The sequence below is a fragment of the Candidatus Woesearchaeota archaeon genome (genome assembly GCA_018303405.1).
Lineage (GTDB): Archaea > Nanobdellota > Nanobdellia > Woesearchaeales > JABMPP01 > JAGVYD01.
On sequence record JAGVYD010000010.1, the window covers coordinates 1 to 115,343 of the forward strand.

The following is a 115,343-nucleotide window of genomic DNA, read 5'->3' on the forward strand; positions in this document are numbered from 1 at the left end:
TCAAATTATTAATATTTAAATGAATTTATCATGCAAAATATGTAAAAAATTACACTTAATACAAAATAAATTACAATTTATGACGATTTATTAGTATATAATCTCAAAAAAATTTGATTTATTAGCAAACATACTAAGAAACTATTACTTAATTACTTAAATAAATGCTATTAATACTAAATAATCTATATATTAATAGATAAATATATTATAAAAATTACATATAAATTTAAATAAATCAATATTTATAATAATTATATAAATTATTAGGAAAAAGTTATTTTAGTTATTTTCATATTAACTAATATGAACCAGAAGCCAAATGCCTTTCAATGCACCAATAAAAATATAAAGCTTTATCCACATTGTAGCTGGATGGAGAATAAAGCTCCAGGAAAAAAAGAGGATTTTCGCCTGTACCTGTACCCCCTTCTTGGCATACTCATAATGATTGCTGCGCTTATTATACTGGGCATAAAAAATCCAGGCCACATCTCCCCGGACAGATGCGTATTGCAGTTTGGCCTCAACTGCAAAAGCCATGCCATTGACTATGTTTCCAGCTCAGTTTCGCTGACACTCCAGAATGAGATGGGTGAAGGAATAGCCATAACTGAAATCTCCATTATTGGTGATAATTTTGACGGCTGCAGCATAAACACAAGCCATTACCCATTAAACAGAATCTCCAAGGAAAAGGTTGCATGGCACATTCCCAATGATAAGGAGGGCGATGTAATTGTCCACTGCCGGAAAATCATTCCAAGCGACTCGAAAATCCACGGCACAATTTTCATCAAATGGTCCATTGACGATGCAAATGACCTTTTCACCCACACGATTAGGGGCGAGCTGCTGGCGCCTGCGCACGCTGGCGAGGAATCCTGCTGCTGCAATTTGAGGCCGATGGGAGCCGGATACAGCGCATGGATTGAACGCCGGGATTGCACGAATGCAGGATTGTCATGCACAGGGGGAAACTTCCATTCATGCCCGGTGATGCAGGATGAATGTTGTAATGACAACAACCTGGTTTTCTGGGGCGGTTACAACTGTTCATTTGGCCTTGCCGAGAAAATACCCGAAGAAATATGCATGAGGTAAATTTGCAATTATTTTTTGCTCTGAATTTTTTTATTTGCTCAAGGCTGTCTTGCAATCGTTCTTGTACTCCTCTGCAGCGTCGCATAATCTAATATCGCCGGTTTCCATTGCCAGTTGCGCAAAGCACAGCCCTTTCAGCACTTGCAGATTTCCGCACAGCGTTGGATCCTTGTTCTTGTTTGCAATTCGCATGATGCATGCATCTCCAAGGTCTCCTCCATACCTCTTGCATTTTTCAGTATTTTGCTCCAGCACACCCTCGCAATAATTTGATAGCTGGCCTGCATTTTCACATGCAGCCAGGTCTTGCCTGTCAAGCGCATTTCCGAGTGAATTAATCTCACTGTTGGAAAATTCATAATCAATGTTTAATGCTTTCTCTGGGCCGCCGATAAATCTGTAAACCAATAATGAAAGCAATCCAACAACTGCAATGATGGCCGCTGCAACAAGAGCGTAAGAAACAAATTTCCCCCTGTTGATATGCTTCAATGCTTCCAGGATTTCCTCCTCGAGATATCCTGCCGCAACCAGCTTGCTGACTATGCTGTAATCATCAAAGCCTTTTCTCTTTTCAGCCTTTACATAGTCTAATAGTTCGTCTTTCATCATCCATCATGTCTCTTGTCATAATTCCTTTCATCATATGCAATTGTAAAAAGTGCACTGTTTCTCGAAAATCCCATCATGCCCTGGGTCGCATTTTCTGCCATTTGGAACAAGGCTGCATCCGCATTTGTATGTAAGTCCTGGTGACATTTCAACAATCGGAGTTCCATCCGGGCATTTCTGGCAGGAGCCTTGGCAATAGACTGATGGCGGGCCAGGAGAATACCATCCCGATGGGCGCTCATCACATTCTGTGGATGCCCCGCATCCCTGCTCGCAATTTCCATCAGAGCCAAGCACAGATGTGCATGGTTCGCATCCGTCCCCTCCTGAGACACTTGCATCATCATCGCATTTTCCAGACGGGGAAAATATCCCATTAACTGGGCTGCAGCTTCTTCCGGAATGGGAGTCACACTCGCTCTCGCTCCTGCAATGCCATACCGGGCTTCCGCTGACAGACACATCTATCAGGATATTTCTATTGGCTGCTGGCCCAGGCTCACAGCACTTGTTGCTTGCATCACATAATCCGTCCTTGGAAAAGGCGCCGGGCTCCGGCGTGGCATCACAGGCATTTGTAATATACGAATTGCAGGTATCCCAATAATCATTTCCAGTTGGATTGTAGGCAATAGGCTCAACTGTTGTGCAGTCCCATTCCCCGCTTGCGGACTGCCGTGCGCAAATCCCATCCTGCCCGGCATCCGCGTCAACATAGCATGCCTTGCCGCCAAGATTCCCGGGATACCATTTTTTGCCGTCGCAATAATATTTTGAGCCGCTGACCTCTATCTCTTCACAGGACCTGCCAGGGTTGCAGTCCTTCCTGACTCCATTATCGCATGCAAACCCCCCGAGGGGAGTCACCCAATCATCAAATCCAGGAGCATCGTCCCCGCAGCATTTTGCCACAGGGCCTTCTTTTATCCATTCAGTCCCTGAGCAAGCATTACAAAACGCTTCATTGGTATCAGGGTCTGCCCAGCCTGTCCCATCGCACACAGCTTGCATTCCGCCAACGATTGTGCAGGTATCTTGGCCTAGGCATCTGCCAGTCCCGTCAGAGCAATCTGTTGGGGAATCACAGCAATAATCCGCGCCTGCGCATGCCACATAGCCGCTGCTGCATGATTTTGGATATTCATCAGCATCATCTCCACAGCAGCTTTTTTGAATGTCTGAAACATATTCTCCGGCAGCTTCCCCCTGCCCTCTGAAAATCCATTTTGTTCCCTGATTCAGGTCAGCTGACCCGGCACAGGCCTGGCACACATTTTGCCCATCATCAATATCTATATAAGTGAACCAGATCCCATCCTCCCTGTTCGGCGCGGCTCCAGGTGTCCTGTACCCTGAATAATTCCTGGATGTGCAATAGTTTATGTTTGGCTCGTCCGGCCGATATGTTGGGCTTGCATCCCTTGCCGAATTTGCATAATGTGAAAAGCATTCCCCGTCGCACCATGTATTGAAAGTCGCAAAATTATTTACAGGGTCCGGGACTTCTGTGGCTACCCTTGCCCATCCGGGTATTCCGGTTCTCAATGCCTCTGGGGGATTGTGGATTGAGTATCCATAAACCATATCCTCTGCTGGCAATTCACTTAAGCCAGGGAAATCAATTTGTGGAATATGCAAATCATAGGAATCTATTTTAACACAATTGATTGGGTTGGTGCACCCGTCAATCCAGCATCCGGCCTGGCACAAATAAGTGCCATCGTCCACATCATACCTTTTTCCATCTTTGTCTGACAGTCTCCAATGGTTGTTGCATACACCGTCGGCCCAGGCTGTTTTAAGGTAATCTTTCTCAAATGAATAATATAGTTTCAGTGCTCCCAAGTCAAATGACCAGTAATGCGCATTGCATCCCGGATTCGCAGAAACGTCCCACTGTCCGCATGGCGTAACACCATCAGCCTTGAAGCCATCCCTGCAGTTCGGGCTTAATGGTGGCCCAAAGCATGTTTCATCTTCCCCTTTGCCTTCATCCCTGTCAGGGCAGGAATCCTCTATTATCCAATCGTCATTAACATTATCCCCTGTGCAGGCATTTCCTCTTTCTCCTGAGCAGGACTGAGTTACTGTCCTTCTGAAAACATCGTTGTCTGTTGTATCATAATGCGCAGGATTATCATGCCAGGCCTGGTCGTGCCAAACTACGCCGGGTGGGAGATTTGGCGTAACAAATATGCTATCAGCATCTTCAATATTCCCATCGGCATCATCTTTTCTTGCCAGGGTGGCTGGATAATGCTCTACGCCTGTTTTTGGCTTGTAGGCAACTGACTCATAATGGAAACATTCTGTTGTAGAGCTGGACAAATCATAAGAGAATGGAGTATCCGGAGTGCCATCACAGCATGCGTGATTGGCCTGGAACGGGTCAGGATTATTTCCATAATCTGCACTTGAAAATCCAGGTGAATCCATTGCACTCCAAAACACCCCATTCAAATTCATGTTATTATAGGGGTATGCGGGAGCCGGGTCGCTGTGAGGCACGCATTCTTTGACATCAACATCCAGGGTTTGCTGGGACATCGATCCTGTGCACATTCCCTGATTTTCAACGGTAAGCGTCAAAGTATGGGCGCTTGGCGTATCAAAGGCAAATCCCAAATCGCCTGCTGCCTTATTGACCTTGTTTATGTCAAAATGGCATTCAGTGCAGGCAAGCTCATTCAGCAGCCCAAGGTAAAGGCCTTCTGCTGTCCCTTCGCCAGAATAAAGCGTGTTTCCTGTTACACTGCCAAAGACCCTTGAATACACGCTTGTGGATTCCTGCGCATCGCTCCAGTCATAAATCTTGTCCTGGCATAATGCGGTGGTTCCTCTTGAATCCAGGAAATACGGGTCTTCAATTGAGCCAACCCAGTTGGGGATGTCATCATATGGATTTTCACCGGATGCAGTTATCGCTTCTGTGTCATAAACCAAAATCCTTATGTCCTGCCAGTCAGAGTATTTTCCGTCTGACACATTCACCCTTACAACATGCGGGCCGAGCTCAGAAGCATCAGTAATGATTGTCACCTTGCCAGTTTCATTTCCAAGATAATAATCAGCATTGCTGTTTGTCCAGTTATGGCCATTCAATGTTGATGATGTGGCATTAACAAAAACGCATTTTTCAGGATACCATGTGCAATTTTCATTGGTTCCGCTCCAGAATGCATATGCATCCCAATCCCAATATTCAACATAATCTTCCCTCCATAAGGAATAATTGAAGCTCAATTCATCTTCATCAGGGTCAAATGCAACAGGCATTAATGTTATCGGCGTTCCTGCGGCGACAAAGAAATCATAGCCCATGCTGGAATTTGGATAGGTGAAGTGCGGCTTGCCGTGGACAATCTGGTTGCGGTATAGATTTTCATCTTTTGTCATGTAATCAAGGCTCGGCCACCTGTTCTGCCTCGCAAACTGGAAAACTAACTCCTTGTTGTTTTCATTGGAATAAAGCAGGTCCTTTATGACATAGACATCAAAGTCATTGCCTGGCACAATCTTGACATCAAAGTTGTCATAAAGCTCAGTCTTCAATTCATGGGCCAGGTCCACCCCCAGGCTCGCGCTGTCTTTTGTTGTCCACCAGTCAACAACATCCCTTATCAGCCCGAGCCGTGCATATTTTGAAGCCCTGAAATCAACCATCCGCGTGATGGGCGGTCTTCCCTCAATGGTTATTGTGACAGGGAACATGATATTTACTGCAACATCATTCTCAGCTATTGTGACATTTGCCAATGGCATTTCCTTAGTTATGTTCTGGCCGAGGAGTATTGAGATGCCGGTAAAATTGACGCAGTCATAGCTGTAATTGGCAATGTAGCTTTCCAGCTGTTCCTTGAATGTGGGCCTGAGCTTTGCCTCATTTGTATCGCCCAGGGCAAAGAATCTCTTCTTGCCATAGGACAATGTCTGCAGGTAATTATACCCCTGCACTTTTGCAGACGCAGGAACGCATCCGCTGTAGCCCGGACTGCCCGTGGTATGCCCTGAGACCACGCTTTCCCACATGAAATAGCATGGGTTTGTAGGCAGGACATTTTCAGATGGTGAGCACCTGCCTCCCAGGAAGGCTGGGCTGTTGCACGGATAGCCGGGCAGCGATGAATATTTTTCACCTGCCAAAATAGTATCCAGGTTGCTGGTGACGAGCACGACCCTGTTTCCATTGTAATTCACATATTGCGGGTCGCTGACTCCTGCAATTTTTGGGATTGCGCTGCCTGGCTGGTCAGAATAGATCACGCCTCCCTGCTCACCAAGCAGCAATATCCCGGATTCCAATGCATCATTGACGCACGCTGATACATAGGCCTGGACTGGCGTGTTTTGAATCATGTCAGAATAAACCCTGTCAATCCTTTTCAGGAATTGCTTGTCAGTCATATAATTGTTGAAATAAAAGACAAAGCCAAAGCTGCTTAAAAGCACGATTCCAACTATAATGAACAGCGTAAGCTGGCCTTTTCTGCCGCGCTTTCCCCATCCACCCCTCTTTTTTTCTCTCATTTCCACCTACGGCAGAGGCATTTTGTAAATTTCCTCCACGACATTGCTAAGCTCCATCTCTTTTATTATTCCGGCAAACCCAGTCCTTAATTTTCGTATGAACAAATTGAGCTCGTCCTGGTTTTGCGCGATTATCTTCACCATGTAATCGCTGCTGCCTGAAAGGAATTTCACTTCAACTGCTTCCCCTGATGATTTTAGAAATTCCCTAAGCTGTTTTTCCTTTTCCGCGCTAAAATTCTGGAGATTGAGGATGAGTATGCTCGCCGCGGCAAATCCAAGCTGCTTCATGTCAATATATGCATTAAACCGCAGCAGCCCATTTTCCTGCATTTTCTGGATCCTGTAAGCCACGCTGTCCCTTTTAATGCCAGTTTCCCTCGAGATATCAGCTATGCTTTTCCTGGCATCGTTAAACAAGATTGAGAGAATCTTCCTGTCTTTGCCGTCAAGCTGGCTACTGCCCGCATTTTTGCTATCTTTTTCCACATTCCTGCTTGCTTTTCTCGCCACTTTTGGACACTTTACGTATTTATTATACTCTTTTTCCTTATTTTAAGTAAATTAATATATAAATATTTCTTTATTTAAGTATTAAACTCCAAGAAAATACCAATCTTTTGCCAATATACCATACAGTACTCTCAAGTATAGCCGGTCTGCAAATCGAAGAAACAAACAGAATTAAAACAGGAAAGAAAAAATTACTTCTCTTCCTCCTCTTCTGGCCCGTAAGATGGCACTGCGCTCTTGCTGATTATTGCTATGTCGCCAATGCTCTTGACAAGCTCGTGCGGCACAATCACGCCTTTTGCGCTGCCAAGCACCTTGCTCAGGAAGGAATTCTTTGTTGCCCTGACTCTCCAGCCATTAACCTTGTTGTGGCTGATAATAACTTCCTCCACGTCCCCAAAATAGTCGCCATCATCAGTGAAAACCTTCATGTCATATGTCTCGGTAATTTTTTTCATTTTAAGCATAGTCTCACTCCTTCGCCTCATCAGCATTCCACAGGCATTGCACATCCTGCCGGTTGCCGCTTATAAGTCACATCCGATTAAAACCTCTGTCATATTTAAACTTTTTGATGCCCCGGGCTTTGCCCGAAAAGTTAGTTTGGGCATCAATTTTGCGAAGCCCATTTTCGGAGGGATCAAGCATTTTTCGGGGTTGCAGAGGAGAAAAATGCAATTCGCGGGAAGCTGCAATGCTGAGCGGATGCCCAAGCCGAGCCGGAAGGCGAGTTTTCGGACAAAGCCGATGCCCCGGAGACTGCAAACTACCCGCACTTTAATCCTAAAGCTTAGATTTTTAACTGGCTTCACTCTCTATTGCCCATGCCAAGCCACAAAACAGACAAGGCAATGCCGGCAACCATCCACATAATTGGCACTTCGCATATTTCCAGGCAGAGCATGAAGGAGATAGGGCAATATATAGAGGCGGAAAAGCCAGGCCTTGTGGCCATTGAGCTGGACCACCGCAGGTTTCATGCTCTGCAGCAGAAAAATCGCAAGCCCGGGCTTAGCGGCATCCCTAAAATCGGGCTAAAAGGATTTGTATTTGGCATGCTTGGATATTGGGCGGAAAAAAAGCTCGGCGAGGCAGTGGGCGTCAGCCCGGGGAGCGAAATGCTGCACGCAATTAAGCTGGCTAAAAAGCACCAGCTCAGGATTGCCTTCATTGATCAGGACATTGAAATCACCCTCAGGCGGCTTTCAGCGGAGCTTACCTGGCGTGAGAAATGGAATTTTCTTGTTGACTTGTGCAAGGGCATATTCTCCGGCAAGAAGCAGATGAAAGAACTGGGCATGGAGGGGTTTGACCTCAATAAAGTGCCTGACAAAGTCCTAATTGAGAAGCTCATGGCCAAAGTAAAAGAGAGGTATCCGTCTATATATAAAGTGCTTGTCAAGGAAAGAAACACCATCATGGCAAGGAATATTATGACATTGGCCTCATTCAATCCTGGGATGAAAATACTCGCAATTGTGGGCGCTGGCCACGAAGACGGGATTAAGGAAATCATCCGCAAAAGCAGCCATGGCAAGATTGACTACACCTTCTCAATTGATGTGGCAGGGCAGAAAGTTTCGCTTGGATAACCCATTGCATAATCCATAGCAAAATTATTATACTATATATTGATTAAAAGGAGTTCATGGGAGCATATATTGACAGGGTAAAGAGGCATTTTAGCTTCAGCCCAGCTGAGCTGCAGGGCCTGGCAATAGTCTGCCTTGTGGCAGCATTTGTATTCGCATTTGACGACGGCCAGCCAGAATTCAACCTTACCCACTGGCTCACAAATTTTTTGGGCGTGCTAATCCTGGTCGCGATTGTGTTTTTTCTCCATGAATCCGCGCATAAATTATGGGCGCTTGCAGCAGGCTACAGGGCTGAATTCAAGATTTGGCCCTATGGCATTGTCATTGCCTTCATGGCAGCCTTTCTTTCCAATGGCAGGTTTTTTTTCCTCGGGCTTGGCGGAGTCTGGGTAACAGACATGGCCGTGCACAGGCTGGGCGCCTTTAGGTATGGATTGAGCACATTCCTTTCAACATGGATTGCATTTGCCGGCCCGCTTTTGAATCTTGCACTGGCTTTCATATTCCAGCCAATACACCTTGCGACTGGGAGCGCAATGGTCGGAATGTTTGTGAAAATCAACCTGTGGTATGCAGTAACATCAATGATTCCAATCCCTCCTTTGGACGGGGCAACTGGGTTTTTTGGCGGCCGCTCCACATTCATGCTTTTGCTCGGGTTTGTGCTCGGGGCAGCATTGATGATTTGGGTGGCCAAGTCATTTTTGCTGATGTTTTTCGGAACCCTTATAATTGGCCTTGTTTTTTGGCTCATTTATTTCCTGACAATAGAAAAAGTCGAGCTCCATTAGTTTCCCATCGCTAAAAAACAATCAAAATTAAATATCAAGCATATTTTACCGAATAATGAAGGGCAAACGCCCATGCAGGTTAACAAAATGAAAAAACAGCCGAACATGGTCCTGGTGGATTACATTAAAACAACAACGGGCCAGGGATTCCACCTTGAAAGGGTTAGGAAAGCCCTGCTCGACGTAGGCCATAAGCGCAGGGACGTTCACCACGCTATCAGGTCTGTTTTTCCAGACTACAATGCCCTGCCAAAACTGCCTGCTTATACAGCAATGGCAGCGCTTCTCATCATTGCGCTCGTATCAGGCGTTCTCATGGTCAGGTTTATTAACAGCCAGGGGTCATTTCTAAGTGGCGGCTCATCCGCAATCACTGGCCAGGCCGTTGCTGAAACGCCAGGATGCTCCACTGGCACAAGCGAGGAAAAAGACTGGTGCCATTACCAACTGGCAAAGGCACATGCAGACATCGGGCCGTGCCGGGAAATCAGCAATTATGAGCTCCGTGATTTTTGCCTCGACGCATTTCAGGGCTATGTTGACTGCACATTGATAGCTGACCCAATTCTTGAGCAGCAGTGCATGGCCAGATAAACACTCGCTGTAATCTTCAGGACAAGCTATTTAAATTAAGTATGCATCTAGTTGCCATGCTTAAGGATTTTACGCCAAGGCTTTACCAGGAAACCATCTTCTCGACATGCAATGAGAAAAACACTTTGGTAGTCCTGCCCACGGGCATGGGAAAAACAGGCATTGTTGTCATGCTCGCTGCACAGCGCCTGAGAAATTATCCCAACTCAAAAATTCTTTTCCTTGCGCCCACAAAGCCATTGGCTGAGCAGCATCTCAATACTTTCAAGCGGCACCTTAGCCTGGAGGCTGAAGAGTTCGCAGTCATGACAGGCGCAATATCGCCTGAAAAACGGGCCGCGCTTTGGAAAAAATCAAGGCTTTTCTTTGCAACTCCGCAGGGCCTGGAAAATGACATTATCTCCGGGAAAATTGACCTTTCCCAGGTAAGCCTCCTTGTCTTCGATGAGGCCCATCGCGCAACTGGCGACTATGCCTACAATTTCGTTGCAAAAATGTATGAGAAAATCGCAAAATACCCGCGGATTATAGGGCTGACTGCCTCGCCTGGCAGCGATCTTGAGAAAATCAATGAAGTGTGCCAGAACCTTCACATTGAGGATGTGGAGATCAGGACGCCCTACGACCCTGATGTAAAGCCATATGTCCAGGATATTGACATCAGATGGGTCTATGTGGACCTGCCGCCGGAATTCCTTGCAGTGAAAAAGCACCTTGACGAATGCTTCAGGTCAAAGCTCAGGAGCCTGAAAACATACGCAGGCCAGGCAATTGCAAAAATGAACATTGTGACAAAAAAAGACCTCATCGCCCTGCAGGGGCACTTGCATTCATTGATCAGCCAGGGCCAGAGGGATGGCAACACGCTCAAGGCAATAAGCCTTGTTGCAGAAGCCGTGAAAGTCCAGCATGCCCTTGAGCTTCTGGAGACACAGGGAATAACACCGCTTTCAATCTACATGGAAAGGCTTGTCACGGAATCATCCAAGACAAAAGTAATGGCCATAAGGAATCTTGTTAGCGACGAGCATTTCAAATCAGCCCTGATTCTCACAAGGAACCTTGCCGAGCAGGGCCAGGAGCACCCCAAGCTGGACAGGGTCAAGGAACTGGTCGCCAAGGAAATGGAGAAAAACACTGGCCAAAAAATCATTGTCTTCAACCATTACCGCGACAATGCAGTCAAGGTTGTGGATGAGCTGGGTAAAATCCCCGGGGCAAAGCCCAAACTTTTTGTCGGCCAGATGAAGAAAGGCACAACCGGCATGAGCCAGAAAAAGCAGATTGAAACGCTTGAGGAGTTCAAGCGCGGTGAATTCAACATTATTGTCATGACATCCATCGGCGAGGAAGGCCTTGACATTCCTGAGGTGGATCTTGTTGTTTTCTACGAGGCAATTCCAAGCGCAATAAGGCACATCCAGAGAAGGGGAAGGACAGGCAGGCAAAAGGAGGGCAAGGTTATCGTGATGGTGGCAAAAAACACCCGGGATGAGGCCTACAAATGGACCGCGTTCCACAAGGAAAAAAGAATGCACACAACCCTTGTCCAGCTCAAGTCCAAGATGGGCCTCAAGCTTGACAGGAAGAAAACGCCGACATTGCAGAGCTTTCTCAAGCCGGCTGATGAGCAGGTTATTGTCCATGCAGATGTCAGGGAGAAGGGCTCAGGCGTGATCAAGGGGCTGATTGACCTTAATGCAAAGATTGAGCTGAAAAGCCTTGAAGTCTGCGATTACGTTGTCTCGAAAAGATGCGCAATTGAATTCAAGACAACCTACGACTTTGTTGACTCAATTGTCGACGGCAGGCTATTGTCCCAGCTGAAGAACATGAAGCAAAGCTATGAAAGGCCTGTTGTAATTGTGGAAGGCATAGAAGACATATTTTCTCTGCGAAAGGTCCACCCAAATGCCATCAGGGGGATGCTTGCAACAATAGCTGTGAGCTACGGCATTCCGATAATGCAGACTAAGACAGCAAAGGATTCCGCTGCGCTGATATACATAATTGCCAAGCGCGAGCAGGAGGAAGGGGAAAGGGGATTCATGCCGCACGGCGAGAAAAAGCCATTGTCCATTAAGGAATTGCAGGAATACATTGTTTCATCATTCCCGGGCGTGGGCGGGACCCTGAGCAAGCCTCTCCTGAAAAGGTTCGGCAGCGTGAAAAACATTGTCAATGCAAGCGAGGATGACTTGCAGCAGGTTGATTTAATCGGCGGGAAAAAAGCAAAGGCGATAAGGGAAGCATTGGATAGCGAATATGAATCAAAGAAATAACAAAATTTATTTTTTCTTTGGGCTGCTAAAAGCCTGGTTTATTAAAAAAGTTAAAAAGGTAAGTAATGTTTGTGGTTGTCCTTATAGTTACCATTATTGCCATACTCCGTATAGAGGAATCACAAGAGAGATGGAAGGCATGGGCTAATTTAGGGGGAATTATTTTGGCAATATATCTTATGTTATCAAAATATTTTTGTAAAGTTGTTTCATATTGTTTTATTCACTCTCTATATTATTATTTCATTAAACCTTCGCTTTTCCAATTTTTTGGTCGGAAAATTTCCGGATTTTCTCAGTAAAAGCATTTAAACGCCGGTTTCCTGGTTATACAAACCAATAAATTTAAATAGTACGATTTGGTGTACGATATGCACATAAGGAAAATAGGCATAAAAGAGCAAATTGGCAGGAAAATCTATGTCAAGCACGGCATATTGTATCATGAGATCAGCGGTATGCTTCAGGATGATGAACCAGTTTTTTTCAGGGCACAAAAAGACCGATATATGGCGATTGGGCTTTTCCACAGGTACTTAACTGTCATCTTCACATTAGAAGATGGCCAGGCAAATGTGATAACTGCATATTCCTCTCCACCATGGCAAAAAAGGCTGCACAAGGCAAAAAAATGAAGCATATCCATTTCAATATTGATAAAAATGCATTCAGGGGACCTTACACCTGCCATAGGGTTAGGACAAGAATTTCAGAGAAAAAGATGATAGTCGGGGATATAATTTTTCAGTATACTGTATGGCAATGCCCGGTTTGCAAATCTGATTATTTGGATTCAGAACAGTCGAAAAAATTGGAGCTTCTCTGGGTACTTGAAAAAATCCTGAAGAACGACTCTCCAAAGCTTAAACGAAGCCTGAATTTCGATGGCAAGATGTTTTTCATGCGTTTTCCAAAGGAATTCACAAGAGGATGGTCAAAGCAAAATTACGCAGATATACAGGCTATCGACAGGTCAAGGTTTATTGTTGAGATAAAATAAGGATGATACTTGAAATAACAGACAGCGGCCATCCAATAAGTTTCTGCGAAACAGCATGTTTCTGTCACATTCATCCTTAGAACTTCAGCTTATTAAGTCTCTTCACTCTTTCCTTGACAGGCGGATGTGTGGAAAGCAGGCTCAACAGCCCACTCAGCTTGAACGGGCTTGAAATAAACAGGTGCGCGGTCTCAGGGTTGCCGAGCCTCATCGGGATTCTTTTTGATTCAGCTTCTATCTTTTGCAGGGCTGATGCGAGATGCTTGGAATCATGCACTGTCCTGGCTCCTGTTTCATCTGCCAGGTATTCCCTGCTCCTTGATATTGCCAACTGGATAAGCGTGGCAATCAGCGGCATCAGTATCCCGAGCACAATAAGCTCAACCCATCCCCCTCCATTCCTGTCATCCCTTCCTCCGATGCCTCCAAAAATAGCTCCCCACCTTGCAAGCATGGCAACATAGCCGATTACTCCAGCAATTGTCGCTGCAACTGTCCCAATCAGGATGTCCCTGTTTTTGATATGGCTAATCTCATGCGAGATGACTCCTTTAAGCTCATCCTCATTCAAAATCCCAAGAATTCCCTTGGTAAAAGCAATTGATGCATGCTTTGGGTTTCTTCCGGTTGCAAAGGCATTTGGCTGCTCGCTTGGTATCAGGAATATCTTTGGCTTTGGGATTTCAGCTTTTCTGCAGACATTCTCGACCATCTTGTGCAATCCCGGATTCTCAGCCTTGCTGGCCTCCTTTGCGCGGTACATTCTCAGCACAAGCCTGTCAGAGAAAAAATACGACAGGCCGTTCATGGCAAGGACAAAAATAAATGCAATTGTCAGCCCTGCCGTTCCCCAAAAATTCCCTATCCAAAGCAAAATCGCTGTCAGCAGGGCAAGCAGTATTGCTGTTTTTATCTGGTTGGTTATGGGCATATCATTTCACCAATTAAGAATCATGTCAACGTTAGCTTTTGTTGTGCCGAAGGCTTTTTCTTTTGATTAAACTTTTCTTTGCCGATTCAAAGAAGAGGCGAAAGAAAAGTTTAGGTGACAGCTTTCCATGTTTCCCGTTCTGAGAACAGTACAGCATGGAACGGAGGCTTGCTTGACTTCCGAGTTCGAAATGGGATCGGGTAGAACCAAGTCCCTATGGCCGTCTGGAGCATAGCAAGAAAAGGCCATTTATAAAGCTATTTATTTTCATATTCTCAGCACAAACATCAAAAGGTTTTTAATCCAACTGGCTATTTCCAGCCCATGGCATTAGGAAAGAGCTTGGCGCGTGCATTGTCCCATATGCTTTTCAGGCCGGATGCTGCCAAAAGAAGGTTCATGGGCAGGCACTGCCGGAACATCCGCAACAAGCGCATCCTGGAAATCGGCTCAGGCAAGCAGGTCAATGGCAAGCATATTTATTCTGTCAGGGACCGGTTTGACAGCAGCAACAAATTTGAGTGCACAGACATTGACCCCTCCTTTGGCCATAAAATTCTTGACATAACTAAAATGAGGATAAGCAACAGGTATGACATTATCATTTGCTTCAACGTGCTGGAGCACGTCTTTGACTTCCACCCAGCCATTGAAAATATGCACAGGGCCCTCAAGAAAAATGGGCAGCTGCTGGTCCTTGTCCCGGCATTTTATCCTCTCCACGACGAGCCGCATGACTACTGGAGATACACGGAGCATAGCCTGGGGAAATTATTCTCAATTTTCAAAAAAGTGTCAATTGAGCATTTTGGCATCAGGCAGTACCCTTTTTCTTATTTTGTCGCAGCAAGAAAGTAATGCCCAGGCAGCAATGCAATGCACCGTGCATCCCGCCATTTATCCAAAATTTCACAGTAAGTTTTTTAAATGGATGCTGATAACATATACAATAATTTAATCCTTAGGGCGCAAGGGGTTGGTGTCATATGAGAATCTCAGTCTTCGGTGCAGGATACGTCGGATTAGTGACTGCAGCATGCCTGGCCAATCTTGGGAACATGGTCACATGCGTGGATGTTGACAAAAAAAGGATTTCTAATCTCAAGAAGGGAATAATCCCGATTTTCGAGCCAGGCCTGACCGAGCTGGTGACAATAAACTACAAGGAAAAAAGAATTCATTTCACCACCGACGCTGCCAGCGCAATCCGCTCATCTGAAATAATCTTCATTGCAGTCGGGACCCCGCAGGGCGACGATGGCGAGGCATACCTTGGCTATGTCTACGATGTTGCAGCTTCAATTGGAAAGCACATGAACTCGTACAAGGTAATCATTGACAAAAGCACGGTCCCCGTAGGCACAGCTGACAAGGTTAAGGCAGTTATCAGGAAAAGCCAGAAGAGGAGCATCCCGTTTGACCTTGTTTCCAACCCTGAATTTCTGAGGGAAGGCGAGGCAATAAATGATTTCATGGTGCCTGACAGGATTGTAGTCGGAGTTGAAAGCGAAAGGGCAAAACAGCACATGCTTTCCATTTACAGGGCAATTGAGCGGGCTGGAAGGCCCATACTCGTGACTGACATCAAGAGCGCTGAGCTGATAAAATATGCAAGCAACGCAATGCTCGCAGCAAGGATCTCTTTCATGAACCAGCTTTCACATCTTTGCGAAAAAATTGGCGCAGACATAAGGCTTGTTGCAAAAGGCATGGGCCTGGACGACAGGATTGGTCCGAGATTCCTGCATGCGGGAATTGGATACGGGGGCAGCTGCTTCCCCAAGGATGTCAAGGCATTAATATACAGCATGTCCGAGCATGACTGCCCTGCTGAAATCCTTGAGTCTGTTGATTCGGTCAACAACCGGCAGAAATTCTTTGTCGTTGAAAAGGTGCTGTCTGAATTCAATCAGGACATAAAAGGAAAGCATTTTGCAGTCTGGGGCCTTTCATTCAAGCCAAAGACAGACGACATGCGCGAAGCCCCGTCCATCATTGTCATCAATGAGCTCCAGAAGCAGGGTGCCAAAATCTCGGCATTTGACCCTGTTGCGGAAGAAAATGCAAAGAAAATTTTCAAGGATGTCAGATACACGGCAAGCCCCTATGATGCTTTAAAGGGCGCAGATGCCCTGATAATCTGCACAGAGTGGGATGAATTCAGGATTCCTGATTACCCGCGGATGAAAAGGCTGATGAAAAGGCCGCTTATCTTTGATGGAAGAAACATTTATGATTCAGCTGAAGTCAAAAGGAATGGCTTCAGGTACCATGGCGTTGGCCGTGGGGATGCCGTATAGGCAACAGGCTCGGGAAAATGAGGGTTTTAATAACAGGGGGCGCTGGCTTTCTTGGCAGCCATTTATGCGACTATTTTCTTGAAAAAGGCTATGAAGTTATTTGCCTGGACAATCTAATTACTGGAAACCTGCGGAACATAAGCCACATCTTGTCCGACAAAAAACTCAGGAAGAGATTCAAGTTTGTGAAAAGGGACATCACCAATTACATCTGGATTACCGGCAAGCTGCACGGAATCCTCCACTTTGCCAGCCCAGCCTCTCCAATTGACTATGCAAAAATCCCAATCCAGACGCTGAAGGCTGGAGGTTTGGGAACCCACAATACCCTTGGCCTGGCCAGGATGAAAAAGGCCCGCTATCTGCTTGCAAGCACTTCTGAAGTGTATGGCGACCCATTGGTGAATCCCCAGCCTGAAACATACTGGGGCAATGTTAATCCAGTCGGCCCGAGGGGGTGCTATGATGAGGCCAAGAGATTCGCAGAGGCCTTGGTAACTGCCTACAGGAACATACATCATGTTGACACCAGAATAGCAAGAATCTTCAACACATACGGGCCTCGGATGAGGGGCCATGACGGCCGGGCAGTGCCTGCATTCATAGACCAGGCTTTGGCCGGCAAGCCAATAACTGTCTTTGGCAAGGGCGATCAGACAAGGAGCTTTTGCTATGTGTCAGATTTGGTTGAAGGCATCTACCGCCTCTATAAGTCGGACATCCAGGAGCCCGTGAATATAGGCAATCCAACTGAAATGACAGTAAGGCAGCTGGCGCAGGAAATAATCCACATTACAAAAAGCAAAAGCAAGATTGTTTACAAGACTTTGCCCGTTGATGATCCGCAGGTCAGAAGGCCTGATATTGCCCGTGCCAAAAAGCTCCTGAAATGGGAACCAAAGGTTAGTTTAAGGGACGGCCTTAAAATGACTATCGCGACAATCAAGAAATAATTCACTTCTCTCTCTACATTTCATTCCCAGCCAATACATCGCACATCTTTTTCAAACTCTCTTTTTGACTGCTGCCTGGAGCATTTCCAAATCCTTATTGTCAAACACTCTCATGAGCAGTGTCAGTCCAACATATATGCATGCGGCAAATGCTATCTGCACCCACAGGCTGATGCTGGCCAGGAAAATGCACGATGCGGCAAGCGCAGCCACAAAGGGCTTCCAAATCTCAAAAAAAGCAACTGTTGAATCCACATATTTCATAATAAGGTGATAATACAATAACATCAAGAGCAGCTCGCTGATAACTGTGGTTATTGCCGCGCCCACAAATCCATAAATTGGTATTATCAGGAGGTTCAGCACAATGTTCACCGCAGCGGTGATCCCCTGGTAAACCACCCTTTCCTTTTGACGGTCCATAGACGCCAAAACACTGCCATTAACATTGCTCAAAAACCTGAAAATAACCACAATGCTCAAAACCCTCAGCACGATTATGCTGCTTTCATATGCATGGCCATATAGAATCGTTATTATTTGTGGGGCAAGCACAAAGAATCCGACTGCAATTGGAGGTGCCAGTACCATCATGTACTTCGCCGACCTGCCATAAATCATTTTGAAGCTGTCAGATGACCTGGTAAAGACCCTTGAAAGAACAGGGAATATGGCAAATGTGTAAATGTAAGGTATGATCATTATGGCCAGTGGGATATTGTATGCAGCGCTGTAAATGCCCACCTCATAATCCCCTCTCATCTTGGAAAGCATGACACTGCCTATGTAAAAATAGATATTGTAAAAGACCAGGGTAAGTGCAAAGGGTATTGATTCCATGAACAGGCCCTTTATGAAAGCCCAGTCATGCTCATATTTGATTCTAACATACTTCGCAGCCATAATCCAGAATGACAAGATCAGCAATGCTGCCTCGCTGCACAAATACAAAAGGGCAACAGCAAATAGGCCATATCCATTCCACAACGCTGCTACCACACCGGCAGTTAGAAGGATTGCCCGCAAGGCCTTGATTGCCCCATCCCACTGCATTTCTTCATAAGCGACGAACACTGAGCTGAAAAGGTCAGTGAAGGATTTTAACAGGAACGAGCCAAAGAAAATATAGACAATTATTCTCACTTCCCTGAGATAGCCAAGAAGGTTAAGGAAAAGCATCACCAATAAGAATGAACCAATTGTCAGCCACAGCTTCAGGTACAAGGAATTGCTCAGGTACCTTGCAGCCAATTTTCTGTCCCTGCTGACTTTTAGCACCAGCAATAGCTGCAGGCCCAGCCCTGCCAGGATAACAGCAATCATGGAGAAGGAAATCGCAAAATTATACCTTCCAAAAAGCGCGCTGCCAAGCTCCCTTGCCATGAACACGACAAGGAAAATCTGCAGCACCCTGACTATGAATTCAGCAGCTGTCAGCACAAAAATATTCCTGGCAATTCTTCTGACTCCTTCCATTCTGACCGGTCCATCCTAAAACCAATATGTTTATAAATGTTTATTTTAGCTTTTAGCAGATAATATCGTCATGTATCATATCATGCACCAGCCTCAGGCTGTGTCGGGGGCAAGACTTATGGCCTATAAGCCAGTTTTGGTTCGCGGAATGCCCAGGCATTCTGCTGTGAATTTTGGCAAATTCGTGGTCCTGTTAATCATTGCACTTCCGGTTTTTTGCCTGCTGTTCAGGCAAAACTACACCAGCTTGCTGTACTATGTGCTTGGCATCATCATACTTGAAATTCTTATGCAGGTATTTGTCAATTATCTCCGGGGCAAATTTCCATGGATGATAACTGCAAAGGATGAACTGCCCGAAATTAATCCTAAGGGCCTCGACAGCTTCATGAAACATGGCTTTGATGCAGAGCTTGGCTGGATCAGGAAGCCAAACACTTCAAAGGAAGAAAAGGGAAAGGAAGGCACTTCAAAATATCACATCGGTGCAAATGGAGCAAGAAAAAATCCGGGTTATGAAAAAAAGCCTCTCAAAATATCTGTCTACGGCGACAGCTTTGCCTTTGCGCGCCAGGTAAATGACAACCAGACATGGGAATGGCACCTCAGCAAGCTTACAAAAAGCAACGTGCTTAATCTTGGCGTGGGAAATTATGGGCTTGACCAGTCCATAATCAGGATGAAGCGCGACTATCCAAGCAGCCGGACCCCTGTAGTAATAATCGGGGTTGTCCCCTCCACTATTGTGCGTGTGCTGTGCATCTGGAAGCATTACAATGAGTTCGGGAATGCCCTTGCATTCAAGCCCATGTTCGTGCTCGGCGGCAAAAAGCCCAGGCTTGTGCCAAACATAATGACATCAAGGGAGAAGATTCTCAGCCTTGAAGGCCATCTTGATTATTTTCAGAAGAATGATTATTTTTATAAGGCAAAGTTCAGGAAGGAAATGATAAGCTTCCCCTACACAATGTCATTTTTTGGCAATCCGCTGAGGAACATCCCTCTTGCCCTGCTCATCCTTTGGTCTGAATTCTTCGAATCAGCTGAGCAAAAGGCAAAACAGGTTTATTCCACTCCCATGAAAGTAATAATGGACATTAACCTGGAGCTGAGATATGCGCTTTACACCAAGAATGATTATGCCCCTGAATTGATGAGGCAACTGGTTGTAAAGGAATTTGCAGATTATGCCAAGCGCATGAAATTCAGGCCTGTTTTCCTGATGTTGCCGCAAAAAGATGATGTGGCCTTTGTCAGAAAGCACGGCAATTATTATGCTGAATTTATCAAAAGCATTTCAGGCAATGTGGTGGCAATTGATTTGACAGACAGCCTGCTGAAAGCCAGGGACATTGACAGCCTTTACTCTGATGACAATCAGTATGGCGGGCACTACAGCAAAAAGGGAAATAAATTCGTAGCTGAACATGTTTATTCAGCACTCAAGGATGCCAAACTGTTCTGAGCCAAACTGGTCTGATTGGCTTATTCCCTGCTTCTCCTAATCATATATGAAAATAAATAATATTTTCGAATTTTATCTGAATAATAATATATTCTACTAGTAATACTAGTATCTAAAACGCTAAAGTTTAAATACCTCTATAATTTCGCACTTGGAGTGAACTGCCATGAAAGCCAAAGTCTGGAAAAACAAGTCAAACGGCCAGCTGTGCATAACCATAGCCAAGAATTCCGGGGTCAGGGAAGGCGACCTTGTTGAAGTCGACCAGCCTAAGGTCAGGACAATAGCTTACAGCGGTGTTGTTGCGGACATGTTCCATTACGGGCATTTGAACAGCCTCCTGTATGCAGCTTCAATCTCTGATTTCAATGTGTGCGGAATTTTGACAGACAAGGCAGTTGAGGAATACCGCGCCAGGCCAATTGCCAATCTGGAAGAAAGAAAAGCAATTGTTTCCAATCTTAAGTGCGTTGACAGGGTCATGGTGCAAAAAACGCGCGACCCGACTCAAAACCTAAAAAAGCTCCATGAGGAATTTCCTGAGGCGGAAATAATCCTTGTGCACGGCTCTGACCTAAAATATGTGCACGGCTCAGAATACATCACCCAAATCAATGGCAAGGTTATGCAGCATCCCTATTATGACAGGCTTTCCACTTACAAAATACTCAACCGTTTCCTGGAATCCGGCACAACCCTCAAGGACATAACCAACTTCACCTCTTACATCGCAGGCAAGAAGCCGTTTGACACAGAGGACAAGCGCGGGAACAAGATGATTGTTTCCACCAAGGCTGAAACCCTGAAGGCGCTGATGCCTCTTGTCAGGAAATCCAGAATTGAGAAAATGTACATTTTCACAACAGCAGACTGGAAAAACCAGCGGGAGCAAATCCTGAGGGACATAAAGGAAAGCTTTGCAGGAAAAATCATTGTCCGTTCATCTGCTGTGAACGAGGACACGCTTAAGCAGTCGCTCGCAGGAAACTATCAAAGCGTCCTGAATGTAAATCCGGGCGACGAAAAATCCACTTCATCAGCAATTAATGCGGTATTGGATTCGTATGCCAAAGGCATGGGTGAAAGCAGCTTCAACCAAATACTGGTGCAGCAGCAGACAGAAAACATTGCAATGTCAGGCGTAGTGTTCACCTACGCTCTTGGGACAAATGCACCTTACTATGTAATCAACTATGACTCCACCACAAAAAGCACAGACAGCGTGACAGCTGGACGTGAAAGCCAGTCAATGATGATATTCCGAAAAAGCAGGCAGTATCCTGCCAAAATGCAAAGACTCATGGAAGCGGTGAAAGAGCTCGAGGAGCTTATTCCCGGCCTGCCGCTGGATATTGAATTTGCCATTGCCGGGAACAAAGAAAGCGTTGTCTTGTTCCAGGTCAGGCCATTGGCCGCCAACATCAATGAAGCCAGGATGGATGACCAGGTCAGGGAAAGGATTTCACAGCTGAAACAGAAGTTTTCCCAATTATCCAGGCCAGTTGCCCATCTTGAAGGCTCCTACACAATTTTCGCTGACATGCCTGACTGGAACCCTGCGGAAATAATTGGGGACAATCCGCATTATCTGGATTTTTCCTTATATGATTACCTCATAACAGACAGCGCATGGCACGAGGCAAGGACATCACAGGGATATTTTGATGTCAGCCCGGCCAAGCTTGTTGAGCTTTTCGGCAATAAGCCCTATGTCAATGTGAGGAACACATTCAATTCGTTCACCCCTGCCACAATATCAAAGGCATTGAGAGGCAAGCTCATTGCATTCTATCTTGAAAAATTAAAAAAACAGCCAGAGCTGTATGACAAGGTGGAATTTGACATACTTTTTACCTGCTATGATTTAGACTATAATGCTCGAGCAGATGAGCTCCTGAAAAACGGCTTCTCAAAACAGGAGACTGAAAGCCTTAAGCAATCTCTAATTTCCCTAACGAACAACCTTGTGCTCGCAAGCCCACAGTCCATCAGGGCAGACATGGATGATGGATTTTCCCTGAAAAAAAACAGGGACAAAATTGCACTCCAACAAAAAAAGGAAACACCTTCTCCAATGAAGATCATATCTGACGCAAAACTTCTTCTCGATGACTGCAGGAAGCTTGGCACAGTCCAATTCTCAAGGCTGGCAAGGCTCGCTTTTATCGCTAAAATAATCCTAAAGAGCCTTGTGTCAAACAAAATTGTGTCAAAGGAATGGGAGGATAATCTTCTTGCTTCAATCTCAACCGTTGCCACTGATATGAAAACAGACTTTGAAAAACTGGCCGAAGGCTCAATGAGCCAGGAGGATTTTGTTGAAAAATATTCCCACCTAAGACCCGGCTCATATGACATCACCTCACCACGTTATGGCTCAAACCCGGACCTCATCAGCACAAGCCATGCCGAGCTAAAAACCAAAGCATCCGAAAAAAAGCGGACTTTCAAGCTAATTCCTGAGGACAGGAAAAAAATAGACAAAGCATTCATCAAACACGGGCTAACATTCAATGCTGGCCAGTTCATGGAATTTGTCAAGGCAGCTATCTCATCTAGAGAGCTTTCAAAATTCGAGTTCACAAAGAATCTGAGCGACGCAATTGAGCTTTTGGCCGAAGCTGGCATGAAAATGGGCTTTACGCGCCAGGAGATTGCCATGCTGGATATCAACGAAATATTTGAAATGAACAACTCAGCCACCAATGCGCACCAGCTCAGCCTCAAATGGAAGGAAAGGATAAAAACCCGGACCGAAGAAAGAGGGATTAACAACCACCTTCTGCTTCCATCAATTTTGTTTTCAGCAGATGACTTTGATATTGTCAGACATCACAAGACAAAGCCAAATTTTGTGACTCAAAAATCAGTTGAGGCGGAAATAATCGAAATAAATAATAGCTCGGACTCCAGCATACCTGATATTGAAGGCAAGATTGTGCTGATTGAAAACGGCGACCCGGGCTATGACTGGATTTTTACAAGGGAGATAAAAGGCCTTATCACAAAATATGGAGGGGCAGCTTCCCATATGACAATAAGGTGCGCTGAATTCAGCCTGCCTGCTGCAATTGGCAGCGGCGGCACAATATATTCACAGCTTCAGTCAGCAAAACGGGCAAGGCTGGACTGCAAAGGCATGCGAATAACAGTCACGGAGGCAAAATAAAATGTGGATGGCCATAACGCAAAGAAACGAGAAAAACAGGCACGGCTCTGCAATAGATGTGCTCGAACAGAACTATGTCAACTTTTTTGAGAAATTTGGCATTAAGCTAATTGCCATTCCAAACAGTACATCTGATATTGAGCAATATTTCACACAGCTTCCTGTCAAGGCCTTAATCATTACAGGCGGAGGCGATGTTGATCCTAAGCTGTACGGCGGAAAAAGAAAAGAAGGCATGGAACTGTCCTCAATGCGCGATGCAACAGAAAAAAAACTCATGGCTTATGCAGTTGAACACAAGCTTCCCGTCCTCGGCATCTGCCGCGGCTGCCAGTTCATAAATGTCTTTTTCGGCGGAAAAGTAATAACCGGCATCAAGGACGCAGTCGGAGAAACACATGTTGGCGTTGAGCATGGCATAAAAGTTGTGGATGCTTCAGTCCAGGCAGTGCTCGGCAAAAAAGGAAAAGTGAACTCCTACCATGACCACGGCATGACTGAAAAAGAGCTTGCCAAAGGACTGAAACCATTTGCACTGTCTGAAAAGGGCGTTATTGAAGGCTACTATCATGAATCGCTTCCCATTGCAGCGATAATCTGGCATCCCGAAAGAAAATCTCCTGACAATAAATTCAATGCTAAGATTATAAAGGCATTCATGGCTGGGAAATTGTTCTGGAAAGCCAGAAATACAAGATAGTCAGGGGAATGCTGATTCAAAATTCAATCAATATTTGTCCAAAAGAATTATCTCAATTTTGTCATTGCTATTTTCTGCTCAAGCACTTCCTGGCTTTTGCCATTTTCCCTGAGCCATCTGTCCTGCTCCTGAAGGATTTCCATTCCCAGGTCAACTTCCGTTCTGACAGAGGGCTTTTCGAAACCTGCCAGGCCCCTTTGTCTGAATACAACGCTATGGGGGTGTCGGCTGTCATACTCCACTTCAATGCCTGTTAATGGTTCCAATGCCCCCCCTGTCTGTTCAAAATACTTAATCAATCTTTCAGGGTCACTGCCATCTTTCCCCATTAGCATATCCAGTGTCAAATATAAGAAAAATTCAATATCCCCGGAATGACCAAAATTAATGTCCAATTGCTTAGGCCTTATATTGCTTACTTTAGACTCATTAAACAAATTTAAGGATCGGTAAAAATGTGCTCCAATTCTGCATGCATATTCTCTCAAAGAAATTCCTGGATCAGCTGGATTTCCGGCCTGTGGGTTGTCCAGTCCTTGTTCAAGCCAGGCTCGCAAAGGTGCATGTTCTCCATCACCAGCCGCATAGGTATCGGATTTTTTTGCCTCCGCCCACAAATCAGACATTGCCTTTGGGCCCAAATTAACCGCTTTCCCATCTCTGTCCATGGCATAGCTTCCAATGAGGGGAACAACATTTGGCCCTGCCAGTCTCCTTGCGCCATTTTTTTCACCGTTCAATCTTGGATCTATATTCAGTATCTCATAAACAATACCAGCTGTTGCCCTTGCCCTGTCAACAGGGGATGTGCCTATTATAACATTTTCATCTCCATGCAGACCATGCATAATCTCACCGGCATAATTCACGATATAAAACAATTTAGAAGAGTCCAGCAATGCTTCTGTGCCGGCCCCGTGAGCATTTGGGTCATTGTTCTTGTGCCCATGCCTTACAATTTTCTGTGTGTAAAGTTTGTCCATTTTGCCTGCTATTATCAAGCCATCTATCCCAATATTTAAACCTTTGTATAATTTTCTACTATAAAATAGTAAATATATATTGATGCAGGCACAATGTTTATAAAACAATTTGCAATACAATTATCAACATAAACTCAGTAAAATTTCAACCTCAGGAGTGCAAAATGAAAGCAATCATCCTCGCAGCAGGAATGGGGACAAGGCTGGGCAAGTACACCAAGGATTTGCCAAAATGCATGCTCAAGTTCAGCGGCAAGACCCTTCTGGAAAGGCAGATTGAAACATTGAGAAATGCAGGCATCAGGGATATTTCCATTGTCACGGGCTACATGGCTGAAAAAATAAATTATCCCGGAGTCAAATATTACAAGAATAAGGATTTTGCAACAACCAACATGGTTGAAAGCCTTTTCTGTGCTGTTGATGAAATGACAGATGACCTGGTTGTCTGCTACGGCGATATTGTCTACCAGAAAAGCGTGATTGATTCTGTGATGCAGAGCAAGGCTGACATTGGCGTGACTGTTGACTTGGATTACTGGCCATATTGGGCTGCCCGCCTTTCCGAGCCTGAAAAGGACATAGAAAGCCTTGTGGTGGATAAAAATGGAAAAATAATCGACCTTGGCAATCCGGACTGCAGCCTTGAAGAAGCCAAGGTCCGCTATGTCGGCCTTATTAGATTCTCAAAAAAGGGGCTTTCAGCGCTGAAAAAAGTCTATTCAGAAAATAAAAAAAAGTATTTCAGCAAAGACGCGCCATGGTTGCGCTCAAAGTCTTTCAAGAAAGCGTATATGACATGCATGCTCCAGGCAATGATCAATGCGGGCTACAAAGTCATGCCTATACCAATCAATCGTGGCTGGCTCGAATTTGACACAAGCGAAGATTATGAGAAAATGAGCGGGCTTCATAAATCAGGCAGGCTCAAGCAATTTATAAAATTGGATGCATAAAGAGCCAGTCCGAGCAACCATTTCAATTCTAATCGGCCTATCTATCGCCAAAAACAGATTTGTAATACTGCTCAACTGCCTTTCCATTATAGTGCACAACAAATGAGATTATCTGCTTAACAACAGAACCCGCACCATATGCAACAATGAACCAATAAAAGACTGAGTAGCTCATAAAATACCTGCTTCCATTCATCCAATTTGCATATTCAATTATTGAAATTATCGTGAGGTACACTATGTGGGCAGGGTCGCCCCAAAAATTCAGAAGCTTGCTGTAAAGGTCGCTCAGTGACTTGCCGGCGCTGGAGCCCTGAAGGTTTATCTGCTTTGCAGAAGCCTTGCCCAATTTACTTTTCCCTTTTTTCTCGTTGCTGACTTTTTCTTCAAGCTTTATCTTCATAACAGTTGAAAAAATTGTCTCAATGACAATGGATTTGGAAAACACAGAGGCAAGGAAGCCGAATATCAGCACACTTGTCCAGCCTGTTTTAATATAGGCCCCAAAAGCAACTGCAAAAAACATAAGGTGCGAGACCATGGCATGGTAAAAATCCTCCAGAAACATGCCTGATTTGCTGGACATGCTCCTGTACCTGGCAATTTCCCCGTCACAGCAATCAAGAATGACCGTAAAGTGTATTATCAATATCCCAACCAGGATATTGAGCAGGCTTCCTGTAAACATGAATATTGCGCCTGTAATCACGAGGAATATTTCCAATAGGCTGACCTGGTTTGGCGTAATCCCGGTATGCAGCAGAAGCCAGGTGACATAGATAGAAACCTTGTTTGAAAAATGCTTATTGTACCATGGCCTGAAAACCTTATGGCCATGATAGCAAATCCTTCTCAATTCCTTTGGCGATTCTACCATAACAATCCCCTGTGGCTCTGGCCTATGCCCGAGCATCAATGTAAATTCTATATCAATGCATAACCAAAAGCGCGATTATAAATCTATGCTTTCGACGGAGGTTGCCTCTTCCCACTACCCACAGCTTCCTCAATAATTTTTTCAGTCTGTTTCGAAAGGCTTTCCCATTTCAGTTCCTTAAGATGGGCAGAATAATCCGGCCTGTCTTTTTTCCCCAGGGCCTTTGCCAGTTTGTCAGCAAGGTCTTTGGCATCACCCGGCTTTGCCAGGGAATCACCGTAATCCTCAAGCATCAATGCGATATCCCCTATTTTGGTCGCGACTATGTTCACGCTGCATGCCATGTATTCGGGCAGCTTGTAAGGGAAGCAATACCTGCTGAACTCGTTTTCAAGATTCGGGATTACAACAGCATCGCTGGCATTGATTGCCAGCACAACTTCCTCTCTTTTTGGGAGGGCTTCAAAAATCACATTCTCCCTCTCAATGTCAATATTGTTCTTTACCTGCCCGCTTAGCAGCAAATAGGTATTTGGATGCTTGCGGAGCAATATATCAAAGGCATCCAGCAGGACATTTGCGCCTTTCAGGCTGCTGATCTCGCCGACATAAGTAACTATTTTCCCATTATTCCCTGTTTTTTTCGCCAGGCCCAGCTTTTTTCTCGCCATTCTCTGGTCTATTTTCCTGAACATACCAAGGTCAACGCCATTTGGCACAACTCCTATCCTTCCTTTCCTGAACTGGGAAATGTGGCGTTTCAATTCCCTGCTCACCGTGATGAGCCCGTCAGCCTCGCGAACTGCCTTTCGGTCATAATGCCCGACCAATGGGAATTTGTAGGCATCATAAATCTCAAAATTGTCTTGCAAATCATAAACAAACGGAACGCCATATTTCCTGGACAGGCAATTTGCCATGATGCCATAAATGGGGTCTGTAGTTCCGACTATAGCATCATACTGCCCCTGGCGGACAATTTTTTTCATTTCATTCCAAAGGCTGTAGAAGCTCCACCACCTAAATGGCCTGACAATGTACCTTATGCCATTTTTTTTTGCAGTAAAATTTTCATGCTTGACTGTGTCAGGGCAGAAGAAGTCGATTTTATGGTCTTGGACAAGCGGCTTGAATAGGCTGATTTGCCTGCCGAACTCACGGCTGACCATGTCCTGGCCAGCGCCAAAGCGCTTCATTATTACAAGAATTTTCATTTTGAGATGCTATCTGGATTTTCCAAGATAGCTGGTATACCACTCTATTGTCTCTTTGAGTCCCTCATCCAAGGTATGCTCAGGCTTCCATTTCAGCAGCTTTCGGGCCTTGTCGCAGGCAAGGTACTGCCTGTCAATCTCATGCCTGGCCTGGCCGAGCACTTTGGGCTCGATTTTCTTCCCCATCATCCTGATTATCTTCCTGAACAGCTCAAGCACGCTTATTGGCGTCTCAGCTCCGAAATTAAAAGCCTGGCCAACAATCTCTTTCCTGTCCATATTCTCTGCAAGGGCAAGATACGCATTCACAGCATCCTTGATGTACATATAGTCCCTCTGCAGTGTGCCGTCGCTCCTTATCACTGGCACATCCCCTCTCAGCACAGATGATACAACATCAGGGACAATCCTGCTGTAATTCAGGTCGCCTGGGCCATAGGTGTTCGCATTTCTCGTGATTGCAATCGGCAGTCCGTATGTTTTGAAGTATGAAGTTGAAAGTATGTCGGCGCATGCTTTCGAGGCGTCGTATGGATAATAGCCAAGCAATGGGCTGTCTTCTGTGTAAGGCAGCTTTTTCTGCTGGCCATATGCCTTGTCGCTCGATGCCATCACAATTCTCTTGACGCTGCCGAGCAGCCTGCACGCCTCAAGGATATTCCATGTCCCCTTGATATTGGACTCAAAAGTTGACAGTGGTGACTTATTTGCAGATCCCACCAGCGCCTGTGCAGCAAGATGGAATACAGTGTCAATCTCAAACTCATTCAATGTGCGCTGCACAACTGCAATATCAACCAGGTCGCCATGGACAACTGTTATCTTTTGCCTCATGTTCCAGATGTCAAGGCAGTTTTCTTTTTTTATATCGCGGACAATAGTAACTACATTTGCGCCCTTCTCAACTAGTGTTTTTGCCACCCATGAGCCAATGAACCCATCAGCGCCAGTGACCAGCACTTTTTTCCCTTTCCAGAAGCTCATTTCCAGACCACCCATTTCCTGTCAGTTTTCCAAAGCTCATTGAATTCGATAACATCCTTCAAGGTATTCATTGATTTCCAAAATCCGCTGTGCTTATAGGATGCAATTTGCCTTTCCCTGGCCAAATCAGTGAATGCCTCTCTTTCCAGGTCATAGCCTTTCTTGATATAGTTGAAAATCTTCCTGTTTATGACATAAAACCCGCCATTGATAAGGTGGTCAAGCACAGGCTTTTCCAGGAAGTCAGTCACCAGTCCATCCTTGTCTGTTGTGATTATGCCAAACTGCGACATCAGCCTCACAGCAGTCAGGGTCACTATCTTGCCATGCTTCTTGTGGTGTTCAATAACCTTGTTGATATTCGCGTCAGTCAGGTCATCCCCGTAGCTCAACAGGAAATCCTCATCATTGCCCATGAGCTTCTTTGCCATCTTGAGCCTTTCTCCCTTATTGCTTTCCTCCCCGGTGTCCAGGAAAGTTATGTTGAATTCTGAATTCCTGAAGTAATCCTCGATTGCCTTTTTCCTGTATCCGAGAAGCAAAATAAACTCATTATGCCCATAATGCTTATAGAGTTTCATGAGGTGCCACAATATTGGCCTGTCGCCTATTTTTATCATGGGCTTGGGCAATTCATCTGTCATTTCGCTTAGCCTTGTTCCCTTTCCCCCGCAGAAAATAACCACTTTCATTGGTCAGTATTATTTGATACTTATTTAAAAAGTCTTCTGTTATCATTGTCGGTTATTCTGTCGACAAACAGGCAGAAATGCCAGCATGGCGGCACAGGTATGCCCATATGGCAAAACACCGCAGCCAAAGCAAATTTTTATATACACTCATGGCTTTTTGCGGCATATGCCAAAAAGCCAATCCACGACAGGCAGGCTGACCTCTCGCATCCTTGTTACAGCAACGACTTTTCCCAGGTGGAAAAATGACACAGAGCCCGCATTCGTCTATGAGCTGTCCAGGCGCCTGGCCGGACAGGGTTATCAGGTTGATGTCCTTGTGCCTCATCATCCGGGCGCAGCAAGATTTGAGAGCATGGGCGGCATGAGGATTCACAGGTTCCAGTACTTTTGGCCTGCATTCATGCAAAAGCTCTGCTATGACGGCGGCATTCTTCCAAATATCAGGCGTTCATTCCTTGCCATGGTTCAGGTTCCATTCTTAGTCCTGGCAGAATGCTGTGCTGTGCGCAGGCTTGCCCGGAAAAACAAGTATGCGCTAATCCACGCGCATTGGGCTGTCCCCCAGGGCTACATTGCAAACCGGGTCAAGCAGGGCCTTGGCACAAAATATGTTGTTACAGTCCATGCCGGCGACGTTTTCCCGCTTCGTAACTCCTTTTTCAGGCATTTTGCCAAGAAGGCAATCCGAAATGCAGATCATTGCACAGCCAACTCAACATACACTGCTGAGAAAATAAGGTCCCTGTTCGGGAAAGGGAATAATAAAGAGAATAATACAGATTCTCCGACAGTTTCCCCTGAGATAATACCCATGGGTGTGGATTTCTCAATGTTCAGCAGGAAAAGCCGGCCAAACATGAAAGCCAGGCTCGGCATTGCAGGCAAAATGATACTGTCAGTCGGCAGGCTGGCAGAAAAAAAAGGCATCAGCTACCTCCTTGAAGCTATGCCCGCTGTTATAAAATCAAATAAGAATGCTAAGCTGGTTATTGTCGGGGACGGCCCTGAGAAAAAAATCCTGCAGGATAAGGCCGAAGGGCTCAGAATTTCCAAATCAGTCATTTTCACAGGCAAAGTAAGGAACGAGCTTCTTCCATCATACTACAGTTCAGCTGATGTATTTGTTTTGCCGTCTATAATTGCAGAGGGCGGCGACACTGAAGGCCTGGGTGTTGTCCTTCTCGAATCCATTGCGGCAGGCACGCCTGTTGTGGCCAGCAACGTCGGCGGAATCCCGGACATTGTCAAAAACGGCAAAACCGGCCTCCTTGTTCCGCAAAAAAAGCCCCAGTTGCTTGCTTTGGCCATAAACAGGATTCTAAAAAACAACTCGCTGGCAAAAAGCCTGGCAAAGAACGGGCTGGTGCATATCAGGCAGGCCTATTCTTGGGAAAAAATTGCTTCAAGATTTGCCAAGGCCTTTAAGCAAGTGTTAACAACAAGCAGGAAACAGGATTGAAAGGTGTCCAAGGTGAAAGTTTCTGAATTCGCGGAGTTCTACAGGCTCATCAGGCAAAGGACAGTCTCTGAAAAGCATTACATCAGGTTCCAGGAGTTCCAGGCAGAAAGGGTAGTGAGGGGAATTGCAGAAACAGTTGGCCTCAAAGGAAAGCTGATGCTTGACCTTGGCTGCGGCCGCGGCGGGTACACCAAGATTTTCCAGAAGCAGGGAGGCATTGTCGTATCGCTTGATATGGAACACCCCCCTGTGCCTAAGCTGTTCAGGGCATTCGTGCAGGGAGATGCAACCCAGCTCCCTTTCAAGGACAACACCTTTGATTTTGTTTACTCTTCAAGCCTAATAGAGCATCTTCCGGTTCCTTCCAAGTTTCTGAAGGAAGTCTGCCGCGTCATAAAAAAGGGTGCTGTTTTTTACCTGAGCTTTCCTCCATTCTACACCCCTGTCGGGGGCCACCAGTTCAAGCCCTACAACATGTTCCTGCCGGAGAGGGCAGCAACCTTCATGGCAAGGAAGTTCAACAACTCACGCTCATACAAATACAACGACGAGCGCGGGAAGCTATACATAATGACCATAAGAAAGGCAAGGAAACTTGCGAAGGCAGCGGGCTTTACTATCCTGAAAACCAAAACTAGGTTTTTGAAAATAAATCCATCAAGGATTCCATTGCTAAATGAGATACTGACTTGGCACGTTGAGTTTTACCTGCAGAAATAGCCATGATGAAATTCATCAGGAAAAGCCTTGCGACAATCTTTTCTTTCTTGTTCCTACTTAACTTTTCTTGCCTTGATTATCTGGTAGTGCGCATGATACGGGTCAATCCATGCAAAGAATCTCCCAATCAATTCCGGGAAAGGGTAATATCCGGCGCCCTTCACAGCTTCTATCTGAAATCCAGCCTGCGTTAATGCTCTCTTCAAAGACCTTGTTGTCATCACCACGACATGTCTTAGCGCACCCTGCTTCTTCTTGTCCATTTTTTTCCCGCTGTTGAAGACTTTTTGCATCCTGTCATCATTCATCTTGCTGATGCAGGCCATGTCGCCGTCTGTATTGTCCTTTATATGGGGTCCTGAAAATGGCTGCATGCCCATAAGCAATGCAAAAACATTATGCCAGCTTGCGAGATTTGGCGTGCCAATAAGGGCATAGCCGTCCCTGTCCAAAACCCTGTAAACCTCTGCAATGAATTGCTCAGTGTTTACCAGGTGCTCAATCACATGGTATGCAATTGCCACATCCACCGACCGGCCGGGAAGCGGGAATCTGTCATTGAGGTTTCCGATATAGACTGTCAGGCCCCTTTTCTTGGCCTGAATTGCCTTGCTTTTCACAAGCTCAATGCCTGCAACATTCTTGGTGCCTATAACGCCGGCATACTTCATGCTGTTTTCGCCATCCCAACAGCCCAGGTCAAGCAGCCTTGCGCCCTTTTTCCTTTCCATCAGGGAATAGAAAATATCAGTGGACCTTCTTGCAGTGCCCTGATAAAGCCATTTAAGATATCGTTTTATCATTTTGACTTTTCCATATCTGCCAGGAATCCAAAAAGTATTATCTGCACGCCCAGGGTTATCAGCAGCAGCGTCAGGATGACTGTTGGCGTCCTCCCGACAAGCCCTATTGCCAGGAACCTGTACACAAGGTATATGCCAAGCGCAATCCCGAACCCGAGAACAATGCCGCCAATCATGCCGAAAAATTTCAATGGCTCATAATCCCTGTAGATCCTGATGATGTTAATCCATGCCCTTACAGCATATCCCAATGGGTTGCTTATGAGCCTGCTTTTCCCGTCCTTCCTCTTGTCAAAGAACACCGGGACCTCTTTAACACGGAACTTCTGCTTGACAGCACGGATAATCTGCTCCTGGGTATAGGTGTGGTTGCTCCTTATGTTCACTTTCTCCGCCACCTTTCTGGTGAATGCGCGGAATCCGGTCTGGCCATCTGTAATCTTTGTCCTGGTTATGCTTGATATTATGCTGGAAAAAGCCATGTTCCCAAGCCTTTTGACAATTGGCATCTGTTCGATGTGCCCTAAAAATCGGCTGCCAAGCACAATGTCATTGCCATCCTCAATCTCCTTTAGAAGCTTCAATATTTCAGTTGCGCGGTATTGCCCGTCTGCATCGATATGCACTATGACATCAGCCTTGTGCTCAAGGCATTTCTCGATCTCAGTCCTGAAGACCTCAGCAAGCCCATAGTTCCTTGGATGGCTGTAAACCACTGCGCCAAATTTCCTGGCCAGCTTTGCCGTGGCATCTGTTGAGCCGTCATCAACAACAAGAATCCCGTAATCATATCTGGTCTTCTGCATGACCTTCTTGACACTTTCTATGACTGTGCCAATGCTCTTTTCCTCATTGTATGCGGGTATGCTTACAAAGACTTTCATGCCGCAGAAAAAGGGCAGGGCATTTAAATAATTTTGCAATGGGCAGGCGCTGTCCAGAGACTTGGTTTTGGCATCAAAGTTGCGAGGCTCTTCAATTATCGCCTAAAGCATTTTTCGCGGTGTTGTCACTCGTTTCACTCGTTCGACACTTGAGCAATTCTTCGAATTGTCAAGTTCCAGATAGAAAAATGCAATTATTGTCATTTGTTCAAAGCCGAGCCGATGCCAAAACTCGAGCCGAAGGCGAGATTCTGGACAGAGCCCAATGGATAAGGCGCTGCAGAAAATGTAAGTCCTGCCGTCAATTGACTGCCTCCCTCCGAACCAATGGGCAAGGCTATCCGGATTTTTTGTATGATGCAGCGCAATAAGGGCAGCAGAAGACAAGTGATGCGCCCTTAATCTTTTCGACATGGCCGAGGCCAAGGACCCGTGCACGGCAATGCACGCACACCCTGACTTTTGTCTCAATCAGGCTGTCAAGGACTCCGCCAAATTTTTCTATCACATCCAATACAAATTTCCTGCCTGCAGGCGTGAGGCGGTATTGTTTCTTTTCCCTCGCTTTTGGCGTTCCATGGACTATGTACCTGTTTTTCTCAAGGCTCTGCAAAAAAGGATAAATCTGGCCGGCGCTTATTTTCCTCCCGAGCTTGTCGCCGATTTCCATTATTATCTCGTAGCCATGCATAGGCCTGCTGTTGAGGAGCAGGATTGTGTAGAATTTCACCATGTTTGTAATTTTGACTGCCATGCATCCTGGTAAAACCGCAACCTTTATATATTTTATCAAATTCCGATATATCCAAATATGATATATTGATTGCAGGCATAAAGATGTATGGCTACAGGAAAAAGAGAAGGGGTTTGAGGAGGGCAGAGAATGGTTCTGCTCCAAGGACTGCCTTGCCAAGCGTAAGGAAAAGGTTGGAGGCGAGGCCATGATGCATAAATCAAGTGGCCATGGTTGCTGCCATTAAAAACAGGCGTTAAAATGGGCATCGAAGATAAGAGCACTACTAACCGGCTTTTTCAGGCATTGGTTTTTGCTGTTTTTTTGCTGGTTATGGTTGTTGCCATTGGCTGTGCCGTGCAGAAGCAACCAGCCATGCAAACTCAGATACCAACCCAGATATATAAGAACACTTACAAGAATATGTCTGTGTATGAATTGCATGGCCAGCTCAGGAACAAGGACTTTGTGCTGATTGATGTGCATATTCCTGAGCAAGTACACCTTAATGGTACAGACTATGTCATACCCTACAATGAAATCATGGACAACCTTGGTAATCTACCGCAGGATAAGAATGCCAAGATTGTTTTGTACTGCAGAAGCGGAAAAATGAGTCAGGAAGCTGCTGAAAAATTGGCGGCAGCGGGCTATACAAACATATATAACGTGCTGGGCGGAATCAATGAATGGGGAAGCATGGGCTATGGGGTTGGATAATGGTGCATGAAAATAATACATCTCAAGGTAAACCAAGCATCACTCCGATAATTTATGGACTTTTAGGATCGATTGTCTTGTCAGCTCTTTATTTTGGGCTGATGACCTGGCTAAGCGGTTTTAAGATTGCATGGGAGCAATTCATGCAGCTGTGGCCGTGGATGAGCATCCTCATCACCGGGTTTGGCATGCAGGTGGGATTATTCACATACCTCCATCAGCAGAAGAAACTTACTGCAGATGAAAAGGCAAGCATGGCAGCTTCAGGAGGGGTGTCAACGACCTCAATGCTTGCGTGCTGCGCGCATCACCTAACCGACATCGCCCCCCTGCTCGGGATTAGCGCCCTGACATTTTTCCTTGCGAAATATCAAGTTACATTCCTTGTATTTGGTATTTTTTCAAACATCTTTGGCATTGTATTCATGCTGAAGAGCATGAGTAGATGCGGGATAAAAACGAAGTCAGGATTCATGAAACTGCTTTTATCAATGAAACATGCATTCTGGCTTAAAGTTGTTGTATTGGCCGGAATCACTGCAACGCTTATAAGCGCAGTGATTGCAGTTAGAGGTGTGTAAAATGGCTGGTAAAAAAAGGAAAAGCGCCGGAAAAGGCAAGGAAGATAGCAACTTTGAGAAAGCTGTGCTCAGTGTGTTGATTGCAGTGCTCATTATTTCTGCCGGCTTCACTTTTTATACTCTTTTTATGCCCGCTAAAAACGATAAGGCAACAAATAAAAATCCAGGGGGCAGCCAGCCAGGGCAGGCAGCCCAGCAAACAGGACTCAATGAGATAGTCACCGGGAGCACAGATGCGGGAGGGGTGGCAATCCAGCTCAGGCCTATTGGCGTTGAGAACGGGAAACTTAGGGTTGATTTTGCAGCAAACACCCATGATGTGACATTGTCCAATTTCTATCTGTCAGATATAACCACTCTTGAGTACAATGGTATTACTTTATTGCCTGAATCTGTGCCTGTAATGTCCGGGCATCATGTGTATGGCCAGCTCATATTCAATCTTGATGCAATGCCAGGGAGTTTTACAATCAAAATAAAGGGAATACCGCTTGTGGATGAGAGGGTCTACCAGTGGAGCACAAAATGAAAAAGAAAATAATGGCCGTCAAGGGCATGCATTGCGCAAGCTGCGCCATCACAATAGAGAGGTCACTGAAGAAGGTCGAAGGAGTGCAAAAGGCGAATGTAAATTATGCCAATGAAAAGGCATATATTGAATTTGACGAGGCAAAAACAGTAGAAAGCAAACTTGTCGATGCAGTTCGGAAAGTTGGCTATGATGTTTATGAGGATGCAAAAGTGTCTTCTGCCAATCCAAGCGGCACCGGTTCAGGAGATGCTGCAAAAAATGAGAAAAAATCAGGGGAGAAGGCATCAGAAGAGACAGCCAGGCTTGATGTGGAAGGCATGATGTCCCAGCACTGCGCGCTGATTGTGGAAAGCAGCGTGAAAAAGCTCGAGGGAATCAAGGATATCAAGACGAATTTTGCAGCCGAAAGGGCCGAGATAAAGTTTGATCCAGGAATTGTTGGCGTGCAGGAGATAATTAAGGCCATTGACAACTCCGGCTACAAGGCAACACTGGCCGATGCTGATGAATCAGGATTGCACGCAGACCATGAAAAAGCCATGAGAGACAAGGAAATCAGCAAATTGAAGGCAAGATTCATTGTGTCTCTTGTCTTTGGGCTTCCTCTACTCTATCTTGCAATGGCAGAAATGACTGGTCTCCCAGTTCCTGGATGGGACATGAAAATGATGGCTTTTGTCCAGCTCGGGTTTGCAACACCCATCATATTTTACTCGGGGATCAGCATTTTCACAAGCGGTGTCAAGGCAATGCTCAACCTGAATCCCAACATGGACAGCACTATTGCCTTGGGCACAGGCACTGCCTACATCTACAGCCTGCTTGTGACTTTTTTCATAGAAGGGCAGCTGTATTATGAAATCGCTGGGGTGCTTATTGTATTCATTCTGCTCGGCAGGCTGCTTGAAGCAAAGGCAAAAGGCAAGACAAGTGAGGCAATAAAGAAATTGATAGGCCTCCAGCCGAGAACAGCGCTGGTCGAGCGGGACGGGAAGGAAATAGAGGTAAAATTCGAGGAGGTTGCAGCAGGGGACATTGTCATAGTGAAGCCAGGCCAGAAAATCCCCGTTGACGGGATGGTCCTGAGCGGCGCTTCCGCAGTTGACGAGTCAATGATCACGGGAGAGAGCATACCTGTTGAAAAAAGTGAAGGGGACAATGTTATTGGAGCAACCATAAACAAAACGGGCACTTTTAAGTTCAGGGCAACAAAAATAGGAAAGGACACTGTCCTTGCCCAGATAATCAAACTGGTCGAGGAGGCGCAGGGAAGCAAGGCGCCAATCCAGGCTCTCGCGGACAAAATTTCATATTATTTTGTTCCGACTGTTGGGGCTATTGCGATAATTGCTTTCCTGCTCTGGTATTTTGCATTTGGCATGGGCTTCCTGTTTTCATTTGGCACATTCGTCACAGTTCTTATCATTGCGTGCCCATGCGCCCTTGGTCTTGCTACCCCTACAGCAGTCATTGCTGCAACTGGAAAAGGAGCTGAGAATGGCATTCTTATCAAGGATGCAGAAAGCCTGCAAAAATTGAGTGATATAGATGCTGTTGTTTTTGACAAGACGGGGACATTGACAAAGGGCCAGCCATCTGTCACTGATATCCTCACTTTTGGGAAATATAATGCAGACCAATTGCTGAACCTTGCAGCAATAGCTGAAAAGAGGAGTGAGCATGCGCTGGGAGATGCGATAGTAAAACATGCTGAAGCAAAGGACGTTGTACCTTATGCACCAGACAGCTTCAAATCCATAACAGGAAAGGGTGTTGAGGCATCATTCAAGGGAAAGAAAATACTTGTTGGAAACCGCAAGCTTCTGATTGAGCATAAAATCCTGTCTGGCAAAGAAGATATGGATGGTGTGACTGAAAGCTTTGAAAAGCTCCAGGATGAAGGCAAGACTGTTGTTTTCGTGGCCGTGAACAGAAAAATTGAGGGGATAATTGCCATTGCGGACACGCTGAAGGAAAGTTCAAAAAAGGCAGTTGAGGAATTGCTTTCAATGGGCAAAGAGGTTGTCATGATAACAGGCGACAACAGGAAGACAGCCGAGGCAATAGCAAAGCAGCTTGGCATCAGCAAATCCCTTGCAGAGGTGCTTCCTGGCGAAAAATCAGAGGAGATTAAGAAAATGCAGGCAAGCGGAAAAAAAGTGGCTTTTGTCGGGGATGGAATAAACGATGCTCCTGCATTGACTCAGGCAGATGTTGGCATTGCTGTAGGGGCAGGAACTGACATTGCCATAGAGGCAGGGAATGTCGTGCTGATGAAAAGCGACATTATGGATGTGGCCAAGGCAATGAAGCTGAGCAGCTACGCAATGAAAAAAATAAAGCAAAATCTTTTCTGGGCATTTTTCTACAACATAGTCGGCATACCTATTGCAGCAGGGGTGCTCTATCCTTTTACAGGATTCCTGCTAAACCCTATTATTGCAGGAGCAGCCATGGCTTTCAGTTCAGTTAGTGTTGTTGGAAATTCATTGTTGATGAAAAAATATAAATTTAAATAAACTTGCAGACATTTATGCACAAAGAATCAATCACGGTCCATCCTGATTTTAAATTAGACTACATTGAAAACAGTCATCATGCCAAAACTTTTTTCCTTAGCTCCTCCTTGTTTGGGGTTCCTATGAATTCAAGCTTTCCATTAATTACGATGCCCGGAGCGGCCATTATTGGATATTTCTGAAGGATGCCTGGATTCCTGGTGACGTCAATAACTTCGTATTTTATGCCAAAATCATCCAGATATTTCTCGACCCTGAGGCAGCTGCTGCAGTTTGGCGTGACAAGTAGCTCAACTTTCATTTTAGCCACCATCGCCTTTACGTTCCTTTTTCCTGAGTTTGTTGAACAATGCAAACATCAATAAAATGACAACGCCGAATAATGCAATGTAAAAAACTATCCTGGCGAAGAGGTTCTGCAAAAGGGCAATAACAAAGTCTGTTGTCTTGGACATCATTATGTTGATGGCCAATTGGCTGGAAGATGGGCTCATTGCAAGCCCGTCTGTTGCAGCATAATAAAAAATCAGGCTTGCCATGATAAAAAATATCAGGCCGGACAGAAAATCAGTTAATGTCAATGCAATCTTTTTCCCAAACAGACTGTAGGAGACCTCTTTTTTGAAAACATTTATTTTTTCAATCATGCCTGTCTTGTCCACGAAGAATGACAGGGCAAACAAGGGAACCACCATCCCAAAAACATAAACAACAGAATAAATCCCTCCCAAAAGAGTTGAGCCCGGAAGCAGGGAAAGCGCCATTGCGCCTGCGAGAACAGGGGCGCAGCAAAGTGTTGCAAAGCCCGAGAAAATTCCCAAAAGGAAGACAGACCATGCGCCTGTGACCTTGAGCTGGTGTTTTGTCCGGAAAGGCAGTGAAAGGTGGAAACCTGACAATATTGAAATGCCGAGCAGGAACATCAGGCCGCCGGCTGCGAGATAAAGCTGGTTGTGGTAAGCCTTAAACAGCTGGCCAAAAAAGCCCATGCCCAGTCCAATAGGCAGAAAAACAGCAAGAAGCCCAAGGAAAAAGACTGAAGTCATGAGCATGACGGTCCTTTTCTGCCTGAAAATCGAGCCAAAATATGCAGGGAGCAGCACGCCAATGCAGCAGGGCGCAAACAATGCCGCTATTCCTGCAATAAAAGCAGTTATCAACGCTGCCAAAATTAGGATTTCCATGTTTTCGTTTTTCCCTTATGCTTTTTTATCATGCCGTGATTGCAGACACTTTCTGTGCCAGGAGATTGTTGTTTATCGCCATGTTCGGGTCATCATAGGCAAATGCAACATTTCCATTTTTGTCTATCACAAAATAGGAATGGCCAGGGTAGCTTCCTTTGTGCATGGATGACTCCATATTCAATACACCATATGCTTTTGACACTGCCCTGTTTGTGTCAAAAAGGATTGTGGCAGAGCCATATTTTGGCTGTGAAGCTATAATCCTGTCCCACTGCGACTTTGAGTCAACGACTACCGACAATGAAACAACCTCTCCATTGTTGAGCCTGCTGTCCTGTGCCAGCGCAATGATCTGGTCCCAGCATGCCGGATAGCACATTGAGCCTTCATTGAAGAAGAGAATGGCTGTCTTTCCCCTGAAATCGCTCAACTTAATGCTTGTGCCATCTCTCTTGGTTAGTGTGAAGTCGGGTGCTTGCTGTCCTACTGCACTCGCAAAAGTCAGTGGAATCAAAGCAGAATTGGAGTTGTCTTCGCTGGCACTATTCCCGGTTAATACGCTTCCGCCATGATGGCCCGGAGGGCAATCTGCCATGCCTCTATCCATATTTGTGCCATCTGTAGCATGATGGCTGGCCATATCATCGTTTGCGCTTAGGCTCTGGCCAGGATGCATTCTTGCCATCATCTGCTCGTAGCTTTCCTGCCCGTTGGTTTGCTGCGCATAAATTTCTTGGGTGGTCCTTCCGTCTATGCCACTGTCTTTTTTCCTTAAATTGCCCGTACTCAAAATAAAAGCTGTTCCGCTCAGAAGCAAGACAATTAAAATTGAGACTATCATTATTTTTTTGTTCATTCTTTGTCACCCTCATCTAATGTTTATGCCCTTCTTTGTCCTTGCCATGCCCCGACATCATGAAAATGTGTGAAAGCCCGCAAAGCGCAAAGAAAACCAGGCTAATCCATCCATTTGTTCCCCAGCCGGTATAATACCCCCCTGCCGCAATGAAGGCAATCGGAAGCAGGCATAACAGCACCATCCAGAACACGTGGCTTTTCCTTAGCCTTTGAAATAAGCGAGAGAGTCCATTGGCTTTTCCATATGAATTCGATGAGATGCCTTCAGAGCCTTCCACCACTTTCATTTTGTGCACCTTGTATTCCGGCCATAAATATCATGCATAGCATAATATTAGTTTAGCATCCTCCGACCATCTGCGCTCCAATTGGACTTCCCGGTGTTGAAAAACCTGAATCCTGGCCTGTGTCCTGCCCTGATGTCTGGCTTACAGAATTCCCGTATGCCGAACTGCCTCCGAAATCGGACAAGGCATCGTTGATTCTCCATAACTGAACAGCCTGGACAACCGACACAAGCATCAATGCCCCAAAAACAGCCAACACAATGTATTTTTGCAATGGATTTTCCATTTTAACAGCCTCCTACCATGCCAGAGCCATCTGCTGCTGCCTGCAAACCTTTTTCAATGCCCCTGTATTTGTTTGAGGCAAGGTTAATGTAATTCAATTCTATGCCTTTTTCAGAAAGCGCCTTTGCCTTTGCCGTCATCGGGCCTGGAAAAAACAGTGTTTTCCATTTGCCCATCTCTTCGAGTATCTGGTCATTTGTGTATTCATTACCATGTTCTGTGATGAGGTACTTTGCAAGGCCCCTCATAGCAAAGCTATGCGCGCAGCTGCATGCTGCCTGGCCATTCTGGAATATTACTGCCTGAGCCCCGCAGCAATATTCACAGCTGATATTCATTCCAATGTCAATATATCTTTCGAGATCATTACCTGAAAGTGTCAGGCTTCTGTCAAGCTCCCCTAGCTTTTTTATTGTGGCGTCTGCCTTTTGCGGATTTTGTGCAGAAACATCATCAAAGCTGACGCCAAGCTCAGCGCCATAAATTGCAGGAATTCCATGTGGCATTATATTATTTGTGTCTGAAATTGAACTACCAATTGAATTAAAAAGCAAGCTTCCCTGTGATTTAGACATCATCATGGAAAGATGGTCTTTATGCTGTATATTAGCCTGCACCAATTGGACCGTGTTTACAAGTGAGAAAATTAAGGTAATGATCATCATGTATGTCATGATTTTGCCAAGTCCAAATCCTGATTTTTTTTGTTTGTTCTCCATTTTATCCATCTTGCATATCATGATTAATGACAGCAGCTGTGGTTACTGTGAGCTGTGCCATTTTTCTCAGCCCCCTTTTTCTGCTCTTCAAATTTTTTAATGCAATCATTGGAGCAAAACCATTTGCCATGCATTTCCATGCCTGTTCCTTTTGTCTCTTTCATACCGCAAATCGGATCTTTTCTTCTCGATAATCCAAACATTTTTTTCACCTCAGCGGATCATGGTTATTTGCATTGCCCGAAAACCACGGCTCAAACCATGACTCTAAGCCGCCTTGCAGATTGCCCGCAAGGCAGCCTTATGGTATCGGGGGTTTTAAGTTAAATGAATATTTGGTGGAGTAATGTTGTTCATCTTCCTTGCCTTCACTTTTTTTATCACCAACAAAATCAAGTAAGAAAACGTCTTATTAATAGCTTATTAAGGACAAATAAGAGGCATCTTCCATAAAGCTTAAAAAGGGCATTTGGTGTTTTTTAAGCATGACAAATTTTATGATTGTGCCGCCCTGGTTTTTGGGGTATAACATAATACTTGAAGCCATATTTGCATTGGTCACGCTCATAGTCAGCAGGTATGCCTTCAAGATTCATAGACTGACTGAGCAAAGACAGCTCAGACTTTTTGGCACTGCGTTTCTGGCCATTTCTATATCTTATTTCATACAATCATTCCTGAATCTTGCAATACTTTCCAACCTCACAGAAAAAATATGCCACATGGTCAAGGCAGAAAATATAAATACGTTAAATTTAATTGGAATCTATACTTATGTCATTTTTTTCTCATTCGGATTGCTTATGTTGTTTTACATGACGCTCAAAATAAAGGATATCAGGATTTTCAGTTTTTTGCTGATTGTGGTGCTTTCCGCCATATTTGTGAGCATAAATGTCCTTTTTATGTTCTATCTCATCTCTTCAATAATCCTGCTCTCTGTCTGCCTGCATTACCTGAAAAATTACCTTGACAAAAAACAGCCAAAGACATTGCTCGTGCTGGTAGCTTTTGTGTTCCTGCTATTTGGCAGGGTGCACTTCATCTTTGCTCTTAATCATGGCACGTACTATGTCATTGGCCACATACTTGAATTTGGCGCTTATGGGCTGATATTAATCAATTTATTGAGGGTTTTAAGTAAAAATGAGCAAAAAACGAGATAGGCTTCAGATTATACATGACATTCTGAAGGCTATCGCCAGTAGGAATGGGAGGATCAAGCCAACCCACATACTTTATAGATCAAACATCTCACACCAGATGCTTGAAGATTACCTGAAAGAGATGATGGCAAAGGGATTTATCACAGAGCACGTGCTTGGGCAGGGGAAGACCTATTCTTTGGCACCGAAGGGATTTGAGTACCTGAACAAATACAAACTGATTATAGAGTTTACAGAGTCCTTCGGATTGAATGAAGATGATGAATAAGGCCGAGATGCTAACTAATCCTATACTCCCTGGGAATATTCAAGATGTGCACCCGACAATTGAATATGCCGCCGCCATCAAATAATTGAATCATTGACATGTCAGAAATCGACTTTGTACACTCTGAGCTTTACCAGGCAGTTCTTGACATAAATTTATAAACAATGGTTAACCACCGATATGGTAGACTTTGTCTCTTAAAGACAACGTCTTAAATAGGATACGGCAAGGTGAATAATCAACTGGGCCCAATCCTTAATGTAAAATTCGAAGATGACCAAAAAAAACTACCAGATAAAGGGCATGCATTGCCACGCCTGCGAGGTCCTCATAGAGAGGAACTTCAAGAAAATCGATGGCGTCGAGATAGTGGAAGCAGACTACACCACTGGCAGAGTAGAGTTGCAATACAACAAGGAGCCATCCCTGAAAAAACTGAACGACTCCATAAAGAAGCATGGGTATTCAATCTCCCCGGCATCCGAGAAGCGGCCGCTATACCAGGATGAAAAGCCAAATTATTTTGAGATTTTCATGTACCTGCTGGTTCTCATAGCTGTTTACGTCATCCTGCAGCCCTTTGGGCTCATCCCCGACCTTTCACTTACTGACAACATGGGCTACGGCTTCATTTTCATGCTTGGAATAGTCGCAGCATTCTCCACCTGCCTTGCCGTTTCCGGCGGCCTGCTGCTCGCCGTTGCTGCAAAATACAATGAAATGCACCCTGGCCTCAGCAGGTGGCAGAGGTTCAAGCCAAACATTTACTTCAATGTCGGGAGGATTCTCTCCTACACGATGTTCGGCTTTATCATTGGCGGCTTTGGCGCCGCCCTTACATTGTCGCCGCGCGGAAGCGGGATACTGACAATTATTGTGAGTATAGTCATGCTCTTGCTTGGTTTCCAGCTTCTCAACCTGTTTCCTGGCCTGAGGAAATTTCAGCCCAAGATGCCAAAATTCCTTGGCCACAGGGTGCATGATCTTACATCAATGGAAAGCAATACTGCGCCTTTCCTGCTCGGCGCTGGGACTTTTTTCCTTCCCTGCGGATTTACAATGGCGCTTCAGCTTTATGTGCTGACCAAGGGAAGCGCATATGTCGGGGCAATGACAATGCTCGTGTTTTCCCTGGGAACCATGCCCACGTTGGCATCATTGGGCGCAATCACCAGCTATGTCAAGGGCGAATTTCAGAAAGGCTTTCTCAAGCTGGCAGGGGTCGCGGTGATTCTCATGGCACTTTTCAACATTGTCGGCGGCATTTCGCTTGTTGGCCTGGAAGCTGGCATTTTTTCCCCTGCGGGAAATTTCCTGTCCACACCCGGAAGCTGGAAGGCGGCCGAGCTTGGCAAGGTTGCACTTGGCTCGCAGGGCGGCAATGCCCAGCTGCAATTAGCGCCATTGGTGGACGGCAAGCAAGTTGCCAGGATGAAAGTCGATGGGCTGGAATACGAGCCGGCCAATTTCAGGGTCAGGCAGGGAGTTCCGGTTGAATGGCAGATTGATGCCTCTGATGCATCCGGCTGTGCGCATGTTTTGATCATGCCCAAAATGAAGATTTCCACCTATTTATCCGGCGACAAGATGAACATCATAACCTTTACCCCTGCAGAAGCTGGCAATTATCCATTCAGCTGCAGCATGGGGATGACCACCAGGGGCGCATCATTCGAGGTTGTTTCGAACACACAAGAGCTCAAAGCGGCTTCATGAGCGGGGGAAAATAAAATGAAAAAAACCCACCTTAAGATCAAGGGCACACACTGCATTGCGTGCAAGACACTTATAGAGGAAGTGTGCTCAGAAATGAGCGGGATAAAATCATGCAAAGTGGATTTCAGGACAGGAGAGGCAATTATTGAGCATGACGAGAAAATGGATTTGGCAGGCCTGAAAAAGGAAATTGAGTCTCTTGGCGAATACAAAGTTATGTGAGCCCGGGCAAGAAGTAACTCTGAATGGTTCATCTCACCATGTGGAAACCTTTTTAAACATGTTTCTGGTTTAATTCTGCATGGGGGACGCAAGCTATTTGGCCATATTCCTGTTCTTTTTGTATACTTGGGGAATCGGCTTTGCCGTGTCGTCAATAGGAAAAAAAATTGAGAATTTCTGGGAAAGGAACATCATGCGCATTGGCTTTGGCCTGGCAGCATTGCCTTTGATAACAATAATCCTGAGCCTTTTGCATATTCCTGTGGATTGGAGGCTCATCCTATTTTTGAGCTTGGCCTGTCCGGCCTATCAGCTTTTCGCACATTTTAGCGGCAAGAATAAAATGCAGGCTGGGTGGCCATCTAAACTCAAGCTTACAAAGTCCGGCTTGTTTGTAATCCTTGTCCTCTTGATGTTCATATTTACGTTGTTTATGTATGTCAAAGGCGCGCACGTCTATCCATATTTCGAGGATGATGACCCATGGAGCCATGCTGTTGGGGTAGCCTATGTGGCTGAAGAAAAAACTGTTTTCAATCCTGACAGGGGCACGAGCTACCTTGACCCGTACCCTCCTGGCTATGATGCAATCCTTGGAATCCTCAAGCAGACATCGCACCACATGATGTGGACTGTCAAATTTTTTAACGCGCTTATGATTTCCCTGGGCATTTTTTTCATTTACTATTTCGCCAAGAAACTAATCTCAAATTCAACGCTTGCCCTTTTTGCAACAGTCATCTACACATTTCTTCCCAGCACACTTAGCCATTTCATCTGGGCGCACTCATTGGTTCCTGGCTTTTTTATGGTTATTTTCTATGCAGCCGAGCATATAAAAGATGACCCAAAATACATTTACATAACCTCGCTTGTTATGTCAGGCGTTTTCTTCAGCTCATTTGACCAGTCGATAAAGCTGGCCCTGTTTTTCATACCCTACCTGCTCTTGACGTATTTCATGGACAGGAAAGCCGCAGTAAGGCTGTTCTATTCAGGCGCTATTGGCCTCGGGCTGATGATGTTGTGGATATTTCCTCTATTGCTCCGCTATGGCTCGCCCTCTGGGCTGTTTGCATCGCTCTTTGGCCCCAACGCTGCAATTTCAGCTAGGGGAATTGCAGGCAGCGCAGACAGGAGCTATAGCTTCGACGACATTGTCAATGCCAAAATGACAAATATGATTAACAGCCCAATAGGGATTGGACTTGTCATTTCTGCATTGGTGATAGCAGGGCTCACATTCTGCCTTTTTCATTTGCTTGCCGGAAAGGCTAAACCCGGATCAAAGGACAAGAATCTTCTCCATTCCATAATCCTGTCCTGGCTTTTAATGGCATTTTTTGGCTTGTATGGCATTCCCATGCGACTAATCCCGTTCAGGTGGTGGATGCTCCTGGCAATTCCAGTTTCAATTTTGGCAGCCTACGGCCTGCTTTTTGTCCTGGAGCTGCTCAACAACATCAGCAAAAGCAAGGCATTCAGCTACTTGGTGGTAATAGCCATTATTGTAGGGGTATGGTTCACATCAGGCATACAAAAATACACCGTCAATACAGCAGTATGGCCCCCTGGAGCGTTCTGGAGCTCCAATGAGGAAATCCAGGGATATCTTTGGGTTGATGCAAACGTACCTGACGGGGCCAGGGTTTTCCCGTTGGAGAATCGGGGCATTATAGTTGCATTTGATAAGTACACTTGCGCATGGTGCCCGGATGAGAATGCTATCCGTAGGGGGATTGTCAATACATCAGTGGATGATATTTATAAACTTTTAAAGGAACGCAATTATGAATATGCACTGTTCGAAGGCCAGATTGCCAAGAAATATGGGGGAGAGGCAGCGCAGGCAAAATTAGCAGAGTTTGCAGATTCGGGCCTGTTTGAGCCCATATTCCAGAATCCTGGGCTAATTGTCTTTCGGATAAAATAGGAATGGACCAGCCTGGCAGCCAGGGGTAACTGACAATGACGAATTATGCCAAAAAAGCTTTCCGCAACATTGCTATTGTTTATACTTTCTCGTTATTTGCAGCTGCGCTTGGATATCTTGTGAGAATATATTTTGCCAGAAATCTTGCCACAGACGAATTCGGGCTTTTCTATGCTATTGTTGCATTCCTTGGCCTTTTCAGCATGTTCAAGAGCATGGGGTTTGACAGGGCCCTGATATATTTCATCCCAAAGTTTATCGCAGAGTCATCCTACCAGAAGATTAAGGATTCAGTTATTTACTCAGGAACCGTGCTACTTGTGACAAATGGCGTTTTTCTCACGCTTATTTTCGCTTTCAGGAATTTTCTCGCAGAGCATTTCTTCAACAACAGCCAGGCGACATATGTACTGATGATACTGGCTGTTAGTTTTTTCATAGACCATTTTGTAGTTCTTGTGAAATACACAGCGCAGGGCCTGCAGAGAATGGGCATTTTTTCAGGAATTGACCTTGTGAGAATGATCCTGATTGCCATAGCAAGCTTTGTGGCCCTGAGCCTGGGCCATGGCCTACTGGGAATTTCCATTGCATATGTGGCCGCACACCTAATACTATTTGCAATATTCTATCCAATAATTTTCAGGAAAAAGCTCAACCTGCTGGCTGAAAATCAATTTTCCTGGAACAAGGCATTGCTGAATGAACTTTTTTCATTTGGCAAGCACATGATTCTCCTCTATCTTGGAGGCATCCTCATTGGCTATTCTGATACTCTGATGCTTACCTATTTCAGATCTTTGGAAGAAGTCGGGGTCTATAGCGCGGTGTATCCCTTTATGATAATGCTGTGGTATTTTCCGTCCTCAATAGCAAATGTTTTTTTGCCCATTACGTCCGAGCTTTGGAACAAGAAACTGATAGGGCCTTTACAAAAAGGCATGAAACTTTTGTATCGGTACACATTGATAATAATACTCCCTGCAAGTTCCTTGCTGTTTGTCTTTGCAAAAGATATTCTGCTCATTTTTTATGGTGCCGATTATGTTGTGGGCAGCCCGGCCCTGAAGATTCTTGCAATAGCCATCATTTTTTACAGTGTACACCTGATTAACAGCAGTGTTTTTACAGGCATTGGCAGTCCTCAGACTCATACCCGAATTGTCATTGCGGGCGGGCTTCTCAATATAGTTCTGAATTACTTTTTAATCCCTGTTTATGGCATTGTTGGGGCTGCAATCGGCACAGCTGTCGCTTATTTTGTCATGAATTCTGTCGGCATAATTCTATTGAAGAAAAGAAACCTTATGACTCCGCCTTATTGGGAATGGTTCAAAACATTACTATTGACGTTGTTGTTTCTTGGAGTAACTTCTTACCTTAACTGGAATATTACCCTTGGGCTGTTCATTAAAATCCCCTTGATTTTAGTGGTCTCAGGATCTGCATATGTCCTCTTTTTGTTCCTGTTGAAATTGGTCTCAGTGAATGAGGTAAAAGATCTCATAAGCAGAATAACCAGCAGGGGCAAAAGCGACAAGAACTAAACAATGTGTACTGCCAAACAGCCACACTTTCTGAACCAACAGAGCCTGTCAAACAAAACAAATATTTATTCAACAACTATTTATTCAGAATCCTTTTTTACTTTTTTTCAATCGTGGGCAAGTATCCCACTATCTCTTCGTAAAGTGGATATAGCTCTTTGTAAACTTCCACCACTGTTTTGCCGGTTCTTTCTTTGAACAACTCTTTGATTACATCCCCTTTGTCAACCTTATCAGTCATTTTGTGCATTGCCACGGAAATCTTTCTCTCATTGTCGCGCAGAAGTCGTTCAATAGGATTTGCCCCTGGGTATTTCCATAAACAAGGATGAATATTCACGCATTTGAAATTATCCAATATATTCTTCCTGATTATTTTCTTGCCATGGCAGCACAGGAAGATTTCTCCGCCCGTTTTTTTAAGTTCTTCATGAAAATTTGAGTTGTCTAGTGATGCAAGACCAAATATTGGCAAATCTAGGCTTTTTGCAGCAATCTCAATAGTTTCGTCCTGAGGAATAACAGCCACAATCTCATATCCCCTGGCCAGGCAACTCATCAATGCCGTCCATCCAGCTTGCCTCCCTCCGTAAAATATGATTTTCATATAACAATCCCTTCTCTATGAATTGTTCTAAATATTTTAAATAACCTTCTCTTTTATGTTGTGAAACCCCACCCTTTAGGTTGATTTATTTGGGAGTGGGTCATTTGTACTGCCTCGCTTTATTACACTATTAGCTTTTATTAATGTATTGTCATCTATATGTACACCATGTTTTATAAAAGCCTTGCTTCCGATAAGACAATTATTCCCTATGTAGATGTTACCACAAACATAGGATTTATATTTAGGATGATAATTTTTTGTATACATGTAAACATAGTGGCTTATCCTAACGTTTTCACCAATCCGTATGACAAAGCCCTGTGTAGAATGTAAGATACATTCCTCACCCAGATAAGTGTTTTTGCCTATAATAATTTTTCCTTCACCTAATAGTTTTATGTTGTCACCATTGAATCTTACACTTGGGTCTATTTCATATTTTTCCATATATTCCTCATACTTTGATTTATAATAATGCATTTTCAATAGTCCATATATTTTGGCAAATAAGTTCATTGTTAATCACCTTTTTCCTGCTAGAATTTTTCCTTAACACACATTTTTGTGATAGGCTGATTTGACAAAATTTTTATGGATGCTGTTTTTCCGATCAATGCCTCAAAATATTTGGGTTGAAGTCCCTTTTTCATCTTGCCTTTCCTTAACACAATCAGGTTTTCCATGCTGAATTTCTTTCCCTTGCTTATATTTTTCTTGGCAAACACATACTCTCTGGCAAAATCATATAACTCTTTTTCCTCTTTCAAAATAACCTTCCTGTCATCTCCCAATGTTTTTTCCAAGTCCCTGATTCCCTTTACCATCTGTTTGAGCTCATGGGGGAGAATAGCAAACCCATGATCCGGGCCCGGCAGCGAGTTATCTGTTGTATAGTGTTTTTCAACAAGGTTGGCTCCGAGAGCAACCGCTCCAAGAGGGGGGATTAAATGATCTCTAGCATGGTCGGAGAGTCCGACCGGCAATCCAAATATTTTTTTTAAAGTGGGTATCACTTTCAAGTTTATGGTTTCAATAGGCGCCGGGTATTTGGCAGTGCATTGCATGAGGCATATCTGAACATCCCTTTTGTTCCTGATGACATGCAGAGCCCTTTTTATCTCGCCAATTGTGGAGGCTCCTGTAGATAATATTATTGGCTTGCCTTTGCTTGCAATATATCTCAGCAAAGGCTCATGTGTTATGCTGTAAGAAGCAATTTTATAAGAACTTATCCCCCTTCTCTCCAGCTCATCCACTGCCTCTTCATCAAACGGGCTGCACATGAAAATTATGCCTTTTGCAATGCAATATTTTTTTAATTTTGGCAGCCATTCATAAGGCAATTCCATCTCCCGTATTATGTCATATATCGATTTCTTCTTTCCGATATAATCTGCGGTGCCAGCTTTCTTGACATATAACTTATTTGCCCTGTACAATTGAAATTTGACAGCATCTGCTTTTGCCTCAACGGCAATATCAATCAATCTCAAGGCCTGTTTGAAATTCACTTTTGGATCTCTGGAAATTCTAAAGTTCGCCCCGGCTTCAGCTATTACAAAGCAAGGTTGCCCATCGCCTATTTGCCTATTTTCTATTTTTACCAATTTGTTTTTCGGCATTTTTCCAATCCCTCCATGTATCAATATCAATCAATGCTCCTGGTTCCATTATTATAAATTGCACATTTTTATCATCTACTAATTTATTTTTATTCATGATGACATTGTATTTTGAGAAATAAATAGCTCCATTCTCCTTATACAATGGCTTGTAAAGCTGCCTATTGACCCTTTTCTTTGGATAAAATGGAATATACTCCCTGGATTTTTTATCATGTACCCAGTATCTGCCATAATCTTCCTCAACACTTACAACGCTGTTGCAATTATCTTTTTTCAGCAATTTTATTGCCTCAATTACTGCATCTCTGCGCAATAACGGATTTGTAGGGTAGAGCAGCAATATGATGTCTGTTTTGTAGCCTTCTTTTTTCTCCAGATGCTTAACAGCGTGCTGAAGCACCGGGAGCGTAGGTGTACTATCCTTAGCTAATTGCTTGGGCCTTATAAATGGAGTTTCAGCGCCATATATGTTTGCAATTTTTGCTATCTCTTCGGAATCTGTGGATACAATAACCCTATCGATGGCTGAAATAGATTTTGCCAATTCTATGGGATAGGCTATTAGGGGCTTGTTAGAAAGCATCTTGATATTTTTTTTGGGTATGCTCTTGCTGCCTCCTCTTGCAGGTATAATGGCCACAACGCCCGCTTTCCTGCTTTTTGTGCTTTTTTTATTTCTTTTCAAAGAAATCACCTATTACCTTAATAACGCTGTTTTGCTCGTCGTCTGTCAATCCAGGATACATGGGAATTGAGATTATTCTTTCGTAAAAAGATTCCGCATTCTTGCAAAGCCCTCTCTTGTACCCCCTCTTCTCATAGCATCCGTGCCAATATACAGGTATGTAGTGCACCTGGCAGTGTATGCCATTCTTCTTCAGGTGGTTAAACAAGCTTAATCTAGTTTCTTTGTCCTTAACTTTGATCACAAAGAGATGGTAAGAATTGAGCTGTCCGGGATTTTCCGTGATTAATTCTATATTTTTGTTGCCTTTAAATGCCGCCTGGTATTTTGCAGCGATTTCTCGCCGCCTTTTAATAAACCCGTCAACCTTTATCAGCTGGCTCATTCCAAGCGCGCACTGGAAATCTGTAATCCTGTAATTATACCCAAATTCAGGAATCTCATAAAACCACGGGCCTTCATTTTTGCTAATCATTTTTTCTGGGTTTTTTATCATTCCATGGTTCCTGAGGCGCAAAAGCCTATCGTACAGCTCTTTTGAATTTGTAGTTATCATGCCGCCTTCGCCAGTAGTTATAAGTTTGACAGGGTGAAAGCTGAAAACAGCCATATCAGAATACTTACAGTCCCCTATCCTTGAATCTAAGTATCTGGCTCCAAGTGCGTGACAGGCATCTTCAATGATGATGAGTTTGTGCTTGTTTGCAATTTTCTTGATATCGGACATGTTGCATGGCAAGCCCATATAATGAACAGGAATAATTGCCTTTGTCTTTTCTGTGATTTTCATCCCCAATTTGGCTGGGTCAATGAGCCCCTGCCCATCAATGTCGCAGAAAACTGGTTTCCCCCCGCAGAAAAGCGCGCAGCCGGCTGACGCTGTAAAAGTCATTGGCGAAGTAATCAGCTCTGTCCCTTCCTTGATGCCCGCTACAAGAGCTGCGAGATGCAGCCCGCTTGTGCCGGTGCTCACGGCAACAGCATATTTTGCTCCAACATAATCAGAGAACTTTTTTTCAAATTCTGCAACTTTGGGCCCGTCCGTAATTATGTTTGATTTTAGCACTTCCACTACCTCTTTAATGTCCTCTTCAGATATACTCTGCCTTGCATACGGTATGCTCATTATAACCCCCTTAACCGCTATCTCTCGCCAGGTAAGCCCCTCTCTAATATTCAACAGGCATGGTCTATAGACAATTGTAATAATCAGCGAGCAGAACTTTAAGCCTATCCTTGCCCATGATTTGTTGTTGAGATGAATAGCCCTTGAACTTATCAGCATTTAACTTCTTTCCTGTTTTCAGATAGCCTGGCATGCTGGCTTCTGCGCTGTATTTTGCTATTTCTGAGGTCAGGATGAAATAATTGTCAAACTCATATGTCCTCCTCACTTCTGAATCATTAAGCATGTACTCGTGTATCTTCTCTCCCGGCCTCACTCCAATTATTTTCACATCACTATTGCTTTTTTGCCTTTCTTGGAGAATTTCAATCAGGTCAACAATCTTGAATGCAGGAAGCTTGGGTATGAAGACCTCTCCTCCAACGCAGTTTTTAATCGCCGTCAGGATTAGTTCCACAGCCTGGTCCGGCGTAATAAAGAATCTTGTCATCTCGGGATGGGTAAGCGGAATAGTTTTCTTGTTTTTGATTTTCTCTTCGAAAAATGGTATAACTGAGCCTGTGCTCTCGACAACATTGCCGTACCTAACACAAGTTAAAGCTGTTTTGGCGCTTCCTTTATTATAATTGCTCTCAATGAAAATCCTCTCACTGACAAATTTGCATGCACCATAGGTGTTTATTGGTGAACATGCTTTGTCCGTAGATACAAATACTGCCTTCTCAACTTCATTGTTCAGGCATGCCTTGACAAAATTCATGGCGCCCAGGATATTTGTTTTTATTGACTCTTCAACATTATATTCCAGCAGGTCAAGCCTTTTTAGGGCAGCAGCATGAATGGCAATATCAACACCATGCATGGCCTTGTTAATCCTTTCCAGGTCTCTGACATCCCCCAGCAGGTGCCTAATCTTTTCTGCTCCTGGGTAGTTGGCGAACTCCTCTTGCATCAGATGGTGTTTCACTTCATCCCTGCTGAAAATCCTTATGCTGTGCGGATTGAATTTCAAGATAGCCTTGGTCAATGATTTTCCCAAAAATCCGGTTCCACCAGTAATCAGAACAACTTTATTCTCAAAAAACCGCTTATAATCAGAGCTCATTATGCACTCGATTCATTGAGGGTCGTTTTTAAAGCTTTCGCTTAGTCTTGCGATTGCAAGACTTTTTCATGGGAGCCGATTGGAGCAATAGATTTATTAACGTCTCCTCCCTCTCCATTGGATACGCACTGCCAGTTGCTGCAGGTATAAATGGTGTAAAAAATGAAGTTGGGAGTTAAGATCTGGTCTGACAATTTCGATTCATTTCAGGCCATACAAAAACTCAATTCTGGGAAATTAGTGGATTATGCAGAGATTTATGTAATTCCCGGGACTTTTGATGCAAATAAACTTCAAGCCATCAGAAATGTCCCAGTTATTTTTCACGCTCCACACACCTCTCACGGATTCAACATAGTGGGCCGGGATAAGTCATTCTCAAATGCTGTCCAAACCATTAAGCAGTTTGCTGATTATTTTGGGGAAAAAAGGGTCATTGTCCACCCCGGGGTTAGTTTTGACATTGTCTCCACTCCGGAACAGAATATTTCAGGATACAAAATATTGGAAGATGCAGGCATAAAACTGATTATAGAGAACATGCCGAGAATTGGCATCGACGGCAAATCCATTTTGTTTGGATCAACGCCTTCAGAATTAAAATTGCTGCTCAGCGCCGTCAAGTCCGATCTCTGCGTTGACATTGGTCATGCAATCTGCGCTGCCAATTATTACAAAAAAGACCCCCTCAGCTTCATTGATGAATTTCTTGGACTGAATCCATTTATGTTCCACTTCTGCGACGGGGATTATGCTTCTGTGACAGATGTTCACAAATCTTTGGGGGAGGGGAACTTCCCTTTGACAAAAATTCTTACAAAGCTAACCTCAAGAAAGGATAAAAAGGAACTTATAATCTCTTTGGAAACTCCTAAAAAAGGGGATCTTAGGGGGCTTTCCGAAGATTTAAAAAATATTGCAAGGCTTAGGGGCATACTGGACCCCGCAAAATTAAAATAGTTCCATGGGAATGATGCGATATGCCAGAAGCAAAGAAAATACCTGTGTGCATTCTCGTCCATGATATGGCCGGGCTCGACACTCTCAATAGGATGGTTCAGGATGGCAAAATAAAAATCCAATCATCCAAAATAATCTTTTGGGATGCAAGCTTACTGAACAGTTTCAACAATCTTGGATTCAATCCCGGCATCAAGGTCGAACATATTGAAAAATATGTCAAAAAAACTGATTTTGCAGCAATGCGGCATAAAATAATTGACTTAATCAAGATCTTTCCACACAAGAAAATACTGCAGGATAAGTCATTCATCGAGCTCACTGAATTCAACGGATATTCGATGTGGTGGTTCATTCGGCAGGGCTTCTATGCGCACATGGTAGTTTCTCTCAAGGAATTTTCCGTGTTGGAGACAGTTGTTCGCAATCTGAAAATGAAGAAGATGCTCTTGCTTACAGGGAGCGTGACTTTTCTGGGGTTGGCATCCAATGTTGCTAAAAAATACAATATTCAACTGGATGGCAAGCTGAGTGAGGACGCAAACCATGCAGCAGGAAAAAGCGCAGGCATGTTTGGCAATATTGGGCCAGGCATATCAAATGCCTCGGCCCGGCTTATCAGGATAATCCAGGGTTTTATAAGATTCAATTTCATAAAGAGGGAAACTGGAAAAAAGAATTTTTTGGTGTTCACTCAGGCCCATGTGTGGACTAACCTGGGTGCAGGGCTTCGGGGGGATATCAATTCATATACTATTCTAAGAAAAATTATGTCTAATAAAAATTATAGGGCTGTTGTCCTTGACTACGCTACTAATACTGGTTCGGCCTGGCAGGCAATCAGGGAAAAGAAGTATCCTTTTTTGCCAGTTGAGTATTTTATCTTCTCCAGTTATTTCGACCGAAGAATCCAGTCGAAAATTTCTGCCTATCAGGATAAATTGAGGCAGGTATGGCCTGGGCTGGAGAACAGCCAGCCATTGCGTAAATCACTGAAATATGGTTATCTTGATCTTTTTTCAATTTTAAAACCGCAGATAAGCAAATATTTTACTTCCAATTTTGACTCCCTGTCCAGTGCAGCTAGGAATCTCGCAATAATGGATAAGATAATAAGCGAAAACAAGATTGACTGCACGATTTGCTCTGATGAAAATGGCACCTCCAGGTCAATTGTATTTGCCTCACATATGAATGGCGTTCCTTCAATAGGGATTCAGCATGGCATTATCCATAAGTTTCACATCTCCTATAACTATGGCAATTCCGATGTCCATTCTACGAAATCCAATGGCAATGCCATAAAAAAAAGAAATAATTGCATATTGCCAACGAAGACAGCAGTCTACGGAAGGCATTTCAGGGATCTGCTTTTGAAGCTGGGAAATTATTCCCCTGATATGGTTGAAGTTACTGGCCAGCCTCGCACTGATCTGATATTTGAAAATAAAAGGAATTACTCCAGGCCAAAACTATTCAAACAGCTTGGGTTGGACCAAAATAGAAAATTGGTGGTGTATGCCGCTCAGCCTCATAAGGATGAAACCGAGTCAATAGTCGCATTGACTGAATTGGTGCAATGCATCAGGAAAATGAAGGATGTACAGATGCTGATAAAGCTCCATCCCAATGACAACTGGAATTTCTATGAAAAAATATTGGCAGATTTGGACTATACTTGCGCAATCATCCGGGAAATTGACCTTTATGAGCTTTTCAGCGCTGCTGATTTGCTTATTTCAATAAATTCAACGGTGATGCTTGAGTCCCTCCTAATGGATGTTCCAGTAATCCAGTTAAACCTGAGGGAGCAATTTGATTTCTTGTCAGAACTGAAGGGCAAAGCTTTTAAACAGGTGACCGATAAATCAACTCTGCATAGCAGCATACGGGAATACCTGTTTGACAAGAATTCCATGCAGAAACTTTCCAAAATGAGGAGGGAATATCTATCGCGATATTTCTTGCCCGTAGATGGTAAAGCTTCATCTCGTTTTATGAATATTGTCAACGGAGTGATAAAATGAAAACTGAACAAATTGAGAACTGGGGCGGGTCCTTTGGGAAGGAATACACCGACCGCAATAAATTTCTGAACCAATCTATGGATGAATTTTATCTTAAGGAATTCGGCACCACCAGAAAAGAAATGAACGCAGAGTTTCTTGGCAATTTGGATAAGTCCGCGAGAATCTTGGAAATTGGCTGCAATTCTGGAAATCAGCTGATTGAGCTGCAGAAGGCAGGTTTCTCAAATCTTACAGGAGTTGATGTAAATGAATATGCGATTGACGTGGCAGCCAAGGCGCTTCCGAAGGCCAAAATACTAAAGGCCAATATATTTGAATTGCCATTTGAGGACAATTCGTTTGACCTGGTTTTTACCTCAGGTGTTTTAATCCACATCAGCCCAAAAGACATAGGTGCTGCGATGAAGGAAATCCATAGGGTGGCTGGCAGATATATCTGGGGGTTTGAATACTTTAACGAAGAATATTTTGAAATTAATTACCGTGGCATCAGCGATTTGCTTTGGAAGGCTGACTTTGTCAAGGAATACCTAAAAAATGTAGCGGATTTGAAGGTTGTTAAGCGTAGGAAATTTAAATTTCTATACAACGATAACGTAAACGAGATGTTTTTGCTGGAGAAGCCAGGGAAATCCTGAGTGACTCTGTCACTGCGAAAGACAATTGTCAGACTGTGGAAATATCAATCACACAACAATATTAATAACGTTTTCCAATCCCCGGAGGTTTCAAATGCAATATCACATCTCGGCAATCCTGCCAACTTACAACGAGAAGGAAAATATCGGCAAGCTGATCAGCCAGATCAAGAAATATGCCGGCGTGCATCTTTATGAAATTATTGTTGTGGATGACAACAGCCCTGACAGGACTTGGGAGATTGTCACCTCACTGGCAAAAAAAGACAGGCGCATCCGCCTCATAAGGAGAATCAGGGTGCGCGGCCTGCCATCGGCAATCTGGGCAGGGATAAAAGCAGCCCGCGGAAATGTTGTCATGTGGATGGATTGCGACTTGTCGCACCCTCCTTCAATCATACCTGAAATGATAAGGAATCTTGGCAACTATGATGTCATCAGCGCATCCCGTTATGTCAAGGGGGGCAAGGACAGCCGAAACCTCGGGAGGGTTGTTGCCAGCAGGATGGTGGACATTGCAGCTTCAGTAATTCTCAGCCTCGATGTCAAGGACATCACCTCAGGTTTTTACATGGCTAAAAAAAAGGTTTTCAGCAAGGTAACACTAAAGCAGGATGGCTATGCCGAATACTGCATTCGATTCTCCCATGACGCAATCAGGCAGGGCTATAAATGGAAGGAAGTCCCTTACACTTTCACGGACAGGCAGGCAGGAAAATCAAAATCTTTCGGAAACATTTTGAATTTTGTAAAGAACGGCCAGCTTTGCCTTAATGAGATCATCAGGCTGAAATTTTCAAAATAAGCTCCTTAAGAATCAATTGTTAAATCAGTTATTTTAATTATTGCCCAATCATAATTACTATTCGACTGCTTTCTTTATTGTCTTGCAAATGTATTCTATCTGCTCATCAGTCAGGTTGGTGGAAGACGGCAGGTACAGCCCTTTCCTTTCAAGTTCCTCAGTGACTGGGAATTTCCCATCTTTCACCAGGAAAGGCGGCTGCTTGTGCATGCCCACAAAAAAATACCTTGTGTCTATCCCGTGCTCGAACAAGTACTTCTTGACTTCATCCCTTGTCCTCTTTGATCCGTCTTCAATTAGGATGCCATACATCCAGTAGACATTCTTAACATCCTTGTCCTCATATGGCCTTGTGACATTCCTAACGCCTTCCAGTCCCTCATTATACCTGCGTGCCATGTCCCTTTTCTGTTCGATTATCTTTTCCACCCTTTCAGCCTGGGCAAGCCCAATTGCTGCCTGCACATTTGTCATGGGATACTTGAACCCAATCTCTTCGTGGAAATACCGTCTCTCCTTGTCAAAGCAGAAATCCTTGAGCCACATGCTCCTTTCAGCAAGCTTGTCGTCATTTGTAACAACCATGCCTCCTTCGCCTGTTGTCACAATCTTGTTTGAGTAGAAGCTGAATGCGCTTATGTCACCGAAAGTTCCCGCTTTTTTTCCCTTGTACAGGGCGCCATGCGCCTCTGCAGCATCCTCGATCAGGTAAAGGCCGTGCTTGTCCGCGATTTCCTTTATCTCATCCATATAGCAGGGGTGGCCGTAAATATGGATGGCCATTATTGCCTTTGTGCGCCTGGTGATTTTGCTTTCAATCTGGCCGGCATCCATTGTCCAGGATTTTGGCTCAGCGTCGACAAAAACAGGCCTTGCGCCAGTATAATCAACAGCCAGCGCCGGGGCGATCATTGTAAAGCTCGGCATTATCACTTCATCGCCCTTGCCGATTTTCAGGGCAGCCACTGCAACATGAAGCGCAGCAGTCCCGCTTGTGACAGCAATGCCATGCTTTAAGCCGCAGAATGCTGCGAATTTTTCCTCGAATCTTTTGACATAGCTCCCGGTGGATGAGATCCAGCCTGTGTCCAGGCAGTCCATTACATATTTTTTCTCATTCCCGTCCAGCACAGGCTCATGCACTGGTATGATTCTTTTCATGTCAATCACGCAATTTTCACCCTGAACGTGTCATATTCATAGCCATTGTTTATCCGTGGCACATCTGTCAGTATGAGCATCTTGGATTTTTTTACGGTTTCTATTGTATGTATCGTGTAAGGTGGAAGCTTTATTATTTCTCCCTCATTAAGCTGCACAACCTTGACCTTTGCCTTTCCATCCTTCGCGTCCCTCAGGTAAATCCTGATTTTCCCGGAAATGACATATGTCCACTGGGTTGCCTTTTTGTGGTAATGGTTTCCCCTGCTGGAGCCTGGCCTGGAATCTATTATCCCAACATGCCTTATTGTCTCATCAAGAATGTCAAAAATTGCGCCCCTTCTGTCCCTGAACGCCGGCTTAATGCCCTTCAGGCTGTCCATCACTTTTTTCATGCTTTGCTTTGCCATTTTTCCTTTCCACCTTTTTTGTTTGTAACCAATCAGACGACTTTCGGCGCCGGTATCGGGATGATGAATTTCCCGCCGTTTTTCCTGAATTCTTCCATGTTTTTTATTATTTCCGGAGCAAAATTCCATGCCAATAGCAGGGCATAGCCTGGCCTGTCCCTTATTATGCTTGCATCATCCTTTACTTCAATGTGCGTTCCAGGCGTGTACAATCCAATCTTCGTCTCAGCCTTTTCTGTAACATAATCAAGGTAGTCAGTCCCAATCTTGCAGTAGTTCAGCAGTGTGTTGCCTTTTGCAGGCGCGCTCAGGCCAACAATCCTTTTGCCTTGTTTCTTTATGCTTCTCAAAAGGTCAATCAGGTCCTCCTTCTGCTTTTGCACATCCCTGCTGAATTTTTCCAGGCGCTTAAGGTCATACACTTTTTTGTCATCTTCAAGATTGACGAGCTCATCCACAGCCTTCTGGATCTTGTGCTTTCCTTTTTTGCATACAAAGACCCTTATGCTCCCGCCGTGTATTCCTGTGCGCTCAACATCAAAAAGCTCCATTTTGAATTTCCTGAAGAACTTCACCAGAGGCTTGATTGAGATATAGCTGAGGTGCTCATGGTAAATTGTGTCATACTCGAGGTTATCCAGCAAATCCACAAGGTAAGGCAGCTCAAAGACAAAAATGCCATCGTCTTCCAGGATTTTGCTTACAGCATCCATCATGTCATCAAGGTCGTCAATGTGAGCAAAGACATTTGTGCCTGTTATGACGCTGGCCCTGCCCTTTTCCTTCAGCACTTTTGTCGCAATATTGCCGTTAAAATATTCAGGCCAGGTTTCTATGCCTCTCTTGTTTGCCATTTCAACAATATTGTCAGCCGGGTCGATTCCCAAGACCCTCAGGCCGTTGCTCTTGAATCCCTCAAGCAAAACCCCTATGTTGCTGCCAACATCAATTGCCAGCTTGTCCCTGCCAATGCCATATTTTTTGCAGATGCTTGTTGCCATGCCGTGGAAATGCTCTCTGCCTGTCTTTGTCACAGATGAAAGGTATGGGTAATTCTTCCGGTAAAGCTCGTCAGGCGGAACAACATGGTCCAGCTGGAAAAGCCCGCATTCCCTGCAAACGCAGACCCTCAAGGGGTATTGCTTTTCAGGCTCATTGAGCTGTTCCCTTGTTATGAATCCATCTGCCAAAGCAGTGAACCCCAAATCAAGAAACATGTGCAGCTTATTGCTCCTGCACATTCTGCAGTTTTTCTTTTGCATAATGTATCACGCAGAAGTTGACAACATGACCTTATAAAGCTTTTTAATATGCATTGACCCTTTTGTCCGTCATAATTCTTCCTCTCCTAATTTGGAAAGCTATTTAAATCAGAGTCCATCCTGCAGGCACGATGAATAACCGCCAAAAAGTCGCGCTGATTACCGGCGTAACCGGCCAGGATGGCTCGTATCTTGCAGAATTTCTTCTGAAGAAAGGGTATTTGGTGCATGGCATCTGCAGGCGCTCAAGCAGCTTCAACAGGCAAAGGCTGACCTCTTTTTATGACTTCAATGAGCGCGACCAAAACATGATACTCCATTACGGGGATATGACTGACTCATCTTCCATACTCAAAATCCTCAGCGAGACAAAGCCGGATGAAATTTACCATCTTGCAGCGCAAAGCCATGTCAAGATCTCCTTTGAGGTTCCTGAATACACTGCCAATGCCGACGCACTTGGCACTTTGAGGACATTGGAGGCCATAAGGATACTTGGCATGACCGGGAAAACAAGGTTTTACAATGCCTCGACAAGCGAGCTTTACGGCAAGGCTGTTGAAACCCCACAGAGCGAAAAGACACCTTTCTATCCAAGGAGCCCATATGGCATAGCCAAGCTTTATTCGCACTGGATTACAATCAATTTCAGGGAAGCATACGACATGTACGCCTGCAACGGCATTCTTTTCAACCATGAGTCAGAAAGAAGGGGGGAAAATTTCGTTTCCAAGAAAATCACCCAGCAGGTGGCCAAGATAAAGCTGGGGCTTGACACTACCCTTGAATTGGGCAATCTGGACGCAAGAAGGGACTGGGGTTATGCAAAGGAGTATGTTGAGGCCATCTGGATGATGCTGCAGCAAAAGGAGCCTGAGGATTTTGTGATTGCAACAGGCGAAAACCACACTGTAAGAGAATTTGTCGAAGAGGCATTCTCCTATGCCGGGATCAAGATCAAATGGGAAGGGAAAGGCGTCAATGAAAAGGGAATCAATGCTGCAACTGGAAAAACCATTGTAAAAGTCAATCCTCGCTATTTCAGGCCGGCAGAAGTCGACGCTTTATTGGGCGACTCTTCAAAAGCCAGGAAAAAGCTTGGCTGGCAGCCTAAGACCACCTTCAAGGACCTCGTTAAAATCATGGTGGATTTTGACATCAAGAAATTCAGGCAGGGAATGAAGGAATGATTTTTTGCGATTTCAGCATACTTTCTTAAATGTTGAGACAACATTATTCCCTCATTTTTTCATGGCTTCTTTGCTATCACAAATATGCTGACGCCAAATGGCAGGCTAAACAGCCTCATCGCAACGCTTTCGAGCCAGAGAACCGAGAAAAGGACTGCGCTCACAGCAGGATTGGACTTGTCAATGTTTGTCTTGACCGGCCTGTTCTTATTCAAAACATTGTCCAGTTTCCTGTAGGCAAACACCAATGGATACAGTATCATGTTGAAATAGCTCGCCTTGACAACGCTGAACCCTGCCTTTCTGAGCCTTGATGACATTTTTCCGACAGTATACCTCTCCCTTGCATGCGCTGCAATGTCATGCCTGCTCCAAAGCTTCATGTCTGCTGAATCAGTGAGTATGAGGTGGCCGCCTGGCTTCATTATCCTGTAAATTTCTTTCATTGCATTGACATCATTCTTGATTTCTTTGTGGTAAAGCACATCAAAAATGCTCACCAGGTCAAAGCTGTTTGACTTGAATGGCAATTTCATCAGGTCGCCCTGCACCAGTCTCTTGAGGTTTCTTTTCTGGCAGAAATGAAGGGCCTCAGCAACAATGTCTATGCCTGATGTTGCTCCATATTTTTCAAATTCCTTTATCATTATCCCTGTTCCGCAGCCAAGGTCCAGGATGGAATATTTTTTCCCTATCAATTTTCCGCCAAGCAATTTGTCGACCTGTGAAAACACTATCTTCCTTTTGCCTCTGAACCACCAGTGGTCTTTCTCTGTTTCGTACATCACTTCATATTCCCTTAGTTCCATTTTGCCTCACAGCCCCCTAGCGCCTCTTGATATGGTACAAATCAATGTCATAAAATCTTATTCTTTCGCCGAGCTCAAACCTCTCTTCCACTTTTTTCCTGATTGTGCCTTCAGGGTCTCCGTATTGCCAGAATGACAGCGCCAGCCATCCTGAATCAGCAGCCTGCAAAATCTCCCCGGCCTGGCCAGCGTCCTTAACGCCAAAAATATGCGGGTTATCACCATTGTAATATTCCAGAGTCACAGCCCCTGAATAGAGGCTTACCAGAATCGGCTCTTTGTCCGCAGCATTCTCTTGCAGGTATTGCGAAACTTCCCTCCATTGCTGCCTGTTCGGCCCGTTGTAGTAATCGATAACAACGGGAAGGCTGAGCACAATGAGCAACAGCAGCATCCAGCTCATGCCATATTTTCCAGGCAAATTCATTTTGCTATTGCTGATGCCTTTTGCCACAAGAATTAGGAAAACGGGCAAGCAGTAGATGAGGTAATTGAAGGGCCCAAAAATTGGGATTGGAGTCAGGTAAGACAAAAGCAGGGAAAATAGCACTGGAAAAGCAAAGCACAATGCGCTGAACACAATTGCCTCATTCTGCCTCGCCCAATCACCCAGCAATTTTGCATTCATATTTTTCCTGGATGATTTTGAATCCCTGAACAGGCAAGCAATCCCTGATTCCCCGCTGATTATGGCAGAGCCAACAGCAAAATATGACACTGCCAGCGCACCAAACAGGCCAATGAATGCCAACAATGGCCAGAATCCAATGCCAGCATAATCCCCGGAGGAAAGGCTTTCCCTAACAGCATCGGTTGGCTGTATCCATCCAACAAATTTTACAAAAAACCTGGCAATTGTGCCAACTGAAGGCTTACCCCTCCAATCCTCCGCGTTGCCTTCCCTGAATGTCCGCACGACGAGCGGAAGTGATAAAATGAATATCAAAAGCAGCGCAACACCCGCATTTCGTGCAAGCCCTTTTTTCCAGCTGAATATCTCTGTAATGATTTCCCTGATTTTCTTCTGCCTTATCCAAATAAGGTGCAGGGCAAGGTAGGCGCATTCAAATATCACCAGAATCTCAAAAAGGAAATGGGTGTAGAGCCCAAGGAGTGCAAAGGCCACAAACCATGCCCAATAATATCCTGTGTTTTTCTGCAGTGCCATGTAAAAGAAATAAATCGAGCTGATTCCAAAAAACAGGACCAGCGAATAAGGCCTGGCTTCCTGCGCATAATAGATTGCAGACACATTGATGGCCATCAGGAATGCTGCAATATTCGCAATTTTCCTGCCGAACAATTCCCTGGCAAGCAAAAAAGTCGGTATCAGGGCAAGAATGCCATAAATCGCTGAGTAAGACCTGAGGCCCGCTTCAGAGACCCCGAAAATCCGCGTCCAATAATAAAGGGTTGGATGGTAAACAGGCAGGTCTGAAATCCCAGGGTATAGCCCGGGCAGGGTCTGGCCGTACAGGTAAATATTCTTTAGCGTTTCCATGCCTGTATACAGCTTCATGGTCATGGCAGACGCGCCTTCATCAATCCATAAGCTTTCCTGGCCAATGGCATAAAACCTAAGGAATATCGCCAGGCATAGTATCAGCATAAGAAATGCAGGCCATTTGCCAACCTTTGGTTCTGTCATCTTATTTCCCATAAAACCTCTGCAAATCCATATCCCCCTGGATTGCAGTTCAACATAATAACAAACTTTTTAAATATTTCCCAATGCATAAATGGGTGTGTGAGGAGGGCTAAAATGTCAAATCCCAAAATACATCCAACAGCTGAAGTTTCTGCAAATGCAAAAATTGGCGAAAATACAATGATTTGGCATCGTTCGCAGGTCAGGGAAGACGCAGTCATAGGTGAAAATTGCATCCTTGGCCAGAATGTATACATAGATTTTGGAGTCCATATAGGCAACAATGTCAAAATCCAGAATAATGTGTCAGTTTATCACGGTGTCACAATAGAAGATGGCGTGTTTGTCGGGCCGCATGTCTGCTTCACAAATGACATGTATCCTCGAGCGATAAATCCTGATGGAAGCCTTAAGACCGCGACTGACTGGACTGTATCCAAAACAGTTGTCAAGAAGGGTGCATCTATAGGCGCAAACAGCACAATCCTGCCAGTGACAATTGGCGAGCATGCAATGATAGCTGCAGGAAGCGTTGTTACCAAGGACGTTCCGCCTTATTCCCTGGTGATGGGAGTTCCTGCCCAGGTTGTGGATTTTGTGTGCAAATGCGGCACCAGGCATATAAAAGTCGAGGACGGCAAGACCCACAAGATCCTTGTGTGTGAAACATGCAGCCATAAGATGGAAATTGCGCGCGAGGATTATGAAAAAATCAGGTCCCATGCGAAAAAGCAAAAACGGGATGAGTGAAAAGCATTTAGGCTGAGATATCAGCAGAGGTATTGGCAGAAGCATTGGCAGAGCGAGGGAAAATCAAAATGATTCCGATTTCTAAGCCTTATATCGGGCCAGAGGAAATGGACGCTGTCATGGAAGTGATGAAGTCAGGCATGATTGCGCAGGGGCCCAAAGTCAGGCAATTTGAGGAGAGCATTGCAAATTATTGCAGGGCCAAGCATGCCATTGCAGTCAACAGCGGCACAGCTGCCTTGCATGCGAGCCTGTATGCAGCCGGGATAGGGCCGGGTGACGAGGTCATAACTGTTCCATTCACTTTCGCAGCTACGGCGAATTCCGTAATCATGCAGAATGCAAAGCCAATATTCTGCGATATTGAGGAAAAGACTTTCAACATTGACCCGGGACAGGTTGAGAAGCATATAACAAAGAAAACAAAGGCAATTCTCCCTGTTGACCTTTATGGCCAGGCCTATGATGTTGACGCCATCAGGGAAATAGCGGCAAAGCACAGCCTCAAGATCATTGAGGATGCTTGCCAGGCAATAGGCGCAGAATATCGCGGCCGAAGGGCCGGAACATTTGGTGACATTGGCGCCTTTTCATTTTATGCCACGAAGAATATTGCCACTGCAGAAGGCGGCATGATTGTTACAGACAATGCTGAGTATGCAGAACAGGCAAGGCGATTTCGGCACCATGGCCAGTCAGAGCAGACACGCTACGAGTATTTTGACCTGGGCTACAATTACAGGATGACTGATATCCAGGCGGCAATTGGCATCGAGCAGCTGAAAAGGCTGGAGGACTGGGTAAAGAAACGCATAGGCAATGCAAGATTCCTCACTGAAAAGCTTTCAAAAATTGAAGGCATTATCCCTCCTGCGGTCAAGCCGCAGTGCAGGCATGTCTTCCACCAATACACTATCCGGATCAAAGGGTTCAAGCTCAGCAGGGATGAGGTGACTTCATCGCTGAAGCAAAAGGGCATAGGCACCGGGGTCTATTACCCAAAGCCATTGCACATGCATCCATTCTACGCTAAAATGGGTTACAAGGAAGGCATGTTTCCAGTGTCCGAGCAGGCATCCAGGGAAGTGGTATCCCTGCCAGTCCATGCTTCGCTGAGCCAGGATGACCTTTCTGCTATTGCAGCAGCCTTTGAGGAAATGTAAAGGGTTAGGGATTTGTGGGTTGATAAAAATGCGCTCTGAAAATTCAAAGCCTGTCAATGTCGCTGTTATAGGCACGGGAGTAATGGGGAAGAACCATGTTAGGGTATATGCCTCCATGAAAAATGCAAATGTCAGCCTTGTTGCTGTTGCAGACTCAAGCCAGGCAAACCTTGACAAAGTTGCAAATGATTATCCTGATTTGAAAATCAATTTTTATTCAGATTACGCAGAAATGCTTTCAAGGGAAAAAATCCAGGCAGTTTCCGTATGCGTTCCAACAAAAATGCATTTTGAAGTTGCTTCAAGGGTAATGGAAAAGGGCATCCATTGCCTTGTCGAGAAGCCCCTTGCTGCAAATGTTGACGAGGCCAAAAAGCTGATTGCCATTGCTGAAAAGCACAAGGTGAAACTTTTTGTCGGCCATATCGAGCGATTCAACCCTGTTGTCCAGGAGCTGAAGAAGCGAATGGCAAGGGGCGACTTGGGCAGGATTTACAAGATCAGCTCGACGAGGCTGTCACCTTTCCCGAGCAGAATCCTGGATGTTGGTGTCACTATTGACCTGGCTGTGCATGAGATAGACATCATCAATTACCTCACTGAGTCGGATGTGCTTCATGTTTTTGCTGAAACCGCAAGAAAAATCCATTCCAAAAGCGAAGACCTTCTTATCGCCACAATCAGGTTTGAGAATGACATACTCGGCGTGATCAACTGCAACTGGCTAACGCCTAAAAAAGTAAGGGAAATTACAATAACCGGGGAAAAAGGCATGTTCCATGCCAATTACCTTTTGCAGGAGCTCTATTTTTATGCCAATGAATTTGTAAATGGAAAGTTGGACTACTCTGCCGGGCCATTCACCGTAATTGAAGGCAAGATGCAAAAAATCGACATCCGGAAAAAAGAGCCGCTGCTTGCCGAGCTTGAGTCTTTTGTCGACTGCGTAAGGACAGGCTCAAAGCCGGCTGTTTCAGGCGCAGATGGCATGCATGCCATCAATATCGCCACAAAGCTTATCCAGTCCGCGAGCCAGGGCGAGGTGATCAAGGTATGAGCAGCGCCAGGAATGGAGCAAAGGGGGCTCCAGGCTACTCAAAATGGAGGCCCGAGGTTATCGGGCTTGGCAAGGCAGGCCTTCCTTTGGCAGCAGTTATTGCGGATTCAGGAATTAAGGTTACAGGGGTGGACATTAATAAAAATACAGTCCTGATGATTAACAATGGAAAAAACCCAATCCCTGAAGAGCCGGGCCTTTCCGGGCTTATCCATGAGCACATTGGGGAAAATCTCATTGCCACATCAGATGCTGAGTCTGCGGCAAGACAGTCAAATGTCCATATAGTCATTGTGCCGTTGTTCATTGACCATAAGAAAAATCCTGATTTCAGGGCAATTGTGTCTGCATTAACTTCAATTGGAAAAGGCCTTAAGAAGAATGACCTTGTTGTCCTTGAAACAACAGTGCCGGTCGGCACAACAAATGGCCTTGTGAAAGAAACCCTTGAAAAAACAAGCAGGCTCAGGGCAGGCAGGGATTTTTTCCTGGCATTCAGCCCGGAGCGGATAATGACTGGATATTCAATCTCCAGGTTCCGCGAATTCCCAAAAATCGTAGGGGGCATAGACGACAAGAGCACTGAAAAAGCATATGAATTCTACAAAATCTTTGCAAAAATACGCAAAGTCAAGGATGCCAAAACAGCAGAGCTCACAAAAATTGCAGAAGGCATATACAGAGACGTGAATATTGCCCTTGCCAATGAGCTCTGGCAGTCTGCAGAAAAATATGGCGTGGATTACTGGCTTGTAAAAGCGGCAGCCAGCCACCAGTACTGCAGTCTTCTTGAGCCCGGCCTTGTCGGCGGCCATTGCATCCCTGTTTATCCTTGGTTCATAATAAATGAAAATGCCTTGCCGCTGATTGAAACAGCGAGGAATGTCAATGACAGCATGATAAGGCTGTTTGCCAGCAGGGCCATTGCCATTGCCAAGCCGAAGAAGCCGGCAAAAATTGCGATTCTTGGCTTAAGCTATCGTGAGGGTGTGAAAGAACATGCTTATGCCCAGAGCATCCCATTGATTGCATTGCTAAAGAAAGAAGGCCACCAAGTATTTGGCTTTGACCCGCTGTACACAGGCGAAGAAACTGAGAAAATATTCGGCGCCAAGCCGCTTGCATCCGCAGATGAGGCAAAAAACATGGATGCCGTAATTCTTGTCAACAAGCTGACTCAATACAGGCAAATGCTTCAAAAAATCAGGGAAAAGGTTGTGGACATTAAGAATGTCCTTGCTTGATGCTCATAATGAAAATCGTCTCAATTGTCGGTGCCAGGCCCCAGTTTATCAAGGCATCATTGCTTTCTGCTGAGCTCCGCAAAAGGCACAAGGAAGTGATTGTGCATACAGGCCAGCATTTTGACCGCAATATGTCAGATGTTTTTTTCTCGCAATTGCGCATACCATCCCCCAAATATAATCTTGGGATTTCATCGATGCCGCGCAAAAAAATGATAGCCTCCATGGTGAAAAAGCTTGTGCCTGTCCTTGCAAGGGAAAAGCCTGCGCTTGTCATTGTTTTTGGCGACACCAACTCAACCCTGGCAGGCGCCATAGCTGCCAAAAAACTCCAGATTCCAATTGCGCATGCTGAAGCCGGCCTAAGGAGCTATGACATGAAGATGCCGGAAGAGAAAAACAGGCGAGCAACTGACAAGCTGTCAGATATCCTGCTGTGCCCGACCCATCAGGCAATGCATAACCTTGGAAAGGAGGGCATTGGAAAAGGCGGAAAGCAAAGGGCCTTTCTCTCAGGCGACCTGATGATAGAATTGCTGCATAAGAACATTGCAAATGCAGGGCGCTCCAGTATCCTGGCGCGCCTTGAGCTAAAGCCTAAGGGCTACATCCTTGCAACAATCCACCGCGCTTCGAATACCGACAGCAAAAAAAACCTCACGCAGATTTTGTCGGCATTTGCGGATTCGCCCATCCCGGTTGTCATCCCAATCCACCCCCGGACCTTCAAGGCAATCCTGAAATTCGGCCTGAATAATTATCTCGAGGGAAAAAACATCCGCATAATCCGCCCGCTGCCATATTTTGACACCCTTGCATTGCAGAAAAACGCCTTCAAGGTCATTACAGATTCAGGCGGGATTCAGAAAGAGGCATTTGAGCTGGGCGTGCCGTGCATCACAATAAGGATGAACACGGAATGGGCTGAAACATTGGCAAAAGGATGGAACAGGCTTGTGCCTTCGAGAAAGGCAGCTATCCTGAAAGCAATTAATGCCAGCAGGCCTTCAGGCAAAAAGCCAAGGGCATATTCCAGCAGGAAAGCCAGCATTGCCATGGTCAGGCAAATTGAAGAATATTTTAAATGACTATTTTCAAGAATTATCCGGCATATTCTCAGATGTCCAGCTTAATATGCCTTTTTTCTCCTGCTTTTTTGGCAACTTCCAGGAACTGCCTGGCGATGCTTGCATAAGAATAGTTTTTTTCGCAGGCCTTTCTTGAATTGCCTGCAAGTTTTTTCCTCAATCTTGTGTCCATCATTTTTTGCATGCAGGATTGCAGCTCTGCCAGGTCGCCTGAGTGGAATTTCATGCCATTGTTGTAGCCAACAAGGTGGCTCAATTGCAGGTCTACCATGATTACAGGGAGCCCGCATGCCATGGCCTCCATGATTATGACTGAATTGTTGCCAGGCCATACCCCCACATCAGCTGCAGAAAAAAATTCCGGAAGCTCAGCCTTGGGAACAAAGCCTGTAAAAATTACAGAATCCTGCACGCCAAGGTCAGCTGAAAGCTGTTTCAGCTCTTCCATGTAGGCTTCTTCCCCGTCGCCGATTATCATCAGCCTTGAGTCCATGTTTGCCATTTTGGCAAAGGCCTCTATGAGCATTTCTATCCCCTTTCTCCTGACTATGGTGCCTGCGAATGCAAAAGCAACATCCGAATCCTTTATGCCATGGGCTTTCCTGATCCTCAACCTTGCCTTTGGATTGTTGGTGAATGCCTTTTCATCAACACCCAGCTCAACGAGTGCAACATCCTCGTCCTTCAGCTTGAATTGCTTTTTCAGGTAAGCCTTTGTTTCCCTTGTGACAGCAATAATCCCGTCGCTCCTTTTCAGGGCTTTTCGCACCATTGGGTTCCGCACAATCACATAGTCAATTTCCCGCAGAAGTTTCTTGGCCAGGCTGTGTTTTGGGATATGGTGGTGAAAGTCATGCTGGTCTGTCACAAGGACATAGCCCAATTCCTTTTTCCACATGCCTGCGTAGTAGGGAGGGGACTGCCTGCTTTCATGGGCAAAAACAACATCGGGCCTGATTTCCCTTAATTTCTTCTTGATGCCAAATAGCAGGATAAGGTCTGCATAAACCCTCCAGGAATTCAGCCGGTGCACTTTTACCCCGCTGTCATTCCTGCCTTTTTCCTTTTCAAGCCTTGCCCTGGCATCCTTCATTATTTTCTTTATGTTCGGGAAGGGGTAAGGCCTGTCAGATGCAATTACATGAACCTCATGGCCCATCCTTGCATGCTGCTCGGCCAGGTAGCTTTCCTGGTATCCCAGTTCAGGGCTGTAAAACCCGACAAGATGGACGATTCGCATGAATCTGCCATTATTCACATGTTTTTAAATATTCTCTTAAAGGAGGCTTTGCCCGAAAAGTCAGTTTGGGCATCAATTTTGCGAAGCCCGTTCCTGGAGTGATCAAGCATTTTTCGGGGTTGCAGAGGAGAAAAATGCAATTCGCGAGAAGCTGCAATGCTGGGCAGATGCCCGAGCCGGGCCGGAAGGCGGGTTTTCGGGCAGACACTTGAAGACCGTCACTTCCTATTCTTCATCTCATCGGGCATTTTGCTTTTATCCATGAAGAAGATTTCCCATATATGACCGTCCAAATCCTCGAAAGCACGACCGTACATCCATCCATGGTCTGATGCTTCCCTGTACTCTTTTCCTCCTGCAGCCACAGCTTTCCGTATCATCCCGTCAACTTCTTCCCTGCTTTCAGCTGTTATGCCCATGATGGCCTCGCTTGTTCTGGAGGTGTCACTGATTTCCTTGCCAGGTATAAATCCCTTGAAGAATTTCTTGACCAATAGCATAACAAAAATGTTTTCGCCAATTATCATGCATGTGGCGTTTTCATCAGTGAACTGCGGGTTAAATTTGAATCCCAGCTTTGTAAAGAACCTGATTGCCTTGCCTAAATCATGTACAGCCATGTTAACAAAGATCTGCTTTGCCATGATTAACTATGGTTAACATACTATATAAAGCTTTGCGATAAAATCATGGTCACAGGGATAGCCACCGGGCACCAGCATCTCATTTTATGCTGACTTATTTTTCGCGATAACTATATAAACAGCCAAAAACTCACACGCTACATGGCAAAAATATTCATAACCGGGATCGCAGGCTTTCTCGGCAGCCATCTTGCCCAGAAAATGCTTGATGAAGGCCATTCTGTGTCGGGCTGTGACAACCTTATAGGGGGCTATCTGGACAATGTCCCTGATGCAGTTGATTTCCATCAGGTTGATTGCACCTACCTGAATACCATGAAGAAGCTGACAAAGGATGCTGATGTTGTCTACCACTGCGCCTGCACCGCGTATGAAGGCCTCAGCGTTTTCTCGCCTCACCTTGTGAGCCAGAACACCTTCCAGATATCCTCGACACTGATGAGCGCCGCAATTGCTAACAAAGTCAAGAGGTTTGTTTTCTGCTCAAGCATGGCGCGCTATGGGGCACAGGATAAGGTGCCATTTACAGAAGACATGGTCCCCAGGCCGCAGGACCCATACGGAATTTCAAAATATGCAGCAGAGCTCCTGCTCAGGAACCTCAGCGAGACGCATGGCATGGACTATGTGATTGTTGTGCCTCACAATATAATCGGCCCCAAGCAAAAATATGATGACCCCTACCGAAATGTCGCGGCAATAATGATTAACCTCATGCTCCAGGGAAGGCAGCCAATAATCTATGGCGACGGCAGCCAGAAAAGGTGCTTTTCTTTTGTCCAGGATGTAAATGACTGCCTGAAAAAAGTGGCCTTCCAGGAAAATGTAGTGGGTGAGGTCATTAATGTCGGGCCGGACGAGGAATTTATCACAATCAACCAGCTGGCAAAGACAATAGCCAGGCTTTTGGGCTTTGACCTCAAGCCAAAATATGTCGCGGAAAGGCCGCAGGAAGTCAAGCTGGCATCCTGCAGCGCAGACAAGGCAAGAAAGCTGCTGAGTTACAGGACACAAACAAAGCTCTCTGACGGACTTCAGTCAATGATTGACTACATCAAGGCAAGGGGCACGAAGAAATTCAAGTACCACCTTGACCTGGAAATTATCAACGACAAATGCCCCGCAACCTGGAAAGAAAAGCTCTTCTAGGCTATTTTTCACTTCAATTTCTTTTCCTATGCCTAAGAACTTTTCCCATACCTGAGAAAAATTTCTTTTGGCTGGCTCAAAATGCCCGAAAAGCCCTCGATAATTGCAGAGAATGCCAGGAAGAACTTGCCCTTGAACAGATACTTAATCAGGACTATCTTCTGCAGCGCCAAAAAAAGCAGGAGGCCAATAAGCCCAAGCTCATTGTTCTTTTTGAAGGACAATACCCTGTTCCTTATGAAGAAAAAAAGGAATGGGTCTTTCATTTTCCTGGTGGTCTCGCCGTGCATGTGGTGGACAATCGCATCCTTCGCCAATCTGCATTTCCATCCTTCGCGGGAGGCACGCCATGCCAGGTCAGCATCCTCAAAATAAATGAAGAAATCCCTGTCATAATAGCCGTTCGCATCCTTCAGTGACTCAAGCATTTTCCTGCTGTATATCGCAGCGCCGCCGCATGGGCCTTTAAGCTTATGGATATTGCTTTCCTCCTTGATGTCATGGGACAGGCCAAGCTTGCTAATTGCCAGGCCGAGGCTGTCCACTCTGTTTGTGTCCATGTAGACCATGTTCGTGGAGTACATCCCTACTTTTTCCGAATCCCCTGTTTTTTTATCTTTCAAAATTTCATGGCCAATTTTTTTCAGGCAATCCTTGTCAAGGACAGCATCATTATTTAGGACAAACACCCAGTCGCTGCTTGCTTTTCTTATCCCCTGGTTGTTTCCCTCTGCAAATCCCTTGTTGGCCTTCAGCTCAACAAGCCTGGCCTGCCTGAACCTTGTTTTCACAAATTCCTGGCTGCCGTCAGTGGAGCCATTGTCCACTACAATAACCTCATGGGGCGGAACTGCCTGCTGAAAGACTGACTTCAGACAATTGCCAATAATCTTCCTGCCATTCCAATTTAGAATTATGACAGATATCCTGGGCATTCCTGATTTGCCTTTCTTCGCGGCATTTTGATTTTTTGCTGCATTGCCTGGCATTGCAATCTCTCCAAACTGAATCTAAACACTAAAGATATCTTTATAAATACTCTGTTTATACCGATGACAATGCCAAAAAGGAAGCTTCACCTGGGATGCGGAGTCGACATAAAGAAAGGCTACATTAACCTTGACAAGGCAAAGGCGCCCGGCGTGGACGTGGTGCATGATCTGAGCGTTTATCCATGGCCCTTCAAGAACAATTATTTTGATGAAGTCTATTCCCAGGATGTCATTGAGCATGTGGACGACCTTTGGAAAACCATGAAGGAAATCCAGAGGATTTGCAGGAAAGGCGCGACGGTCAGGATCATTGTCCCCTACTGGCATTCTTCAGCCGCATTCTACCCTGACCACAACTATTATTTCAACATTGACAGCTTCAAGTTCTTTACAAATCCCACACGGTTGTACGACTCGCATTATTGCGTGAGGCTGATAAAAGTAAAGGACATACCCTCAAAGTTCGGCTGGCTGATTCCTCCAATCCCCCTGCCAAAAAAACTATTTCCAAATGCTTTGCACCTGAGACATCTAATGAGCTATCTTCTCGGCGAAATAGTGCTGAAGCTTGATTTTGAGTTTAAGGTAATGAAGTGATTTCAGCCTTATTGCATTTCATTCTTAAAAATCCTGGTGCCTGTAGAAGGATTGGAATAAGCCAATTGAAAAATATTGCCGGATGCCTCTATTTCATCAAGCATTTCCTGGCTGATTTTCACCTTATTGTCCAGTGCAAAGCCCTGGTTGACAAAAAGATAATCCGCACCCAATGCATCAGCCTCTGCTGGCTGGATTGTCAGCCTGTCCAGATTGTATGCAGTGCACTGGCCTCCTGCCATGAACAGGGCATTTGCAGGTGTATTTTTCTGCGCCCACTCAAAATCCTCTGCATAACGGCCCCATGCCTTATCAGCCACTAATATCTTGACCGATGCCGCGATTATGAAGCCTGCAATAATCAAGCCAAGCAAAATAAATGCAATTGTGCCTGGGCCTAGTTTTCTGCCCAGCAAGAGGAATTTGTGATTCCTGGCCTTTTCCAGCATTGCCATGAGATTTCCAAATCCATATGCCCAAAAAATTGCAAGCGCCGGGACTGCGGGCAAGAAAGTCCGCATAACTGAAATGTCTGCAGTCACAACATAAACAAGATACAAAACAAAATAGGACAATACCCAAATCCAAGCCAGCTTTTTGCTTGCCTTGTCCCGGAAGCCACTGCTAAAGAACAGCGGAGCCAGGAACAGAATGGTTCCGCCTATCCACAATGCCAGCATTATGTTCATGTAAGGGATGCCCGCAAAAGAAAGATTTGCCGGATTTCCTTCCGGCACTCCAAAGAATGCCAAATAGCTTCTCGACGGCAATCTCGGGTCAATAAGGTTGGAAAGGTCAAAGCCGCTGCCAAGTATCGGGTAGGGGGCGCCTTGGAAAAATGCATTCAGGAACGGCCAAACCGGATTGCCAAGGTTGATCCAGTTTCTAATGAGCCATGGCAGTGCAACCAGCAATGGCAAAATGCAAAGCACAACCATGTGCCAAAGCGCAGTGCCCCTGGATTGCCTGTTCTCCATATCATTGTTGTATATTATGAATGCCAGGACAGGCAGGATAAACCCTGCATTATATTTTGTAAGGATGCCCAATCCAACAAAAACCGCGCTGGGCCAAACCTTGTTTTTCAATGCATAATAAACGCTCAAAACAACAAAAAGCAGCATTAATGCCTCGACATAGCTGTATATGCTGTAATCAATGAACATAGGGGTGAATGCAAGAAACACCAATGCATAAAGGGCAATACCCTCCTTTGTTATTTTCTTGAATACCCTGTATGCGAAGATTAATGTCAAGATAGATGATAAGGGGGATATCATTTTCGCCAGGAACTGCCCGGCCTTGCCTGAGAGAATCATAGCCGCGGCAGCAATGCCGTGGAACAATGGCGGCGGCCAGAATGCACCTTCCCTCCCCAACCCCTCATTGAGCGGGATTTTGTGCTCTGCCGCCATAAACCTTGCTGCAGAAAGGTGCCAGCATGCATCCCCTGACACCTGGTGGATTGCAGCCAATGGCAGGACAATGGCGCTGAAAACAAGGATAACAATCGCTGCTGCCTTGTCATGCTTTCCCAGATTTCTCCACCTGTCGAGCAGTGTCATTTTATCAGATCCAGGATGGCCTTTGCAAATTTCCTGGTTTCCCCTTCCTTGACAAGCTTTCCATTTTTCACAACTTCCCTGTGTGAGCCAATGTCAAATGCCACAACCGGCTTGCCGCATGCCTGGGCCTCAGCAACAGGAATGTCAAAGCCTTCCCAAAGCGAGGCAGTGGCATATACATCACATGATGCATAATACTGCGGCAGCTCGTTGTCATCTATGAATCCTGCAAAAATCGTGTTCCTGCCGGACAATGCCTTGAGCCTGCCATAATACCCTTCAAATGTCGGCTTTCCCACAATGATAAGCTTGGCATTGCTCCTGTTTTCATTCACAATTTTCATGGCCTGGATTAGCAAGTGGACGCCTTTGTGCGGCGAAAGTCTTCCCACGAACAAGATTACAGGCTCATTCTTGAGGTGGTGTTTTTTCCTCACATTGGAGCCGTCTATCCCTGGATGGAATTTTTTCTTGTCTATCCTGTTATGGACAACCTTGCTTTGCACTCCTGTGTCCCTGTGCAATTCATCAGCAAGGAACTGGCTCACTGAAAAGACTTCATCCGCTTCCTTTATTGCCTGGTTTGAAAAATACTTGAACATGCTCATGTACATCTGCTCAAGCGGGTTGGAAAAAAGGTGCGGAAAGCAAATTCCATGGTTGAACGCAATATACTTTATCCCATACATCTCTTTGGCTTTTATTGCAATAAGGTCCATTGGATAAAAATGGCTTATTATCCTGTCATAGCCTTTCAGCATTTGCGCATATTCCCTGATGCGGGCAGGCATGAGCGAGAAAAAAAGGCGATAAATCCTCTGCCTGAATGGCGTTTTCGGCATTCCCAGCTCAACAACCTTGAAGCCATTCGACGCAATTGAGGAGATGAGCGTGAATATTGTAACCTCATGGCCTTTCTTGACAAAATCCCCGGCCTGCATCTCCACTACCCTGTCTATCCCTGAGAAATGCGAGAATGTCGGAGTCAATATTGCGATTTTCATGCTCTTTGTGATTAATGTTTGTTATTTAAATGTTTATCTTATGAAAACCATCTCCTTTGGTTCTAAGGTCAGCATCAATATGTGCAGGCCATGATAAGATTTTATTGAAGGTGGGAGGGGGGCGTCCCTTACGGGGATCCCACCTTAACATGTCACACTTTAACGGCCGTAGCCGATGCTGACCTTCCCAAGGGAGGATTTTCCTCAGAGCTCCATGTTCAGCAAGGTTTAAATATTACAGAAAGTGCAATGGCACAACATGAAACCTGACAGGCATTACGAAATTTTTCAGGATAATAGGCTTAAATCCTGCAATGCATTGCCCTACATCAAGCATCCCTCCAAGTATGTTTCTGTAATAATAACCACCTTCAACGAGTCAGGCAACATAAGAAAGCTCATTTCTGCATTGGTCAAGGCCATCCCGAAGAAATACAATTACGAGATCATTGTGGCAGATGACAATTCCCCGGACGGCACAGGCAAAATAGTCACAGATTTTGCAAAAAAAGACAAGCGCATTGTCTGCCTCACCAGGGTCGGCTATCGCGGAGTGCTAAGCGCAATCCTTGACGCAATCAGCATTTCCAGAGGCAAATATTTCCTGACAATGGATGCTGATTTCTCGCATCCGCCTGAGACTGTTGCCAGGATAATTGAAAGCATAGGTGATTATGACATGGTTGTCGGCTCCCGCTACACAAAAGGGGGCGGAATCAGCGCCCCATTCCTGCACAAGCTTGCAACAGTCTCTCTGAACACTGCGCTTAAGTGGACATTGTCGCCGTTTATTCCAGTGAATGATTTCACAGGGGTATTCCATGCCATAAAGAAAGACAAGTTTGCAAAGCTGAAAATCGACAGGCAGGCAAAATGGGGGGAATTTGACATTGAATGGATATACAGGGCCTACAAAGCCGGGTGGAAAATAAAGGAAGTGCCATTTGTCTACAAATACAGGACAGAAGGCGAGACCAAGTCAGGCGGCCTGTTCAAGTACGGCACAATATATTACTTCCGGGCGCTGAGGGCGAGGCTTGGGAAGTAAGATTCAGAATCTGAAAAAGGCAAAATATTCTTAATAATGGAAGACTACTCTCTTTTGAAGCAGAAATTCCCTACATTTTTAGCTTATTTGATGCTTTAAACATAAGTATCAATTCTAGAACACCCATGGGAATATACAATAATATGGCAACGATGATTAAAATTACCGATGCTAATGCGATTCCGGTGATTATATTCAAAACACCAGCGGAAGTAGCTATGGCTCCAAAATCTTTTTTTAAGCGCAATAGGCCAATTCCTAGTGGAATAGACATAATTCCCATTAAAACTATAGCTCCTATAGAGACTATACCTTTTACTAATTCTGAGGACTTCATAGTCACTAACTCAATTGTTCCAAAGATAACTAATAATATTATCATAATTATCGTCGAAATACTTAGCAATTTGTTATTCATTTTAGCTCCTATAATATTAAATCCCCACCAAAAATAAATCGAAAGAATAATTAGCACCACATTCAAAACATAGTAAAATGGTAAAAAGTTATCTCCAAGTTTTTCTGAAGCTCTCAAGAATTCTATATAAATAAGCGGAATAACTAATACATACGACAATATCCCGGCATATGCTCTTTTCTTTAAATCCCTCATGATATTCTATGAATATGTATTCTATATAAATCTTTAGATCGAATGAACACCTTCGTTAAGCTTATAAAGTCAACCTTGATAATATTTCATATGGGGGATGATAAATCCGGAGCATATGCGGGGTTCGGAGTAAGATTTGCAGCTTTAATAATAGATCTTTTTATAATTTTTTTCATATTACAATCTCCAATTCACAGAATAATGATCCGTTCATCTATCTCACTATTACAAGGATCGATCCTAGAAATTGGCTTTCTTCTTTTGGTATTCATTCTCTATGATATTTACCTCACATATTATTTCGGAAGTACAATTGGAAAAAAATTACTAGGTATAATGGTTGTAAATAAGAAAAAAGTGAAATTATCTTTAATTGATTCCGTGGCTAGACATTTTTCAAAATGGATATCAACTTTGACTCTTGGAATTGGATATTTGATGATACTCTGGGATGATAAAAAACAAGCTCTTCATGATAGGATTTCAAATACCTATGTTATAGATAATCCAAAAAGAAGAATTGGAAATAATCTTAGGAATATCTTGGTCCTTATTATTGTGACGTTTGTAATTATCTATGTCTACTATTTAATCACGTTATTAGCCTTTGGCTTCAAAATAGCTTTGGATTCTCAACAAGAATCGCTTAGTAAAGTAAATACATTAAATTCTATCTTTGCAAAATGTAATTCTACCCTTCCATTCTATAGCGACATTTGTTATAGTATCTATGCAAATAAAGTGGAGTTTAAAAGACTGGATCTTGCTGTTAAACTGGATTTTTGCCATAATATCCATAATAAAAATCAACATTTGAATTGCATTTCCACAATTGCCGTATATGAAAGAAACGCGAGTTTATGCTCTAATTCAAGATCTACATATCTGAGCCAAATATGTAAAAAATCGTACAACGCTACTGTAAGTTTAGTTGAAAAATACTATCCAGAGAAAGAATTTATTTTAAATGGCACTTTAAATGTCACTGAAATTAAATTCGGATTATGGAGTGGGTCTAGTTGTCTAGAACTTCAAAATTATGAATTTTTACAGGAGGATTTATTTTGCTTTCAAGTTAATAATGTTACAGGTTTTGTGAAAGATGAAGATGGTCTCAATTGGTATGATGTTGCTGTTAAACAATACAAAAACGGGAATTTAATAGACGACCAAATTGAAGTTTATGGAAAAGATGGCCAAGTGGATTTGAAAAACAATTTCCTAGACTCTGCAGGAATGCACTCTAGACTAAATGGGACTTTACCAGGAACATACTCATATCAAGTGGCTATATATGATAAGATTGGGATGAGAGGAAATTATTATAACAAAACAATAGAAGTAATTGATCTTCCCATAGATAAACTAAATATTCAAGGAAAATTATTGGGGTTAGAAATAGGAGATAATTGTATCCAAAAGCACACAGATGTTTATACAAATCGTGATGCAATTTGCTATTATCCTTTGAATGTCAGTGGATTTAATGCAACTATTGATAATCTTTATATTTTTACAATGGATATACTCTTCAGAAACCAGAGTGGTGAAATATTTTATGAAAGTAAAGGTATATATAGTGATGAGGATCCGAGAATACTAAGAAATGGTATTCTAAACTTGTTCCCAGATGTTGGAGTTAGAGAAGATTTAGATTTTTTTCATCTGGTAGCTATGAATTTACTTTAACAGTAAATGACAGAATCAGCAAAAGACAAGACTCTATAAAAAAAAATTTCACTGTAATAGAATTTAAACCAAGATTAATACAGGGAAAATCTTTTTTAGCTTACTATGACGATGACAGTTCTGACTGTTATGAAAGAAAATCAGGAAAATTTCACACTTCCGAAATTGCTTGTGTCAAGCCAAGAATTACTGGATTTGAAACGGTCGCAGATGGAACTCTTTGGTTCGAGATGGACCACTCTATCCTGGATTCTTCAGGGCAGCTAATTGATCAGCGCAAAAATATATTTGAAGAAAGAGGAGAACAAATTCCTTATACTATAACTGATTACTATGTTTGGTTTAGGCTAAACGAGCTAAAGGAGGGAAATTACATATACCAAGTTACTATCTATGACAGGATAAGCAAAGATCAAATAACTGTAGAACGGCCATTTACTATTATTCCTGATTCCCAAGGAATCGATGATGGAAATTACAAAGGAGAATTTTTAGAAACCTACCTGAATACCATAAAAGATACACTTGAAATAAATCAAACAAAAATATACATGATTACCGGATCTGAATATGAGACTACAGTTTTAGGGATATCTAATGACAGTCAAACAACAAATTTCAGTGTCAATGATGAGAAATTATATAATCTCAATATAGGTGAACAAAAAATCTTGAAAGATTATACAGTCTTAAAAATTGACGAAATATATGAGTTTAATGGTCATAGACTTGTCAACTTCTATTTGGGTAGAAAATAAAACCTTATCTATGTGATGATATAGAAACTGTAATCTAAATTTTATTCATTATGCTTCCATTCCCTGTAGAAAACGTATGCATACAATTTCCCTTCCTTGGCCAGGCCGGGAAAGACATCCTTCTCCAGCGAGCCTTTGCTTGGCATGTGCCTGAAAATCTCCGGCTCGAAAAGGTAAACGCCCGCATTTGTCATATAGGTCGGCTTCTTGTCCTGGTAATTGAAATGCACTACCTTTTCGCCCTCGAGAATTATGCTGTCTGTTGAATCTTCAAGCTTCACTGCAGTAACGCCCATTGTCACCATGCTGCCTTTGCTCTTGTGAAATTCAACCATCTTGATCAAATCAAAAGTAAAGCTTGTATCTCCGGCAATCACAAGAAATGTCGAATCCAGCATGTTCTTTGCCAGCCAGATGCTTCCTGCAGTCCCTTTAAGCTCTTTTTCTTCAACATAATCGACTTTTATCCCATATTTGCTTCCGCTGCCCAGTATCTGGAAGATTTTCTCATTGTTGGGCCCGCCGGCAATCAATATTTCCTTGACACCGACGCTTTTTGCCATGCCTATCAAATGATTCAGGTGGGCTTCCTTAATGTTCCTTGACCGGCCCAAAAGCACAAATGCCTTTTCCACTCCGCTGCTTCCAAAATATGCCCTCAACGCATGCTCAATTGCCTGGCTCCTGTTCCTTACGGCAATGCCATCTACTGTAGCATCAGCCTTTTCCAGAATTTCCTTGTCCAATGAGATTGATACTTTCTCCCTCAACTATCCTGCACCTTCGCAATCCCGTGCATAAGCATAACACCTATATAAATCTTCCGAAATAGTAGGAAAAGGTAGGAAAAAGTAGGAAGATTTAAATATTACATCCAATTATATGCCCTAAACAGCCATTTCAATGAGGTGTGAGTATGGAAGTGCCAAGCAAAAAACTGTCATGGTCGCCGCCAAGGTTTGACAAAGAGGAAAAGGAAGCTGCCATAAGGGTGGTGAACTCAGGATGGGTAACCCAGGGAAGGGAGACCAAAGCATTTGAGAAGGAATTGTCGGAATACTTCAGGGTCAGGCACGCGGTTGTCATGAACAATGGCACATCTGCCCTCATAGCGTCGCTTATTGCGCACGGCATTGGCCCGGGTGATGAAGTTATTGTCCCAAGCTATACGTTTATTGCAACAGTAAATTCAATTCTCGCAGTAGGCGCCAAGCCTGTTCTTGCAGACTCTGACCCGGAAACATGGGTCACGACCCCTGAGCTGGTGAAGGAAAAAATAACAGGCAGGACAAAGGCCATAATGCCTGTTGACGTAGGCGGCGGATTAATTGATTCCGACGGATTTGAAGCTTTGGCCCAGGAGAAAAATATAACGCTGATTGAAGACGCAGCGCATTTGCCCGGCGCAAAATACAAGGGAAAAATTGCCGGCAGCTACAATCACACATGGACAACAAGCTTTCATATGGCAAAGCTTGCGCTGACAATCGAGGGCGGGGCAGTTTTTACCAATGACGACAAGCTTGCGGAACTCCTATCACAGATAAGGAACCATGGCATGTCTGCGCCTTATGATGTCCACAAGAACATCCATTATGATTATACAACCTTTGGGCTCAATTTCAGGATAACTGACATCCAGTCAGCAATAGGCAGGGTGCAGCTGTCCAGGCTCGAAGACACAGTGAAATTCAGGAACCAGGCAGCAAGAATTTACATGGATGGCATGCCGCAGTTCAGGTTCCAGAAAACGCCGGAATACCAGACAAGGCACCCCTACATGTTTTTCGGCATGCTTGTCAACCCAAACAAAAGGATGCAGCTCATTCAGGAAATGGTCAGGAACGGAGTTGACATCAGGATTTGCTGGCGAACAACCCATCTGCAGCCTTATCACAGCCAGCTTTTCAAGGGCATTAGCCTTCCAAACTCTGAAATGCTTTCTGACACCATGCTTTGCCCCCCTTTGGGGAATGACATGACCCTGGATGACACAAGGCACGTTGTCGAGGTTGTGAATAAGATTTGGGGGAAAATCAAGTGAAAAGCGCTTCATCTGGTGTGGATGGTGAACATTCAGGCCAAAATAATCCAGGCATCACAATTAATTCATCGGATGGCAATGGAAATCTGAAAGGCCTGTTTGTCAACAGGGACTGCCGCCATTTCCAGGATTACAAGCCGTGCCAGCCACACAAAAAATTCGGCGTGCTCTGCCATGGCTGCCCTTACTATGAACCAATCAAGAAAAGGCTGCTTATTGTGAATCTTGAGGCCATGGGCGATGTTCTCAGGACAACATCCATCCTCCTTCCGTTAAGGGAAAAATATCCCGGATGCCATATAACCTGGATAACAACCCCGAAATGCGTGGACATCCTCAAGAATAATCCATATGTTGACAGGATACTGATGATTGGCTATGAAACATCCATGAGCATGATGATAGAGGAATTTGATGTGGCGATCAATGTTGAAAAGGCACATGAGGCATGCGCGCTCTTTACAATGGTCAAGGCCAAGAAAAAATTCGGGTTTGAGCTTGGCAAGGATGGAAGCATAGTCCCTTTAAGCAATGGTGCAAAGTATTTCCTTGACATAGGAATATCCGACAAGCACAAGCGCGCAAGCCGGAAGACGCAGCAGGAAATAGTCTTTGACATTGCAGGGCTGGAATACACGGGCCAGAAGTCCATATTAATGCTTGAGGACTCTGCAAAATCATTTGCTGGCGAATTCTTCAAGAACAATGGCCTGAAGAAGGGAGACTTCATCGTCGGCTTCAACACTGGCTGCAGCAACCGGCTTTTTTTGGACAGGAAATGGAGCATTGATGGCTTTGTTGAGCTTGCCAAGCTTCTCTATAGCCTGTACGATGCCAAGATCCTGCTTCTCGGGGGGCCAAATGAAATTGAGCGCAACCAGGAGATAATCAACAAATCATCTGTGCCGATAATTAATACAGGGAACAATAATACGATTCCACAGTTTGCCGCAATCATAAGCAAGTGCAGCCTGCTTGTCACAGGAGATACGCTTGCTGTGCACATGGCAGCAGCATTGGATGTTGCAGCTGTCTGCATGTTCGGCCCGACCATGCCCCATGAAATTGAGCTTTACGGCAAGGGCGCCAGGATACTGACGGACATGTCGTGCGCCGGCTGCTTCAAAATCAAGTGCGAGTTCCATAAAACCTGCATGGACAGGCTGCAGGCATCGACTGTATTTGATGCTGTTGAAAAGGTGGCAATGAAGCACAATCTGCTTCCCGGCAGGAATATGCGCTTGAATGCCATGGCAGGGAGCGCCAAATCAGATGTCAATGCTGATTAGTAAACTAGTAAGACTGAGGGGATATGAATGGCAGACAAAAAAAATTTGAAGGAAAATAAGAAAGCAGATTCCGGCAAATCTGCTAATGTGCTGATTACAGGCGGCTTTGGCTACCTTGGCTCAATAATCACTGAATACCTAATCTCAAAAGGATACAGGGTAACAGTGCTTGACAATCTATATTACAAGCAAAAGCCCATGCTTCACCTGTGCCACAGCCCGAATTTTGATTTTATAATTGGGGATGTGCGAAACGAAAAGCTCATGGCTGAAATACTGCCAAAATTTGACTACATCATCCCGCTGGCAGCCATGGTGGGCGCGCCAGTGTGCAATAAAAGCCCGGAGGACGCCAAGTCCATCAATTATGGCGCAATCAGGATGCTGTTGAAGCTGAGGGCCAGGCACCAGCGCATCATATTCCCAACAACAAATTCAGGCTATGGGACCAAGAGCGGGGAAACATTCTGCACAGAGGAAACGCCCCTGGAGCCAATCTCCCTTTATGGCCAGACCAAAGTCGATGCAGAAAAGATATTGCTTGAGGCTGGCAATGCAATAACATTGCGGCTTGCCACTGTCTTCGGGGTTTCCCCGAGGATGCGGACAGACCTGCTCGTGAACGACTTTGTCTACAAGGCTGTCCGCGACGGCTATATTGTAATTTTTGAAAAGCATTTCAAGCGAAATTATATACACATCCGGGACGTGGCCAGGTGCTTTGAGCATTGCATGCTGAATTTTGAAAAAATGAAAGACAATGCTTACAATGTCGGCCTTCAGGAGGCAAATCTTTCCAAGGAAGAGCTTGCCCTCAAAATCAAGGGCCACATGCCGAAATTTTTTATCCATTTTTCCGAGATTGGCCAGGACCCTGACAAGAGGAATTATATAGTCTCCAATGACAAAATAATGGGAACAGGGTTCAAGTGCATTTATGACCTTGATTTTGGAATAAAAGAATTAATAAAGGCTTACAAATTGTTGGGGGATACAGGGCATTCCAATGTCTGATTGGATATGCAGGATGGAATTTGTCGGGGTACTGAATGGGTAAAAATGACTTGCTTGTGGCCGGAGCATTGTTTATTGTAGCTTTCTGGCTCTGGACTTTGCCGATCCAGGCATACCCTGTGCCCTTTGGCGAGGGCGACTCGGTCTGGCAATTTACTGCTGGCGACTGGATGTACCAAAATGACCGCGCTGATCTCACTATCCCCCCCTATCTGGGCAACTGGTATTACGGCTTCAATTCAATCCTTGGCCCGAATATTCATGAGTACCCTCCTCCTTATCCTCTCAATTCCGCGCTTGCCCAGCTTTTTACCAATGACAGGTTTGTTTCTGCCTACATAATGATAGGGCTTCTTTCAATGCTGGGCTGCATGTCAACCTACCTTCTTGTCAGAAAATTTTGGGGCCTTATTCCCGGAATACTGGCAGGATTCTCCATGCTTTTTGTGATGCGCAATATCATGACTTATCTCTGGGGGCAGAGGGGCAGCGTCATAGCGTTCAATTTTATCCCAGTTGTCCTCTATACCTACTACATGTACCTTTCCACTGACAGCAGCAAGGAGCCCGCCAAAAAATCTGTCTATCTTTTTGCTTTTGTTGCAGTGCTTGCAAGTGAATACCTGTTCCACATGCAGGCTTTTGGAGTAACGGGAATTGCATTATTCTTGTTTACGATCTTCTACTGGATAAAGGAAAGGAAATTCCCACTACCGTTCACCAAAAATCCCATATCGATAGGGCTTGCCATTGTCATATTCCTCCTGATCACAATGCCATTCATTCTAATCTACCTTGGGCCTGATGAAAGGCATGAAATAAAACTGACAAACCCTGAGCGCTTTCTTCACTGGTTTAAGATAAGCGACCAGGAAGGCTACCCTGTGAATGTCGGGGGGTATCCTGCCATCTATTTTTCGTATAACGATGTTTACCACAAATACCTTATCCCTTTCATTTTTATTGGTGCCCTCATTCTTCTCTACAGGAGAAGCAGCAAGGACCTTGTTTTGCTTGGATGGCTGGCAGCAGTGTACATAGCGGTGCACCTCGATGTTATTGGATACCTTAATGTGGGCAGGGCTGCAAGAATGCTTCTTGCTGAAACCGCATTGTTTTATGCAATAATAGTGGTGGGCTTGTTTGGCCTGTTGTCGTTCATTCCGGTCAAAAAGAAAATGCTTGGCTATGCCAAAATCGCACTTGCTTTGGTATTCATAGCCTTCATGCTGTCTTCCAATGCCAGGGTGGCACATTCCACGCTCAAGGATGCCTACCCTCCTATCCTGAGAATAACGCCTTACCAGGTGGAGGCTGCTGAATGGATGAAGGCAAACCTGCCTGAAGATGCCTTTGTTGTTGTCAAGGGGACAATAAGCTACCCGAAAATCAGGTGGATGCTCACATATTCCAACAGGTATGTTGGCAACGATGTCCAAAGGTTCCTGGACGCCAACCTTACAACCAGGGACAAGGCCTACTACATGGTTGATTACTCTGACCTTATAATCACCGGCCAGCAGGGCCCTGCGCAAAGCCTGCTGCAGTGGGAACAGGAAGTTTTTGCCAACAGCACACTGGTATATGACCAGAATAATATCCACATATGGCACAATAATTTTGAGGTGTTCAGAAATTACTAAACCAACCACTAAACCAGCTTCGAAAGCCATTGATAGCCTGAAAGGGCTTGTTGGCTGGCAATTTATGCTGCTGATAGTTGCACTGCTTGGCGTGTCCTATTATCTGCTCGGGAAAATAGGTCTGCAAACCATTTCAATGTGGCTTTTCCTTTACATTGTGCCATCCTATCTGATCCTTCTCATGCTCGGCCTGGAGGAATCTGAGTCATTTGTTATTGCAATTTTTGGCACAGCAGGCGTTGTCCCTGCCCTCATATTCTTCATGAACTATATCATACCATCGCTCAGGGCATCTGCAATTATACTATGGGTAATTGAGCTGGTCCTGGTGTTTGTTGTTTACAAATACCATTATAGAAAGTGATCTTATTTGCCTTTTCCTATAATCTATAACTTTTTCCTATAACCTGTAATCCTGGTAGCTAGTATTTGCTCCATGAAGCAGTGTATGGCCCGGCCTATCCCCTATTTCTTGCTGCCAATATAGAAAATCGAAACCCCGAGGGCAATCTCCAAAATTGGCAGGGCTATGTGGTGCAATTTCAGGTGCAGCCCGGCCAGGCCGAGGTAATATGACAGTATGCCGAGCACGGCAAAGCCAAGCGCGCTGCCCAATATGGTTCTTTCCATGAAGCCCAGCTTTTCCATGTATTTCAGCATAAGGGCGTAGCCCGGGATTATGCCGAGCCATGCAATGGCCAGCACAATTTTTACAACATTGAGAATGGGCTCCCTGAAGAATGCAATCTTAAACAAGATCATAAGCAGGGCTATTATCATGCCTAATTGCACAATCTCCTCTTTCAGCTGCTCAAAAATTTTGTTCTTCAATACAGTCCTCTCCCGGCTTTTCATTATGCAATATCACGACAAGGTCATTGTTAAAAACAGGCTTCATCCATTCCTTCTTCACAAGCTCGCTGGCAACCAGAAGGTTGTACTGGGCAAAAACCTGCTGCCCGCTGCCCTTGTCAAAGACAAGGTAATCAAATGAGCAAATGTCCGTGTAGCCCTTCAGCCCTGCCAGGCCGGGGTATTCGAACTGGAAAAATGATTTTCTAACTGCAAATGCATCGCTCGCTCCCACAAATTCAGCATAATATAGCCTTTTAATGCTCCTGTTCTGGATTGCCTCAATTAACTGCGGTATTTCAGCAACATAATTTTGTCGCTGGTCAATCCACAATGCCGCATCCTGGTTGTAAAGGTCCCCATACATGAAGAATATCCTTGCATTTTCCGGCGTTTGGCTGGGCAGCCACCTAATCATTTCCCAATGGTAAGGGTCCATGAGCCCTGGGTTGGAGCTGTCCTGGTAGCCAGCGCTTGCCAGGAAGATAAAGCAAAGGGCAATTGATAATGCAGCTGCATAAACTGTCTTAAGCTTCTTTAACAGCAATTTCAAGACAAGATAAATGGACAGTCCGAGGAAAAGCCCCATGAATATCGGCCAGGAATACCTTACCTGGAATGCCCTGCTGTGAAACCCAAAATAATTGCCAAAGCCTATGGCCAGCATGAAAAGTGCAGGCAAGGCCGCATAGTGATTTTTTTTCAATGCAAAATATGCCGAGGCAATTGCACCTGCAACTATCGGAAATACAGCCCATCTGAAATTCCTGAACGTGACATCAAAATTTTCAGGCCTTATCTGGCTTAAAGTCCACTGGCTGCCCTGCCAATGCCCGTGGTAAAAGACAAGCAAATACCCGAAGCTGAGAGCAATGCCTATGATGCCGGAATAGACAATCCATCTTGTTTCCTGCATGCTCATTTCCCTTTTGGCAAGCTTGAAAACATAGTACAGCGCATAAAACAGCACCAGGAATGCAGCCTCGGAGGTATGGGTTATCAGCACGCCAGCCACAAAAATCCCCAGGTAGGCATAATAATGCTCAAGGTCATGCCTGTCTATCCACCAAAAAGCGGCTGCAAGGAAAACCATGGCCAGGGCCAAATCCCAGTTTCCCCAGAGCCAGCTGATTACAAACCTTTGCAGGAACAGGAAGACAGTCACGGAAAGGCCCAGGATTGCAACATTGGTGTTGAACTGCCTGGCTATCAGGTACATCACAAGCGACGCAAGGATCACAAAAAGATATGGCAGGATGGCGCCTTCATAAGTTTCAAATCCAGTGAAATTCGAAAGCATTGCATTTTCAGCATAGAAAACAGGCATGTGGAATGCCATGCTGTTTGTGTGTCCAAACCTGATGTAATGGGGCAGGACGTCCATTTTGCCGTGCATATTGAACCATTCTGCGAATGCCAGCTCGCCATAGGCATCAGATGCAAAATACCCATAGGGCAGATCGTGCGTTATCCTGTGGTTGAGTATTGTGCCAGGCCCCACATACAGAAATATTGCCAGGGCTGCAAAAATGAAAATGTGCTCAATCTTCACAGACTTCAAGTCAAAACTCATTGCAAACACCATTAATCCGCAAGCCCGCGCTCAATTAATCCGCAAACCTGTATTTTATCAGGCACCACGCAGCCTGTAAGCCATCTTTAATCGTGATTTTCTTGCCTTCATCATGGTCCCGGTTTTTGTAGCTAATCGGTATTTCCCAAATTTTGATACCATGCCGCAGGAGCTTGCCAGTGACCTCGGGCTCAAAGTCAAATTTATTTGCTCGAAGCCTTAGCTTTCTCAGCAGGCTGGTTTTCACAAGCTTGTAGCATGTCTCCATGTCAGTGAGCCTTGCTCCGTATATAATATTGGTCAGCCATGTCAGCCCTTTGTTCCCAAAATAAAACAGGCCTTTATGCAATCCATCCCTGTTCAGGAACCTTGAGCCGTACACAGCATCAGCTTTCCTGTTTTTCATTTCATCCAGAAGCATTATTATTTCCCTTGGGTCATATTCAAGGTCAGCATCCTGGACAATGCAGGCAAATCCTGATGCTTTTGACAGCGCAGTCCTCAGCGCCGCGCCCTTGCCCTTATTTTTCGGGTGGAAATAAATCCTGAGACTGGCATACTTCCTGCTTTTGCCGATTTTCTGCAGGATTTTTCTCGTGTTATCCATTGAGCCGTCATCTACAACAATTACTTCTTTCTCATATCCGTCAGTCTTGACTTTCATAACCTGGCCAATGAGCTTTTCAACTGTCTTGGCTTCGTTATACACCGGAATCAATATTGAAAATTTTTTTTGCCCTGCCATTAGTTGTCATCCAGTTCATTTATTTATAAAGGTTCTCCCTCAACAGGCTCTGTCCAGAGACTTGGTTTTGGCATCAAAGTTGTGAGGCTCTTCAATTATCGCCTAAAGCATTTTTCGCGGTTCCAGATAGAAAAATGCAATTATTGTCATTTGTTCAAAGCCGAGCCGATGCCAAAACTCGAGCCGAAGGCGAGATTCTGGGCAGAGCCCCCTCAACAAAACTATTCTTATTGGTGCCACTGCGTGATTTGCTTTCCCTAATTGACCAATTTAATTATTAACCCATTGCATACTCCGACAACATAATCTGCCATTCCCCGGGATTTCAAAAATACTTCTGGCTCCATCCCATCTTCCTGTCCATAATAATAAGCAGTATGCTCAAGGCTAATCCGGCAATTGTCAGCCACACTCCCTTCACAAATCCAGCAGGCACATAGCTGAACACCAAATCACCGCTTTTCCCATTGAGAATGACCAATGAGCCTATGCCATTTGCATTATGGATCCGGATTTCTTTTCCATTAATGCTGGCTTTCCATTCCGGAAACATGTAAAACTTTTCACCGAGGAAAAAAAGCCCTTTTTCGCCATTCAGCCTGAATTCAATCCTGTTTGGCCCGTAAACAGATGGCTTGATCTGCAACATTTGCCTGCCTGATGATTCCCGGGACAGCATAAGCGTCAGGTTCTCAAATGAAAGTGATTGGCCGGGATTAAATACATCCGGAACCAGGATGCCGCCGGCCTCAACAAATGCCTTAAGCTTTGGCGCATCAGCCGGGGCATAGCTGTTTTGCAGCAGGATAATCATATCATGGGCCATAAGCTCATTCTCCGAGTAATCTGAGACGCCCTGTGCTCCTTTTGTTATGACCAATTTGCCAGGATCAATGCCTGGCTGCAAAAGCATCTGGAACGCAACATTGTCAACATCAGCCTTTGCGCCAAGAATAAGGACTCCGTAATCTACAAGGTAATACCTTGGAAGGTACAGGTCATTGGAATAAAGATAGGGCCCGTCCACCCATTTCGAAAGGTCATCAGCTTCGCACGATGCGCATTCATCAAATTTCCTTACCAGGGTAAAGCCAGGGACATTTATCTCATTTTTTGCAGCCAAATACTTGACATTAGCCAGGCCGAGCAGCTTTGCAGGATTGTATTGCCTTGCAATGGCAGTGTACTGCACATAGTCGCCTGTCCAAATTGAGCCTCCTCCTCCGTAATGCTCTATTCCATACCTTGAATACCATCCAAACCCGTATGCAGCTATGATGTCCCCTACATCCAGGTTATATACCCTGAAAATTTCGCCTTTGCCCTTGATTTCATTTTCAAGGTACCTTGCCAGCTGGTTTTCGTCAATCTGCTGCTTGATTTCAATTGTCTGCCATCTCCACTTGGCCAGCCAAACATTTGCAAAAATCAATGCCAGCACTGCCAGGAAAAAAATCATGGCAGAGCCATTCCTGGCCATCCATTTTTTTGTGCTTTGCATTTTGCCCAATTTTGTTTCGAGGTAAGTATAGCCCATCCCTGCCAATAGCGGCATGGCGAAAACAAAAAGCACCAACGCCCTTTGCAGGTTGCGCATTTGCCTGAATCCCGGCGCATAGTTGTAGAAAAGCTGGCCCAGTCCAATGTCAAATGCAAGAAGGAAACCAACCAATGCAAGCAAAACCCCGAATACAACATATCTGTTTTTCATCTTTTTAAGGGACATGATTGCAAGAAGCGCGGCAACAAGCCCGACATCCAGGAAAAGCCATCCTGCCTTGACGGGATACAAATTACCGGGATAGAAATACTTCTCAGATCCAATGTATTCCGCATAGGAGACACCGGCTGCCCGGTTTGTGACCTCAACCAGGCTGAAATCAGGAAGCAGCTTGGAGGCGCTTAGCGCCACTGCAAGCACTGCCAAAGCCACAAAGATGACAACAATCCTCAAAATTGTTTTCTTGCCATGGTTTCCGGAAAACAATGCAAGGATTATCTCAAGGCCGAGGTAAATGCCCACAATCACCCAGGTATAGAGCAGGATGACAATCCCTCCTGACATGACCTGGCAGGCAAACAAGGCAGCTGCAAGTGCAATATTCAGGAAAAAATTCTTCCCTTCCTTCAGTGCCTTGATCACAAAAAGAAGGATCCATGGAATCAGCATGTACGGCTCGGCAATGCTCGGGTTTCCAATGATTATGAACTGAAGTATGTACTCATTGAAAATATAAACAAACCCTGCTATCATTGACGCATACACATTGTTTGTAATATATTTTGCCAGAAAATACATCCCGGCCAAACCGATTATCAGGTAGGAAAGCAGCGAGAGGTTTATGGCAAGGATGACCTGCTTGAAAAGCATCAGGTAGGCGAATGTAAGGTTAACGAAAAATACCTGCGGGTCTGTGAAAAAAGGATGCCCGCCAAACCATGACCTTGTCCAGAAGGGGAGTGTGCCATGCTCATAGACAGCATCCAGGTAATTCTGCGCAAAAAGCGTCTGCACCTCGATATAATGCGTGCCTGCAGGGTTTAGCCGCGTCGTGCTGAAAATTTCCCTGTAGTAAATCCCGGCAAGAACGAGCAAAATCAGGCCCGCCAAAATTTCCTTGCCATGCTTCCTAAAGATACTTGAGGCTTCCTGCTTCATCTTTCCACAATCCAAGGGTTTCATGCGACCATTTGAACGGCTTGTTCGCGCCAATGCCTATCTTGTTCATTGTGCCTATGAATTTTGTGCCAAAGTCCTTGCCATAAAGGGGCTTTTGGCCCCGGGCTTTTTTCCTGAAATCATCATTTTCCAGAATGGCTTTCACAGCTTCTGCCATGAATTCAGCTGAATAGGGCGGCGCCAGGAAATTTCCGCCAGACTGCCTGACAGTCTCGGGCCTGTCCGTGCTGAACCTGCAGGTCATGCACAATTTCTTCATCATGTTCATGTCTTCCTGCACGCCTCCGCTGTCCGTAAGGGCGGCAAGGTTGTGCTCAGAACTGTAAAATTCCACAACGTGCTCGAACATTGGCCATAAGTCAGTGAACAGGAAATTGTCTTTCTTCATTATGTCGCTGAATGCATCCTGCATGCCATAATTTGCAAATGCCTCCCTTGTCGCGCCCATCTGTATAAAAACAACTTTCCTTCCTTCCTTCACCAATTGCCTGACTGCTCCAACTATGCTTTTTAGCCTGCGCGCAGTCAGGTTTTCCCGCCTGTGGATGTCAACCCTTATCCATTCGCCTTTTTCAAGCTGCGGGTAAATCTCAAACACGCTTTGCTCAGGCTTTTTGCCAAGCTTGAGCTGAATTGCATCCACAACAGGGTTCCCGTGCACAAATATGTCCTCATCCTTGTAGCCTTCCCGTAACAGGTGCTGCCTGTTGAGGTCAAGGGGCGCGAACTGGAATTGGCAGGCTGCTGAGCTTACAAATGTGTCCCATTGCTCAGGGAACGGCTCATTGCGCAGCACTTCCCATTCTGCTTCTCTTTGCTGCATCACAAAATCCTGCGGGCTTGTTTTTCCGAGCTGCCTCATGCCTGCTGGCGACATGGATCTCAAGCCGGCCTCAAGGTTGATGCCTTTGTTTCCAACTGCAAAAAGCCATGCCGAGGGTATTACTCCTGCAAGGATGGTATCACCCAAGACAACAGGTACAGTCTCAACATCAGGATAAAGCTGCCTGAGCTTCCTCGCAAGCCATATGCATTTGAAATACAGTTCCCCTGTCTTCCTGCCGAGGTCGCCGCCAATGTGAAGGTCCACGCTTATTTTCCCGTCCAGCCCGAATTCTTTTATTCCCTGGGTCAGGCTGCTGTCATAGTGCTGGTTTGCATTTATGACAATGTATGGGTAGCCATTGCTTTCAGCAGCCTGTATTGCCCCATAGAATTTGTAAAAGCATGGCTTTGTGCCAACCACAAATGCAAGCAGCCATTTTCTATCTTTCCTGGCCTTCTCAGCAGCTGATTTTATTTTTGCATAATCAACCCTGATACTGTCCAGCTTCGGGATAAAATCAGATTGATTGACAGTGTCCAATGATGCCATAAGCTTCTCCTTCTGTATGAATTGGCCCCCTATGCTATGCGGTTTTTACACTCTCACCAGCATTAAAAACCTTTTGCTTTTTTAGGCTGTTCGAGGCAGCCGACTCAGTCCAAAACATGACACGTCAATATGCGGAATCCAATGCCAAGGGCGAGCTTTAAATAGTACGCGCTGATTACAGGCGATGGGTCAATCATGGACAGGAAATATAAGATCAGTGTCGTGATCCCTGTTTTCAGGGAGGAAAAGCGCATAAGCAGGTGCATTGACGAATCAATTTTCTATTTTTCCAATAATCCCTCAATTTCAGATTTTGAGCTGATTTTTGTAGCTGACTCAAGTGGGGACAAGACCATAAGCATCATCCGGAAGCGCACTTTCAGCGACAGGAGAATCCGGCTCATAGTCAATAATGACAGGCTGGAAAAAGGCTTTTCAGTAAAGGAAGGAATGCTGTCAGCGAAATATGACCTCATGCTTTTTTACGACGCAGACCTCAGCGTTCCCCTGACGGAAATCGGAAACTTTTTGGCCAAGATAAGCCGGCATGACATCCTCATTGCATCACGGGGGCTTCCGGATTCAAGGGTGCAGAAAAAATTCTTCAAGATACTCCTATCAAGGCTTTTTTCGGCTGTGAAACTGGTTATGCTGGGTGTCAATTACCATGACACTCAATGCGGCTTTAAGATGTTCAGGAAAAAAACACTTGTGCTGTTCCGCCAGCAGAGGATAAAGAGCAGCTGCTTTGATGTTGAGCTTCTGTACAACGCAGGCCTGCATAATTTTAGTGTAAAGGAGCTTCCGGTCACATGGATTGACTCGGACAGGAGCAATTTCAACACCCTCAAGGTCATCGGAAGGTTTATTGTTGATATCATGAGAATCAGGTACTATTCCTGGTCTGGAAAATACGGGCCGGCCGCAGGGAAGGCAAAATAATCTTAATTCAAAATAATCTTAATTTGTTCCTTTTTATTCCTTCTTATTTTATCCCTTCTTATTCAAATGAAATGCTTCAATCTGCCCTTTCTTTCTGCAGCACAGTCAGGGTGGCCACGCCAATCGGCATGTTCATCCCTTTCGCTATCAGCCAATTCTCTGCCAGGTGGATTTTCTTGAGCAGGCCATTGAGCATCATCCCGTTTCCTTTGGGGTTTTCAGAATTTTTCCTTGCAGACGTTTTCGCATTTCTTTTTAGCAGGCTGTCCTTTATTTTTTGCTCAAACGACTCCCCCTTGCCTGATGCTCTTTCCATGGTCCTGGCGAGCAATGCCGGGAAATAAAAAAATGGCTGGATATATGTCTGTCTAAGTTTCCTGAAGCCATCAAACAGCTTGTTCAGCCTTTTCTTGGTATACCTCCTGAAATGGAACAGCCTTTTGTCATCCGCCCCCCAAAGGTGCATGAACATTGGGACTGTGACAAGGGCTATTCCGCCTGGCCTCAGCACCCTCCTGACCTCCTGCGCAGCTTTTTTGTCATTCCTCACATGCTCCAGGGTGTCGCTTATTATCACAAAGTCAAAATAATCATCCTGATAAGGCAGCTTCTCAGCATTCCCCACTTTGAGCATAAAGCTTGTCCTGGCAGACTTGGCCCTCTGATGGCAGATCCTGATAGCCTCGCCGGAGACGTCCATACCATAGATTTCGGCATCCTTGCCGCAAATTTGCCTCATCATAAGCAAAATGCTTCCTGTTCCACAGCCTACATCCAACAGGCGGAACTTATTGTTCCTTCCACTATCCTGTTTTCCCGGTGCTGATTTTGCCATCCCGGAATATTTTTTATAAGCCTGCTCAAACATGTACCTTTTTCCAACCCAGAACCAGTAATCCTTTTCCAGCACGGCCATCTGGTTTATTGATATGTCATCCAATCATCACACCTGTTATTGCCCTAATATCACTTTATTCCACTTATTTTTTATTCCAACCATTTTCATTTTTTTCTGCAATAAATTTGCGTTATCCTGTCAATCAACTCAGTTGTGGAAAATCCAGGGACTTTCTTTACCAAGTAAAGCTTGCCGCCAATTGCCTTAATGGCCTTTGCCTCGACGCAATCCTTGCCATACTCCTCGCCATTGGCATGTACATCAGGCCTGGCCAGGTTTATCAGCGGGACTGCAATTTCCTTTTCATCCATCAATACAACATAATCAACGCATTCCAGTGCAGCCAGTGACTCCATCCTGTGTTTTTCGTCAATAATAGGCTTGTCCTTGCTCTTGTACTGCTTTACAGAGGAATTGCTGTTGACTCCCACTATAAGTGCATCTCCCCGGGCTTTTGCCTCCTGCAAAAAAGTTATGTGGCCAATATGCATTAAGTCAAAGCTCCCGTTGCAGGTGACTATTTTCTTCCCTTTGGCCCTCAGCTCATTGCATATTTTCGGGACAGCGTCCCGGGAGACAATTTTTTTTCTAGCAGCCATCGCCATCGACCCCTTGATTTGCGCCATTTGCAGCGCCGCCGGGCTTTTCGTGCTCCAGTATAATCTCAACAGCCATCTTTAAGTCAGGCGCCACAAAATCAGGCTCAACTGTCATGTTCCTGTAATATTCCTCGCCGTTAATCCCGCTTTTTACAAGCACGGTCCTGCATCCTGCGCGTGCCCCTGCCATTATGTCAAAATCCCTGTCACCTACCATCCATGACTTCTTAAGGTTAAGCTTGAATTCATGCGCAGCTTCCTCAAAAAATTTGGTTCCTGGCTTTTTGCATTCGCAGATGAATGAATATCCTTCAACAGTGCCGTCCTTGTGGTGAGGGCAGTAATATACCCTGTGTATTTCGGCCCCATGTTTTTTCAGCTCGGACACAATGTGATGGTTTATTTTGTTGACATCCTCTTCGGTGTAAATCCCTTTTGCCACGCCGCCCTGGTTGGTGATTATTATAAGCTTGTAGTCTGTCTTGGAAAGCTTTGCGATTGCCTCAACAGAGCCAGGCAGGAATGCAAAGTCCTCAAGCTGGTAAAGGTAGGTTGGCATTTCCACGTTTATTGTTCCATCCCTGTCGATGAAAATTGCCCTGTTCCTCCCAGATCTTTTCTTGGGGGGCACACGGGCTTCAGGAATTTGCCCTTCATGCTCATTTTCCATTCTGGTTTCCATTGTATTCTGAATCCTTCTTTATGTCTTTCTCAAGCTCCGAGGCTGTTACAGTTGAGGTCCCTATTTTTCCAACAACAATCCCTGCTGCGTGATTGGCAATCCTCGCGGCATCCTCCAGGCTCGAACCTGCTGCCAATGACATGGCCAAGGTGGCCACAACCGTATCCCCTGCTCCGGTAACATCATAGACTTCCTTGGCTTTTGTCGGAATGTGCTTGACCATCCCATCCTTCTTGAAAAGGGACATTCCCATCTCCCCTCTTGTGACCAAAATGTCAGTATCGTACTTCCTGACCAGGGCTTCTCCAACTTTCATCACATCTTCCCAGAACTCCTCTTCAAGGCCGGACATCAGGCATGCTTCGTCATAGTTGGGTGTGAGCAGATGGCAGCCATAATAATATTCCCTGTGCATTGGCTTTGGGTCCACAATTGTATAAACCTTGTTTCCTTTTGCAATGTCAGTAACCTTTGCCATGAAATTCCTGCTCAAAAGGCCTTTCCCGTAATCAGAGATTACAATCACATCAATGTCCTCAATGCCCTGCTTTAATTCATTAATTATTTTTTCCTCATGCTCCCTGTCAATGTTATGCACTTTTTCATAATCAACCCTGAGCAGCTGCTGGCCACGGGCCATTATTCTCATCTTGGTGATGGTCGGCCTTGTGCTGTCCTTGATCATGTAATCCGTATGCATGTTTCTCTTCTTCAGCTCCTCAAGGAGCGTTGCGCCCATCTCATCATTGCCGACTGTGCCTATGATATAGACATCCCCGCTCAGGCTGGCAACATTGTTTGCCACATTCGCGGCTCCGCCCGGCACAAACTCCTCCTTCTGGACATTAACTACCTGCACGGGCGCTTCAGGCGATATCCTTGTGACATCCCCTACAATTGACTTGTCGAGCATCACATCCCCTATGACCAAAACCCTTTTCCCCTTGAAATCCCGGATTGTCTGAATCAGTTTTTTTACATCCATTGAAATCCCCCTTATTGTTCCTTCCCGCCTTTCCAGGCCTTGGCAACAAATTCGTTTTCGACCAATTCGCATACAATATGCATTATGCACATCTGGGCTTCCTGTATCCTTGCTGTCTGGCTTGAGGGTATTATTATGTCCAAATCTGCCATGCCTTTTGTCTTTCCCCCATCCTTGCCGAGCAGGGCAACGGTCTTCATCCCCTTTTCCTTTGCCATTTTCAAGGCAAGCATGACATTCTCTGAATTTCCGCTTGTGCTAATCCCCACAAACAGGTCTCCTTTGTTTCCCAGGGCCTCAACCTGCCTTTCAAACAGCGTGTTGAATCCGTAATCATTTGCATGAGCTGTGATGACAGATGTGTCAGTTGTCAGGGCTATTGCCGGCAGGGTCTTCCGGTCAGTCTTATATCTTACTATGAACTCAGCTGCAAAATGCTGCGCATCTGCCGCACTACCTCCATTGCCGCATACAAGCACTTTTTTGCCGGATTTCATGGTATCCAGGGTCATGGCAGCAAATTTTTCAACCTTTCCTGCCATTGTATTGGCAACTGTCTTTTTTACTTCAGCGCTTTCAAGCAGCATTTCCCTTATCTTGTTTTCCATGCTCTCACCCTTAACCGTTTTATGAAATATGATTATTTAATATAGTATGACTAATTCATACTAAAAAATGGCTCTATTTATATATCTTTGCATTTTTTTAAAATAACAAGATTTAAATAGTAATACTTTTACATACTAAAAGTATGAAGGAAAAAATCGCAATATCAGTGGACAAGGGGCTGCTGCACCTGATAGACTCCAAAGTTGACGGCTCAGTGATCAGGAGCAGGAGCCAGGCCATAGAGCTTTTTCTGCGAAAAGGCATGGAGGAGAAAACAGTTGACACTGCAATCCTCCTGCTCCACCGTGACCATCACGATGCCGCGCTTACCAAGGTAAAGGGGATTCCCCTGATAAATTCCCAAATTGATTTTTTCAAGGCCAACGGGATAAACAGGGTCATAATGATAACCCAGCATGGCAAGAAAATAAACCTGATATTGCAAGCGCTCTCCCATGCAAGCATTGATGTTAAGATAATCGAGAAGGATGCACGGGGCAATGCTGAGGCGCTGACTGCGGCCAAGGGCTTGATCCAGGCGAGCTTTGTTGTGATGAGCGGCGACACGAACAACAATTTCAATCTGCAGAGCATGATAAAAAAGCACCTTGACGCCGGAAAGCTGGCCACAATGGGCATAATGAGCATAGAGAAGCCCGGCAAGTACGGGACTGCCGTGATGGATGGGGACCTGATTGTGGATTTCGAGGAAAAGCCCAGGCAGGCCAGGACGCATGTGGGCAACACAGGCATCTACATTTTCAAGCCGGAAGTGCTGGAATTGTGCGATGCGCATACAATCTCACTTGAGCGGGACCTGTTTCCAAAGCTCGCCAGGATAAAGCAGCTGACCGGCTTCTTCACATTGGGAGAATATATGCATCTTGGATAGTCTATTTCTTGTCAATACAAAGGCATATAAACTTGTATAGTTTGTTACTTACTGGGGGGAATTAATGATTGGGAAAATTCGATATAAAACAGTACCGATCGTTTTTTGCATGCTTGTTCTATGTATCCCAACGATAATTGCAATAAAGGCACCAGAGAAAGAGTGGGAAATGCAAATCAAACCTGGTTCAGGTTGGGTGGAGTCAATTGAGCAAACAAGCGATTCAGGATATATTATTTCTGGCAATACTCAGCTCTTATATGACTGGAAAGGCCATTACGCTCTTCTAATCAAACTGGATGAGTCTGGCAATCTGCAATGGAATCACACTTATAACAAGACCAATTATGACTTTTTTTCATCAGCTCGTCAAACCAGCGATGGTGGTTACATTGCCGCGGGGAGCACAAGAACAAAAGATGAAAAATATATGGATTTTTACAATCTCTGGGTAATAAAAACAGATGAAGAGGGACTACCCTTATGGAATAAGACCTATGCAGATGGCATAAGCTCTGACGCAAGAGAAGTTCAACTAACCACGGATGGTGGTTTTCTTATCTTGGGTTCCAAGCTCGTTCTAGGTTGGAATGTGACCGATTATTCTATCCCGCTCAACAATCTTTTTCTATTAAAAATAGATTCCGATGGCAATTATCAATGGAACTGGACTTTTCGCACATCTAATCACTCTAGCCAACTTTATTCCGGAGTGGTTCAAACATCCGATGATGGATATGCACTTATAGTAACAATCCTGAATGGATCCCAATATGGCGCAGACTTCTCCAGCCTGCAAAGGGAAATTTTCCTAATTAAACTGGACAGTAATAGAAATATTCAATGGAATCAAACCATCCAAGGTACAAGCTATCTATCACACATATTACAAACAGAAGATGGTGGCTATCTGCTCGCTGGATCTAAATCTCCCCAATTTGATGTCTGGGTTGTTAAGACAGATACAGATGGTCGCACGCTTTGGAATCATACCTTTGATAATAATAACACATGGGATCACCCTCAACATCTAACTTTGGCAAATGATGATACTTTTTTCATTACAACCGAGTCGATCTACCCCTCACTTTTCAAATCCAAAATCTGGATGTTAAAATTAGACGAATTTGGCAATTCTTTGTGGAATAAGACAGTTTCATTTCGCAATAATAATGATACCACATATGCGGCAGCGGGCCTTCAAACAGATGATGGAGGTTACATCGTCACGGGTACATCAGAAAACACAAGTCTTCCATATTTTTGGAGTCATGGTGTTTGGGTTGAAAAATTCGGGCAGGAAAACACTTCGGTTGATATTAATATTACTGTTCCACAACATAATTCAACGATTATAACAAATTTTACATGGTTAAATGTCACGACAAGCGAACCAGCACTTTGCACATATCATGGTGAATCTTGTGCACTAGTGGTACCTAAATCTTCTCCTGACTGCAATGTCGTTTATCCGGTAAATTTATCTTCAAGCAATAATATCTTTCATAGCTCCTATTTAAAAAATCTAACAAGTCATTTTAACTACAATCTTGCAATAGTTTGCAAAAGTGGTTCAGAATATCTGGAACCAGCATGGCTTAATTTTTACGTTGATATTGTCGATATCAATGACTTAGTACCGCCAGTAACACTAGCCAACAGCATGGATTATATATTCGGGACTTGGAGCAATACTTATTTAGAAATAAATTTTACGTGTTCTGATATCAATGGAACAGGTTGTAAACAAACTTATTATTGTATTGACACTACTGACATCTGTGAACCATCCATTACTTATAATAATAGTTTTAGCATAAATACGGAAGGCTATTTTTATTTGAGATTCAGAAGTACAGACCAGGTCAACAATCAGGAAGCCATTACGAGCAAAATTATTAAAATAGACAAAACTTTACCGGTCATAAATGTAACTGCTCCAATAACACAAGGTTCTTATAAAAGTGAATTTTTGCCAATTGAGTGGTTTGTTAATGATACAAATATTAACTATTCATTTGCTAATATTATAGATTTTAATGGTAATTTAATATGGGAATCACCCTCGCTGTCAGATGAATATAATTATTACTCCTTCCACAATCTTAGTGATGGCCAGTATAACATAACTGTTGTTTCTAAAGATTTGGCTCATAATTATGTCAACTATACCGTTACTGACGTTACAATCGATTCAATAGCTCCAATCTGGCAGTTTTTGAATCCAGAAAACAATATCACCACTGATAAAAACATACTTCAAATCAATTTCACGACTAATGAACCAGCATATTGCAAAATTCAGGATTCGTACAGTTATTTCTTGAATAATTTAAGCTCGCTTATCATATATGGCGCTGCATTTGGAGATCAAAATGATGCAATATTTTCTCAAAGTTTCACGTTCGAAAATTTGAGTGATTATTCCCACTATTACTATTTAATACGCTGTTCAGATTTGGCTGGCAATCAAAATGAAAATTCATATGAGTTTACTGTAATATATGACGGCGATGCTGACGGCATCCCCGACATCCTGGACAATTGTCCATCAATTTACAATCCATCTCAAGCAGATATCGATGATGATGGTGTTGGGGATTCATGTGATTCAGACAGCGATAATGATGGCATACCAAATGATCAAGATTACCTAACAGGCAACTCCAGTGACATAAATTCAAGTTCATTTGTACCAATATTATATATCAATAACCAATCCAATCTAAATCAAATCTTTACTGGACTTGGTGTTATAGATATTATGAATGAGAATGTTAAAGTCGCGGAATTTTCATATAATTTCAGTAATGGCACTCTTAACTTAGCAAATATTGCAATTGAAGTATCGTCCAATTCTTCCAATGGTTTTGTGCTAATTAATCTCAATGGGCAAACAATCGAAGGTACTAAAACTCTGTATCTTGAAAATGTTAATAACTTAACAACTCTTTGCATAAAAGATGCTGAAATAGGCTCAATAAGTCAAATTACAAATCTATGCAATGGCCCGAATGAATATAGCATTGACTGCCCCGGATATGCTAACAATAACCAATATCAATGTAATTACACTGGTTCCAGCAACAAAACTTATGTAATAAGTGGATTGACGCACACAGGTATCAACCAGCAGACTTATTGCGGAAATGGCGTTGTTGATTTTGGTGAAGATTGTACTAATTGCGATGCTGATGCAGGCTCTTGCCCAATTTCTTCCAGCTCTAGCAGTTCATCTGGAGGTGGTGGTGGAGGCGGAGGAGGTGGTGGACCAACTCTCTTTTACTGCTCCAAAGCATGGCAATGCAGTAGCTGGAGTTCTTGCCTAAATAGTCAACAGACAAGATCATGCGAATTTGTTGAGGTTCCCGAGTATACACAAAACACTTCATGTCCAAAAGGATCCGATGATATAGAAATAGCCAGAACATGCACATCTGCCCCCAAATCGGTTGTCCCAGCTTCCGAAGAGCAAGTCCCTAATGCTGCTGAAGATGTAAAATCTTTGGAATCCACTATACCAGGATCAGATCAAGATCAACTTGCCAAATTGCAGGATGTTAGTGCCATTACAGGTGCAGTGACCGGTTTGGAAAATTTTATCAGCAACAAAAAGCCCATGAACAAAATATTCTTAATATTATTTTCTCTGATTATAGTAATGGCACTTGTGATTTACGGATATAATCATTTTGTTGGTCGTAAGAAAAAACGATAATTGGGCTAACAACTCACTTCCCTGCAATTTTCCCAAACGCCATCATAACATTATCAACGCTTATCGCCTTCATGCACTTCTGGTATTCAGCCGATTTCCTCGAGTAAAGGCAGTCAGGGACCTGTCCTTTATGGGTGTTTATGCACGGGGTATACCTGCAGCTGTCCTGGTGGTAGACAAAGGCATTTTTTTCGCCGTACGGCGCCCACCTGACAGGGGTGTTCGGCCCGAACAGGCCAAGAGTTTTCACGCCCTGCGCAGCTGCAATGTGCATGGGTCCTGAATCATTGCCGACAAATGCCTTGCATTTCTGCAGTGCACAGAAAAGCTGCCTTACCGTGAAGAACCCGGCGGCATTGTAAACATTTTCCTTCAATTTCATAATTGTCATTATCTCATCCACTAATGCGCGCTCATCGCTGCTGCCAAAAAATATAACCCAGCATCCCTTTTTGCCGTACCTCTCCAGGATGCTGTCAGCCAGCTTGGCATATTTTTCCTTCTGCCATTTCCTTGATGGCGCGGATTCAGCAGAGCCAGGCGCTATTCCGACGACAAATTCCCCGCTTCTTATCCTCCTCTCTTTCATCCACTTGTCCACTTCGCGGGCATCATGCTTGTCAAACTGGACAGGAATAAGCTTTTTCACGGGAATTTCAGCCCCAACTGTCCTGGCAAGGTCCATAAAGGCAAATACAGAATGCTGCTGGTCATTGTAGACAGTTTCTTTGGTGTAGAGCAGGGACCTCAACCCATGGCTATATCCAACTCTCTTCTTTCCTGCTGCAAATGTGAGGATGGCTGAAACATTAAGGTATTCCTCCATATCAATAACCAGGTCGAATTTTCTATAATTCCTTCTCATAAACTCCAAAAGTGAAGAAATGTTAAAGTCAATTTCCACAAGCTTGTCCGCATCAGGATTGCGAAAATACACATCCTTGTTCCGCCTTGTCGCTAGTATGGTTATCTCGGCGCCTGAAAACCGTTTTCTCAATGCCCTCAGCGCAGGCAGGGTTGTGATGGTTTCGCCTATCCCCCATAGCTGGACGACCAGGATTTTCTTGACAGCGGGCCTTTTCATGAACTTTCTCATGATGGCAAACGGGATGTTGGCTATTCCAATGGCAAGGCAAAGCACCCCTCCGACAATCCTGTCCATTAGCTTTATAGTCCCAATCTGCATTAGAATCACCGATTTGGAATGGGCATTATCAAAATTTTGCCATCATGGGCAAATTAATCTCACTTTGATTTTTTTGAGGCATCCTCAATAGCCACTTTTCGGACAACCTCCTCGACTTTTTTCTGGGTTTTTCTCACAACATCATAGACATAAATTACAACTGCGATTATAAACATGAACCCCAGGATTATGAACAGGTCAAGGGTTCTTGTCAGCCTGAGGACTGTTGTTATGGGGTCGAGCCAGTTGGGAAACAGGGACACAAGGCCGAACACAATCCAGAAAAATGTCCAAAAGACATATTCCCTCACGGTGTATTCCTTCCTTTTCTGGTGAAGAAACGTAACATAAAGCATGAACAGCGCGAAAATGCTTCCCAAAATCTGGATTCCGAGTACCATTGTTCATCATCTTTGGGCCAAATTACCAATGCCTTGCCTTACTTGGCAAACCCATTTCCCCTGAGCTTCCAATACAGCAGGTCAAGCACAATCTTGAAGCCGTCAAAAACTGTTGTGCCCTTGTACTTGTCTGAATATATGGTTGCTATCTCCACTTGCTTATATTTAAGCTTATGCCTGCCCACATTTGCCACCATTTCCGATTCCATGCTGTAGTCTGAAACATTCCACCGGATTTTTGAATATGCATACTTTGTAAAGGCACGGTATCCGCAAAGCGAGTCCTTGATCCTGACATTATACAGCATTTCAGTCACCCTATTGATAAGCCAGTTTCCGACCAACAGGATTTTTGGCATGCTCTGGTTGAATTTCCTGGCCCCAATCACGATATCATTCCCTTTCAGCGCCTTGAGAAACAAAGGTATTTCTGCGGGGTCATGCTGGCCGTCTGCATCCAGCACAATCAGTATGTCAGCTCCATGCTCTATTGCATAATCGCATCCTGTTTTCAGGGCAGCGCCTTTGCCAAGGTTGATAATATGCCTCAGGACAAATGCTCCACTGCCCTCTGCCTTTTTCCCTGTCCCGTCAGTTGAGCCGTCATCTACAACAATCACATCCTTGATATGGCTTTTTACTTTTTGCACTACCCTGCCAATATTTTTTTTCTCGTTCCTTGCAGGGATAATGGCATAAATCCGGTGCGGTTTGATATGGAGTTTCATTGTAATCCCGTGTGTATTGTAATGAGACGTCATTATTTAATCCTTTCTACTTAAATCGGCTTTGCCCGAAAACTCGCCTTCCGGCCCGGTTTGGGCATCTGATCAGCATTGCAGCTTCTCATGCATTGCATTTTTCTCCTCTACAACCCCGAAAAATGCTTAATCCCTCCTAAAATGGGCTTCGCAAAATTGATGCCCAAACTCACTTTTCGGGCACAGCCACTGAAATCAGTTATTAGAACTCTCAGTTATGTTTCCGGATTCCTGCGCCCGCCCCGCTGTTTTTGGGGCAAACTCCTGCATGACATTCCTGTCCCGGCCTTCCCAGTCAACTCTCCAGACATAGACCTCTTCGCCAAAAACAGTTCTCTGGTATTCAAACTGGTCGAAGTATTTCAGCCCGTGCCCCCTGAAAAAGAACAGCCTGGTGAACATTGAATCAATTAAAGCCGGATCCATCAGCACGCTTTCATAGCCATCATCTCTTGGGATAATGGCAGCAGAAATTGTGCCCGCATTGTCGATTATTTTTGTATAAACCCCTGTTTGCAGCGCATATGCAATACTTTTTACCTTGAAGCCTGCCTGCGGGGATGCGCTTGCCGTGAAATCAGTGAGATTTACCGTCAGGCCGCCCTGGCACAATAGTGTATTTTGTTCCTGCTCAATGCAGGGCGTTGCAGATGAATAATAAGTGGGCCATTCTGAGATCCAGTCATTTGGCTCAGTAGTCTGGATTTCATAATAATACTGGTCAGCTGTTCCAGCATCCAGCCCGTATTTTTCCTGAAGGGTATTAATTGCAGTCTCGCCTGGCATTGCCTTGACATCATTGTACATTGCGGCTTTTTTGAAATCCCACAGCCCGAAATGGGCCCAAACCTTGCTTTTTCCGACCATGTCCTCGCTTGTTATGAAATAATCTTCAGGAGGCGTGCAGTGGGTGAATTGCAAAACATTTTCCGCCTGGGCGTCATCCAGGCCGTTTTTATCCAATTCAGCCTTTGCTGATTGCCTGTCCATGCCAATAATCTTCTTCATCACCTGCACAGTTTTCAGGTCGTCATTCAGGTAAGAGTTGAGTTCTGCTGTCCCCTTGTAGTTTCCACAGTCCAGCATGCGCAGGATGCCTGCGGCCTCATTTTCATCGCCTGTAACAAGGGTCCTTCCAATCCAATGGACAGGAGTGTAGCTTTGGGATGTCCCGTCAAATGTGACAGGCCGGTTCCCAATGTACTTGAACCAGTGCCCAAAATCCCACCAGGAATTTATTATTGCATTGCCGCCTGCTTTTTGGTCAATCGACTGCAAGGCAGCATACCATGCGTCGTTCATGTCGCTGGTCCTTTGCCTTGCAAGCGTGTAGCCGCTGTTAATCGGCGCAATTATCATGAGCATGAGCAGGGCGAATATAATCGGCTTGCTCCAAAAGCTTGATGTTTTCAGTTCTCCTGCGAGCCATCCCGATATTCTTGTGTACATGACACCTGTGAATATCCCGAATCCAATGGCAAATGCCGGGACAAGAAGCAAAATGAACCTGACGCCTTTGACGCTGGCAAACAATGTCGCCATAAACCATATGATCATTATTATTGCAAACTTGAAATCCACATCATAATCTTTCCTGAATGCCATCACGATTTTTGCAAGGAACGGCAAAATCAGCCCGGCGATAAAATAATAAAGGCTGTTCTTGAACACAAGCGCAATCAGAATCAGCCATACAAGGGATATGACAAAAAACCAAAATTCAGACTTGGTGTCCTGGCTGTCCTTTCTTATGGCAGTGAGCAGGATTCCAAGCACGCTGACCAGGAAAAGGAAATTGCCGCCAAGGCTTGCAATGACCTGCGGCAGGCTTGAGCCGCTCTGCTCGGCAACTGTTGTAAAGACATTTGGCCAGATTGTGTCTCCGGCAACTTCCTTGATGGCCAGGAATCCTGCCGGGCCGGTATAAAAGCTTGAAAATGCATTATAGCTGCTGAAGAGCAATGTGAAAATCAGTGCGCTGGCAAAAAAAATCCCGCCAATTGCAATGATCCAGTATGTTTCTCCTGGGATTGCAAGGGATGCTTTCGTGTTTTTCCGCCTGGCATGGTAATATGATGATGCCATCTGGTAAAGGAATGCAAAAATTACAGTTGCCAGTATGAAATCAAAAATATACCACCAGCCAACCCATCCTTTGCTGTAAAGGCCTGTAAACAAGCCTGCAAGAACCGCCAGCAAAACTCTCTTCAGAGTTGACTCTGCTTCAAAGGCCTCCAAGAAAAGCCAGGTAATCATCAATGGGAAGAATATGTTGAATGAGTCTGTATCGCTTATGCCTGCCATGCTCCTGCTGAGGAATGCCTGGTGGACAGCAAGCAAAAGCGCTGCAAAAAAACCGCCAACATTGCCGGCGAATTTCCTGGCTATGAAAAATGCAGGAATCAGGCTAAGCGCTGCGATGATGACTGGCATGAAAAATACCACCCTCTCAAGGGGGATGTTGCTGAATGCGGATGCTGCCTTGTATGAATACCCCAAAACATATGCATACAGCATGTCCTCTGGCACAAACCTGCCAATTGGGGCCAGCATGTGTGTATCATATGGCCTTCCTTCCCTGAGCTCATCTCCGGGATGCCCATTGTCAACGACATTTCTTGCATGCCTTATCCAGTAATACGGGTCAATTGTTATGAGGTAAGTGAGGCCATTGTCATCCTTGAATTGGGATTTGAGATAGGCAGAGGTTTGCCCAATCTGGGAATCAATCTGTGACTTGGCTGACTGAGAAACCCTGGAGAATTCCTCATTCACCAATGCATTCTTGTTTTGGTCGGGAAGGTTTGGATACTGCGCATCAACTTCCAGCCTGATGTTTGCCTTTATGTTGCCGACAACATTGTCTGTTGCAATCTGGTCGGTCACAGGAAGGCTGTCTGTCTGCAGCCTCAGGTAGCTGCCGGCAATTATGGGGATAAGAATCAGGAGCAAAATTCCATATGTTTTGAAAAAATTCCCTGCCTGCGCTGCTGAGCTTTTCAGCCCCAATGAAAATTCAATTTCATCATCACTATTCTTTTCATCCTGCGGGCCGCCCTTGAGAAAATTCTTGACTTTAGAAAAATCAAAGCTGATCTCCTCATCATCTTTTTCAGCAGCTTTTGTTTTCTTCTCAGAAGGCTTTTTTTCAGGGTGCGCCTTGGCTGGCCTGCCATTTTCAGGCTCGTGTTTAGCAGACGGCTTGGGCGCTGGCTTGTCTGCTTCCGGTTTCTTGCCGCGCTTGAAATATTTTGTTATGGGCGAGAAGTCAAACTCAATGTCTTCATCATTGTCCCTGGATTTTGCCATAGCCCGTTGTGAAAAATAGGTGTTTATAAAGATTGGGGAAATTATGTATTGGTCACCCTATGGATGTCAATCCTATCCGTTAAATGGCGGATGTTCGGAAAGGCAGGGATCAAACTGTCAAAAAACGCCATATCTATTTTGAAACCCGTAGTTGGAAGGGACGGGAGTATATGAACCATTTTTTGCTATGTTTTTTGGTGTAAACAGTCTTTCTAACAGGCTAAAATAGGGAGTGGACAATTTGAAACCCAGTCTCAAGCATAGTCTCTGAAATGAAGATTAGGCAGGTAAAATTATCTCAAAAACATGGGCATAATTTGAAACGAACCCTCTTACGAGCCCTCTAAAATGAACAGTGGTCGTCTTGAATTTCCATCTCTTAATCTTATTTCTTACTCGTATAAGTATAACTTAAGAAAGGTTATTTTGTACATAAATCTTGTCATTTCTTACTTTATGAAGTATATTATTAAGAAACTTTAAATAGTAGTTAAATTTAACTTGGATTATGGGGGAAATAAAGATAGTTGTTGACGGGTACAAGTGCGAGCGTTGCAAACATGAGTGGATACCTCGCTCACGAAAGAAACTTAATCCAATAATCTGCCCTTCTTGCAAAAGCCCATATTGGAATATTCCTAAGAAGAGGAAGAAAACAAAAACAGTATCAAAAGGCTGAAAAATGGTTTTAAGAAAATTAACTAAAGAAGAAGCGAAAGAGGAAGTCAAAAAACTCTATGGCATAACCGATGAAGAAAAGAGGATTATTGAGGATTCGTTGAAATGAAAAGAAGCAAACAAGATAAGCAGTTTTGGATTCAGCTTGACCAGTCTAACAGGGATTTTCTTTCAAATACTGCAACGTTTATGCTAAGTTATGCAATATCTTTAATATCGCTTCTTATTTCTGTCATTGCTATTATTATCGCTATTAACGGAATATCCTCTTATACAATTGGTGTTGTAATCTTTTTTGGAGCGATCATGATAATTGCTGCTTTCTGGTTCTCCAAGAAAGTAAAAAAGACTTTGAAGGATGCAAAGGCATTGAATGAACAGCTTCAGAAAGAACTTACAAAGCTATATCCTGAATATAATAATAAGTTTAGGTGAGTAATCAACTTGACTCAAAAAACACTTGACGGAAAGGATGTTGAAGAACCAAGCATTTGGTCAGATGGTGCTTTCGCCGAAACGTTAGGTCAAGATGATATGAAAGTTAAAATGCGTACTTTTCATATGAAGCATGATGAGGAGATGAATTATAATTGTTCAAAATGCAAAGCTAAAATTTCAGCTCATAACAACGACTGGCATAATAGAATGTGCGATAAGTGTTTTAACAAAGAATTTTTCCCAGAGGATTAAAAAATGGACACAAATAACGCAATTGTGGTTTTTCAGGGAAAGAACATAAGGAGAACTTGGCACAATAATGAATGGTGGTTCTCTGTGTTTGATATAGTTTCAATTCTTACGGATAGTGCTGATCCCAAGCAGTATGTCAAGAAGATGCGAAGCCGTGATCCTGTTCTAAATGCCAACTGGGGTACAATTTGTACCCCCCTTGAACTTCTTGCACCAGATGGCAAGAAAAGAGAGACAAACTGCGTCAATACTGAAGGAGCATTCAGAATCATCCAATCAATACCTTCTCCAAAAGCAGAGCCGTTCAAACTTTGGCTGGCAAGAGTCGGCTATGATAGGGTAAAAGAGATTGAAAATCCAGAATTAGCCCAAAAACGTATGAAAGAGCTTTTCAAATCTAAAGGGTATTCTGAAGAATGGATAGAGAAAAGAGTTAGAGGTATAGCTATACGAGATGAGCTTACTGATGAATGGGATAAGCGAGGATTGCAGACAGAACGAGAATATGCAATTCTAACAGCAGAAATCTCAAAAGCGACATTTGGCATGACTCCAAGTGAATACAAAAGATTTAAAGGACTTCAAAAAGAAAACCTCAGAGATCACATGGATGATATAGAGCTTATTCTTACAATGCTTGGAGAAGCAACCACAACAAGATTTACAAGAGAAAGAGACTCAAACGAATTTCAGCATCTCAAAAAAGACGCTAAAGATGGCGGCGATGTTGCAGGGTCAACAAGAAAAGACATAGAACAAAAACTTGGCAAAAGCGTCGTTTCAAATGACAATTTCTTAGAGAAATCAGAAGAGCAGAAACGACTCACCCATAAAAAGAAAGAAAAATAATCATTTATAAAGAAAACATCCGACAATTAACATCTATGGGTTGAACAATATGGGGAAATTTAAACATCATCCCTTTTCCTGCTGAAAAATTTCAATCCATGCCTCGACAGGCCAGGCTCTGCAAGAAATAATTTCCACAAGAGGCTTATTGGCCTGTCCCTGCTTTCATGTTCGAGCACTTTTTTCACTGATTTCTTTTTCATGCTTCCGATGAGCCGGTTATAGTCCTTGTCTGAGAACTTGTCCAGCAGTTTTCTAAGCTCAAGGTGCAGCCATAATTCCCTGCCCAGCGTTTTCCGCCATTCTTTTTCATAATTCCTGTTTTCAAGAATGCACCCGGCAGCAATCTGGCCAGCTGTCATGCCCTGAATTATCCCTCCTGCTGTCGTGGCTTTAACCTGCGTTGCTGCATCGCCAACCAGCATAACCTTTCCATCCCATGACATTGTCCGCAATTTCGGATTATATATTGGTATCAATCCGCCCTGCTGCTCAACTATCTTTTTTGCTCCCACCCTTTTCATCAAAAGCTGGAACAATGCATGTGGATTTTTCCTGTCTGCCAGGCCAAGCCTGACATGGTTTTCATCTTCCGGCACAGCCCATGCAAACAATCCAGGGCATACACTGCCAAAATAAGTTTTGTAAAGCTCAGGGTCATTTTTCAGCTTGACCAGTGCCTGCGCGCCCACAAAGAATTCCCTCTTGCCATATAGCCCTGCCGATTTTGCCACCTGGCTTGACGGCCCGTCACAGCCAATAACACGCTCAGCATTGTATTCAACTATCTTTCCCCCTGTCCTAAGCCTGATTTTTCCCAATCCTGGGCTGTAATCCAGGAATCTGTGGGAAGTCAGGACCTTTGCACCCGCATCCCGGGCCATGCCTGCAAGATACTGGTCAAACCTTGTCCTGTGGTAGATATGCTCTTTTTTCTTAAGCTTCAGCTCAACACTGGTGTTGTCAGGCGCAATTGCCTCAATCCTGCTGATTTCATTGGCAAAATACTCCTTTTTCGGGGGCAAAATCTCAGTTATTGTGCTTGTAAGAACGCCTGTGCACTGTACAGGGCTTCCAATTACCTCATGGTCTTCAAAAAGCGTCACTTCTTTTCCAGCCTTGGCAAGATTGTAGGCTGTCCATGATCCAACAGGCCCCGCACCTATAATTGCAATCATATATGATTCAGCTCTCTGATTTCGCCACTCTCCCTGCTTTAAAACCCTTTGTGTAAGTGCTTTCCATACACCATAAAATTAGTAACTACTATCCAATGCTAAATAATCCAAAGCTTTATAAATGATGTGGATTTACATACGGGGCATAACTCGCACTCAATGGGTTGCCAGGGGGCGAAAAAATGAACACAAACAGGCTCGCTTTATCATTTTTCATGGTTTTGCTTGGAATATCCATATTCGCAGCTACAGCAGCTGCTGATTCTATAAGAATTGATAGGGTTTATCTTAACGGGCTCAAGCTTTCTGAAGGGGGCACCACAAGAATCTCAAATTTTATGGAAGGGAACAGCATTGTGCTGAATGTCCATGTGGACTCAATAGACTCCCTCTCATCTGTCAAGATTGAGGCCCAGCTTACAGGCGACAGCGGTAAAACTTCAATTGACAGGACCAACTCATTTTCCATGAAGGCCAATGTCACATCCATTAAGACACTTTACCTTACCCTGCCGGACAGCCCGGACAATGAGAAATACAGGCTGACTGTATTTGCGCAGGACTCAAGCAAGGGCTCAGACCAGGCAGAATTTACAGTCCAGATAGAATCGCCCAGCAAGGACGTTGAGATCAGGCAGATTCTTGTCAATCTTGAGAATAATGAAGTCCAGGCCGGCCGGACCGTGCCAGTCTCAGTCAGGGTCAAGAACTCAGGGGACCGGGCAGAGGAAGACATAAAGGTCATGGTTTCAATTCCAGCACTCGGGATTACTGCTTCAGACTTTATAGAAAGGCTGGATGCTGATGAAACAACCACAACAAGGCAAATGAGCCTAAGGCTTCCAAGGTGCGTAGCGCCCGGATTCTATGAAATCGAGGCAGTTGCCAATTTCGACAATTTTGACTACTCCGAAACAAAGTCAGAGTCTTTCAGGATAACTGAAAACCCTGCATGCAATCCGGCATACAATCCGTTCATTGGCTATGATGGGAACCAGGTTAATGGCGGCGCAAGCTATCCATCTGACAATTATCCCTCCAGCAATTATCCATCAAATAATTATCCTTCCACTAACTACCCAACTGGCTCAACTGGCCAAAGCGCCAGCGTGACAATCTCTGTTCCTCCGTCAGGGGATGCAACAGCAGGCGCAGGAGGGGCAGTTTATCCAATCACCATCTCAAATCCATCTGCAACTGCAGAAACATTTAGCTTTACAGTGGATGGAATTGGCTGGGGATCATACTCATTTGAGCCAACCAACATAATTACAATCGGCGCCAAGGGAACAGGCACAACCTATCTGTATGTGGCAGCTGACAGGGCTGCTGCTCCTGGAAATTACAATTTTGCCCTGATGCTGACAAACAGGGGCTCAACAAGCTCAATACCACTTGAAGCCAACATAATCGCAGGCCAATTGCCAGCAGGGACAGGCTCAACAGGAACACCAGCAACAGGAACAACAGGGGCCGCAGGCAGTTCAGGCAGCGCAATTGTGGATATTATGAAAAAAGTGCTTGAGATATCGCTGATTGTGCTGGTCGTGCTATTAGTGGTCACTGGCGTATACATTGCCTACAGGAAAATAAAGCATTCAGAAGACAGCGCAGAGAGCGCATCCGGCATCAAGGAGAAGCAGGCAGCGCCGGAAAACAAGCCAGTTTATTATTGATTTTGCACGCATTCATTTATGGATTTTATTTTGTTATCGTACATTGTTATCATATGCATTTCATATGCATTCGATTGTCAAGTCATAAATCATATAAGGAGATGCCATACAAATTTCAAGTTAATCCGGAGGGGGATGTCAGTGTCAGCAAGAACAGGAACGAAATCAAGTCAAGCTGGTCCACTCCGCATTCTATGTCTGGCCATTATATCTTTTTTCCTGATTTCTGCAGCAATATCATTAACATCAGGCCCCGCGTACGCAGCCAGTGATTTTCAGGCAGTTGCACCTCAGGCAAGTATTCAGGCGTGCACATGCGTCTCAGCCAAGGCCCAGATATCAATCTATAACACTGGCAATTCTGCAGGAATATTCCAGCTCTATGCAACCGGTGACAATGCAGCGTGGTCAACCCTGGTTCCGGGCGTTGTCAGGCTTGATCCGGGCAAATCAGCCACAATCAGCCATTACATAAATCCGCCATGCGGCCAGACCGGAACATACAATCTGGGCATTGTTATCCAGTCAGATTCCGGAGTCTCCAAACAAA

Annotated in this window: 109 protein-coding genes and 1 rRNA gene (1 of these 110 running past the window's edge); 55 read left to right on the forward strand and 55 right to left on the reverse strand. The window is 44.5% G+C overall.

What is annotated here, in order from left to right; genetic code table 11:
- Positions 1 to 375 precede the first annotated feature (375 nt).
- Positions 376 to 1,104: a hypothetical protein gene (locus J4227_03250; GenBank protein ID MBS3109518.1), complete on the forward strand. Its 729-nt coding sequence runs from the start codon at positions 376 to 378 to the stop codon at positions 1,102 to 1,104.
- 30 nt (positions 1,105 to 1,134) lie between these two features.
- Here the strand turns inward: J4227_03250 and J4227_03255 are convergent, their stop codons facing one another.
- The 4 genes from J4227_03255 to J4227_03270 form a co-directional block, all read right to left on the reverse strand.
- Positions 1,135 to 1,716: a hypothetical protein gene (locus J4227_03255; GenBank protein ID MBS3109519.1), complete on the reverse strand. Its 582-nt coding sequence runs from the start codon at positions 1,714 to 1,716 to the stop codon at positions 1,135 to 1,137.
- A 30-nt stretch (positions 1,717 to 1,746) separates the two neighbouring features.
- Positions 1,747 to 6,243, reverse strand: coding sequence for a hypothetical protein (locus tag J4227_03260; protein MBS3109520.1), 4,497 nt, complete (start codon positions 6,241 to 6,243; stop codon positions 1,747 to 1,749).
- Between the two features lie 6 nt (positions 6,244 to 6,249).
- Positions 6,250 to 6,756 (reverse strand): AsnC family transcriptional regulator, encoded by a 507-nt coding sequence (locus J4227_03265; GenBank protein ID MBS3109521.1) that lies wholly within the window; start codon positions 6,754 to 6,756, stop codon positions 6,250 to 6,252.
- Between the two features lie 191 nt (positions 6,757 to 6,947).
- Complete coding sequence (locus J4227_03270; protein MBS3109522.1) at positions 6,948 to 7,214, reverse strand: PRC-barrel domain-containing protein; 267 nt, start codon at positions 7,212 to 7,214, stop codon at positions 6,948 to 6,950.
- Positions 7,215 to 7,580: 366 nt separating this feature from the next.
- Here J4227_03270 and J4227_03275 point away from each other — a divergent pair, with 366 nt between their 5' ends.
- From J4227_03275 to J4227_03300, 6 genes are all read left to right on the forward strand, one after another.
- A complete protein-coding gene (locus J4227_03275) occupies positions 7,581 to 8,348 on the forward strand; it encodes a TraB/GumN family protein (protein MBS3109523.1) in 768 nt (255 codons plus the stop codon).
- A gap of 56 nt (positions 8,349 to 8,404) precedes the next feature.
- Complete coding sequence (locus J4227_03280; GenBank protein MBS3109524.1) at positions 8,405 to 9,142, forward strand: hypothetical protein; 738 nt, start codon at positions 8,405 to 8,407, stop codon at positions 9,140 to 9,142.
- An 87-nt stretch (positions 9,143 to 9,229) separates the two neighbouring features.
- On the forward strand, positions 9,230 to 9,736 hold the full coding sequence (locus J4227_03285; protein MBS3109525.1) for a hypothetical protein: 507 nt from the start codon (positions 9,230 to 9,232) through the stop codon (positions 9,734 to 9,736).
- Positions 9,737 to 9,792: 56 nt separating this feature from the next.
- Positions 9,793 to 12,018 (forward strand): DEAD/DEAH box helicase, encoded by a 2,226-nt coding sequence (locus J4227_03290; protein ID MBS3109526.1) that lies wholly within the window; start codon positions 9,793 to 9,795, stop codon positions 12,016 to 12,018.
- A 371-nt stretch (positions 12,019 to 12,389) separates the two neighbouring features.
- Complete coding sequence (locus tag J4227_03295; protein ID MBS3109527.1) at positions 12,390 to 12,653, forward strand: hypothetical protein; 264 nt, start codon at positions 12,390 to 12,392, stop codon at positions 12,651 to 12,653.
- Entirely contained in the window at positions 12,650 to 13,018 is a 369-nt protein-coding gene (locus J4227_03300) for a hypothetical protein (protein MBS3109528.1), read from the forward strand. The genes J4227_03295 and J4227_03300 overlap by 4 nt, the downstream gene beginning before the upstream one ends.
- 76 nt (positions 13,019 to 13,094) lie before the next feature.
- On the opposite strand, the gene J4227_03305 is transcribed toward J4227_03300, so the two are convergent.
- Complete coding sequence (locus tag J4227_03305) at positions 13,095 to 13,943, reverse strand: zinc metalloprotease HtpX (protein MBS3109529.1); 849 nt, start codon at positions 13,941 to 13,943, stop codon at positions 13,095 to 13,097.
- Between the two features lie 118 nt (positions 13,944 to 14,061).
- A 5S ribosomal RNA gene (rrf, locus tag J4227_03310) occupies positions 14,062 to 14,177 on the reverse strand.
- A 96-nt stretch (positions 14,178 to 14,273) separates the two neighbouring features.
- Here rrf and J4227_03315 point away from each other — a divergent pair.
- From J4227_03315 to J4227_03325, 3 genes are all read left to right on the forward strand, one after another.
- Positions 14,274 to 14,807: a methyltransferase domain-containing protein gene (locus tag J4227_03315; protein ID MBS3109530.1), complete on the forward strand. Its 534-nt coding sequence runs from the start codon at positions 14,274 to 14,276 to the stop codon at positions 14,805 to 14,807.
- A gap of 128 nt (positions 14,808 to 14,935) precedes the next feature.
- Entirely contained in the window at positions 14,936 to 16,249 is a 1,314-nt protein-coding gene (locus J4227_03320; protein ID MBS3109531.1) for a UDP-glucose/GDP-mannose dehydrogenase family protein, read from the forward strand.
- 17 nt (positions 16,250 to 16,266) lie between these two features.
- Entirely contained in the window at positions 16,267 to 17,202 is a 936-nt protein-coding gene (locus tag J4227_03325) for an SDR family oxidoreductase (GenBank protein ID MBS3109532.1), read from the forward strand.
- Positions 17,203 to 17,253: 51 nt separating this feature from the next.
- Here the strand turns inward: J4227_03325 and J4227_03330 are convergent, their stop codons facing one another.
- Positions 17,254 to 18,678 (reverse strand): flippase, encoded by a 1,425-nt coding sequence (locus tag J4227_03330; protein ID MBS3109533.1) that lies wholly within the window; start codon positions 18,676 to 18,678, stop codon positions 17,254 to 17,256.
- A gap of 118 nt (positions 18,679 to 18,796) precedes the next feature.
- Between J4227_03330 and J4227_03335 the strand changes: the two genes are divergently transcribed.
- From J4227_03335 to J4227_03345, 3 genes are all read left to right on the forward strand, one after another.
- On the forward strand, positions 18,797 to 20,143 hold the full coding sequence (locus J4227_03335; GenBank protein ID MBS3109534.1) for a hypothetical protein: 1,347 nt from the start codon (positions 18,797 to 18,799) through the stop codon (positions 20,141 to 20,143).
- A gap of 166 nt (positions 20,144 to 20,309) precedes the next feature.
- Positions 20,310 to 23,312, forward strand: a complete 3,003-nt coding sequence (locus J4227_03340; protein MBS3109535.1) for a hypothetical protein — start codon at positions 20,310 to 20,312, stop codon at positions 23,310 to 23,312.
- 7 nt (positions 23,313 to 23,319) lie between these two features.
- Positions 23,320 to 24,012: a gamma-glutamyl-gamma-aminobutyrate hydrolase family protein gene (locus J4227_03345; GenBank protein MBS3109536.1), complete on the forward strand. Its 693-nt coding sequence runs from the start codon at positions 23,320 to 23,322 to the stop codon at positions 24,010 to 24,012.
- Between the two features lie 47 nt (positions 24,013 to 24,059).
- Here J4227_03345 and J4227_03350 read toward each other — a convergent pair whose 3' ends face one another.
- Positions 24,060 to 24,995 carry a hypothetical protein gene (locus J4227_03350; protein ID MBS3109537.1) on the reverse strand — a complete coding sequence of 312 codons (936 nt, stop codon included), beginning with the start codon at positions 24,993 to 24,995 and terminating at the stop codon, positions 24,060 to 24,062.
- Between the two features lie 164 nt (positions 24,996 to 25,159).
- Here J4227_03350 and J4227_03355 point away from each other — a divergent pair, with 164 nt between their 5' ends.
- On the forward strand, positions 25,160 to 25,951 hold the full coding sequence (locus J4227_03355) for a phosphocholine cytidylyltransferase family protein (protein MBS3109538.1): 792 nt from the start codon (positions 25,160 to 25,162) through the stop codon (positions 25,949 to 25,951).
- A gap of 37 nt (positions 25,952 to 25,988) precedes the next feature.
- Here the strand turns inward: J4227_03355 and J4227_03360 are convergent, their stop codons facing one another.
- From J4227_03360 to J4227_03375, 4 genes are all read right to left on the reverse strand, one after another.
- Positions 25,989 to 26,828 (reverse strand): CDP-alcohol phosphatidyltransferase family protein, encoded by an 840-nt coding sequence (locus tag J4227_03360; protein MBS3109539.1) that lies wholly within the window; start codon positions 26,826 to 26,828, stop codon positions 25,989 to 25,991.
- An 83-nt stretch (positions 26,829 to 26,911) separates the two neighbouring features.
- Complete coding sequence (locus J4227_03365; GenBank protein ID MBS3109540.1) at positions 26,912 to 28,042, reverse strand: glycosyltransferase family 4 protein; 1,131 nt, start codon at positions 28,040 to 28,042, stop codon at positions 26,912 to 26,914.
- Between the two features lie 9 nt (positions 28,043 to 28,051).
- The gene (locus J4227_03370) at positions 28,052 to 29,026 is read right to left on the reverse strand and encodes a GDP-mannose 4,6-dehydratase (GenBank protein MBS3109541.1); all 975 of its coding nucleotides are present in this window, start codon (positions 29,024 to 29,026) and stop codon (positions 28,052 to 28,054) included.
- On the reverse strand, positions 29,023 to 29,718 hold the full coding sequence (locus tag J4227_03375; GenBank protein ID MBS3109542.1) for a glucose-1-phosphate cytidylyltransferase: 696 nt from the start codon (positions 29,716 to 29,718) through the stop codon (positions 29,023 to 29,025). The genes J4227_03370 and J4227_03375 overlap by 4 nt, the downstream gene beginning before the upstream one ends.
- 166 nt (positions 29,719 to 29,884) lie before the next feature.
- On the opposite strand from J4227_03375, the gene J4227_03380 reads away from it, so the two are divergent.
- Together J4227_03380 and J4227_03385 are read left to right on the forward strand one after the other, a co-directional pair.
- Positions 29,885 to 31,180, forward strand: coding sequence for a glycosyltransferase family 4 protein (locus tag J4227_03380; GenBank protein MBS3109543.1), 1,296 nt, complete (start codon positions 29,885 to 29,887; stop codon positions 31,178 to 31,180).
- A gap of 12 nt (positions 31,181 to 31,192) precedes the next feature.
- Entirely contained in the window at positions 31,193 to 31,900 is a 708-nt protein-coding gene (locus J4227_03385) for a class I SAM-dependent methyltransferase (GenBank protein MBS3109544.1), read from the forward strand.
- 53 nt (positions 31,901 to 31,953) lie between these two features.
- Here the strand turns inward: J4227_03385 and J4227_03390 are convergent, their stop codons facing one another.
- The 3 genes from J4227_03390 to J4227_03400 all read right to left on the reverse strand — a co-directional run bounded on the left by J4227_03390 (position 31,954) and on the right by J4227_03400 (position 34,341).
- Positions 31,954 to 32,703, reverse strand: a complete 750-nt coding sequence (locus J4227_03390) for a methyltransferase domain-containing protein (protein MBS3109545.1) — start codon at positions 32,701 to 32,703, stop codon at positions 31,954 to 31,956.
- The gene (locus J4227_03395) at positions 32,700 to 33,587 is read right to left on the reverse strand and encodes a glycosyltransferase family 2 protein (GenBank protein MBS3109546.1); all 888 of its coding nucleotides are present in this window, start codon (positions 33,585 to 33,587) and stop codon (positions 32,700 to 32,702) included. The genes J4227_03390 and J4227_03395 overlap by 4 nt, the downstream gene beginning before the upstream one ends.
- 337 nt (positions 33,588 to 33,924) lie before the next feature.
- A complete protein-coding gene (locus J4227_03400; protein MBS3109547.1) occupies positions 33,925 to 34,341 on the reverse strand; it encodes a PadR family transcriptional regulator in 417 nt (138 codons plus the stop codon).
- A gap of 240 nt (positions 34,342 to 34,581) precedes the next feature.
- Here J4227_03400 and J4227_03405 point away from each other — a divergent pair, with 240 nt between their 5' ends.
- From J4227_03405 to J4227_03420, 4 genes are read left to right on the forward strand one after another with little or no spacing between them, the layout of a single operon-like run.
- A complete protein-coding gene (locus J4227_03405) occupies positions 34,582 to 35,040 on the forward strand; it encodes a rhodanese-like domain-containing protein (GenBank protein MBS3109548.1) in 459 nt (152 codons plus the stop codon).
- Positions 35,040 to 35,621, forward strand: a complete 582-nt coding sequence (locus tag J4227_03410) for a hypothetical protein (protein ID MBS3109549.1) — start codon at positions 35,040 to 35,042, stop codon at positions 35,619 to 35,621. Before J4227_03405 ends, J4227_03410 begins: the two co-directional genes overlap by 1 nt.
- Before the next feature lies 1 nt (position 35,622).
- Positions 35,623 to 36,150 carry a hypothetical protein gene (locus J4227_03415; GenBank protein ID MBS3109550.1) on the forward strand — a complete coding sequence of 176 codons (528 nt, stop codon included), beginning with the start codon at positions 35,623 to 35,625 and terminating at the stop codon, positions 36,148 to 36,150.
- Positions 36,147 to 38,672 carry a copper-translocating P-type ATPase gene (locus J4227_03420; protein ID MBS3109551.1) on the forward strand — a complete coding sequence of 842 codons (2,526 nt, stop codon included), beginning with the start codon at positions 36,147 to 36,149 and terminating at the stop codon, positions 38,670 to 38,672. The genes J4227_03415 and J4227_03420 overlap by 4 nt, the downstream gene beginning before the upstream one ends.
- A gap of 76 nt (positions 38,673 to 38,748) precedes the next feature.
- Here the strand turns inward: J4227_03420 and J4227_03425 are convergent, their stop codons facing one another.
- Genes J4227_03425 through J4227_03455 form a run of 7 tightly spaced genes read right to left on the reverse strand, consistent with a single transcriptional unit; the run spans position 38,749 to position 42,211 of the window.
- Positions 38,749 to 38,973 carry a thioredoxin family protein gene (locus J4227_03425; GenBank protein ID MBS3109552.1) on the reverse strand — a complete coding sequence of 75 codons (225 nt, stop codon included), beginning with the start codon at positions 38,971 to 38,973 and terminating at the stop codon, positions 38,749 to 38,751.
- A gap of 1 nt (position 38,974) precedes the next feature.
- Positions 38,975 to 39,856 (reverse strand): hypothetical protein, encoded by an 882-nt coding sequence (locus J4227_03430; protein ID MBS3109553.1) that lies wholly within the window; start codon positions 39,854 to 39,856, stop codon positions 38,975 to 38,977.
- A gap of 28 nt (positions 39,857 to 39,884) precedes the next feature.
- Positions 39,885 to 40,715: a redoxin domain-containing protein gene (locus tag J4227_03435; GenBank protein ID MBS3109554.1), complete on the reverse strand. Its 831-nt coding sequence runs from the start codon at positions 40,713 to 40,715 to the stop codon at positions 39,885 to 39,887.
- Positions 40,716 to 40,731: 16 nt separating this feature from the next.
- The gene (locus tag J4227_03440; protein MBS3109555.1) at positions 40,732 to 41,004 is read right to left on the reverse strand and encodes a DUF2933 domain-containing protein; all 273 of its coding nucleotides are present in this window, start codon (positions 41,002 to 41,004) and stop codon (positions 40,732 to 40,734) included.
- Between the two features lie 52 nt (positions 41,005 to 41,056).
- Complete coding sequence (locus J4227_03445) at positions 41,057 to 41,290, reverse strand: hypothetical protein (protein MBS3109556.1); 234 nt, start codon at positions 41,288 to 41,290, stop codon at positions 41,057 to 41,059.
- Between the two features lies 1 nt (position 41,291).
- Positions 41,292 to 42,008, reverse strand: coding sequence for a hypothetical protein (locus tag J4227_03450; protein MBS3109557.1), 717 nt, complete (start codon positions 42,006 to 42,008; stop codon positions 41,292 to 41,294).
- A gap of 23 nt (positions 42,009 to 42,031) precedes the next feature.
- The gene (locus tag J4227_03455) at positions 42,032 to 42,211 is read right to left on the reverse strand and encodes a YHS domain-containing protein (protein MBS3109558.1); all 180 of its coding nucleotides are present in this window, start codon (positions 42,209 to 42,211) and stop codon (positions 42,032 to 42,034) included.
- A 282-nt stretch (positions 42,212 to 42,493) separates the two neighbouring features.
- Here J4227_03455 and J4227_03460 point away from each other — a divergent pair, with 282 nt between their 5' ends.
- The 6 genes from J4227_03460 (at position 42,494) to J4227_03485 (ending at position 48,860) form a co-directional block, all read left to right on the forward strand.
- On the forward strand, positions 42,494 to 43,174 hold the full coding sequence (locus tag J4227_03460) for a hypothetical protein (GenBank protein MBS3109559.1): 681 nt from the start codon (positions 42,494 to 42,496) through the stop codon (positions 43,172 to 43,174).
- On the forward strand, positions 43,155 to 43,442 hold the full coding sequence (locus J4227_03465) for a hypothetical protein (protein ID MBS3109560.1): 288 nt from the start codon (positions 43,155 to 43,157) through the stop codon (positions 43,440 to 43,442). The genes J4227_03460 and J4227_03465 overlap by 20 nt, the downstream gene beginning before the upstream one ends.
- 273 nt (positions 43,443 to 43,715) lie before the next feature.
- Positions 43,716 to 45,158, forward strand: coding sequence for a sulfite exporter TauE/SafE family protein (locus tag J4227_03470; protein ID MBS3109561.1), 1,443 nt, complete (start codon positions 43,716 to 43,718; stop codon positions 45,156 to 45,158).
- 15 nt (positions 45,159 to 45,173) lie between these two features.
- On the forward strand, positions 45,174 to 45,380 hold the full coding sequence (locus J4227_03475) for a heavy-metal-associated domain-containing protein (GenBank protein ID MBS3109562.1): 207 nt from the start codon (positions 45,174 to 45,176) through the stop codon (positions 45,378 to 45,380).
- 79 nt (positions 45,381 to 45,459) lie between these two features.
- Positions 45,460 to 47,313 carry a hypothetical protein gene (locus J4227_03480; protein MBS3109563.1) on the forward strand — a complete coding sequence of 618 codons (1,854 nt, stop codon included), beginning with the start codon at positions 45,460 to 45,462 and terminating at the stop codon, positions 47,311 to 47,313.
- Positions 47,314 to 47,348: 35 nt separating this feature from the next.
- Positions 47,349 to 48,860 carry a flippase gene (locus J4227_03485; protein ID MBS3109564.1) on the forward strand — a complete coding sequence of 504 codons (1,512 nt, stop codon included), beginning with the start codon at positions 47,349 to 47,351 and terminating at the stop codon, positions 48,858 to 48,860.
- A 97-nt stretch (positions 48,861 to 48,957) separates the two neighbouring features.
- Here the strand turns inward: J4227_03485 and J4227_03490 are convergent, their stop codons facing one another.
- From J4227_03490 to J4227_03515, 6 genes are all read right to left on the reverse strand, one after another.
- On the reverse strand, positions 48,958 to 49,467 hold the full coding sequence (locus J4227_03490; protein MBS3109565.1) for a hypothetical protein: 510 nt from the start codon (positions 49,465 to 49,467) through the stop codon (positions 48,958 to 48,960).
- Between the two features lie 75 nt (positions 49,468 to 49,542).
- Complete coding sequence (locus J4227_03495; protein ID MBS3109566.1) at positions 49,543 to 49,986, reverse strand: hypothetical protein; 444 nt, start codon at positions 49,984 to 49,986, stop codon at positions 49,543 to 49,545.
- Between the two features lie 20 nt (positions 49,987 to 50,006).
- Complete coding sequence (locus J4227_03500) at positions 50,007 to 50,981, reverse strand: N-acetylneuraminate synthase family protein (protein ID MBS3109567.1); 975 nt, start codon at positions 50,979 to 50,981, stop codon at positions 50,007 to 50,009.
- 76 nt (positions 50,982 to 51,057) lie between these two features.
- Positions 51,058 to 51,780, reverse strand: coding sequence for an acylneuraminate cytidylyltransferase family protein (locus J4227_03505; GenBank protein MBS3109568.1), 723 nt, complete (start codon positions 51,778 to 51,780; stop codon positions 51,058 to 51,060).
- The gene (gene pseC, locus J4227_03510) at positions 51,767 to 52,906 is read right to left on the reverse strand and encodes a UDP-4-amino-4,6-dideoxy-N-acetyl-beta-L-altrosamine transaminase (protein ID MBS3109569.1); all 1,140 of its coding nucleotides are present in this window, start codon (positions 52,904 to 52,906) and stop codon (positions 51,767 to 51,769) included. The genes J4227_03505 and pseC overlap by 14 nt, the downstream gene beginning before the upstream one ends.
- 64 nt (positions 52,907 to 52,970) lie before the next feature.
- Positions 52,971 to 54,011: an SDR family NAD(P)-dependent oxidoreductase gene (locus J4227_03515; GenBank protein MBS3109570.1), complete on the reverse strand. Its 1,041-nt coding sequence runs from the start codon at positions 54,009 to 54,011 to the stop codon at positions 52,971 to 52,973.
- A gap of 240 nt (positions 54,012 to 54,251) precedes the next feature.
- Here J4227_03515 and J4227_03520 point away from each other — a divergent pair, with 240 nt between their 5' ends.
- From J4227_03520 to J4227_03535, 4 genes are all read left to right on the forward strand, one after another.
- A complete protein-coding gene (locus J4227_03520) occupies positions 54,252 to 54,971 on the forward strand; it encodes a TIM barrel protein (GenBank protein ID MBS3109571.1) in 720 nt (239 codons plus the stop codon).
- Positions 54,972 to 54,991: 20 nt separating this feature from the next.
- Complete coding sequence (locus J4227_03525) at positions 54,992 to 56,998, forward strand: CDP-glycerol glycerophosphotransferase family protein (GenBank protein MBS3109572.1); 2,007 nt, start codon at positions 54,992 to 54,994, stop codon at positions 56,996 to 56,998.
- On the forward strand, positions 56,995 to 57,639 hold the full coding sequence (locus J4227_03530; GenBank protein MBS3109573.1) for a methyltransferase domain-containing protein: 645 nt from the start codon (positions 56,995 to 56,997) through the stop codon (positions 57,637 to 57,639). Before J4227_03525 ends, J4227_03530 begins: the two co-directional genes overlap by 4 nt.
- 94 nt (positions 57,640 to 57,733) lie before the next feature.
- Positions 57,734 to 58,444: a polyprenol monophosphomannose synthase gene (locus J4227_03535; protein ID MBS3109574.1), complete on the forward strand. Its 711-nt coding sequence runs from the start codon at positions 57,734 to 57,736 to the stop codon at positions 58,442 to 58,444.
- A 57-nt stretch (positions 58,445 to 58,501) separates the two neighbouring features.
- Here the strand turns inward: J4227_03535 and J4227_03540 are convergent, their stop codons facing one another.
- The 3 genes from J4227_03540 to J4227_03550 are packed head-to-tail and all read right to left on the reverse strand — an operon-like array spanning position 58,502 to position 61,277.
- On the reverse strand, positions 58,502 to 59,605 hold the full coding sequence (locus J4227_03540) for a DegT/DnrJ/EryC1/StrS family aminotransferase (GenBank protein MBS3109575.1): 1,104 nt from the start codon (positions 59,603 to 59,605) through the stop codon (positions 58,502 to 58,504).
- Between the two features lie 5 nt (positions 59,606 to 59,610).
- Entirely contained in the window at positions 59,611 to 60,015 is a 405-nt protein-coding gene (locus J4227_03545; GenBank protein MBS3109576.1) for a cupin domain-containing protein, read from the reverse strand.
- Positions 60,016 to 60,047: 32 nt separating this feature from the next.
- A complete protein-coding gene (locus J4227_03550; GenBank protein ID MBS3109577.1) occupies positions 60,048 to 61,277 on the reverse strand; it encodes a class I SAM-dependent methyltransferase in 1,230 nt (409 codons plus the stop codon).
- Between the two features lie 131 nt (positions 61,278 to 61,408).
- Here J4227_03550 and gmd point away from each other — a divergent pair, with 131 nt between their 5' ends.
- Positions 61,409 to 62,467: a GDP-mannose 4,6-dehydratase gene (gmd, locus tag J4227_03555; protein ID MBS3109578.1), complete on the forward strand. Its 1,059-nt coding sequence runs from the start codon at positions 61,409 to 61,411 to the stop codon at positions 62,465 to 62,467.
- A gap of 59 nt (positions 62,468 to 62,526) precedes the next feature.
- On the opposite strand, the gene J4227_03560 is transcribed toward gmd, so the two are convergent.
- Together J4227_03560 and J4227_03565 are read right to left on the reverse strand one after the other, a co-directional pair.
- Positions 62,527 to 63,276: a class I SAM-dependent methyltransferase gene (locus tag J4227_03560; GenBank protein ID MBS3109579.1), complete on the reverse strand. Its 750-nt coding sequence runs from the start codon at positions 63,274 to 63,276 to the stop codon at positions 62,527 to 62,529.
- A gap of 16 nt (positions 63,277 to 63,292) precedes the next feature.
- A complete protein-coding gene (locus J4227_03565; protein MBS3109580.1) occupies positions 63,293 to 64,924 on the reverse strand; it encodes a glycosyltransferase family 39 protein in 1,632 nt (543 codons plus the stop codon).
- A gap of 114 nt (positions 64,925 to 65,038) precedes the next feature.
- On the opposite strand from J4227_03565, the gene J4227_03570 reads away from it, so the two are divergent.
- The 5 genes from J4227_03570 (at position 65,039) to wecB (ending at position 70,226) form a co-directional block, all read left to right on the forward strand.
- Entirely contained in the window at positions 65,039 to 65,674 is a 636-nt protein-coding gene (locus J4227_03570) for an N-acetyltransferase (protein MBS3109581.1), read from the forward strand.
- A gap of 68 nt (positions 65,675 to 65,742) precedes the next feature.
- The gene (locus J4227_03575; protein MBS3109582.1) at positions 65,743 to 66,837 is read left to right on the forward strand and encodes a DegT/DnrJ/EryC1/StrS family aminotransferase; all 1,095 of its coding nucleotides are present in this window, start codon (positions 65,743 to 65,745) and stop codon (positions 66,835 to 66,837) included.
- Between the two features lie 28 nt (positions 66,838 to 66,865).
- Positions 66,866 to 67,894, forward strand: a complete 1,029-nt coding sequence (locus tag J4227_03580) for a Gfo/Idh/MocA family oxidoreductase (protein MBS3109583.1) — start codon at positions 66,866 to 66,868, stop codon at positions 67,892 to 67,894.
- Positions 67,891 to 69,138, forward strand: coding sequence for a nucleotide sugar dehydrogenase (locus tag J4227_03585; GenBank protein ID MBS3109584.1), 1,248 nt, complete (start codon positions 67,891 to 67,893; stop codon positions 69,136 to 69,138). The genes J4227_03580 and J4227_03585 overlap by 4 nt, the downstream gene beginning before the upstream one ends.
- Before the next feature lie 8 nt (positions 69,139 to 69,146).
- A complete protein-coding gene (wecB, locus tag J4227_03590; protein ID MBS3109585.1) occupies positions 69,147 to 70,226 on the forward strand; it encodes a UDP-N-acetylglucosamine 2-epimerase (non-hydrolyzing) in 1,080 nt (359 codons plus the stop codon).
- A gap of 28 nt (positions 70,227 to 70,254) precedes the next feature.
- On the opposite strand, the gene J4227_03595 is transcribed toward wecB, so the two are convergent.
- Both J4227_03595 and J4227_03600 read right to left on the reverse strand, forming a co-directional pair.
- Positions 70,255 to 71,466 (reverse strand): glycosyltransferase family 4 protein, encoded by a 1,212-nt coding sequence (locus J4227_03595; GenBank protein ID MBS3109586.1) that lies wholly within the window; start codon positions 71,464 to 71,466, stop codon positions 70,255 to 70,257.
- A 218-nt stretch (positions 71,467 to 71,684) separates the two neighbouring features.
- Positions 71,685 to 72,110 carry a VOC family protein gene (locus J4227_03600; GenBank protein ID MBS3109587.1) on the reverse strand — a complete coding sequence of 142 codons (426 nt, stop codon included), beginning with the start codon at positions 72,108 to 72,110 and terminating at the stop codon, positions 71,685 to 71,687.
- Positions 72,111 to 72,251: 141 nt separating this feature from the next.
- Between J4227_03600 and J4227_03605 the strand changes: the two genes are divergently transcribed.
- The gene (locus J4227_03605; protein ID MBS3109588.1) at positions 72,252 to 73,259 is read left to right on the forward strand and encodes an NAD-dependent epimerase/dehydratase family protein; all 1,008 of its coding nucleotides are present in this window, start codon (positions 72,252 to 72,254) and stop codon (positions 73,257 to 73,259) included.
- Between the two features lie 32 nt (positions 73,260 to 73,291).
- Here J4227_03605 and J4227_03610 read toward each other — a convergent pair whose 3' ends face one another.
- Positions 73,292 to 74,248: a glycosyltransferase family 2 protein gene (locus tag J4227_03610; protein MBS3109589.1), complete on the reverse strand. Its 957-nt coding sequence runs from the start codon at positions 74,246 to 74,248 to the stop codon at positions 73,292 to 73,294.
- Positions 74,249 to 74,317: 69 nt separating this feature from the next.
- Here J4227_03610 and J4227_03615 point away from each other — a divergent pair, with 69 nt between their 5' ends.
- The gene (locus tag J4227_03615) at positions 74,318 to 74,848 is read left to right on the forward strand and encodes a class I SAM-dependent methyltransferase (protein MBS3109590.1); all 531 of its coding nucleotides are present in this window, start codon (positions 74,318 to 74,320) and stop codon (positions 74,846 to 74,848) included.
- Positions 74,849 to 74,856: 8 nt separating this feature from the next.
- On the opposite strand, the gene J4227_03620 is transcribed toward J4227_03615, so the two are convergent.
- Both J4227_03620 and J4227_03625 read right to left on the reverse strand, forming a co-directional pair.
- Positions 74,857 to 76,413, reverse strand: a complete 1,557-nt coding sequence (locus J4227_03620; protein ID MBS3109591.1) for a glycosyltransferase family 39 protein — start codon at positions 76,411 to 76,413, stop codon at positions 74,857 to 74,859.
- The gene (locus J4227_03625; protein ID MBS3109592.1) at positions 76,410 to 77,417 is read right to left on the reverse strand and encodes a glycosyltransferase family 4 protein; all 1,008 of its coding nucleotides are present in this window, start codon (positions 77,415 to 77,417) and stop codon (positions 76,410 to 76,412) included. Before J4227_03625 ends, J4227_03620 begins: the two co-directional genes overlap by 4 nt.
- A gap of 259 nt (positions 77,418 to 77,676) precedes the next feature.
- Between J4227_03625 and J4227_03630 the strand changes: the two genes are divergently transcribed.
- A complete protein-coding gene (locus J4227_03630) occupies positions 77,677 to 78,465 on the forward strand; it encodes a glycosyltransferase (protein MBS3109593.1) in 789 nt (262 codons plus the stop codon).
- A gap of 70 nt (positions 78,466 to 78,535) precedes the next feature.
- Here J4227_03630 and J4227_03635 read toward each other — a convergent pair whose 3' ends face one another.
- A complete protein-coding gene (locus J4227_03635) occupies positions 78,536 to 79,078 on the reverse strand; it encodes a hypothetical protein (protein ID MBS3109594.1) in 543 nt (180 codons plus the stop codon).
- Positions 79,079 to 79,168: 90 nt separating this feature from the next.
- Here J4227_03635 and J4227_03640 point away from each other — a divergent pair, with 90 nt between their 5' ends.
- Together J4227_03640 and J4227_03645 are read left to right on the forward strand one after the other, a co-directional pair.
- Positions 79,169 to 80,767 carry an RDD family protein gene (locus J4227_03640; GenBank protein ID MBS3109595.1) on the forward strand — a complete coding sequence of 533 codons (1,599 nt, stop codon included), beginning with the start codon at positions 79,169 to 79,171 and terminating at the stop codon, positions 80,765 to 80,767.
- 230 nt (positions 80,768 to 80,997) lie between these two features.
- Entirely contained in the window at positions 80,998 to 81,525 is a 528-nt protein-coding gene (locus J4227_03645; GenBank protein MBS3109596.1) for a hypothetical protein, read from the forward strand.
- A gap of 41 nt (positions 81,526 to 81,566) precedes the next feature.
- On the opposite strand, the gene J4227_03650 is transcribed toward J4227_03645, so the two are convergent.
- Entirely contained in the window at positions 81,567 to 82,295 is a 729-nt protein-coding gene (locus tag J4227_03650) for a hypothetical protein (GenBank protein MBS3109597.1), read from the reverse strand.
- Between the two features lie 146 nt (positions 82,296 to 82,441).
- On the opposite strand from J4227_03650, the gene J4227_03655 reads away from it, so the two are divergent.
- The 5 genes from J4227_03655 (at position 82,442) to J4227_03675 (ending at position 87,879) form a co-directional block, all read left to right on the forward strand.
- Entirely contained in the window at positions 82,442 to 83,569 is a 1,128-nt protein-coding gene (locus J4227_03655; GenBank protein MBS3109598.1) for a DegT/DnrJ/EryC1/StrS family aminotransferase, read from the forward strand.
- Complete coding sequence (locus J4227_03660; GenBank protein MBS3109599.1) at positions 83,566 to 84,858, forward strand: glycosyltransferase family 9 protein; 1,293 nt, start codon at positions 83,566 to 83,568, stop codon at positions 84,856 to 84,858. The genes J4227_03655 and J4227_03660 overlap by 4 nt, the downstream gene beginning before the upstream one ends.
- 27 nt (positions 84,859 to 84,885) lie before the next feature.
- Positions 84,886 to 85,872, forward strand: a complete 987-nt coding sequence (locus tag J4227_03665) for an SDR family oxidoreductase (GenBank protein ID MBS3109600.1) — start codon at positions 84,886 to 84,888, stop codon at positions 85,870 to 85,872.
- A gap of 35 nt (positions 85,873 to 85,907) precedes the next feature.
- Positions 85,908 to 87,515, forward strand: a complete 1,608-nt coding sequence (locus J4227_03670; GenBank protein MBS3109601.1) for a hypothetical protein — start codon at positions 85,908 to 85,910, stop codon at positions 87,513 to 87,515.
- Between the two features lie 64 nt (positions 87,516 to 87,579).
- Complete coding sequence (locus J4227_03675) at positions 87,580 to 87,879, forward strand: hypothetical protein (protein ID MBS3109602.1); 300 nt, start codon at positions 87,580 to 87,582, stop codon at positions 87,877 to 87,879.
- 101 nt (positions 87,880 to 87,980) lie between these two features.
- On the opposite strand, the gene J4227_03680 is transcribed toward J4227_03675, so the two are convergent.
- The 5 genes from J4227_03680 to J4227_03700 form a co-directional block, all read right to left on the reverse strand.
- A complete protein-coding gene (locus J4227_03680; protein ID MBS3109603.1) occupies positions 87,981 to 88,346 on the reverse strand; it encodes a hypothetical protein in 366 nt (121 codons plus the stop codon).
- Positions 88,327 to 89,940: a hypothetical protein gene (locus J4227_03685; GenBank protein MBS3109604.1), complete on the reverse strand. Its 1,614-nt coding sequence runs from the start codon at positions 89,938 to 89,940 to the stop codon at positions 88,327 to 88,329. The genes J4227_03680 and J4227_03685 overlap by 20 nt, the downstream gene beginning before the upstream one ends.
- Positions 89,941 to 89,974: 34 nt before the next feature.
- Positions 89,975 to 90,685: a glycosyltransferase family 2 protein gene (locus J4227_03690; GenBank protein ID MBS3109605.1), complete on the reverse strand. Its 711-nt coding sequence runs from the start codon at positions 90,683 to 90,685 to the stop codon at positions 89,975 to 89,977.
- A gap of 325 nt (positions 90,686 to 91,010) precedes the next feature.
- Positions 91,011 to 93,344, reverse strand: a complete 2,334-nt coding sequence (locus J4227_03695) for a hypothetical protein (protein ID MBS3109606.1) — start codon at positions 93,342 to 93,344, stop codon at positions 91,011 to 91,013.
- Entirely contained in the window at positions 93,316 to 94,740 is a 1,425-nt protein-coding gene (locus tag J4227_03700; GenBank protein ID MBS3109607.1) for a UDP-N-acetylglucosamine 2-epimerase, read from the reverse strand. The genes J4227_03695 and J4227_03700 overlap by 29 nt, the downstream gene beginning before the upstream one ends.
- A 195-nt stretch (positions 94,741 to 94,935) precedes the next feature.
- Here J4227_03700 and J4227_03705 point away from each other — a divergent pair, with 195 nt between their 5' ends.
- A complete protein-coding gene (locus J4227_03705; protein MBS3109608.1) occupies positions 94,936 to 95,682 on the forward strand; it encodes a glycosyltransferase in 747 nt (248 codons plus the stop codon).
- Positions 95,683 to 95,758: 76 nt separating this feature from the next.
- Here J4227_03705 and J4227_03710 read toward each other — a convergent pair whose 3' ends face one another.
- The 5 genes from J4227_03710 to gmhA all read right to left on the reverse strand — a co-directional run bounded on the left by J4227_03710 (position 95,759) and on the right by gmhA (position 99,454).
- A complete protein-coding gene (locus J4227_03710) occupies positions 95,759 to 96,622 on the reverse strand; it encodes a class I SAM-dependent methyltransferase (GenBank protein ID MBS3109609.1) in 864 nt (287 codons plus the stop codon).
- 62 nt (positions 96,623 to 96,684) lie between these two features.
- The gene (locus J4227_03715; GenBank protein MBS3109610.1) at positions 96,685 to 97,179 is read right to left on the reverse strand and encodes an adenylyltransferase/cytidyltransferase family protein; all 495 of its coding nucleotides are present in this window, start codon (positions 97,177 to 97,179) and stop codon (positions 96,685 to 96,687) included.
- Entirely contained in the window at positions 97,169 to 97,861 is a 693-nt protein-coding gene (locus J4227_03720) for an HAD family hydrolase (protein ID MBS3109611.1), read from the reverse strand. The genes J4227_03715 and J4227_03720 overlap by 11 nt, the downstream gene beginning before the upstream one ends.
- Positions 97,839 to 98,846 (reverse strand): D-glycero-beta-D-manno-heptose-7-phosphate kinase, encoded by a 1,008-nt coding sequence (rfaE1, locus tag J4227_03725; GenBank protein ID MBS3109612.1) that lies wholly within the window; start codon positions 98,844 to 98,846, stop codon positions 97,839 to 97,841. The genes J4227_03720 and rfaE1 overlap by 23 nt, the downstream gene beginning before the upstream one ends.
- Positions 98,847 to 98,857: 11 nt before the next feature.
- A complete protein-coding gene (gene gmhA / locus J4227_03730) occupies positions 98,858 to 99,454 on the reverse strand; it encodes a D-sedoheptulose 7-phosphate isomerase (GenBank protein MBS3109613.1) in 597 nt (198 codons plus the stop codon).
- A 143-nt stretch (positions 99,455 to 99,597) separates the two neighbouring features.
- Here gmhA and J4227_03735 point away from each other — a divergent pair, with 143 nt between their 5' ends.
- Together J4227_03735 and J4227_03740 are read left to right on the forward strand one after the other, a co-directional pair.
- Positions 99,598 to 100,347 carry a hypothetical protein gene (locus J4227_03735; protein ID MBS3109614.1) on the forward strand — a complete coding sequence of 250 codons (750 nt, stop codon included), beginning with the start codon at positions 99,598 to 99,600 and terminating at the stop codon, positions 100,345 to 100,347.
- A gap of 64 nt (positions 100,348 to 100,411) precedes the next feature.
- Positions 100,412 to 104,065, forward strand: coding sequence for a thrombospondin type 3 repeat-containing protein (locus J4227_03740; GenBank protein ID MBS3109615.1), 3,654 nt, complete (start codon positions 100,412 to 100,414; stop codon positions 104,063 to 104,065).
- Between the two features lie 13 nt (positions 104,066 to 104,078).
- Here the strand turns inward: J4227_03740 and J4227_03745 are convergent, their stop codons facing one another.
- The 4 genes from J4227_03745 to J4227_03760 form a co-directional block, all read right to left on the reverse strand.
- Positions 104,079 to 105,251: a glycosyltransferase family 9 protein gene (locus tag J4227_03745; GenBank protein ID MBS3109616.1), complete on the reverse strand. Its 1,173-nt coding sequence runs from the start codon at positions 105,249 to 105,251 to the stop codon at positions 104,079 to 104,081.
- A gap of 59 nt (positions 105,252 to 105,310) precedes the next feature.
- A complete protein-coding gene (locus J4227_03750; GenBank protein MBS3109617.1) occupies positions 105,311 to 105,652 on the reverse strand; it encodes a DUF2304 domain-containing protein in 342 nt (113 codons plus the stop codon).
- A 38-nt stretch (positions 105,653 to 105,690) separates the two neighbouring features.
- Complete coding sequence (locus tag J4227_03755) at positions 105,691 to 106,413, reverse strand: glycosyltransferase family 2 protein (protein ID MBS3109618.1); 723 nt, start codon at positions 106,411 to 106,413, stop codon at positions 105,691 to 105,693.
- A 195-nt stretch (positions 106,414 to 106,608) separates the two neighbouring features.
- Positions 106,609 to 109,722, reverse strand: a complete 3,114-nt coding sequence (locus J4227_03760; GenBank protein ID MBS3109619.1) for a glycosyltransferase family 39 protein — start codon at positions 109,720 to 109,722, stop codon at positions 106,609 to 106,611.
- A 508-nt stretch (positions 109,723 to 110,230) separates the two neighbouring features.
- Here J4227_03760 and J4227_03765 point away from each other — a divergent pair.
- From J4227_03765 to J4227_03780, 4 genes are all read left to right on the forward strand, one after another.
- On the forward strand, positions 110,231 to 110,401 hold the full coding sequence (locus J4227_03765) for a hypothetical protein (protein MBS3109620.1): 171 nt from the start codon (positions 110,231 to 110,233) through the stop codon (positions 110,399 to 110,401).
- A gap of 104 nt (positions 110,402 to 110,505) precedes the next feature.
- On the forward strand, positions 110,506 to 110,835 hold the full coding sequence (locus J4227_03770; protein MBS3109621.1) for a hypothetical protein: 330 nt from the start codon (positions 110,506 to 110,508) through the stop codon (positions 110,833 to 110,835).
- A 9-nt stretch (positions 110,836 to 110,844) separates the two neighbouring features.
- On the forward strand, positions 110,845 to 111,090 hold the full coding sequence (locus J4227_03775; protein ID MBS3109622.1) for a hypothetical protein: 246 nt from the start codon (positions 110,845 to 110,847) through the stop codon (positions 111,088 to 111,090).
- Positions 111,091 to 111,093: 3 nt separating this feature from the next.
- Positions 111,094 to 111,939: a Bro-N domain-containing protein gene (locus J4227_03780; protein ID MBS3109623.1), complete on the forward strand. Its 846-nt coding sequence runs from the start codon at positions 111,094 to 111,096 to the stop codon at positions 111,937 to 111,939.
- 59 nt (positions 111,940 to 111,998) lie between these two features.
- Here the strand turns inward: J4227_03780 and J4227_03785 are convergent, their stop codons facing one another.
- Positions 111,999 to 113,117, reverse strand: coding sequence for an NAD(P)/FAD-dependent oxidoreductase (locus J4227_03785; GenBank protein ID MBS3109624.1), 1,119 nt, complete (start codon positions 113,115 to 113,117; stop codon positions 111,999 to 112,001).
- Positions 113,118 to 113,299: 182 nt separating this feature from the next.
- Here J4227_03785 and J4227_03790 point away from each other — a divergent pair, with 182 nt between their 5' ends.
- Positions 113,300 to 114,793 (forward strand): hypothetical protein, encoded by a 1,494-nt coding sequence (locus J4227_03790; GenBank protein ID MBS3109625.1) that lies wholly within the window; start codon positions 113,300 to 113,302, stop codon positions 114,791 to 114,793.
- 135 nt (positions 114,794 to 114,928) lie between these two features.
- Positions 114,929 to 115,343, forward strand: the start of a protein-coding gene (locus tag J4227_03795; GenBank protein MBS3109626.1) for a hypothetical protein. Its footprint extends 2,582 nt past the window's final position; 415 of the gene's 2,997 nt are visible here — the first part of the coding sequence; it begins with the start codon at positions 114,929 to 114,931; the stop codon falls past the right edge of the window.

What these genes read in the sequence shown, in the direction of transcription:
- J4227_03250 (MBS3109518.1), top strand. Translation starts at nt 376, where the DNA reads ATGGAGAATAAAGCTCCAGGAAAAAAAGAGGATTTTCGCCTGTACCTG.
- J4227_03255 (MBS3109519.1), bottom strand. Translation starts at nt 1,716, where the DNA reads ATGATGAAAGACGAACTATTAGACTATGTAAAGGCTGAAAAGAGAAAA.
- J4227_03260 (MBS3109520.1), bottom strand. Translation starts at nt 6,243, where the DNA reads ATGAGAGAAAAAAAGAGGGGTGGATGGGGAAAGCGCGGCAGAAAAGGC.
- J4227_03270 (MBS3109522.1), bottom strand. Translation starts at nt 7,214, where the DNA reads ATGAAAAAAATTACCGAGACATATGACATGAAGGTTTTCACTGATGAT.
- J4227_03275 (MBS3109523.1), top strand. Translation starts at nt 7,581, where the DNA reads ATGCCAAGCCACAAAACAGACAAGGCAATGCCGGCAACCATCCACATA.
- J4227_03280 (MBS3109524.1), top strand. Translation starts at nt 8,405, where the DNA reads ATGGGAGCATATATTGACAGGGTAAAGAGGCATTTTAGCTTCAGCCCA.
- J4227_03285 (MBS3109525.1), top strand. Translation starts at nt 9,230, where the DNA reads ATGAAAAAACAGCCGAACATGGTCCTGGTGGATTACATTAAAACAACA.
- J4227_03290 (MBS3109526.1), top strand. Translation starts at nt 9,793, where the DNA reads ATGCTTAAGGATTTTACGCCAAGGCTTTACCAGGAAACCATCTTCTCG.
- J4227_03295 (MBS3109527.1), top strand. Translation starts at nt 12,390, where the DNA reads ATGCACATAAGGAAAATAGGCATAAAAGAGCAAATTGGCAGGAAAATC.
- J4227_03300 (MBS3109528.1), top strand. Translation starts at nt 12,650, where the DNA reads ATGAAGCATATCCATTTCAATATTGATAAAAATGCATTCAGGGGACCT.
- J4227_03315 (MBS3109530.1), top strand. Translation starts at nt 14,274, where the DNA reads ATGGCATTAGGAAAGAGCTTGGCGCGTGCATTGTCCCATATGCTTTTC.
- J4227_03320 (MBS3109531.1), top strand. Translation starts at nt 14,936, where the DNA reads ATGAGAATCTCAGTCTTCGGTGCAGGATACGTCGGATTAGTGACTGCA.
- J4227_03325 (MBS3109532.1), top strand. Translation starts at nt 16,267, where the DNA reads ATGAGGGTTTTAATAACAGGGGGCGCTGGCTTTCTTGGCAGCCATTTA.
- J4227_03330 (MBS3109533.1), bottom strand. Translation starts at nt 18,678, where the DNA reads ATGGAAGGAGTCAGAAGAATTGCCAGGAATATTTTTGTGCTGACAGCT.
- J4227_03335 (MBS3109534.1), top strand. Translation starts at nt 18,797, where the DNA reads ATGGCCTATAAGCCAGTTTTGGTTCGCGGAATGCCCAGGCATTCTGCT.
- J4227_03340 (MBS3109535.1), top strand. Translation starts at nt 20,310, where the DNA reads ATGAAAGCCAAAGTCTGGAAAAACAAGTCAAACGGCCAGCTGTGCATA.
- J4227_03345 (MBS3109536.1), top strand. Translation starts at nt 23,320, where the DNA reads ATGGCCATAACGCAAAGAAACGAGAAAAACAGGCACGGCTCTGCAATA.
- J4227_03350 (MBS3109537.1), bottom strand. Translation starts at nt 24,995, where the DNA reads ATGGACAAACTTTACACACAGAAAATTGTAAGGCATGGGCACAAGAAC.
- J4227_03355 (MBS3109538.1), top strand. Translation starts at nt 25,160, where the DNA reads ATGAAAGCAATCATCCTCGCAGCAGGAATGGGGACAAGGCTGGGCAAG.
- J4227_03360 (MBS3109539.1), bottom strand. Translation starts at nt 26,828, where the DNA reads ATGGTAGAATCGCCAAAGGAATTGAGAAGGATTTGCTATCATGGCCAT.
- J4227_03365 (MBS3109540.1), bottom strand. Translation starts at nt 28,042, where the DNA reads ATGAAAATTCTTGTAATAATGAAGCGCTTTGGCGCTGGCCAGGACATG.
- J4227_03370 (MBS3109541.1), bottom strand. Translation starts at nt 29,026, where the DNA reads ATGAGCTTCTGGAAAGGGAAAAAAGTGCTGGTCACTGGCGCTGATGGG.
- J4227_03375 (MBS3109542.1), bottom strand. Translation starts at nt 29,718, where the DNA reads ATGAAAGTGGTTATTTTCTGCGGGGGAAAGGGAACAAGGCTAAGCGAA.
- J4227_03380 (MBS3109543.1), top strand. Translation starts at nt 29,885, where the DNA reads ATGCCAAAAAGCCAATCCACGACAGGCAGGCTGACCTCTCGCATCCTT.
- J4227_03390 (MBS3109545.1), bottom strand. Translation starts at nt 32,703, where the DNA reads ATGATAAAACGATATCTTAAATGGCTTTATCAGGGCACTGCAAGAAGG.
- J4227_03395 (MBS3109546.1), bottom strand. Translation starts at nt 33,587, where the DNA reads ATGAAAGTCTTTGTAAGCATACCCGCATACAATGAGGAAAAGAGCATT.
- J4227_03400 (MBS3109547.1), bottom strand. Translation starts at nt 34,341, where the DNA reads ATGGCAGTCAAAATTACAAACATGGTGAAATTCTACACAATCCTGCTC.
- J4227_03405 (MBS3109548.1), top strand. Translation starts at nt 34,582, where the DNA reads ATGGGCATCGAAGATAAGAGCACTACTAACCGGCTTTTTCAGGCATTG.
- J4227_03410 (MBS3109549.1), top strand. Translation starts at nt 35,040, where the DNA reads ATGGTGCATGAAAATAATACATCTCAAGGTAAACCAAGCATCACTCCG.
- J4227_03415 (MBS3109550.1), top strand. Translation starts at nt 35,623, where the DNA reads ATGGCTGGTAAAAAAAGGAAAAGCGCCGGAAAAGGCAAGGAAGATAGC.
- J4227_03420 (MBS3109551.1), top strand. Translation starts at nt 36,147, where the DNA reads ATGAAAAAGAAAATAATGGCCGTCAAGGGCATGCATTGCGCAAGCTGC.
- J4227_03425 (MBS3109552.1), bottom strand. Translation starts at nt 38,973, where the DNA reads ATGAAAGTTGAGCTACTTGTCACGCCAAACTGCAGCAGCTGCCTCAGG.
- J4227_03430 (MBS3109553.1), bottom strand. Translation starts at nt 39,856, where the DNA reads ATGGAAATCCTAATTTTGGCAGCGTTGATAACTGCTTTTATTGCAGGA.
- J4227_03435 (MBS3109554.1), bottom strand. Translation starts at nt 40,715, where the DNA reads ATGAACAAAAAAATAATGATAGTCTCAATTTTAATTGTCTTGCTTCTG.
- J4227_03440 (MBS3109555.1), bottom strand. Translation starts at nt 41,004, where the DNA reads ATGAAAGTGGTGGAAGGCTCTGAAGGCATCTCATCGAATTCATATGGA.
- J4227_03445 (MBS3109556.1), bottom strand. Translation starts at nt 41,290, where the DNA reads ATGGAAAATCCATTGCAAAAATACATTGTGTTGGCTGTTTTTGGGGCA.
- J4227_03450 (MBS3109557.1), bottom strand. Translation starts at nt 42,008, where the DNA reads ATGGAGAACAAACAAAAAAAATCAGGATTTGGACTTGGCAAAATCATG.
- J4227_03455 (MBS3109558.1), bottom strand. Translation starts at nt 42,211, where the DNA reads ATGTTTGGATTATCGAGAAGAAAAGATCCGATTTGCGGTATGAAAGAG.
- J4227_03460 (MBS3109559.1), top strand. Translation starts at nt 42,494, where the DNA reads ATGACAAATTTTATGATTGTGCCGCCCTGGTTTTTGGGGTATAACATA.
- J4227_03465 (MBS3109560.1), top strand. Translation starts at nt 43,155, where the DNA reads ATGAGCAAAAAACGAGATAGGCTTCAGATTATACATGACATTCTGAAG.
- J4227_03470 (MBS3109561.1), top strand. Translation starts at nt 43,716, where the DNA reads ATGACCAAAAAAAACTACCAGATAAAGGGCATGCATTGCCACGCCTGC.
- J4227_03475 (MBS3109562.1), top strand. Translation starts at nt 45,174, where the DNA reads ATGAAAAAAACCCACCTTAAGATCAAGGGCACACACTGCATTGCGTGC.
- J4227_03480 (MBS3109563.1), top strand. Translation starts at nt 45,460, where the DNA reads ATGGGGGACGCAAGCTATTTGGCCATATTCCTGTTCTTTTTGTATACT.
- J4227_03485 (MBS3109564.1), top strand. Translation starts at nt 47,349, where the DNA reads ATGACGAATTATGCCAAAAAAGCTTTCCGCAACATTGCTATTGTTTAT.
- J4227_03490 (MBS3109565.1), bottom strand. Translation starts at nt 49,467, where the DNA reads ATGAAAATCATATTTTACGGAGGGAGGCAAGCTGGATGGACGGCATTG.
- J4227_03495 (MBS3109566.1), bottom strand. Translation starts at nt 49,986, where the DNA reads ATGAACTTATTTGCCAAAATATATGGACTATTGAAAATGCATTATTAT.
- pseC (MBS3109569.1), bottom strand. Translation starts at nt 52,906, where the DNA reads ATGAGCATACCGTATGCAAGGCAGAGTATATCTGAAGAGGACATTAAA.
- J4227_03515 (MBS3109570.1), bottom strand. Translation starts at nt 54,011, where the DNA reads ATGAGCTCTGATTATAAGCGGTTTTTTGAGAATAAAGTTGTTCTGATT.
- J4227_03525 (MBS3109572.1), top strand. Translation starts at nt 54,992, where the DNA reads ATGCCAGAAGCAAAGAAAATACCTGTGTGCATTCTCGTCCATGATATG.
- J4227_03530 (MBS3109573.1), top strand. Translation starts at nt 56,995, where the DNA reads ATGAAAACTGAACAAATTGAGAACTGGGGCGGGTCCTTTGGGAAGGAA.
- J4227_03535 (MBS3109574.1), top strand. Translation starts at nt 57,734, where the DNA reads ATGCAATATCACATCTCGGCAATCCTGCCAACTTACAACGAGAAGGAA.
- J4227_03540 (MBS3109575.1), bottom strand. Translation starts at nt 59,605, where the DNA reads ATGAAAAGAATCATACCAGTGCATGAGCCTGTGCTGGACGGGAATGAG.
- J4227_03545 (MBS3109576.1), bottom strand. Translation starts at nt 60,015, where the DNA reads ATGGCAAAGCAAAGCATGAAAAAAGTGATGGACAGCCTGAAGGGCATT.
- J4227_03550 (MBS3109577.1), bottom strand. Translation starts at nt 61,277, where the DNA reads ATGCAAAAGAAAAACTGCAGAATGTGCAGGAGCAATAAGCTGCACATG.
- gmd (MBS3109578.1), top strand. Translation starts at nt 61,409, where the DNA reads ATGAATAACCGCCAAAAAGTCGCGCTGATTACCGGCGTAACCGGCCAG.
- J4227_03560 (MBS3109579.1), bottom strand. Translation starts at nt 63,276, where the DNA reads ATGGAACTAAGGGAATATGAAGTGATGTACGAAACAGAGAAAGACCAC.
- J4227_03565 (MBS3109580.1), bottom strand. Translation starts at nt 64,924, where the DNA reads ATGACAGAACCAAAGGTTGGCAAATGGCCTGCATTTCTTATGCTGATA.
- J4227_03570 (MBS3109581.1), top strand. Translation starts at nt 65,039, where the DNA reads ATGTCAAATCCCAAAATACATCCAACAGCTGAAGTTTCTGCAAATGCA.
- J4227_03575 (MBS3109582.1), top strand. Translation starts at nt 65,743, where the DNA reads ATGATTCCGATTTCTAAGCCTTATATCGGGCCAGAGGAAATGGACGCT.
- J4227_03580 (MBS3109583.1), top strand. Translation starts at nt 66,866, where the DNA reads ATGCGCTCTGAAAATTCAAAGCCTGTCAATGTCGCTGTTATAGGCACG.
- J4227_03585 (MBS3109584.1), top strand. Translation starts at nt 67,891, where the DNA reads ATGAGCAGCGCCAGGAATGGAGCAAAGGGGGCTCCAGGCTACTCAAAA.
- wecB (MBS3109585.1), top strand. Translation starts at nt 69,147, where the DNA reads ATGAAAATCGTCTCAATTGTCGGTGCCAGGCCCCAGTTTATCAAGGCA.
- J4227_03595 (MBS3109586.1), bottom strand. Translation starts at nt 71,466, where the DNA reads ATGCGAATCGTCCATCTTGTCGGGTTTTACAGCCCTGAACTGGGATAC.
- J4227_03600 (MBS3109587.1), bottom strand. Translation starts at nt 72,110, where the DNA reads ATGGCAAAGCAGATCTTTGTTAACATGGCTGTACATGATTTAGGCAAG.
- J4227_03605 (MBS3109588.1), top strand. Translation starts at nt 72,252, where the DNA reads ATGGCAAAAATATTCATAACCGGGATCGCAGGCTTTCTCGGCAGCCAT.
- J4227_03610 (MBS3109589.1), bottom strand. Translation starts at nt 74,248, where the DNA reads ATGCCAGGCAATGCAGCAAAAAATCAAAATGCCGCGAAGAAAGGCAAA.
- J4227_03615 (MBS3109590.1), top strand. Translation starts at nt 74,318, where the DNA reads ATGCCAAAAAGGAAGCTTCACCTGGGATGCGGAGTCGACATAAAGAAA.
- J4227_03620 (MBS3109591.1), bottom strand. Translation starts at nt 76,413, where the DNA reads ATGACACTGCTCGACAGGTGGAGAAATCTGGGAAAGCATGACAAGGCA.
- J4227_03625 (MBS3109592.1), bottom strand. Translation starts at nt 77,417, where the DNA reads ATGAAAATCGCAATATTGACTCCGACATTCTCGCATTTCTCAGGGATA.
- J4227_03630 (MBS3109593.1), top strand. Translation starts at nt 77,677, where the DNA reads ATGAAACCTGACAGGCATTACGAAATTTTTCAGGATAATAGGCTTAAA.
- J4227_03635 (MBS3109594.1), bottom strand. Translation starts at nt 79,078, where the DNA reads ATGAGGGATTTAAAGAAAAGAGCATATGCCGGGATATTGTCGTATGTA.
- J4227_03640 (MBS3109595.1), top strand. Translation starts at nt 79,169, where the DNA reads ATGGGGGATGATAAATCCGGAGCATATGCGGGGTTCGGAGTAAGATTT.
- J4227_03645 (MBS3109596.1), top strand. Translation starts at nt 80,998, where the DNA reads ATGGACCACTCTATCCTGGATTCTTCAGGGCAGCTAATTGATCAGCGC.
- J4227_03655 (MBS3109598.1), top strand. Translation starts at nt 82,442, where the DNA reads ATGGAAGTGCCAAGCAAAAAACTGTCATGGTCGCCGCCAAGGTTTGAC.
- J4227_03665 (MBS3109600.1), top strand. Translation starts at nt 84,886, where the DNA reads ATGGCAGACAAAAAAAATTTGAAGGAAAATAAGAAAGCAGATTCCGGC.
- J4227_03670 (MBS3109601.1), top strand. Translation starts at nt 85,908, where the DNA reads ATGGGTAAAAATGACTTGCTTGTGGCCGGAGCATTGTTTATTGTAGCT.
- J4227_03675 (MBS3109602.1), top strand. Translation starts at nt 87,580, where the DNA reads ATGCTGCTGATAGTTGCACTGCTTGGCGTGTCCTATTATCTGCTCGGG.
- J4227_03685 (MBS3109604.1), bottom strand. Translation starts at nt 89,940, where the DNA reads ATGAGTTTTGACTTGAAGTCTGTGAAGATTGAGCACATTTTCATTTTT.
- J4227_03690 (MBS3109605.1), bottom strand. Translation starts at nt 90,685, where the DNA reads ATGGCAGGGCAAAAAAAATTTTCAATATTGATTCCGGTGTATAACGAA.
- J4227_03695 (MBS3109606.1), bottom strand. Translation starts at nt 93,344, where the DNA reads ATGAAGCAGGAAGCCTCAAGTATCTTTAGGAAGCATGGCAAGGAAATT.
- J4227_03700 (MBS3109607.1), bottom strand. Translation starts at nt 94,740, where the DNA reads ATGGCATCATTGGACACTGTCAATCAATCTGATTTTATCCCGAAGCTG.
- J4227_03705 (MBS3109608.1), top strand. Translation starts at nt 94,936, where the DNA reads ATGGACAGGAAATATAAGATCAGTGTCGTGATCCCTGTTTTCAGGGAG.
- J4227_03715 (MBS3109610.1), bottom strand. Translation starts at nt 97,179, where the DNA reads ATGGCTGCTAGAAAAAAAATTGTCTCCCGGGACGCTGTCCCGAAAATA.
- J4227_03720 (MBS3109611.1), bottom strand. Translation starts at nt 97,861, where the DNA reads ATGGAAACCAGAATGGAAAATGAGCATGAAGGGCAAATTCCTGAAGCC.
- rfaE1 (MBS3109612.1), bottom strand. Translation starts at nt 98,846, where the DNA reads ATGGATGTAAAAAAACTGATTCAGACAATCCGGGATTTCAAGGGGAAA.
- gmhA (MBS3109613.1), bottom strand. Translation starts at nt 99,454, where the DNA reads ATGGAAAACAAGATAAGGGAAATGCTGCTTGAAAGCGCTGAAGTAAAA.
- J4227_03735 (MBS3109614.1), top strand. Translation starts at nt 99,598, where the DNA reads ATGAAGGAAAAAATCGCAATATCAGTGGACAAGGGGCTGCTGCACCTG.
- J4227_03740 (MBS3109615.1), top strand. Translation starts at nt 100,412, where the DNA reads ATGATTGGGAAAATTCGATATAAAACAGTACCGATCGTTTTTTGCATG.
- J4227_03745 (MBS3109616.1), bottom strand. Translation starts at nt 105,251, where the DNA reads ATGCAGATTGGGACTATAAAGCTAATGGACAGGATTGTCGGAGGGGTG.
- J4227_03750 (MBS3109617.1), bottom strand. Translation starts at nt 105,652, where the DNA reads ATGGTACTCGGAATCCAGATTTTGGGAAGCATTTTCGCGCTGTTCATG.
- J4227_03755 (MBS3109618.1), bottom strand. Translation starts at nt 106,413, where the DNA reads ATGACGTCTCATTACAATACACACGGGATTACAATGAAACTCCATATC.
- J4227_03760 (MBS3109619.1), bottom strand. Translation starts at nt 109,722, where the DNA reads ATGGCAAAATCCAGGGACAATGATGAAGACATTGAGTTTGACTTCTCG.
- J4227_03765 (MBS3109620.1), top strand. Translation starts at nt 110,231, where the DNA reads ATGGGGGAAATAAAGATAGTTGTTGACGGGTACAAGTGCGAGCGTTGC.
- J4227_03770 (MBS3109621.1), top strand. Translation starts at nt 110,506, where the DNA reads ATGAAAAGAAGCAAACAAGATAAGCAGTTTTGGATTCAGCTTGACCAG.
- J4227_03780 (MBS3109623.1), top strand. Translation starts at nt 111,094, where the DNA reads ATGGACACAAATAACGCAATTGTGGTTTTTCAGGGAAAGAACATAAGG.
- J4227_03785 (MBS3109624.1), bottom strand. Translation starts at nt 113,117, where the DNA reads ATGATTGCAATTATAGGTGCGGGGCCTGTTGGATCATGGACAGCCTAC.
- J4227_03790 (MBS3109625.1), top strand. Translation starts at nt 113,300, where the DNA reads ATGAACACAAACAGGCTCGCTTTATCATTTTTCATGGTTTTGCTTGGA.